This is a genomic window from Bradyrhizobium sp. HKCCYLR20261 (genome assembly GCF_051168435.1).
Lineage (GTDB): Bacteria > Pseudomonadota > Alphaproteobacteria > Rhizobiales > Xanthobacteraceae > Bradyrhizobium.
This window is the reverse complement of the sequence record NZ_JBNPUZ010000024.1, coordinates 1-90,646: the sequence shown is the minus strand read 5'-3', so window position 1 is coordinate 90,646 and position 90,646 is coordinate 1. Positions and strand designations below refer to the sequence as shown.

Here is a 90,646-nt window from a genome sequence, read left to right as displayed (position 1 = left end):
ATCCTGGTGTTCGCCGACGAGACCCGTGCGATGGGCCTCGTGGTCGACGAGATCATCGACATCGTCGAGGAGCGGCTCCACATCCAGGTCTCCGGCGCCAGGGACGGCATCCTCGGCTCGGCCGTGATCAAGGGCCAGGCCACCGAGGTGATCGACGTCGGCCACTTCCTGCCGATGGCGTTCGCCGACTGGTTCATCCGCAAGGAGATGAGCTCGGAGGCGCTGACCCGATCCGTGCTGCTGGTCGACGACAGCCCGTTCTTCCGCAACATGCTGGCGCCGGTGCTGAAGTCGGCCGGCTACAAGGTGCGCACCGCTTCGTCGGCCATCGAGGGCCTTGCCACGCTGCGCTCCGGGCACACCTTCGACATCGTCGTCACCGACATCGAGATGCCGGAGATGAACGGCTTCGAGTTCGCCGAGGCGATCCGCGCCGATCAGAACCTCAATCAGCTGCCGGTGATCGCGGTGTCGTCGCTGATCTCGCCGGCCGCTGTCGAGCGCGGCCGCCAGGCCGGTCTCTACGACTACATCGCCAAGTTCGACCGTCCCGGCCTGATCGCGTCGTTGAAGGATCAGTTCGACGAGCGGGAACGCGCCGAAGCCGCCAAGCGCGCGGCGTGATGTGACGACCAGCAGGAGAAGCGTGCGATGAGCAGCAACAAGATCGAGACCACCGACGGCGCGGCGTCCGAATTCGTCACCGCCGTGATCGGCGGCCAGCTGTTCGGCCTGCCGATCTCGCGGGTGCAGGACGTGTTCATGCCCGAGCGGGTGACGCGGGTGCCGCTGTCGTCGGCGGAGATCGCCGGCGTGCTGAACCTGCGCGGCCGCATCGTCACCGTGATCGACATGCGGGCGCGGCTCGGCCTCGCCAAGGCCGATGACGGCAAGCCGCCGATGGCGGTCGGCGTCGATCTGCGCGGCGAGTCCTATGGCCTGCTGATCGATCAGATCGGCGAGGTGCTGCGGCTGCCCGAGGCCAGCCGCGAGGAGAATCCGGTCAACCTGGATCCGCGCATGGCCAAGTTCGCCGGCGGCGTGCATCGCCTCGATGGCCAGCTGATGGTGATCCTCGATGTCGATCGCGTGCTCGAACTCCTGCCGAAGGCAGCCATCGCTGCTTAGCCCGTCAACCGTCCCATAGGGGAGACACACATGAAAAGCTGCCTCGTCGTTGATGACTCGAGCGTCGTGCGCAAGATCGCACGCCGGATCCTCGAAGAACTGGGTTTCTCGGTCGTCGAGGCCGAGGACGGAGAGCAGGCGCTGCAGCTGTGCACGAACAGCCTGCCGGACGCCATCCTGCTCGATTGGAACATGCCGGTGATGGATGGCTACGACTTCCTCGGCCGGCTGCGCCGTCTGCCGGGCGGAGAAGGGCCGAAGGTGGTGTTCTGCACCACGGAGAATGACATCGATCATATCTCACGTGCGCTCAACGCCGGCGCCAACGAATACATCATGAAGCCGTTCGACAAGGAAATTGTCGCCGCCAAATTCCAGGAAGTCGGTCTTATCCAGGCACTGTCAGCTGAATCCGCCTGATCCATTTCTGCCCAGAAGAGGCCGTCCGTGAACCAGCCAGATTATGAATTCCTGCGCAAGCTGCTTCGAGACAAGTCAGGTCTCGACCTGTCTGCCGACAAGCAATATCTGATCGAGAGCCGCCTGCTTCCGCTTGCGCGCAAGGCCGGTCTCGCCAGCATCAGCGATCTCGTCCAGAAACTGAAGGACGGATCCAGCGCCCTGATCAGCCAGGTCGTCGAAGCCATGACGACCAACGAGACGTTCTTCTTCCGCGACAAGGTGCCGTTCGATCATTTCCGCGACGGAATCATGCCGGAGCTCCTGAAGGCGCGCGCCAATCGCAAGTCGATCCGGATCTGGTGCGCGGCATGCTCGACGGGCCAGGAGCCGTACTCGCTGGCGATGTCTCTCAAGGAGATGGGCGCAGCGCTCAATGGCTGGCGCGTCGAAATCATCGCCACCGATCTCTCCCAGGAGGTGTTGGAGAAATCGAAGGCGGGTCTTTATAGCCAGTTCGAGGTCCAGCGCGGTCTGCCGATCCAGCTGCTTGTCAAATATTTCAAGCAGGCCGGCGAGCTCTGGCAGATCAATTCGGACGTGCGCGGCATGGTGCAGCATCGGCAGCTCAACCTGCTGCACGACTTCTCGCAGCTCGGCACATTCGACGTCGTGTTCTGCCGCAACGTGCTGATCTATTTCGATCAGGACACGAAGATCAACATCTTCGGCCGGCTGGCCAAGCTGATGGAGCCGGATGGATTTCTCGTGCTCGGTGCGGCGGAGACCGTCGTCGGCCTTACCGACGTGTTCAAGCCGCAGGCGGACCGGCGCGGCCTCTATCGTCCGAGCGGCGCCGTCGCGGCGGCGAAGGCGCCTGCACCGGGACTGCCGCGAATGGCCGGTGCCGGGACCTAGCGCGCCGTCCTGGGAGGCCAATCGGCTCCATCGGCATCGATGGTGCCCGGAGCCCTCCCGAACACCACGAGCGGATGCCCATAAGGCAGGACACAGAAGATGTCTGAAGAGAACAAAGGTACGGAGCGCGTCACTTTCAGTCGAGGCTACGATGTCTGCATCATGGGCATCGACGGAACCTGGCGACGCGACTGCCAGCTCAACGCCATTTCGGATAATGACGCGGTGCTGACGGTTGAAGGCTCGATCCAGGGACTGAACCTGAAGGAGTTCTTCCTCCTGCTGTCGTCGACCGGGCTGGCCTATCGCCGGTGCGAGCTGGTTCGGGTCAACGGCGCCGAAATGGACATCCAGTTCATCAAGGGCAAGAACAAGAAGAAGCGCAGTGCTTCCTCCGGCCAGGAGGCGACTGTGGGCTGACGGATCTTGCGCCGCTCCATTGCGTCAGGGAGCGCCGGAGCAGGCGCGAAGGGACCGACGAACCGCCGAAGGTCCTGCGCAAGTCCTAAAGTCGCCGGTCGATTTTCTGGGAACCGCTTTACGGGGCTGCAGGATCGGACGTGTAGGACAATGAGGTCATTCAAAATTGTCAGGGACGACCAATGTCGGTCATGAGTTCGGAACTTGCACCTAGCCGGCCGGAGGCCGCGGAAGACGTCGAGCGGCGCGCGCTGCAGCTCCTGGTGGTCGACGACGATGCGTCGCAGAGGGCCTTGATTTCGCTGGCTGCGAAGCAGGCGGGTCATTCCGTCACGGTGGTGGCCACCTGTAACGAGGCGATCCGGGAAGTGCGCAACAAGCGCTTCGATTGTATCACGCTCGATCTGATGCTCGAGGATGGTGACGGCACCGAGGTGCTCAGGGCCATCGCCGACTCCCGCTTCGCCGGTTCCGTCATCGTGATCAGCGGCATGGACTCGGCGAGGCGAATCGCGGCCCGGCTGTTTGCCCGCTCGCTTGGCCTGGACCTGCAGAGTCTGCCGAAGCCGGTCGATCTTGCCGCGCTACGCATTTTCCTCGCCAATCTCGGCAAGACGGCGCTTGGCCTCCCTGTGGTCCATACCTGGGGCGGTGTTGCGGCCGAGGGTGTTGCCGCAAAGCATCGGTCCTGACATCCTGTATTCATGTGACGTCGGAGCGAGGCCGCTCGCTCCTGCGCAAGGCAGCCATTCATCGAGCTCGAGCTGAATCCGGGCCCGTCACGGCTGATTTGGGCGCGCCTTGTGTCAATTGTTGTGCAGAGTCCCGAGCACCGCCCGTGAGCTGGATCGACGCGACTGCGGCTGGTGTATCCAGCATGCGCGCATCCGGTCGGCTTCGGGCTCGATCCTGATCCAACGCCGTCGATGAATTTTGCACGGCAACATGCTGCGCTTCACGACGGTCTTGAGATCGTGTCCAGATCGTGGTCTCGTGATGACGATCGTCGACCTTTCGCTACTACTTGTGGGTTAGGATCATAAACCGTACAAATACGGGTGCCCAAACCACCCGACGAATATGGTATCATAAGCCGCGCTTTCATTGTTTCTTCTCTCTTTGCAAGAGCACTCTCCCATGGCCGAACAAACAACTTCCCGCGGTGAGATTTTTGTCGTCGATGACGATCCAGCCGTGCGCGACACCCTCTCGATGGTCCTGTCGGCCGGCGGGTACGAGGTGATCTGTTTCGCCGATGGCGCAGCACTGTTGGCCGTGGCGCGCAGCAGGACGCCGGCTTGTATTCTGCTCGACGTTCATATTCCCGGAAAGTCGGGTCTGGACATCCTCCGGGAACTGCATGGCGAAGACTATCCAGCGCCGATCTTCATGATCTCCGGTCAGGGCGACATCCCCATGGCCGTGAATGCGATCAAGAACGGCGCGCTGGACTTCATCGAGAAGCCATTCCGCGGCAGTGAAATCGTGGCCCGCCTGAACGAAGCCATCGGCGCATTTGCGCGGCGGCAGAAGGAAAATGCCTCCCCGAAAATCGGCTCGCTGCACTTCCCCGGCCGCGAGCCGCTCACGCGCCGCGAGCGTGAGGTGCTGGAGCAGTTCACGGCAGGGGCCTCGAACAAGGAGGCCGGCCGGACCTTGGGTATCAGCCCGCGCACGATCGAGGATCATCGCGCCAACATCATGAAGAAGCTCGGCGCTCGTAACGCCGCCGATCTGATTCGCATCGTGATGACGGCCTCTCGCGCCAACTGAGCATAAAGCGGCTGCCCGGGCGCAGCCCGCAGGTTTCGGCGCGATCAGATCGGCCGTGTCTCAGGCCGCCTCCGTCGCGAGCGCCTTCCGGACCATCTTGGCCAGCTCGGATTTGCGGTAGGGCTTCGGCAGCAGGAGGATGCCCTCGTCGAGCCGGCCGTGATGCACGACCGCATTCTCGGTGTAGCCGGACGTGAACAGCACGGGTTGGCCCGGACGCAGCCGCTGGATCTCGCTGGCGAGCTGCCGGCCATTCATGGTTCCCGGCATGATGATGTCGGTGAACAATAGATCGAACGGCTCCCCGGCATTGAGGATCGCGAGCGCCTCGGCTGCGTTGGCGGCTTCCAGCGTCGCATATCCAAGCGCATGAAGCTGCGCGAGAACGTAGCCGCGCACCAGCCGGTCGTCTTCGACCACAAGGATGGTTTCGTGGCCGCCCTGGACCGCTGGTGCAGCTCCCGACGGCAGCGTGACCGCGCCGTCACTGCCCGGCGGCAGATACATGCGGATCGTGGTGCCGTGCCCCTCTTCGCTGTAGATCCGGATATGCCCCGCCGACTGTTTCACGAAGCCGTACACCATCGACAGGCCGAGACCCGTTCCCTTGCCGGGCCCCTTTGACGTGAAGAACGGATTGAACACCTTGTCGATGATGCCGGCCGGGATGCCGCTGCCGCTGTCGCTGACCGCGATCATCGCATAGCGGCCGGGCCTGACGTCGTCGTAGAGGCTCGCATAGTTTTCGTCGAGATCGGCCCAGCCGGTCTCCAGGATCAGCTTGCCGCCATCGGGCATGGCGTCGCGGGCGTTGAGCGCGAGGTTGATGACGGCGGTGGCGAGCTGGTTGGGATCGACATGCGCGACGCAGGTTTCGTCCTGAAACACCGACTCGATCTCGATCTGCTCGCCGAGCGTCGGCCGCAGCAGCTTGGCCGTATCGATCATCAGCGTGTTGACGTCGATCTCGCGCGGCTGCAGCGGCTGCCGGCGTGCGAAGGCGAGCAGATGCTGGGTGAGATCCGCCCCGCGTGCGGCGGCCTCGTCGATCATCCGCGTGATCGCCGCAAGCTGCGGCTCCTTGGCGACGGCGGCAGCGAGAATCTCGATGGTGCCGGTGATCACGGTGAGGATGTTGTTGAAGTCGTGCGCGATGCCGCCGGTCAGCTGGCCGATCGCCTCCATCTTCTCGGATTGGCGGATCCGCTCTTCCGTTGCGATCTTGTCGGTGAGGTCGCGGAAGAATCCGTTGAGCACGACGCCGCTGCGGGTTTTCAGCGCCGTGACGCTCAGCTCGGCCCTGAACTCGCGGCCGTCGCGCCGTTTCACCATCACCTCGCGCCGGCGTCCGCTGCCCAGCGCGTTGGCCTGGCCCGTCATCACCAGCCGGCCGAGCGCGGCGCGCAGTTCCTCGCCTTCGCCGCCGACCGTGATCACGTCGAAGACGTCCCTGCCGATGATCTCGGCGCGTGACCAGCCGAAGATCTTTTCGGCCTGCGAGTTCCAGTTGAGAATGGCGCCCTTGTCGTCGATCTGGACAAACGCATCCAGCGCGGTCTCGACAATGTTGCGGGCGAGCTGCTCGCTTTCGCGGAGCGTTTCCTGCGCCAGCCTGCTCTCGGTCATGTCGCGCCCGATGAAGAAGTGGCGCTGCACCGGCTCTGACCAGTTCGACGTCCAGGAGAGCGTCACGACGCGGCCGTCCTTGTGGAGATAGCGGCCGTCGCTGGTACGGGTGCGCAGACCGTGGCGCGAAGCGCGCAGCTCTTCGCGCGCCCTTGCCAGATCATCGGGATGGATGAACTCGGCGCCGTTGCGTCCGACCATCTCCGTCGGCGAGTAACCGAGGATCGTCTCGACGCTCGGCGAGACCTGGACGACGGTGCCGGCGCGGTCGGTGATCAGGATGAGGTCCTGCGAGGTTTCGAAGATGCGCCGCCGCTCTTCGGTCTGCTGGCGCAGCGCCGCCTCCGTCCGGCGGCTCTCGGTGATGTCGCGCGCGATCTTGGAGGCGCCGATGATCTGTCCGTTCGGGGATTTGATCGGCGAAACGCTGAGTGAAACCTGAACCAGCTCGCCATCCTTGCGCACGCGCACCGTCTCGAAGTGCTGAATTCGCTCGCCGCGCGCCACCTTCACGAGGATGTCCTGTGCCTCCGCCATGCGGTCCGGGGGCACCACGAAATCCGCCTGTCGACCGACGGCTTCTTCGGCGGAATAGCCCAGCATGGTTTCGGCCGCCGGATTCCACGCCGTGATCGTGCCATCCAGCGCCAGCGTCACGATCGCATCATTCGAGGATTGAACCGCCGCGCTATAGAGGCGTTCGCGAGCAGCAAAATGATCGCGGGCCGCCTCGGTCAGGTAGTGCTCCTGAACCTCGCGCTCGAGTTCGGCTGTCTTGGAGCGGACCTCGTCCAGGACGCGGGCGAAGGCGCGCGCCAACACGCCGGTCTCGCCGACGGCCTCCAGCGGGATCTTCACCGTCTCGCCGCGTCCGACGCCCTCGACGGCCTGGGTCAGCTGGTTGATCGGACGCGTCAGCGAGCGCGCGACCACGAAGGCGAGCGCAGCCGCGCACAGCATGGCGATCAGGCCGACCTCGATCGCGGTCTTGCGGATGGCCAGCGCGGGCGCCATGAACGCGGTGTTCGGAATGGTCTCGATCACGGCGACCCATTCTTGTCCGGCCAGCAGGGCCGGGACGAAGGCGACGCCGCCGGGACGATTGTTGTCGTCGTGCAGGATTCTGGCAAAGCCTTCGGTGGTGCCGGCCGCGCTGGCGAGCGTCGGGAAGTCATCCTGCCATCGCGTCGCCCCGCCGCGTTTCGAGGCGAATTCCCGATCGGATTCGGGATGGAAGAGATAGTCACCGCGCGCATTCACGACATAGAGCTGCGAGCCGGGCCTGGCCGCGCTGCGCAGATGCGTGAACACCGGGCGCATGTCGAGATCGAGGATCAGGATGGCGAAGGGTTTGCCGTCCGGGGCGTAGATCGGCGTGCCGACGCAGAGCATCGGGACGCCGGTCCTGGGATCCGTGGTGTTGCCGTCGAGGATGACAGGCGAGAGGCGGATGCCGCCCGGCGGCAGGCTCAACGTTTCCTTGATGTAGTTACGCGCGCCTCGCGTAATCAGCTCGCTCTCGGGAACGATCCGCACGGTGCCGCCGGGACCCAGCCGGTCGACCCGGATCAGTTCGCGATAGTCGTTCTCGATTCCGACAAGACGGATCATCGCATAGGTCGACTTCGCCTGCAGCTCGGCGAAATAGCGCGCCGCCACGCGCTCACGCCATGACTGCGCCGTCAGTCCCTCGCGCGGATCGGGAACCCCGCTCTTGAGCGTCCGGATCAGCGTCGCGAGATTGGGCGAGGCGCGATAGCCGTTGATGTCGTTGCGGGCGCCGCTGACATAGTTCTCGATCTCGGTCGCCATCAGACGCGCATGCGATTCGATGCGGTCGAGCGCGCGCGGCAGCAGCGCCCGCTCCAGGCTGCGGTAGCCCAGCCAGCCGACCGCGAAGACCGCGATGGCGACCAGCAGGATCATCGCGACGGCCAGACGCGTCGTCAGCGTCATGCGCGAACGCAAGGGAGCAGCCGCGCTGGCGCCGGCTCCGCTGCCGAGCAGCGGCTCATCGCTTCCGCTCTCAGGAGTTCGGAACAGCATCGCGGCCTGGCCCTGGTGGAGCTGTCGGCTTGCCGGCCGACGCCAGACAATCGGAAACCATCGTCAACAGGGCCGCCGGCTTGAACGGCTTGGGCAGCGCGGACACGGCCCCCAGTTTGGTGGCCATCGTCAGGTAATCGGGCTCTGATGTCGCATTCGGGGTGTCGGGGCGTCCCGAGGTCATGATGATCGGAACGCTCGGCTTCCGCTTGAGGATCATGCGCATCGCTTCCAGCCCATCCATGCCCGGCATGAAGATATCGAGGATCACCAGATCGAAGTCCTCGGTGTCGAGGCGGGCGAGCGCTTTCCGGCCGTCGCTTGCGCTCGCAACGACATGGCCGTGCTGCTCGAGCACGCGCTGCATCGTCAGCTGCATGAGCGGATCGTCGTCCACGACCAGTAGCTTTGCCACGCTCCACGTCTCCCGAATGGCTGGCAGCCGGACCAATCGTCAATTGTAGAGGTTTTGCCCAATTTGCGGCGCGCCGCAAGCGCTTCGCAGCTCAAGTCACATGCAGGACAGGCCTCGGGCCGGCCGCCACAGCGCCCAAATGGGCGCTTGATGGCGGATCCGGGGCGTATGCCCCGCATCGGTCTTTGCCTTCATTTAAGGCACTCGCGCCGTAGTTGTCCGGGCCGGACGTTTCACATTCGCTTAATTCGGTCAATGGAAAAGTCACCAAGGTTCTCGTTTTGATTGCATGGGATCAAGGACAGCCTTGGGGCGATATTCTGGGGCGCGCGATCTTGGGATGAAGTGACATGGTGCTCGATCATTTGAAAATCGGTATTCGCCTGTCTGTTGGTTTCGGTCTGCTGGTCGCGGTGGGGCTTGCGACAGCCGCCTTTGCTTACTGGGAGCTCGACATCATCTCGGCCAAGGTGCTGCGCATGGGAGACCAGTCGCAGAACGCCATGGGAGTGATCAAGATCGCCGGCGATCTGCACGCTGCCTCGCGCGCCATGCTCCGTTTCCAGATGGATCGCGATCAGGCCTCGTCCAGCGAGGCAGAGGCCCGGCTGTCCAGCGCAGCAAGCACGCTCGAGGCTACGATCCGCCGCACCGTATCGCAGGAGCGGCTGGCAGCCTATCGCCTGCTTCAGCCGGAGATCGTCTCGCTGAACGAGAAGCGCGCAACGCTCGCGGCCGCGCTGCAGGCCTACTTCACCGGCCGCGACGCCTTGTTCGCAGATGGAGATCAGCTCGCCGCCGATATCCGCAAGCTGGTCGATGCCGCGCCGGGAACGCCGCACGTCCAGGCGATCGTTGCGCTGGAGGTCGGCATCAACACGGCACGCGTCTTCGTCTGGCGGCATCTCGCCACCTCGGAGGTCAAGCCGCGCGAGGCCTTCCTTGCCGAGATCGACCAGGTGCGTTCAAGGCTCGCGGAGTTGGAGAAGCGCGATCTTGGCGATGTGCTCGGCCGCTCCCTGACAACGGTCAAAAGCGAGCTGGCGCGATATTCCGACAGCTTCGAGAAGGCGTCGAGCAATCTGCTCCGAGCCAATGCGATCTATGCCGGCGAGATTGCGCCACTCACCAAGACGGCGATCGATCGGATCGAGAAGGTCGAGACCGGCATTCGTGCAAGCTACACCGCCACCATCGCAGAGACCCTCGGGCTGATCCAAGGCTCGTCGCGGGTGCAGATCACCATCGCGCTGCTCGCTGCACTCATGGGGGCAAGCTGCGCATTCCTGATCACCCGCAGCATCGTCCGGCCGGTTCAGGTCCTGGTGGACGAAGCCGGCCGGTTGTCGGCCGGCGATACGTCGGTGGAGTTCCTGGGGGCACGGCGCGGCGATGAGATCGGCCTGCTGGCGGGCGCTGTCGCGCGATTTCGCGACAACGTGCTGTCGCAGCAAAGCGCCGCCAAGGAGGTGGCCGCGGCGGCGGAGCAGCGCGATGCCACCAATCGCAATACTGAGAACGCGGTCGAGGAGTTCCGTCGTGCGGCCGAGGGGCTGCTCGGCCGGGTCGGCGAGAATGCCGGCACGATGAAGCAGACTGCGAGCGCACTGACCGACATCGCAACGCAAGCGACCCAGCAGGCGGAGGCTGCGGCGAACGCATCGGAGCGGACCGCATCGAACGTCCAGACCGTTGCGGCGGCCGCCGAGGAGCTGGCCGGCTCCATCCACGAGATCGGGCGCCAGATCGACCGCTCCAACGCGACGGTGCGCTCCGCCAACGCGACCACCGCCCGGTCGGAGAGCGAGATCGAGGGCCTGGCGCAGGCTGCGCAGAGCATCTCCTCGGTCGTCGATCTCATCCAGGCCATTGCGGCGCAGACCAATCTGCTCGCGCTCAATGCCACGATCGAGGCGGCGCGCGCCGGCGAGGCCGGCCGCGGCTTCGCCGTGGTCGCGCAGGAGGTGAAATCACTCGCGGAGCAGACGGCGAAGGCGACGCAGGAAATCGCCCAGCACGTCCAGGGCATCCAGACCTCGACCGGCAATGCGGTGGCCTCTGTGAAGCAGGTCGGCGTTGCCATGCGCGAGATCGACGAGGTCACCACTGCGATCGCAAGTGCGGTCGAGCAGCAGGGGGCTGCGACGCGCGAGATTTCGGAGAATGTGCAGATGGCCGCGTCGGGTTCTCAGACGCTGGCCTCGAGCATTGCCACCGTGAGCGATGCGATCCGCAGGACCAATCGTTCCGCAGACCAGGTCTCGGAGTCCTCGAGCCACGTGTCCGACGCCGCCGAACGGCTGGCCGAGGAGGTGCGCAGCTTCTTCGTCAAGCTGCGTACCGGACCGCTGGATCGTCGCAAGGAAGACGATGCGAACTACCGAGGCCCGGAGCGGCGGCAGAACTACATCGCCGGCGTGACCGGCCGAAGGGTCGTGGGGTGAGTCGGAGCGCGCGAGTAGCGCAGCTCACCAATTTTGAATGAACGGGTGGTGATTTGATGTTGAGCTTCGTTTCCAATCTGAAGATTCAGACCCGGCTGCTGGCCGGATTTGGTTTGCTTTGCATGCTGCTCGCATGTGCGGTCGGCTACTCGGCCTATGCCGTATCGAACGTCTCCGAGCATTTCAGCAAGATCGTGACCCTCAGGTCGCCGGTCGCCATCAGCAGCACGCAGCTCGTCGCCGATCTGCACGCCACACTGGCTGCGCTCCGTGGTTACCTGCTCACCGGAGATCCGGAGATGAAGCAGCGGCGCGCCGCGCTCTGGCTGGAGTTCGACAAGACCATCCAGGAATTCGATCGTCTGGCCGCCGGCTTCAAAGTGGCCGAGAACAGATCGCTATGGGCGGAGGTCAAGCCGCTGATCGCCGAGTTCAGGGCGGCTCAGGACAAGGCTGAAAGCGTGGCGTTCACGGCCGACGCCTATCCGGCCACCAGGCTGCTCGGCGCGGAGGCGTCGCCGCTGATCGCGACCATGTTCGCCGAGGTCACCAAGATGATCGATGAGGAGAACGGTCTGGAGGCGACGCCTGAGCGGAAGCGTCTCCTCAAGACGATGGCCGATCTGCGCGGCAATCTCGCGGCAGCAGGCTCGCAGCTCAGGCTCTATGTCGCCTCCGGCGACCCGTCCGACCGCGACAAGTTTGCCGGGCCCTACACCAATTACAAGAACGCCGTGGCGGCCATCACGGCGCAAGCCGGCCTGCTAACGGCGTCGCAGAAGGCAGCTTTCGACAAGATAGCCCGGGCGAGCGAGAGCTTCGCGCCGCTTCCCGACAAGATCTTTGCGCTCCGCCAGTCGCCGCAATGGAACGCTGCGGTATTCCTGCTGGCGACCGAGGCCGCGCCGCGCGCCAACAAGCTGCTCGAGATGCTCGACGGCAAGCGGCGGGCGGATGGAACGTTCGGCGGCGGACTCAAGACCAACCAGCAGGAGGTGCTGGTGAAGGATTCGGCCGCCGTTGCCGGACTGATCGACCAGCTCCTGTTCACCGAATGGATGCTGCTGGCGGTCGGACTTGCGTTGGCGCTGAGCACTGCGATCCTGGTGGCCCGTTCGATCACTCTGCCGATCAAGGAATTGGTGGCCGATTCCACGCGGCTGTCGGATGGCGATACGACGGTCGAATTCAAGACCGCCGCGCGCGGCGACGAGATCGGCGACGTCTCGAAGGCCGTCGCGGTTTTCCGCGACAACGTGATCGCTCAGCAGCAGGCGTCGTCCAACTATGTTCGCGAGGCCGAGGCGCGCGAGGCGATGAACCGGAACATGGAGGAGGCGGTGGAGGCCTTCCGCATCAAATCGACCGAGCTGTTGTCCGAGGTCGACGACAATGTCGGTGTGATGAGAAACACCGCGGAATCGCTGACGGGAATCGCGGGTCATGCGACCGACCAGGCCGCGTCGGCGGCGGGCGCCTCGGAGAAGACCGCCGTCAACGTGCAGACGGTCGCCTCGGCCGCGGAGCAGCTCACGAGCTCCATCGTCGAAATCGGCCGGCAGATCGAGTTGTCAAACACCACGGTGCGCAACGCCAATGCCACCACGGCGCGGTCGGAGGCCGAGATCGAGGGGCTCGCCCAGGCGGCGCAGAGCATCTCGACCGTGGTCGATCTGATTCAGGCGATCGCGGCGCAGACCAACCTTCTGGCGCTCAACGCCACGATCGAGGCGGCGCGCGCCGGCGAGGCCGGCCGCGGCTTCGCCGTGGTGGCGCAGGAGGTGAAGTCGCTGGCGGAGCAGACCGCCAAGGCGACGCAGGAGATCAGTCAGCACGTCCAGGGCATCCAGAGCTCGACCAGCAACGCGGTCGCCTCGGTCAAGGAGGTGTCGACGGCCATGCGGCAGATGGCCGACGTGACCACGGCAATCGCCAGCGCCGTGGAAGAGCAGGGCGCCGCGACGCGCGAGATCTCGCACAACGTCCAGATGGCGGCCTCGGGCAGCAAGATGCTGGCCTCCAACATCTCCACCGTCAGCGCGGCCATCGAGGAGACCAGCCAATCCGCGGACAGTGTCCGAACCGCGTCCAACAACGTCTCGCGCGTGGCCGAGAGTCTCGCGGCTGAAGTCCAGGACTTCTTCGTCCGGCTCCGTCAGGGCGCGCTCGACCGGCGCGTCGGCGACGATCCGAACTATCAAGGACCGGAACGTCGTGCCAAGGCGAGCGCGAGGCACGGGAGCCGGCGAGCGGCGTAACATCGCGTTCTGCGGCCAGGCAGATGGGCAGACGGGCTATCCGCTCAGGTAGTCCGGCCAAAGGCTCCGGATGGTGGCGAGATCGCTCAGCGTTCCCGTCAGGTGCTCGCGCAGATGGACCTGTGCGGCATCGGGCTGGCCCGCCGCGATCGCGTCCACGATCTGCTGGTGATGGCGCAGGATGGTCTGCGCCTTGCCGGGCGAAGGCAGATGCAGCCGGCGCAACCGATCGATGTGGCCGCTGCGGCTGCGCACCAGGGTCCATAGCTCCTGCTTGTCGGCCGCGGCATAGAGCCGTTCGTGGAAGGCATTGTCGGCGACGGTGAACGCGGCAAAATCGCCTTCGGTCGCAAAGCGGCGCTGCTGCCCGATCAGCGCGTGGAGCGCGTCGACCGGGACCAGGCTGGGCGTCAGCGCGAGCAGCCGCACGATCTCCAGTTCCAGTGCCTGTCGCAGGAATTGCGCCTGCTGCGCCTTGCCGACGTCGATCCGGCTGACCAGCGTTGCGTGTTGAGGAAAAACGTCGACCAGCCCCTCCTCGGCGAGGCGCATTAGCGCGTCCCGGATCGGCGTGGAGCTCAGGCCAAATTCGGATTGCAGCGCAGCGCGCGACAGCGGCGCGCCCGGCGGCAGCGCCAGCGCGAGGATCTGGTCGCGCAGCCGCTCGAACACCTGCGGCGCGGCGCGCCGGCTCGGGTCGAGCCGGTCGTGGAAAGGCGAGGCGGCAGGCGTCGCGGGCTGGGCCATGGATCAGACGTCCGGCGCGAATGTCGCAGGTGACATACCAGCGCTTGTCAGAGATGCACTAATGCATTAGTGCATCTCTGGTCCGGCCGTCAAGAAGGAGCCGGCACGCGAGGAGGGATGTCCATGTTCGAATTGTCGGGGCGCTCGGCCGCACGGGCCGCCGGCCTGCTGGCCGCCACGCTCATGGTGGCGCTCTGGGGGGCTGAAGCCTCGGCCCAGCAGAAGACCGAGGTGTCGCTGTCGCGGCAGCCCGGCATCTTCTACATGCCGAGCCACATCATCGAGAAGAACAAGCTGATCGAGAAGCACGCGGCCGCGCTCGGCGTCCCCGGTGTCACGACCAAATGGCTGACCTTCTCCGGCGGCGGTGCCCAGACCGACGCGCTGCTGTCCGGCAGCGTCGACATCCTCAACACCGGCACCGGCAATCTGCTCTTGCTGTGGGACCGCACCCGCGGCGGCGTGAAGGGCATCGTCGCGACCTCGGCGCAGCCGATGACCTTGATCAGCCGTGACCCCCACATCAAGTCGATCAAGGATTTCGGTCCGACCGACAAGATCGCGGTGCCGACGGTGAAGGTCTCGACCCAGGCCATCGTGCTGCAGATCGCCGCCGCCGAAGCGTTCGGCGCGGACCAGTGGAACAAGCTCGATACCAACACGGTGCAACTCGGCCACCCCGATGCCTACACCGCGCTGACCAATCCGCAGCATGAGGTCCACAACCACTTCTCGATCCCGCCCTATACGTTCCTCGAAATGAAGAACGTGCCCGGCGCGCATGTCGTGCTGAACTCGCCGGACGTGATGGGCGGGCCGCTCAGCCAGGCGCAGTTCTTCACCACGACGAAGTTCGCCGACGCCAATCCGAAGATCATCCAGGCCGTACGCGACGCCACCAAGGAAGCCCAGGACCTGATCCGCAGCGACACCAAGACGGCGGTCGAAATCTACAAGGAGATCACCGGCGACAAGACCTCAGTCGAAGATCTGCTGGCCTGGCTCAAGGAGCCCGGCATGATGGAATGGAATCTGGAGCCGCAGGGCACGATGAAATTCGCGACGCATCTGGCCAAGATCGGTACCATCAAGACTCAACCGAAGGCCTGGACTGATTATTATCTGCCCGTCGCGCACGACCTGAAGGGCAACTGATGTCCGCGCTGCTCGATGTCGATGGCGTCACGCTACGCTACAAGACCTCCAGCGCCGTGATCACGGCGACGGAGCGCGTCGGCTTCTCGGTCGACCGCTCCGACCGCTTCGTGTTGCTCGGCCCCTCCGGCTGCGGCAAGTCCACGTTGCTGAAGGCGGTCGGCGGCTACATCAAGCCGAGCGAGGGCCGGATGCGCATCAACGGCCGCGAGATCACCGGGCCCGGCGCCGACCGCATGATGATCTTCCAGGAGTTCGATCAGCTGCTGCCGTGGAAGACCGTGCTCGCCAACGTCATGTTCCCGCTGCTGACAGCGCGGCGCATGCCGCGCAAGGAGGCCGAGAGCCGGGCCCGCGCCTATATCGAGAAGGTCGGGCTGACGCGCGTCGTCGATGCCTATCCGCACACGCTGTCGGGCGGCATGAAGCAGCGCGTCGCGATCGCCCGGGGCATGGCGATGGAGCCGGACATCCTGCTGATGGACGAGCCGTTCGCTGCGCTCGACGCGCTGACGCGGCGCACTTGCCAGGACGAGCTGCTCCAGCTGTGGAACGAGACCAAGTTCACGGTGCTGTTCGTCACGCATTCGATCGCGGAAGCCATCAAGATCGGCAATCGCATTTTGCTGCTGTCGCCGCATCCCGGCCGCGTCAAGGCCGAGGTGATCGACGTCGACAAGGTCTCGGCCGAGGACGGCAGCGCCGCGCGCCTGGAGAAGCAGATCCATGATCTGCTGTTCTCCGAACCTGCCACGGCGCATTGAGGAGAGCTGGACATGGCTGACGCCAAGATCATCCTGCGCGATACGTCGACCGCCGGCGCGGGTCCTGCCGATGTCGAGCGCAAATTGAGCGTGCTCGAGCTGCTGTGGAACGACGGCTTCGTGCGCAAGAGCCTGATCATCGTCGTGCTCGCGGCGATCTGGCAGGCCTATGGCAGCTATCTCGACAATCCGCTGCTGTTCCCGACCTTCTCTGACACCATCGGCGCCTTGTGGGAAAAGGTCCGCGACGGCACGATTCCGATGCGCGCCTGGACCTCGCTGAAGGTGCTGTTCATGGGCTACGTCGCGGGCATCACGCTGGCTGCCATCCTCACGGTGCTGGCGATCTCGACCCGCATCGGCACCGATTTCCTCGAGACCGTCACCGCGATGTTCAACCCGCTGCCGGCGATCGCGCTGTTGCCGCTCGCCTTGATCTGGTTCGGCCTCGGCAGCGGCAGCCTCGTGTTCGTGCTGATCCATTCCGTGCTGTGGCCGGTCGCGCTCAACACCCATTCCGGCTTCAAGAGCGTGTCGAACACGCTGCGCATGGTCGGCCGCAATTACGGCCTCACCGGCTTCTCTTACGTCATCCGCATCCTGATTCCCGCGGCGTTCGGCGCGATCCTCACCGGCCTCAAGATCGGCTGGGCCTTCGCCTGGCGCACCTTGATCGCGGCCGAGCTGGTGTTCGGCGTGTCGTCGGGGCAGGGCGGCCTCGGCTGGTTCATCTTCGAGAATCGCAACCTGCTGGAGATTCCGGCTGTCTTCGCCGGCCTCTTGACCGTCATCCTGATCGGCCTGGTGGTCGAGAACCTGATCTTCCGCACCATCGAGCGCAAGACCGTGCTGACCTGGGGAACGCAATCATGACGACACGCAAGACCCCCGATCAGCTGCGCAGCGCGCGCTGGTTCGCGCCCGACGATCTCCGCTCCTTCGGCCATCGTTCGCGGGTGATGCAGATGGGCTATGCCCAGGAGGAGTGGAAGGGCCGCCCGGTCATCGCCATCGTCAACACCTGGTCGGATGCGCAGCCCTGCCACATGCACTTCAAGCAGCGCGTCGACGACGTGAAGCGCGGCGTGCTGATGGCCGGCGGTCTCCCGATCGAGCTGCCGGCGCTGTCACTGTCGGAGTCGCTGCTCAAGCCGACCACCATGCTCTACCGCAACATGCTCGCGATGGACGTCGAGGAGCTATTGCGCAGCCATCCCGTCGACGGCGTCGTGCTGATGGGCGGCTGCGACAAGACCACCCCGGCGCTGCTGCTCGGCGCCACCAGCATGAACCTGCCGGCGATCTATCTGCCGGCCGGGCCGATGCTGCGCGGCAACTGGAAGGGCAAGACGCTCGGCTCCGGCTCCGACGCCTGGAAATACTGGGACGAACGCCGCGCCGGCAAATTGTCGGACACCGATTGGAATGCGATGGAGGCCGGCATTGCCCGCAGCCACGGCACCTGCATGACCATGGGCACGGCGTCGACCATGACCGCGATCGCAGAAGCGATCGGCATGACTCTGCCGGGCGCGTCGTCCATCCCCGCTGCCGATGCCGAGCACATCCGCATGAGCTCGGAATGTGGCCGCCGCATCGTCGAGATGGTGTGGGAGGACCTGACGCCGTCGAAGGTCCAGACGAGGGCCGCGTTCGAGAACGCGATCGCGGTCGCGATGGCGATGGGCTGCTCGACCAATGCGATCATTCACGTGATCGCGCAGGCGCGCCGCGCGGGCGCCGACATCGGCCTCGATGATTTCGAGGCCGCCAGTCGCAAGGTGCCGGTGCTCGCCAATGTCCGGCCGAGCGGTGACACCTATCTGATGGAGGACTTCTACTACGCCGGCGGTCTGCCGGGACTGATGAGCCGGATGACGGAGCATCTCCACCTCGACTGCCTCACCGTCAACGGCCGGACGCTGGGCGACAACATCGCGGGCGCCGGCGTCTACAATGACGACGTGATCCGGCCGCAGTCGAACCCGATCTATCGCGAGGGTGCGCTCGCCGTGCTCAAGGGTAACCTCGCGCCGGACGGCTGCGTCATCAAGCCCTCCGCGTGCGAGCCGCGCTTCCTCAGGCACACCGGCCCTGCGCTGGTATTCGACGACTATCCGTCGATGAAGAAGGCGATCGACGATCCCGATCTCGACGTGACCGCCGACCACGTGCTGATCCTGCGCAATGCCGGGCCGCAGGGCGGACCGGGCATGCCGGAATGGGGCATGCTGCCGATCCCGACCAAGCTCGTGAAGCAGGGCGTGCGCGACATGGTCCGGCTGTCGGACGCGCGCATGAGCGGTACCAGCTACGGCGCCTGCATCCTGCATGTCTCGCCCGAGGCGTATGTCGGCGGTCCGCTGGCGCTGGTGCAGAACGGCGATCTCATCACGCTCGACGTCGCCGCCCGCACCATCAATCTCGACGTCCCCGCGGACGAGCTGGCCCGCCGCCGCGCCGCCTGGACACCGCCCGCGCCGCGCTTCGAGCGCGGCTACGGCTGGATGTTCGCCCGCCACATCAAGCAGGCCAATGAGGGCTGCGACTTCGACTTCCTGGAGACCGGCTTCGGCGCGCCGGTGAAGGAGCCGGCGATTTATTAGTTCATTGGGCGAGAGGCAGCGCTCTCGCCACGACCGCAGTGCGCTCCCTCCCCCCTTGTGGGGGAGGGGTGGGGAGGGGGGTAGCCCCAAGCGACACTGCCAATGTGGACCCCCACCCCCAACCCCTCCCCGCAAGGGGGAGGGGAGCGCAGCGAGCAAGATCACGACAATGACCAAACTCAGCACCGCCACCCGCAACAAGCTCAAGACCGTCTCGACCGCCACCGTCGCGACCGCGCTGTTCAAGCGCGGGCTGCGCATCCAATGCATCCAGAACGTCCATCCGCTCAGCCCGTCGCAGGCGACGATGGTCGGCGAGGCCTTCACGCTGCGCTACATCCCGGCGCGCGAGGACCTCAACACGATCGACGTGTTCCGCGATCGCGGCCATCCGCAGCGCAAGGCCGTCGAGGATTGTCCGCCCGGCGCGGTGCTGGTGATGGACAGCCGCAAGGATGCGCGCGCGGCCTCGGCCGGTGCGATCCTCGTCAGCCGCCTGCAGCAGCGCGGCGTCGCCGGTGTCGTCACCGACGGCGGCTTCCGCGATGCGGCCGATATCGCCAAGCTCGGCATTCCCGCCTTTCACCAGCGGCCGAGCGCGCCGACCAATCTCACGCTGCACCACGCGATCGAGATCAACGGTCCGATTGCCTGCGGCGATGCGCCGGTGTTTCCTGGCGACGTCATCCTCGGCGACAGCGATGGGGTCATCGTCATCCCTGCCGGCATCGCCGACGAGATCGCGGATGAGACCTTCGAGATGACCGCATTCGAGGACTTCGTTGCGGAGGAAGTCGCCAAGGGCGGTTCCATCCTCGGCCTCTATCCGCCGACCGACCCGCAGACCCCCGCCGACTTCGCGGTGTGGCGGGCGAAGAACGGCAGATAACCGGTCCGCACTCCGCTCTCGTCCGGCCTTCGGACCGGACCACGATCTGGCGGCGAAGAACTCGGCTCGCCGCCGACGCGGCTGCGCAACTCTGACATGCGGCTGCACGGCTGCCTGTCCTGTTGACCGGCCACCGCTTGCTCGTCACGGTGCCGGCCTCACCGCTGCACCGTGCCCCCCCGATGTTCTCGATCGCCTCGCTCTGGATTCCGTTCACGCTGATCGCCGCCGCCGGACAGGTGGCGCGCAACGCGATGCAGCGCTCGCTCACGGCCAAGCTCGGCACCTGGGGCGCGACCAATATCCGCTTCCTGTTCGGCTTCCCGTTCTCCCTGGTATTCCTGACGGTGGTCCTGCTGGCGACGGGGGACCATCTGCCCTGGCCGCCCGCGGCGTTCTGGCCGTGGCTGCTGCTCGGCGCGCTCAGCCAGATCATCGCCACCGGCCTGATGCTGCTGGCGATGACCGACCGCTCCTTCGTCGTCACCACGGCCTATTTGAAGACCGAGGCGATCCAGACCGCGATCTTCGGCTTCATCTTCCTCGGTGATCCGCTCTCGGTGCCGAAGGTGATCGCGATCCTCGTCGCCACCATCGGGGTCGTCATCACGGCGCTGCGGCCGGGCGGCGAGAAGAGCTTCGCGGAACTGAAGCCAACCGTGACCGGGCTGGTCGCCGCCGCGGCGTTCGCCCTGTCGGCCGTCGGCTTTCGCGGTGCCATCATCACCATCGATGGCGTGTCCTTCGTCACCGCGGCATCCTACACCTTGGTGTGGGGCCTGTTCGTGCAGACGGCGATCCTGACCGTCTATCTGCTCGCCCGCGCGCCGGACATCCTGCGCGGAATCCTGTCGCTGTGGCGTCCCTCGATGATGGCCGGCTTCGTCGGCGCCTTCGCCTCGCAGTTCTGGTTCCTCGCCTTTGCGCTCACGGCGGCGGCCAATGTTCGCACGCTGGCGCTGGTCGAGGTGCTGTTCGCGCAAGGCGTCTCATACTACTCGTTCAAGCAGCCGGTCTCGCTGCGCGAGCTCGGCGGCATCGCGCTGATCGTGGCCGGCGTTGCATTGCTGATTGCGGTGTAGTCAGCCCTTGATCGCAATCAGCACGGCGCCGCAGGCGATCAGCGCGATGCCGATCCAGCCCTGCAGGCTCGGCCGCTCGCCGAGGAAGACCACGCCGAACAGCGCCACCAGCACGACGCTGAGCTTATCGATCGGCGCGACCAGCGTGGCCGGTCCGAGCTTGAGGGCGCGGAAGTAGCACAGCCACGACGCGCCGGTGCCGAGCGCCGACAATGCCAGGAAGACCCAGCTCTTGGTCGAGATCGGGCCGGGTGTGGTGAGCTGTCCGGTGGCGAACAGGATCAGGGCCAGCGTGACCAGCACGATCGCGGTGCGGATCAGCGTCGCGAGATCGGAGTTGAGGCCCTCGACCCCGACCTTGGCGAAGATCGCGGTCAGCGCGGCGAAGAACGCCGAAAGCAGCGCCCAGAGCTGCCAGGAGGAGGAGAGAGGGGACATTGTGATCTCGCAGAGCAAGGCCGCAGTTCGGGTCGAGATCTCCCAACCGTCATTGCGAGCGTAGCGAAGCAATCCAGGGCTGCGCGCGGAACTCTGGATTGCTTCGCTGCGCTCGCAATGACGGAGGTTGCTGCGAGAGTTTACATCCCATCAGCTCGGTCCGTCATTCGTGCGCGCCGGCGCGATCATTCCGGCCCGTCAATTCCGATCGTCAGGCAGCACCGGGATCGGGGCGACCTCGATGCCTTCCTCGATCAGCTCGCGCGCCTCGTCGAGCGAGGCCTCGCCGTAGATCGGCCGGTGCTCGGTTTCGCCGTAATGCATCTTGCGCGCTTCCGTCGGGAAGCGCTCGCCGACATCGTCGGCGTTCTTGACGATGTGGTCGCGCAATTCCTTCAGCTTGGCGCGCAGCTCGCGCTCCTGCGCCATCATCAGCGACGTCGATCCCGGCGGGATCACCTCCTGCGCGGGCGCAGGGACCGGGGCGGCCGGCACCGGCGCGACCTCGCGGCCCTTCTTGCTGACGATGCGCGGCGCCATTATCGCCTTTTCGATCTTGGTCGAGCCGCAGGTCGGGCATTCAACCAGCTTGCGCTTCACCTGGGAGTCGTAGGCCGATGAACTCTGGAACCAGCTTTCGAACGTGTGGTCACGCTCGCAGCGCAACGCGTAGCGGATCATGCCGAGCCCCGCACGAGGTGCAGATAGTCCGGCCCGCCCTTGGGATCGGCGATGCCGAAGCGGCGGCCGTGCTGCAGCGAGGGGATGGTCTGGCGCACGCTCTCGACCCGTGCGGGATCTATCTTGGCGACGATCACACCGGGCTCAACGCCGCCCTCCGCGAGGATCTCGCCCCAGGGATCGATGATCAGCGAGTGGCCGAAGGTCTCGCGCTTGTTCTCATGCAGGCCGCATTGCGCGGCGGCGAACACGAAGCAGCCGGTCTCGATGGCGCGGGCGCGCAGCAGCGTGTGCCAATGTGCCTCGCCGGTCTTGCGGGTGAACGCCGAGGGCACGCTGATGAACGAGGCGCCACTCTCGGCCAGCGCGCGATACAGCGCCGGGAAGCGGACGTCATAGCATATCGTCAGGCCCAGGCGTCCCCACGGCAGGTCGCTGATGACCGCCGTCTCGCCGGGCTGGTAGTTCGCCGACTCGCGGTAGCTCTCGCCGCCCGGCAGGTCGATGTCGAACATGTGGATCTTGTCGTAGCTCGCCAGCACGTTGCCGTCGGGCCCGATCAGGAACGACCGGTTCACGGCTTTCTCGGCCGAGAAGCGCAGTGCCAGCGATCCGATGTGCAGATGGATGTTCAGCTCCTTGGCCAGCGCGCGATAGGCCTTGAGCGAGGGATCGTCGTCCTCGCTCTTGAGTTGCTCGAACAGCGCCGTCCGGTTGAGCTGCATCATGTTGCTCACTTCCGGCGTCTGGACGTATTGCGCGCCTTGCGCGACCGCTTCCCGGATCAGCCTGGTGCCCTGCTCGAGACTCGGCTCGGGCAGCAGCGAGGTGCGCATCTGCACCATGGCGGCGGTAAAGCTGCGGTCGTTGCTCATGATGTCGCCTTGTCTCCGGTCAGCATCGCGTCGAGCCGGCCCTCGCGGTCGAGCGCGTAGAGGTCGTCGCAGCCGCCGACATGGGTCTTGCCGATGAAGATCTGCGGGAAGGTCGAGCCGGGACCGACGCGGTCATACATCTGCTGCCGGACGTTCGGATCCTTGCCCGCGTCGTATTCGGTAAAGGGGACGTTCTTGCGGGTCAGGAGCGATTTGGCGGCCGTGCAGTAGCCGCACCCCGGACGGGTATAGATTTCGATCGCAGCGGTCATGTCGCGCTCAGCTGTTACGGAAGTGTCAGATTATATGGGAGCGCGGGGCGCATCGACAACCCGGGCGAAGACCAGCACGCTGACCTCCGCTGCCTTGGCCCGCAGCAGCGCGCGGGCGCAGGCATCCACGGTGGAGCCTGTGGTCAGGACGTCGTCGACGAGCACGACACGGCGTCCCTGCACGTCGTGCAGGCGGTCTGAAGATACCTGGAATGCACCCTGCACATTGCTGGCGCGCTGGGGCCGCGACAGGCCGACCTGCTGCTCCGTTGCGCGCACCCGGCGCAGCGCATCGCCCTGCATCCGGACGCCGCTGGAGCGTGCGATCACCCTCGCCAGCGCCCCGGACTGGTTGTAACGGCGCGAAAAGCCCCGCCGCCAATGCAGCGGGACAGGGACGACGAGGTCGGCGTCGGCCAGCAGCTCACGGCCGGCCCGCGTCATCCAGCGGCCCATGATCGGCGCCAGATCGGTGCGATCCTGATATTTCAACTGATGCACCAGCGTCCGCGCCACCTCGTCATAGCGCACCGCGGCCCGCGCACGAGCATAGGCCGGCGGGGCGGCAATCGCCTCCATCGACAGCAGCTCGGGACCGGGATCGTAGACGAAGGGAATGCCGAGCTTCGGGCAATACGGCCGCTCGATGAACGACAGCTTGCCCCAGCAGGCGGCGCAGACACCCTCGCCGTCGACCGGCTCGCGGCAGGCGATGCACAGGGTCGGCAGCGCGATGTCGAGCGCGAGCTTGGCCAGATGGCCGCAGGCGCCCCGCGCGGCGCTGGCAGCGGCACGAAGTTGCCCGAAGCGGATTGGAGCAAAGCGGACGCTCATGGATTGAGGCTAGCGGCGCGGACAGTCCGGCTCAAGCGGCGCATTGCCCGTTCCCGAGGATCGGCGTAACCAGCCCCGCATGACACAGCCTGCCACCGCTCCCATCCTGTTCGATCGTTCGCTGCTGGCGCTCAGACAACGGCGGGCGGCGAGGGCGCCGGAGACCTTCCTGCTCGAGCGCGTCGCCGAAGACCTCGTGGACCGCCTCGCCGCGGTCAACAGGTCCTTTCAATCGGCTGCCGACATCTGGACGCCCGGTCAGGGCCTGAAGCCGCATCTGGCTGGACAGATTGCCCAGCTCGCGCATGTCGCTCCGTCCGACACGGCCGCCGAGACGCTGCCCTTGCAACCGCAATCGCTCGACCTCGCGGTCTCCGCGCTGGCGTTCCAGTTCGTGAACGATCTCCCCGGGCTCCTGGTGCAGATCCGCCGCGCGTTGCGGCCCGACGGTCTGTTGCTGGCGGCGATGGTCGGCGGCGACACGCTGACCGAGCTCCGGCAGAGTTTCGCGGCGGCGGAAGCCGAATGCGAGGGCGGCGTGTCGCCGCGGGTGGCGCCGTTCGCCGATCTGCGCGACATCGGCGGCCTGCTGCAGCGGGCCGGCTTCGCACTGCCCGTGACCGATGTCGACCGCGTCGTCGTGCGATATGCCAGCGCGTTCGGCCTGATGCAGGACCTTCGCCGCATGGCCGCGACCAACAGCCTCGTCGAGCGCCGCCGCACGCCGCTGCGCCGCGCGACCCTGCTGCGCATGGCCGAAATCTACGCCGAGCGCTTCGCCGACGCGGACGGCCGCCTCCGCGCCACCTTCGACATCATCTGGATCTCCGGCTGGGCGCCGCATGAGAGCCAGCAGAAGCCGCTCAAGCCGGGCTCGGCGACGGCGAGTCTGGAGGCGGCGGTGAAGCGTGTGCCGCACTCCAATGAGGGCGATTAGCAACACTCGTCATCGCCGGGCTTGACCCGGCGATCCATCCTCTTTTTCGCAGGATGATGGATGCGCGGGCCTTCGCCGCGCCGAAGGGCTTTGGCCCCGCAGGCGGGTCAAGCCCGCGCATGACGACCGAAAGTGAGGAGCCGCGCTCGGCTCACATCAACAGATCTATCAGATGCGGCAGCAGCGGAATGTCCGCGGGCGGCATCGGATAGTCGCGCAGCTTGTTCGGCCGCACCCAGGCCAATTGCTGGCCTTCGCGCGCGGTCACCACGCCTTCCCAGCGCCGGCAGATGTACAGCGGCATCAGCAGATGGAACGTCTCATAGGCGTGGCTGGCGAAGGTCAGCGGCGCGAGGCAGGCTTCGCGCACGGTGATACCGAGCTCCTCGTCGAGCTCGCGGATCAGGCTGGCCTCCGGGCGCTCACCCGGCTCGAGCTTGCCGCCGGGAAACTCCCAGAGCCCTGCGAGGGTCTTGCCGGGCGGCCGCTGCGCCAGCAGCACGCGATTGTCGGCGTCGACCAGCGCGCATGCGACGACGAGGGTCAGTTTCAACTCAGTCATGAATCAACTCAGTCATGAAGTCCGTCTGCAATTCCGCCAGTTCGCGATGAGAGCACGTCGTCTCATCGGGACGGCGCTTAAGGCCATCTTAACCTAGGCCGGTTCGTCCCGTGTTTCCACGGTTGAAATAAGCCAACCTTAATCGGCTCGCGCATATTTTCACGGGTGTACGCCGTGATCCCTTCATGGTTCGTTAGGCATTTTTCATGCGAATTTTACCAAACCTGCTTGCCCGCCTGCGACGCGACGTCAGTGGCAACGTCGCCGTGACGTTCGCCATCGTCTGCGTCCCTGTTCTGACCGCCGTGGGCTGCGGCGTCGATTACAGCCGGGCGAACCAGATGCGCGCCAAGCTGCAGGCTGCGGTGGACGCCGCCTCGGTCGGTGCGGTGTCCCGGACTTCGCCGGCCTTCATCGCGGCCGGCGCGATGACCTCGGACGGCGTGATCAGCGTCGGCAATGACGATGCCACCAAGATCTTCAACGGCAACATGTCGGGCACGTCCGGCTACACGCTCACCAACTTGGCGCCCGAGGTGAAGAAGAGCGGTTCGGTGCTGACCGCCACCGTCTCGTTCACCGCCACAGTGCCGATGATGTTCATGAACATCGTCGGCATCAAGACGATGACGCTGCAGGGCTCGTCCAAGGCGACGGCGTCGATGCCGAAATACATCGACTTCTATCTGTTGCTCGACAATTCACCATCGATGGGCGTGGCAGCCACCCCTGCCGACGTGACCAAGATGGTGAACAACACCTCGGACAAATGCGCTTTCGCATGCCACGACTACAACGATTCCAACAACTATTATAACCTGGCCAAGAAGCTCGGTGTCACGACCCGGATCGACGTGCTGCGCAGCGCCACCCAGCAGCTGATGGATACGGCCGCGCAGACGCAGACCTATCCGAACCAGTTCCGCATGGCGATCTACGATTTCGGCGCGGCGTCGAAGACGATCGGGCTGCGCGCGCTCTTCGCATTGTCCGCGAGCCTGTCGAGCGCCAAGAGCGCCGCGGGGAATATCGACCTGATGGGCGTCTACGGCAACAACGACGCCTACACGGCCGACAAGGACACGCCGTTCTCGACGGTGATCCCCGCCATCAACAACGAGATCTCGACACCCGGCGACGGCACCACGGGCTCGCCGCTGAAATATCTGTTCTTCGTCTCCGACGGCGTCGCCGACGAGAGCAATGCGGGGTGCCTGAAGCCGAAGGCCGGCGGCAATCGCTGCCAGTCGCCGATCAATCCGGCGCTGTGCACGGCGCTCAAGAATCGCGGCATCAAGATTGCCGTGCTCTACACCACCTATCTGCAACTGCCGACCAACAGCTGGTACATGAACTGGGTCGATCCCTTCAACAAGGGACCGTTCGGCCCGTCCCCGAACAGCGAGATCGCGCAGAACATGCAGTCCTGCGCCTCGCCCGGGTTCTATTTCGAGGTCTCGCCGACGCAGGGCATCTCCGACGCGATGAACGCGCTGTTCAAGAAGGCGGTGGCGGACGCACGCATCGCGGGGTAGCCGGGGTGCGAGGGAGGCGCGCGATCGAGCGCGCCTCCGAGACACCGGCGGGCGGTTGGCTCAGGACCGGTAGTCGCCGTTGATCGCGACATACTCCTTGGTCAGGTCGCAGGTCAGCACGCGGTCGCGGCCCTTGCCCAGCCCAAGCGCGACCTTGATCTGGATGGTCTGCGCCTTCATCGCCTCGGAGACCTCCTTCTCGTCATAGGCTGGATCGCGCGCGCCCTTCGAGGCCACGCGGATGCCGTTGAAGGAGATCGAGAGCTTGTCGCGATCGGCCGGCTCGCCGGCCTTGCCGACCGCCATCACGACGCGGCCCCAATTGGCGTCCTCGCCGGCGATCGCGGTCTTCACCAGCGGCGAGTTGGCGATCGACATCGCGATCCTGCGCGCCGACGGTTTGCTCTTGGCGCCCTCGACGATGATCTCGACCAGCTTGCGCGCGCCTTCGCCGTCGCGGGCGACCTGCTCGGCGAGGTCGGCCAGCACGGCGTTGAACGCCTTCACGAAGGCCTTGGCGTTGGGGTCGCTGATCCTGCTGATCTTGGTCGCGCCCTTGGCCGCCGCGGCGCCGGTGGCGAAGGCGAGCAAGGTGTCGGAGGTCGAGGTGTCGCCGTCGATGGTCACGGCGTTGAAGGTGTCCTCGACGCCGGCCTTCAGCAGCGCCTGCAGGGCAGGGGCCGTGATCGGCGCGTCGGTGAAGATGAAGGACAGCATCGTCGCCATATCAGGCGCGATCATGCCGGCGCCCTTGGCCATGCCGTTGATCGTCACCTTGGCCTTGCCGAGCTTGACGGTGGCGGTCGCGACTTTCGGGAAGGTGTCCGTGGTCATGATGGCGCGCGCGGCGCCCATCCAGTCCTCAGGCGCAGCGGTGCCGGCGAGGCCTTCGAGCACGCCGTCGAACTTGGTGGCGTCGAGCGGCTCGCCGATCACGCCGGTTGAGGCCAGGAAGATCTCGTCCTGCTTGCAGCCGACCGCCTTGGCGGCGATTGACGCGGTCAGCGCCGTCGACTGCTTGCCGGTCTTGCCGGTGAAGGCGTTGGCGTTGCCGGAATTGACCACCAGCGCGCGCGCCTTGCCGCCCTTCAGCTTGGCGCGGCACCATTCGACCGGGGCCGAGGGGCATTTGGACTTGGTGAAGACGCCGGCCACGGTGGTGCCGGGATCGAGCAGCGCCAGCAGCACGTCGGTGCGGTTCTTGTAGCGGATGCCGGCCGCGGCGGTCGCGAGCCTCACGCCGGCGAGCGCCGGCATCTCGGGGACTTCGGTTGGGGCGAGCGGGGAGACGGCAGAGGACATCGGAGAGGCTTCCGGCAGGATTGGCGGGAAGCGCTCTGTATCATCTCGATCGACGTTGTGGGAGTGGATGTCTCCACGCCCACATCCGTCATCCCGGCGGACGCCGGGATCCATAACCACAGGGTTCAGTTGTGAGGCGCGGGACTGGCCGCGTGCCCCATTCCCAACATCACGGAGTATGGGTCCCGGCTCAAGGCCGGGACGACGCCGATTGTGACGCGGTGGTTGCGGCTCTCTGACAACTGCGTGACGAGCCGCCGCCGCGCCTCGAGCGGAGCAAACCGCTTACTTCTTCGCCGGCTCGGCCGGCTTCGCGTCCGCCGGCTTGGCGGCGTCGGCGGCCGGCTTGTCCAGGCGCTCGATCTTGGCCGCCTCGCGCAGCTTGCCGACGTAATCGGCCTGGGCCTTGCGGGTGACGTAGGTCTCGATCTGGCTCTTGACCTGATCGAACTCCGGCGGCTTGCGGTTGCGCTTTTCCTCGACCTTGATGATGTGCCAGCCGAACTGGGTCTTCACCGGGTCCGAGATCTTGCCCGGCTCGAGACCAAACGCCACGTTGGCGAATTCCGGCACCATCTGCTCCTTGGTGAAGAAGCCGAGGTCGCCGCCGTCCGAGGCGCCGGGGTCCTTGGATTTCTTCTTGGCGAGCTCGGCGAAATCCGCGCCCTTGGCGAGCTCGGCCTTGACGGCCTTGGCCTCGTCCTCGGTCTCGACCAGGATGTGGCGCGCATGCACCTCCTGCTCGCCGCCGATCTGCTTGGAGGCTTCCTCATAGACCTTCTTCATCGCGTCCGGCGTGGTCGCGGCCTTGCCCTCGCTGGCGAGCAGGCTGTCCATCAGCAGGCGGTTGCGGGTGAAGGCGAGGCGCTTCTTGAAGTCCTCGCTGTCGCCGACCTTCTTGTCCTCGGCCGCCTTGGCGACGAGCTTCATGTCGATCAGGAACGACAGCACGTTCTCGTCCTTGGTCGCGGGGTCCATCTGGGCGAGGCTCGGCCCGAGCTCCTCCTCCGCGAGTGTGACGTCGCTCTTGCGGATCTCGGCCCCGTTCACCTTGGCCAGCACCGGGTTGGCATCGTCGGCGGCGCGCGCGGGGGCGACCAGCAGCGACAATGCGAGACTGCCGGCGAGAGCGGTAGCAAGGCCGAAACGCAGGCCGGTTTTCGTAACCGGGAACGACGTGGTCATGGAAAATCCTTGTCTTGGAAGAGGGGGCTCCAGGGGCGTGGCCTCAGGGCGGCCGGGACACTCGCCCAATCGCCGTGCCTTGGCAACGCGAAAAGTCTGTCAATTTCGTGAAATCGGCGACAGGTTTAAGGCCGATGTCCCGGCGTGAGGCGCCGTTGACAACGTTCCCCCCCAGCCATATCTCTGCCCGATCGCTTCAAGGGCGATAGCGCTTATTTTGCTGCGTTTTTGGCCATTGAACCCTGGTTTGCTCGTCTCCCACTCATCTGACGGCCGCCTCGAGGCGCCGACGTTCGAGCCTGGCGCGGGTGCTGCGGTGCATCACGCCGGGAACAGCAAACCCAAACCATGAGTTACGGCTGCAACGCAGACCCACAGAGGCAGGATTTCAGCAATGATCGGCGCGCTCGCCCGTAAGCTTTTCGGCTCATCCAACGACCGCCGCGTCAAGGGCTACCAGTCCCGCGTCAGCGCCATCAACGCCCTGGAGCCGGAGCTTGCCAAGCTGACTGACGAGCAGTTGAAGGCGCGCACCGAGGACTTCAAGAAGCAGCTCGCCGACGGCAAGACGCTCGACGACCTCCTGGTGCCGGCCTTCGCCACCGTCCGCGAGGCGTCCAAGCGCACCCTCGGCCAGCGCCATTTCGACGTCCAGCTGATCGGCGGCATGGTGCTGCACGAGGGCGACATCGCCGAGATGAAGACCGGCGAAGGCAAGACGCTGGTGGCGACGCTCGCCGTCTACCTCAACGCGCTCGCCGGCAAGGGCGTGCACGTCGTGACGGTGAACGATTACCTCGCCCGCCGCGACGCCGGCTGGATGAGCCAGATCTACGGCTTCCTCGGCCTGACCACCGGCGTGATCGTCCACGGTCTCGACGATGCCGAGCGCAAGGCGGCCTATGCCTGCGACATCACCTACGGCACCAACAACGAATACGGCTTCGACTATCTGCGCGACAACATGAAGTACCGGCTGGAGGACATGGTCCAGCGCGGGCACTATTTCGCGATCGTCGACGAGGTCGACTCGATCCTGATCGACGAGGCCCGCACGCCGCTGATCATCTCCGGCCCGCTCGACGACCGCTCCGAGTTCTACAACACCATCGACACCTTCGTGCCGAAGCTCGACAAGTCCGACTACGACGTCGACGAGAAGCAGCGCACGGTGACGCTCACCGAAGCCGGCATGGAGAAGATCGAGACCCTGCTGCGCGACGCCGGCCAGCTCAAGGGCGAGTCGCTGTACGACGTCGAGAACGTCTCCGTCGTGCACCACATCAACCAGGCGCTGCGCGCGCACACGCTGTTCACCCGCGACAAGGACTACATCGTCCGCGACGGCGAGGTCGTCATCATCGACGAGTTCACCGGCCGCATGATGCCCGGCCGGCGCTATTCGGAAGGCCTGCACCAGGCGCTCGAGGCCAAGGAGCACCAGCCGGTGCAGCCTGAGAACCAGACGCTGGCCTCGATCACCTTCCAGAACTACTTCCGCATGTACGCCAAGCTCGCCGGCATGACCGGTACGGCGGCGACGGAAGCCGACGAGCTGTTCGACATCTACAAGCTCGAGGTCGTGGAGATCCCGACCAACCTGCCGGTGGCCCGTCTCGACGAGGACGACGAGGTCTACCGCACCCAGCAGGAGAAATACGCCGCGATCCTCGCCGAGATCGAGCGCGCCAATTCGCGCCTGCAGCCGGTGCTGGTCGGCACGGCCTCGATCGAGAAGTCCGAGGTGCTGGCCGCCTATCTCAAGCAGCACGGCTACAAGCAGATCGATTTCGGCAGCGAGCGCGCGCTCGACAAGCTCTATGCGGCGGCGCGTGCCGGCAAGCCGGCAAAGCTGTTCGCGGTGCTGAACGCGCGCTTCCACGAGCAGGAAGCCTATATCGTCGCCGAGGCCGGCGTGCCCGGCGCGATCACGATCGCGACCAACATGGCCGGCCGCGGCACCGACATCAAGCTCGGCGGCTCGCTGGAAATGCGTATCCAGCAGGAGACCGGCGGCATCACGGACGAGGCCGAGAAGGCCGCCAAGATCGAGCAGATCAAGGCCGACATCGCCCGCTTCCGCGAGATCGTGCTGAAGGCGGAGGAGACGGTCGAGATCGAGCCCGCCAAGGGCTCCAAGGCGGCCAAGACCGTGACCAAGCCGGGCGGCCTCTACATCATCGGCTCCGAGCGCCACGAATCCCGCCGCATCGACAACCAGCTGCGCGGCCGCTCCGGCCGCCAGGGCGATCCCGGCCGGTCGAAATTCTTCCTGTCGTTGGAAGACGACCTGATGCGCATCTTCGGGTCCGACCGGCTCGACAGCATGCTAACCCGCCTCGGCCTGAAGGAAGGCGAGGCGATCATCCATCCCTGGATCAACAAGGCGCTGGAGAAGGCGCAGCAGAAGGTCGAGGCGCGCAACTTCGACATCCGCAAGAACCTGCTCAAATTCGACAACGTCCAGAACGACCAGCGCAAGGTGATCTTCGACCAGCGCGTCGAGCTGATGCAGGACGAGAGCGTGGTCGAGACCATCACCGATATGCGCCACGCCTTCATCGACGATCTCGTCAGCAAGCACGTGCCTGAGCATGCCTATGCCGAGCAGTGGGATGTCGCCGGCCTGAAGGAGGAGCTCAAGCGCGTCCTCGATCTCGACCTTCCGGTCGATGAATGGGCGAAGGAAGAGGGCATCGCCGACGAGGAGCTGCTCAAGCGCATCGAGACCCAGGCCGACGAGCGCATGGCCGCCAAGGTCGCGCAGTGGGGCCCCGACGTGATGCGCTACGTCGAGAAGACCATCCTGCTGCAGACGCTCGACCACCTCTGGCGCGAGCACCTGATCATGCTCGACCATCTGCGCCAGGTCATCGGCCTGCGCGGCTACGGCCAGCGCGATCCGTTGCAGGAGTACAAGTCGGAAGCCTTCACGCTGTTCGAATCGATGATCGCGCATCTGCGCGAGGCCGTGACGGCGCAACTGATGCGCGTCGAGATCGTGCCGCCGGAGGAGCAGCAGCCGGTGCTGCCGCCGATGCAGGCGCATCACGCCGATCCCACCACCGGCGAGGACGAGATGGCCTTCGCCAACGTCTCCCTGGTGCCGTCGTCAGGCGCCGCCCCGGTCCCGGCCGAAGCGCGCAACCCGAACGATCCGACGACGTGGGGCAAGGTCGGCCGCAACGAGGACTGCCCCTGCGGCAGCGGCAAGAAGTACAAGCACTGCCACGGCCGCTACGCGTAAGCGCGGCTGAGGCAGTCTTTCCATCGTCATTGCGAGCGTCAGCGAAGCAATCCAGAGTCCCGCCAACGACTCTGGATTGCTTCGCTGCGCTCGCAATGACGCTGTTGGCCGAGCTGCGCGCCAAAACCACCGCTGTCATCCCGGCGAACGCCGGGATCCATAACCACAGGATGATGTTGTGACGCAGGCTGGTCGCTCCAGCGTGCCTGCTAATTCTGTCGCGGAGTATGGGTCCCGGGTCGGCGCACATCGGCGCGATGCGCCGATGTGCTTGCCCGGGACGACATCGAGGGTAGATCAGGCCGCCTTGGCCGTGTCGACCTGCGCCCCCTCCGCAATCGTCCTTGGCGCCGTGTTCAGCTGCTCGATCGCAAAGCCCGCGGCCTTCTTGTAGTTGGCCATGAACGCGTCGCGCTCGGCCGGTGGCACCACGTCATCGATATCAGTGAAGGTGCCGCCGCAGCGCTCGTCGACCAGGTTGAGCAGGCCGAACGGGCCGGCGCCGCGGTTGCGCAGGATCACCGCCGAAATCGGCCCGCACAGTTTCTCGTCATAGGCGGCGAGCGCCGCCGGCGTCACGCCGTGGGCCAGCAGGCACGTGCCGAGCACGCGGGCGTCGACGATCGCCTGGCTCGCGCCGTTGCTGCCGGTCGGATACATCGCATGCGCGGCGTCGCCCATCAGCGCGACCGGACCGTCGACCCAGGTCGAGACCGGATCGCGGTCGATCATCGGGTTTTCATAGGCCCCGTCGGCGCCGGCGATCAGCGCGGGGACGTCGAGCCAGTCATAGGTCCAGCCCGCGAAATGATGCGCGAACTCGGCTGTCGGCACCTGCCGGAACCAGCCGGTCTGCTTCCAGCCCTCGGTGTTGTCCATCGTCACCTCGGCGATCCAGTTGATCAGCGCCAGCCCCGTCTTCGGGTCGGGATGCGAGATCGGGTAGACCACGACGCGATGACGATGGGTGCCGAGGCCGACGAAGGACGAGCCCGTCCGCATCGGCTTCGCCCAGGTCACGCCGCGCCACATCACCGCGCCGCCCCAATGGATCGGCGGCTGCGTCGGGTGCATCTGCGCGCGCACCGCCGAATGAATGCCGTCGGCGCCGATCAGCAGCCGGCCGCGCTGCTCCGAGCGCGAGCCATCGGCGTGCTCGATGCGCGCCGTCACCGTGCCGTCGGCGTTCTTCTCGTAGCCGCTCACGCGGCTGCCGAGCCGCACGGTGGCGGCGCCCGCACGTTGCACCAGCCGGCTGTACAGCAGCATGTGCAGCTTGCCGCGATGCACGGCATATTGCGGCCAGTTGTAGCCGGCGAGCAGCCCGCGCGGCTCGGAATAGATATCATTGCCGTTCAGCCCGACCAGCGCCCATTCCTTCGCCGGCACGCCGACCTCATCGAGATCAGCCGCGCCGATGCCGAGGTCGTACAATTCGCGCACCGCATTGGGCTGCAGATTGATGCCGACCCCGAGCGGTCGCATCTCGCGCACGCTCTCATAGACGATGCAGGGCACGCCGATCTGCTGCAGGGTCAGCGCGGTCGCAAGGCCGCCAATGCCGCCGCCGGCGATGAGGACAGGAAGATCGGTCATGGGGCTGGTCCTGGGCATGGTCCGTCGCACGTGAACTCGGAAACAAGGCTCGAAGAATGGCCAAGGGGGTGCGGGCGCGGCACTGCAGCGCGCGCGGATCGCCTCCCCTCGATCCAAGACCGGCATTGTCTCGCCGGTCGATGGGAAAAAGGCCTAGTTCAGAAGGCCAGCGGAAACAAGGGGAATGGGCAACCTGAGGTCCCATGGTAGGCTGGTGCCATGCGACATCGATCTCTCTTCCTCTGCGCCGCCCTCCTGCTCGCGGCCGTCTCCAGCCCGGCCCTCGCGTTCGACATCGAGGCGCATCGCGGCGGGCGCGCGCTCCATCCTGAGAACACCCTGCAGGCCTTTGCGGCCGCGCTGGCGCTTGGCGTCGACACGCTCGAGCTCGACGTCGGCGTCACCCGCGACGGCGTGCTGGTGGTCTCGCATGAGCGGCGGCTCAATCCCGATCTCGCCCGCGATGCCGCCGGCAACTACGTGGCGCCGCCCGGGCCGCTGCTGATCGATCTGCCGCTCGCAGAGGTGCAGTCGTACGATGTCGGACAGATCCGTCCCGGCAGCGACTATGCCAAGCAGTTTCCGGAGCAGCAGGTGCTCACCGGCGCGGCTCCACCGCCCCGCATTCCGACGTTGAAGCAGGTCATCGATCTCGTCAGAGGCTCCGGCAACGACAAGGTGCGGCTCAACATCGAGACCAAGCTCGATCCCGCGCTCCCCAATGAGGCGCCGGATCCCGAGCGTTTCGTCAGTCTGCTGCTCGATGTCATCGCTGCCGAGCACTTCGCCGACCGCATCATGATCCAGTCGTTCGACTGGCGCACCCTGCAACTCGCGCAGCAACGCGCGCCGCAGATTCCAACGGTCTATCTGTCGCTGCAGCGTGGCAAGGCACCCACGGTCGCGCTGACCGAGGCCACGCGCTGGACGGCCGGCTTCAACCCCGCCGATCACGGCGGTTCGCTGCCATCAACGATCCGCGCAGCCGGCGGCAAGGTCTGGTCGCCCTATTTTGCCGACGTCACGCCGGAGCTGATCAGTGAAGCCCACGCGCTCGGTCTTCAGGTCGTGGTGTGGACCGTCAACAAACCGGAGGACATGGCCCGGCTCATCGAGAGCGGCGTCGATGGCATCATCTCCGACCGGCCGGATCTGTTGCGCAAGGTTGCTGTCGAGAAGGGCGTTGCCAAGCCGGTCGCCGCTGCGGCCGGCCCGAGATAGAAGCTGACAATTCGCCGTCTTGAAAGTGGAGGGGGCTCAGAACCGATAGTTGACGCCGAGAGTCGCGGCGTGAACACGGTCCTTGACCTCGAAGCCGGTGATGTTGACGACCGGCGCCGCGTTGCTCATCGTGATGCCGTTCTTGCCGAAATCGTAGTAGTTATATTCGACGGTCGCGGACCAGTGTGCGGCGAAAGCCCACTCCACGCCGGCGCCCGCGGTCCAACCGCTTCGCATCGACGTCGTGCTCGGATCGACGGCGATCCCCGCAGGGAGGATGAATGGATCCTCGTTGCGCTCGCGCGTCCAGGCGGCGCCGCCGCGCGCATAAACCAGCCAGCGCTCGGCGTAAACGTAACCAAGCCGCGCCGTTGCGGAGCCGAGAAAATCATTGGTGGTGACGAACTGCGATGGGCGGATCACACCGGTGATCCGATTCCGGACCGAACCACCATGGCTGCTTCGCAGGCTGCTCCAGGCGGCGCGAGCCTCGGCGCCGATCACCCAGGCCGGCGCAAACTGGTAATCGCAACCGATTTGGCCGCCGCCGACAACGCCGGCCCCGCTGTAGTCCCTGGCGACGCCGAGATCGTTGGTCGTCGTGTCGTCACTGACGACTCCTCCGACATGACCGCCGATATAGCAACCACTCCAGGTGAATTTGACCGGCGTTGGCGCTTTCGCCGTGATCGGGAGGTCAGCCGCCGCCGCAGCAGCACTGAAGAAAGCGATCGCCGCAGAACCCAGCAGAACCTTGAGCATTCCAAACGCCTCAGCACATTCGCGCTGAGGTAGTAGCAGTTGATCGTCGTCCTGTATGTTGTCCGGCAGCAACATTCCGTAAAATTACGGGAACCTTGCTGCCGGACGGCATGAGCTCACCCCGTTACCACCTCATGCCGGATCACGAACGGCGCCAGCAACGTGTGCACCTCGTTCTCGATCGCCTCGCGTTGCTCCGCCGGCACGTTGCGGAGCGTCACCGTGGCGAGGCTGCCGTGACTGCCATGAGCGCCGACCTTGACGCTGCAGTCGATGCCGCGGTCGGTGAGCTGCGACAGCACCTTGGTGAACACCCGCGTCGCGGCGTCCCAGCGCAACTGCGGCTTGAACACCTTGCCGACGCCGGTCACCGGCATCGGATCGATCGGGATGATCTGCACCGGCACCGCGGCGCGCTCCGGCGTGCGGGCGCGGACCCAGTCCTCCAACTCGCCCGGTTGCACGCTCGCGCCCGGCTTCAGTTGCACGTAGCCGATCGGCAGTTCGCCCGCATAGGCGTCGGGCTGGCCGACCACGGCGGCAAAGCCGACGGCGGGATGCTGAAACAGGATCTCCTCGATCGGCGCCGGGTCGATGTTGTGGCCGCCGCGGATGACGAGGTCCTTGGCCCGGCCGGTGATCCACAGGAAGCCGTCGGCATCGAGCCGGCCGAGATCGCCCGAGTTGACCCAATGGCCATCAACAAACGCGCCCTTGTTGTGGGCGTCGTCGAGATAGCCGGAGAACACGCCGGGCCCGGCCATGATCACGACGCCGATCTCATCCACGGCGCAGTCGCGCTCGTAGCGTCCTTCGGCGTCGAGCTTGACGATGCGCACCTTCGCATAGGGCACGGGCAGGCCGACCGACCCGAGCCGGATCGGCTGGTCCGCATAGGCCATGGTGTGCACGCTCGACGTCTCGGTCATGCCGTAGACCTCGATCACCGGCAGCTTCAGCCTGTCCATGATCGCCTGGCCGACGGCGACCGGAATTGCCGATCCGCCGCCGGCGGCATAGCGCAGGCTGGAAATGTCGGCGTTGCCTTGCGGCACCGCGAGCGTTGCCGCCAGCACCGTGGGCACGCTCGACAGCGTCTCCGGCTTGTACTTCTCGACCAGTCCCCAGATGTTGCGCACCGCGTTCGGATTGCGCCAGCCGGCACCGGAGAGCACGACAAGGCTGCCGCCTGCGGAGAACGTCTGCAGCGCCTGCGTCAACGAGCCGCCGACATGAAACAGCGGCATGCCGAACAGCAAGGTGCCGCCGGACTTGGCCTTCAGGATCAGGTTGATCGCCCAGGCCTGGTAGACCTGATTGCCATGGCTGTGCCGCACCAGCTTGGGCGTGCCCGTGGTGCCGCCGGTGTGGAAATAGGCCGCGGTGTCGCTGGATTTGATCTGCCGGCCGCTGACGAGGTGATCGCCCGGCTGCGGCTTGATCAGGTCGCCCCAGGCGTGGATGCCGGCGGCCGGATCGCCGCCGCCGCCATGAACCTGCACGATCGCCTTGAGGTGTTTCAGGCCGCCGCGGACCTTCTCGACCTTCTGCCAGATGTCGGTGCCGGGCAGGGGGCCGAGCGCCACCAGCACCTTGGTCTTGGCGGCATCGAGAATCTCGGCGATCTGGTGCGGCTCGAGCAGCGGGTTGACCGGGTTGGCGATGCCTGCGGCCTCCGCGCCGAACAGCGTGATGAAGGCTTCGGGCACCAGAGGCAGCATGAAGCTGACGACATCGTCGGGACCGACGCCGAGGGCGTGAAACATGTTCGCCGCCTGCGTCACCTTCGCGATCAAGTCGCGATAGGTGATCACGACCGGCGTATCGGCGGGATCGGCATTTGCCAGAAACTGGATCGCCGGCGCGTCCGGGTTGGCCGACGCGCCGCATTTCAGCGCCTCGTACGTGCTCTGAGCAGCGATCCGTTCGCTGTACGGCGTCTGCTCGAAGGCGCGGATGTCAGCCGTGCTGGCAAATGTCGGATACTCGCCGCCGATGGCGCGATCGAGCAGATGAATGCCCGTCATGGCCTGTCCTCCCTGTGTGTCCTCATCCGGCTCGGGGCCGGTGATTGCGCGCGGGCTCTGTGGCCCGTTCGTCGCGATCGCGAGAGGACAGGATGGGGGAGGATTCGTCTTGCGTCTATCTCGGCGTGATCGGGGATGCCGGGAGTTTTGTCGCAGCGACGCTGCGCTGCAACGCGACGCAGTCCAACGCGCTTGCCGTGTCCAAAGCTTCGAGGAGCTACGCGCGCTCCAACAAAAACTCTGCCGTCATTCCGGGGCAGCCGCGCGTAAGCGCGGATGAGCCCGGAATCCATAGCCACGAGCGGATGTGTGACGAAGACTGCTCCCACAGCCATCTCGTGCCTCATATCCGCCTGTGCGTATGGATTCCGGGCTCATTCGCGCTGCTTCAAAATGGTCTACCGCCATTTTGCGCGCGAATGCCCCGGAATGACGGAGAGAACAAGCGTGGGCAGAGGCCGCCGCGGGCGCGCCTTCGCCCTATGCCCCCGCAGCTTCCGCGTCATTGCGAGCGTAGCGAAGCAATCCAAGGTCCCGCCCACCATCCTGGATTGCTTCGCTGCGCTCGCAATGACGGGAGGGTAGAGCTCGGGACTGAATGTCCGCAGCGTCGCAGCAAGACAATGCTCAACTCGCCGCGTCGATCAAATTCTCCAGCAGCCGCTTCAGCTCGCCGGTCGCCTTGTCGCCGTAGTTCTCCAGGATGTGCGCCTCCTGGCTGGCGGCCAGCGAGTTCAGCCGCTTGCACAGCGCCTTGCCGCGGTCGCTGATGAACATCAGCACCTTGCGGCGGTCGTTCGCGTCCTGGCGGCGGTAGACCAGCGAGTCCGACACCATGCGGTCGATCATCTTGGTCAGGGTCGGATGGTTCAGCAGCACCGCCTCGGCGAGATCCCCCATCGAATGGCCCTCGCCGTCCGACAGCACCTTGAGGATGCGCCACTGCTCGACGGGCACGCCCTCCGTGCTCAGGCGCGTCTCCAACTGCCGGTTGATCTCCCGGTTGGCTTGCGCGAGCAGGTAGGCGAGATGTTCGGTGAGGGGGGTGTTGGAAGGGGGCGATTTGGCCACGGTAAATTTCGCTCAGGGGTCCTGAATTGAATGATTGTCCGGCAGTTGCTGCCCGATCTATATGCATCCCAATTCTTGAACATTCAACATTTTCGAATAGGATATTTGCCGAACGCGTGCTGATTTTGACGGCGTATGACCGCCGGCCCACACTGGGCCAACCAGGGTCGCGGCCAAGGAGTGGGTGTGCTCTCGACAGGACCTGTCACGGCCGGGCGCTGCAGCCCGCCGCCGTCCCTGCTGTTCAGGAGCCCGCCCAAGCGGGTCGGCCTGCCGTCGCTGGCCCCCTTCGATCCCGATCGGTTCGCGCGGCGGGGCCGCCACAACAGGCTGCGCATCGGCAATTTCATCACCTTCTCCGGCTCGCCGGGAATATGGGGGCCGGCGGCCACCAACAGCGCGCTGCTGGCGGTCTCCGAGATCAACCGCCGTGGCGGCATCCTCGGCCGCGAGATCGAATTGTCGTTCTACGATTCCGGCGGCCCGGTCGAGGAGGTGGTTGCGTGCGCCAGGGACGCGCTTGAGTTCGACGACATCGACGTCGTGATGGGCTCGCATATCAGCGCGGTCCGGTTGGCGCTGCGCCGTCTGACGCGCGGCCGGATCCCTTACGTCTATACGCCGGTCTATGAAGGCGGCGAGCGGACGCCGGGCGTGATGGCGATCGGCGAGACGCCGCACAGCCAGACCCGTCCCGCCATTCATTGGCTGGCCGAGAACAAGGGCGCCAAGCGCTGGTACCTGATCGGCAGCGACTATGTCTGGCCGTGGCAGTCGCACCGCTCCACCAAGACCTACATCACCGAGGCCGGCGGCCATGTCGTCGGCGAGGAATTCGTTCCCGTCGGTGAGGACGATCACGAGGCGCATCTGGCGCGCATCCGCGCCGCCAAGCCCGACGTCGTGCTGATCTCGCTGATCGGCACCGACAGCATCACCTTCAACCGGGCGTTCGGCGAATCCGGCCTCGCCGCGACCACCTTGCGTCTCGCCGGGGCCGTCGACGAAACCGTGCTGCTCGGCATCGGCGCCGACAACACCGAGAATCTCTACTCCGCCTCCGGCTATTTCAATTGCATCGGCTCCAGAGCCAATGACGACTTCCTGGGCGGTTACACTGCGATGTTCGGCGTCGAGGCGCCGCCGGTCGGCTCCGTCGGCCAGTCCAACTACGAAGGTCTGCGCTTCCTGAAAGCCGCCGCGGAGCGCGCCGGCTCATTGTCCCTGCACCCGCTCGCCGCCGCCGGCCGCAACATGGTCTATTCCGGCCCCCGCGGCGATGTCACCCTCCGTCACGGCCGCGCCAGCATGGCCATGCACCTCGCCGCCGCCGACGGCCTGGATTTCAGGATCATCCGTACGTTTTGAGCGATGCCGGGTAGGCGCCTCGCGAGACGTTCCGCTCCTTCCACGTCGTCATGGCCGGGCTTGTCCCGGCCATCCACGTCGGCCGACATGCTGAGAACGACGTGGATGCCCGGGACAAGCCCGGGCATGAGGGAGTAACTGATCGGCAGGATCGCTCGTCAGGGAAGCCCCGCATCTTCACATGTGATAGCCCTGCCCTCCAGGGGAGGGTGGCACCTGCTCAGGCCGCCGCGGCGCTCTTGGCCGGCGCTTCCGCGATGAGGGACGGCGCGACCTCCACCTCCCGGATCATCTTGCTGATCGCCTCCTGCGGCATCGGCTTGCCGAACAGGAATCCCTGCACGCTGGTGCAGCCTTCCTCGCGCAGGAAGGCGAGGTGCTGCTCGGTCTCGACGCCCTCGGCCAGCACGGGGATGTTCAGGCTGCGCCCCAGCAGCAAGGTCGCCTTGACGATCGCCGCCGCATGCACGCTGGTCTCGACCGACTGGATGAAGCTCTTGTCGACCTTGATCTTGTCGAACGGAAACACCTGCAGGGTCGACAGCGATGAATAGCCGGTGCCGAAATCGTCCATCGCGACGGTGACGCCGATCCCCTTCAGCGCCTGCATCACCTGCAGCGCGTGCTGGCGGTCGGCGATGATGCCGGTTTCCGTCAGCTCGATCTCGAGTCGCTCCGGAGCCAGGCCCGTCTGGCGCAGCACCTCGGCGACGCGCTTCGGCAGGTCGTGGTTGAGCTGCATCGGCGCGACGTTGACGGCGACCTTGAACGGCTGGCTCCAGCCCGCCGCGGTGGCGCAGGCGGTGCGCAGCACCCAGTCGCCGATGTCGACGATCAGCCCGGTCTGCTCCGCCATCGGAATGAAATCGTTCGGCGGCACGCGGCCCTTCACTGGGTGATTCCAGCGCAGCAGCGCCTCGAAGCCGATGATCTCGCCGCTCTGCGTGTCGTTCTGAACCTGGTAGTGCAGCTCGAACTCGTTGCGCACCAGCGCGCGCTTCAGATCGATCGCGAGCTCGGCGCGGCGCCGGCTGGCCTCGTCCATCGACGGTTCGTAGGTGCAGATCTTGCCTTGTCCCAGGCCTTTGGCGCGATACATCGCCAGATCCGCGCGGGTGAGCAATTCGTCCGAGCTGAGGCCGTGGTCGGGATGCAGCGCGATGCCGATGCTGCAGCCGACCGAGAGGCTGCGCTCCTCCCACTCGACCGGCGTCAGCACCAGCGCGCGCATGCGCTCGGCGAATCTGGCGGCCTCGGCGCGCGCGAAGATCTCGCTCTTGACGGCGACGAACTCGTCGCCGCCGATCCGTGCGAGGAATTCGCCGGGCTGCAAGGTCGCCGCGATGCGCTGGGCGATCGTCGTCAGCACCGCATCGCCAGCGGCGTGGCCATGCGCGTCGTTGATGTCCTTGAAGCGGTCGAGATCGATCGCGAGCACGACCAGATGCGCGGTCTCGTCGCCATTGGTCAACAGCGGAGCCAGCCGCTGTCCCAGGCCGTTGCGGTTGGGCAGGCCGGTCAGCGGATCCTGCAAGGCCAGCTGCCGATAGCCTTCGACCGCCTCCTGCGCCGCCTGCATGTCGATCATGTAGGCCGACGCTGCCATCGCCATGATCAGGCCGATGCCGGTGACGATGCTGATCAGCATCACGCTGTCGGACAGTGCCTGCGCCGGCGCGTCAGCTCCCGCCATGGGCGCCAAGGTCAGCGCCGCCATGCCGGTGAAATGCAGGCTGAGAATCGCGATCACCATGGCGAGCGAGCCGCCATATTTGCAGAACCGCGTCACGGGGCGCGCGATCCGGTTGGCGGCAACGGCGCCGAACCCCATCGCCAGGACCAGCGAGAGCCAGATCGCCGGCGCATGCCAGGTCCTGATGCCTTCGAGATTGAGCGCGCTCATCCCGGTGTAGTGCATCGCGGCGATGCCGAAGCCGAACACCGCGCCGCCGATCTCGATCAGCGGCCCGTGCTGGGTGCGCGTGGTGATGAAGAAGCCGAGCCAGGAAAACACGATGGCAAGGCCGAGCGAGGCGAAGGTCAGGCCCGCTTCGAACGAGCGATTGCCCGTTGCCTCATAGCCGAGGATGGCGGCGAAATGCGTCGTCCACACCGTGCCGCCGGCGACCAACCCGGCCAGGAACAGCAGGTGCAGCCGGCGCAGACCCGTGTTGCGCCGGACGCGCGCGAGCAGGCGCATCGAGAGGATGGAGCCGAGCACGCACACCAGCAGCGCGGCGGTGACGTAGCGCAGATCGTGGTCGGCAGGCAGGCAGGACAGGATCGTCAACATCGGCAATGAACCCTTACGCAGGCCAGCTACGAACCAGGGCGCGCCGCGTTTTGGCGCACGGGAATCGCGGTTAGCAAAGCGTCAATGCGGGCAGGAAATCTGGGCCCGCGCTGACTCATGCACGAGGTTCGGAAGCCGACGATTAAGGCGCGCGCTTCGCAGTTGGAGTTCCTCCGGGGAACCCCGGACATCGTGAGCAAATGTCCAACAGTTCACCGCATTCTGCGCAGAGCTGGAACCGGCGAACTACTTGCTCGCGACGTTGCCCGGCAGCGCATAGGCGCGGACGTAGTCGCCCAGCTTGGTCCCGAACGAGCCATGGCCGCCGTCGACCGTGACGATGTACTGTCTGCCGCCTGCCTCGTAGGTCATCGGCGTCGACTGTCCGCCGGCCGGCAGCCGGTCCTGCCACAGCAGCCGGCCGTCCTTGACATCGAAGGCGCGGATGTAGTCGTCCATCGTGCCGGTGAGGAACGCGACGCCGCCGGCCGTTACCATCGGGCCGCCGAGCATCGGCACGCCCATCTTGAACGGCAGCGGCACCGGTGACTGGTCGCGAATGGTACCGACGCGATGCTGCCAGACGATCTGGTTGGTCGTGAGATCGATGGCGGCGAGGCTGCCCCAGGGCGGCGCCATGCAGGGGATGCCGAGCGGCGACAGGAAGATGCCGAGGTCGACACCATAGGGCGTGCCGTACATCGGCTGTACGCCGAACTCGGTGCCCGGCGGATGTTCCGCGTTGGGCTCTGCCGGATTGTCCTTGCCGCGCGGCACCAGCCTGGACACGAACGGGATCGACTGCGGATTGGCGATCGCGATCTTGCGCACAGGATCAATCGCGATGCCGCCCCATTCGAACATGCCGAAATCGCCAGGATAGACCAGCGTGCCCTGCTCGGAGGGCGGCGTGAACGGGCCCTCATAGCGCAGCCGCTTGAACTTGATGCGGCAGGCGAGCTGATCGAACATCGTCGCGCCCCACATCTGCGCGCCGGTGAGGTCTTTGCGCGGCCGGAAGCTGAGCTCGGAGAACGGCTGGGTCGGCGACAGATGATCGCCGGGCGCGGCGCCTTGCGGCACCGGCTTCTCCGGCGCCGGGACAAGCAAATGACCATCGCGGCGGTCGAGCACGAAGATGTTGCCGGTCTTGGCCGGCACGTAGATCGCCGGCACCACGCCGTCCTCGCCGGGCATGTCGACCAGGCTCGGCTGCGACGGCATGTCCATGTCCCAGAGATCGTGATGCACGTTCTGGAACGACCAGCGCAGTTTTCCCGTGGCGATGTCGAGCGCGACAACAGCGGAATCATAGCGCTCATTGTCGGCCGAGCGGTTGCCGCCCCAGATGTCCGGCGAGCTCGAGCCGAGCGGGATGTAGACGAGGCCAAGCGCCTCGTCGGCCGCGCCGACGCTCCAGCCGTTCGGCGAGCCCGGCGTGAAATGATGCGTCGCCGACGGCATCTCGTTCGGATCGGGATTGCCGGGATCGAACGCCCACAACAGCTTCCCCGAGTAGACGTCGAAGCCGCGGATCGCGCCTGACGGCACCTTGTTGGAGTAGTTGTCGATCACCGCACCAGCCATGATCAGCACCTTGTCGGTGACCACCGGCGGCGAGGTGCCCTCGTAGAAGCCGAGCGTCTTGATCTCGTGGCCGGCCTTGAGGTCGATCTGGCCGTGATCGCCAAAGCCGTCGCACGGCTTGCCGCTGTCGGCGTCGAGCGCGAACAGCCGGCCGTCATTGGTCGGCAGAAAGATGCGCCTCGTGCATTCGGCCGGCGCCGCGGCGCCTGCGCTGTCGACCGCGCCTTGCTTGGTCTCGTGATACGCCACGCCGCGGCAGGTCATGTGCTGGAAGTTCTTGTGGTGCTCGATCTGCGGATCGAATTTCCATCGGAGTTTTCCGCTGGCCGCATCGAGCGCGAACACGATCTGGTGCGGCGAGCAGGTGTAGAGCAAATCGCCGATCTTCAGCGGCGTCACCTCGTTGGTGAACTCGTCGGGATCGTCGGGGCCCTTGCGGTCGCCGGTCCGGAATTCCCAGGCAAGCTGCAGGTTCTTCACGTTATCAGGCGTGACCTGCTTCAGGCCGGAGAAGCGCGTGCCGAAATTGCTGGCGCCATACGCGGTCCAATCAGCTTGGGCCTCGGCTGGTGCGGTATCGGTGCCGGCCGTCGCTGCCGCCGCCTGCGTCAGCGCGCCAGTGACGCCGAAGCGGTCGCCGCGGAGCGACGCACCGAGCACGACGATGGCGACCGCGAGCACGGCCACGAGGCCCCAGCGCGCGGAGCGCATGTCGCCGACCAAATGCGCGGTGATGAACGGCAGCAGCAGCCAGACGCCGAGCGGCGCCAGCACGTCCCCGCGCGGCGCCAGCGACCAGAAGTCCAGCCCGACCTCCCAGATCGCCCAGATCATCGTGCCCAGCAGCAGCGCCGCATACAGCCACAAGGCCGCGGCGCGCCGCTGCCACAGGAGCCACGCCGTGCCAAGCAGGGCTGCCCCCGCAATGACGTAGTACAGCGAGCCGCCGATCGCGGCGAGCCAGAGACCGCCGGCGAGCAGCGCCAGGCCCATCAGTCCGACAATGATGGCAGTGAAGGTCAGCAGCGGCGCGCGCTGCAGCTCGCGGGCGGCGGCCATGCGCGGCTCCAGGCTGATGAGGACGAAGCGCGGCAGGACGCCGCAGTCGCGTCATGAACTGCGGGGAAGAGCGGAAGTTCCCTGAGGCGCGAGCCTCTCCCCGCACGCGGGCAGAGGCCGGATTGCATCGCCAGATGCAATCCGGGTGTGCTCTCCGCACGGCCGGTGCGTGCGGCCGCCCCTCACCCCAACCCTCCCAGCGCGAGCGAAGCTCGTCGCGCCCCCGTGAAGAACGGGGAGAGTGAGCGCACCGACACCGTCGCGCGGGCATTCGTCCCTCTCTCCGTAAGCGACCCGCTCATTTCCGGTGTGCAGGACCCGCTCGGATGCCAGAGCCTCATGGTGAGGAGCGCCGCGCCCGTCAGTCAGCTGTTTTCAAAGGAGCCAGCGTGCGGCGCGTCTCGAACCATGAGGCCCGAGCGGGCCCCAACCCTCCGTCCCGTTGCCGCGCCACCCTCAGCCGCAGCCGCTCCGGTCACACGCGCTTTTGTCACGCCCCGGGCTCGGCGCGGGTTGCCGCTCCATGACGGAATTAATACGATCCGATGTCAGTCACATGAAAATTGGAGTGCCGGATGCGTGCGCAGTCGCGAGCCCTGTCGAACCCCGTCGCCCTGTGGTGGGCGATGCTGACGCTGGTCAGCCTCGCCAATATCGCGTTCTGGTTCATCCTGTATCGCCAGCTCGGCGGCGGCAGCGGCACGCTCGCCCAGTCCTCCGACACCAGCGCGATGCTGGCGCTGTCGGCGGCCTATGTGTTCGGCTGCGCCTTCCGCTCGGTGCTGCCGCGCGCCGACGTGCAGCGCATCTGCCTGGTGGACAGCTGGCTGTCGAGCGTGTTCGTCGGCCGCACCGTGGCGACCATCGCCGAGATCGCCTTCGCGGCGCAATGGGCGATCATCCTGGCGCAGCTCGGCGCCATTGCCGACGCCGACACCGCGGTCAACATGGCGCGCCTGATCGTGCCGATCATCGTCGTCGCCGAGATCTGCTCCTGGTACGCCGTCGTCACCAAGAACTTCCTCTACAACGCGATCGAGAACTCGCTGTGGGCGGTGGCCTTCCTGTTGGTGGGCATCGGGCTCGGCCGGCTGTTGCCGGAGTTCGACGGCCTGGTGCGCGGGCTCCTGATCGCTGGCCTCGTCGGCATCGCCTGCTATCTCGCCTTCCTGGTCGTGGTCGACGTGCCGATGTATGTGAAGCGCTGGCGCATCGAGCGCGCCGCCGGCAAGCCGCTGCTGCATCCGCTGGTGGGCTTGCGCGATTCCGCCACGCAGTGGACCGTCACCCACGAGTTCGAGCACTGGAAGGAAGAGATCGCCTGGATGTCGCTGTATTTCAGCGCCGCGGTCTGGGGCTCGCTGGCGCTGTGCGCGCTGTCGGCGATGAACGGTCCCGCGCCGCAGGCTCGCGCCCAGGCCGCAATCGCGCCGGCGGCGATCAGCCAGCCGGCGCAATTGCGCTGAGCGTCTCAGCCGTGCAGCCCGACGAGATGCGCGTCGCTGGTCTGGGTGGCCAGCACATGCGTCAGGTCGAACACCGGGGCCTCGTCGTGATGCGCCCCGCCTGACGGGACGATGCCGTCGTCGGCAACGAGGTCCGGCGGATCCCAGCTCGCGACCGAGGACTCCTCCGGCAGCAGGATGGCGCTGTCGTGAGGCTCCGGCGTGAGTGACGGCGCCGGCAGATCGAGGCCCGCCGCTGCGGTCTCCCAGAAGCCGCCCGCGCCATGACCGCCGGTCTCGCCCGGCTGCACGGGGGATGCCGCATCGCCGGCCTTGCCGCCCGCGCCGAGCAGATCGCTCAGTGCATTGCCGGCCCGGTCGGCGATGGAGCTGCCGATGTCGTCGAGCTGGTGCTCCAGCCAGTTGCCTGCCGCCTTGCCCAGGCCATCGGCCGCGCTGCTGGCCGCGCCCGCGAGGTCGCCCTTGGCGAGATCGTCCATCACGTCGGTGCCGTCGAGCATCGCATGGCCGACGTCACTGATCGCCGCGCCGACGTCGCCGCCGATCTGGCGGCCCACGGTGTCGACGAACGCGCTGCCGGCGCGCTCGACGGCTTCGTCGAGGCCATGGAGCACGGTTGCAACGTCGGCGCTGGCATCGGCCAGCGCCTCGGCGCCATGCTTCTGCGCTTCGAGCACCTCGGTCGCGGCGTCGGCGGCGTCGCTGCCGAGCCGGCCGACGTCGTGCAGCGCCGCGTCGATATCGCCGCGGCCGAGATCGTCGGCCACCCGTCCGGCATCATGCGACAGCTGGTCGGCGCCCGAACCAACGGCATGGCTGAGCTCGCCGCCGGCATCGGTGAGCTTGCCGACGCCGTCCTCGATCGCGCCACCGACATGGTGGAGCGTGTCCTTGGCCGCCTCGCCATAGCCATGCGCGAGATCGCCGTAGAAGTCGCCGACCGGTCCGCCCACGGCCTCCGCGCCGATCTGGACGGCACCGGCCACGAGGTCGGTCTCGCCGGCCGCGATCGCGACCACCGCCTCGACGGCGCCTTTGGCGAGCGCGCCCATCGCATGCTCGTAGTCCTGCGCGAGTTCGCCGGCGATGCCGGCCGCGGTGCCCGCCATGTCCAGGGCCGCGGAACCCAGGCCGCTGGCACCGTCGACGACGGCATGCGCGATACCGGCGGCGGCATGGCCGAGATCCTGGCCGATGTCGGCCGCGCCCTGGGCCGCGTGGCCGGCGACGTCGCCGGCACCCGCTGCGAGATCGCGGCCGAAGTCCTTGGCGTCTTCCAGCGCGCCACCGATATCACCCTCGGCGAGATGCGACAGACCGTTTGCGAGATCGCCGCCCAGCTTGCCGCCAGTGTCCAGCAGGTCGCCGGCAATGTTGCCGGCGGCACGGCCGGCATCGGTTGCGGCATCCACGACACCGTGGCCGAGCGCGCCGGCACCTTCGCCGATGGCGCCGATCACCTCGTCGGCGCCATGCAGCGCTTCCGCGGCCAGCTGGCCTGCGCCATGCGTCACGGTGTTGAACGCATCCTCGGCGCTTTCGGCGATGCTCTCGCCGGCGTCGACCGCCGCATGGACCAGGCCGCCGGCCACCGACTGGAATTCGTGCACGCCGAGCTCGACCGTCTTCACCGCAGCATGCTCGATGGCTTCTGCGATCGCTGCTGCCGCTGCGGCTGCGGTATCGACAACGTCGCCAACTAAGTCCGCAAAGTGCTCGGCGATATCCCGGAAGCCGCCGGCCGCACCGCCGACCGCGTCTTCCACCGCGTCGACAACATCTTCGACGGTATCGACCGCATCATCGACTGTGTCTTCTACAAAGTCTTCAATGTCATCCCACCAGCCCATCTCATCCTCCTCGGTTTGTGTGAGCGTGGCGGTGTTGTCTCATGAACGGGGGATGAACTCCGTGTGGAACATCACTCAAAGGTTGTTTCGTGATGTCTACTCGCTGGCAGCAGGTTCGTCGACATCACAAACAAGCCGCCGCGCAGACGACCTGCGCGGCGGATGTCGATCAGAGACGATGGGGTTGCTGTCTCAGCCGTGCAGCGTGAAGTGATGCGCTTCCGGCATCTGGAAGACGTGGCTGAAGTCGTGGTGCGGAGCGTCATGCGCGCCGCCGGCGTGGCCCATGTCGACATGCGGCGGGACGATGCCGGTGTTGCCGCTGTGGTGATCGAGGCCATGGTCGCCGGACACGTCGGCGATAACAGGGTGGTGCGACGAGCCGTCGCCATGCAGCGGACCACCAAAGCCCAGACCCGTGCCATGTCCGTCATGGCCGTTGTCGCTGGCTTGGTGGATCGCCTGCGCGATCTGGTCCCAGAAGCCGCCCTGATGACCGTGGCTGCCCTCGTGGCCGCCGCCGAGCAGGTCACCGGCGAGCTTGAACAGATCGCCGAGCGCCGCGCCGGCATTGCCGTGGCTGAGATCGCTGGCGAGCGCGCCGAGGTCGTGGCCTATCGTGCTGGCCTGGTGGCCGACCGCATGCGTCAGGTCGCTGGCGACCTCGGTCAGGCCCGACACACCGGCGCTGACCGCATGGTTGATGCCGTTGGTGACGCCCGAGCCGAGCGTATCGGCGGCGTGCGCCACGTCGGAGATGACATGGCCGAGCGGCCCGCCCACCAGGTGGCCTGCGTTCGACACCGCATCGGTGATCACACCGAGCGCGCCGTGGCCCAGCGAGGCGCCGACGTCGAGCCCGCCCTTCACCACGTCGCCGGCCAGATGGATGCCGTCGGCGCCGACATGCGCGGCGGTGTCCGCGATCGTGCCGGCCATGCCGAGCGCGCCGTGACCGATCGCACCGGCCGCTTCCAGCCCGGCCTGCCCGAGGCCGACCGCGCCATGGACGGCATCGCCCACCGTGGCGATCACGCCATGCGCCAGATCGCCGCCGACCTTCACGCCGCCGTTGACGATATCGCTGCCCATATGCCCGATGTCGTGGGCGACGCCGCCGAGATCGCCGTGGACGAGGTGGTTGAGGCCGGAGGCGACGTCGCCGACCACGTGAGCGCCGGTGTTGGCGATGTCGCCGGCGACATGGCCCGCGGTCGAGACGACGTCCTGAACGCCATGAATGATGCTGCCGCCGACCGCCGCGCCGGCATGTCCGACCGCGTTGACGACGCCGCCAATGGTGTGGATGGCCTCGCCGCCGAGGTGACCGATGCCGTGCGCGACATCGCCCACGACGTGCCCGACGTCACCAACGACGTGACCCACGGTGTGCGCCACGCTGTTGGCGACATCGCCGACCGTATGCGTGACCTTGCCGATGGTGTGAATGACCGAGCCGCCGAGATGCCCGACCTCATGCGCGGCGCCGCTGACGACATGCCCCACGGCGTGCCCGACATCGCTGGCCGCATGCTCGACCGTATGCACCACGCTCGAAGCGGCGCTGCCGACGGCATGGCCGACATCCTTCACCACCGATCCGACCGCATGTCCGATTGCATCAAAGAGACCCATTGTTCTGCTCCCTCGGTTAGTCACCTCACCGTGGGTGACGGCCGCTTTGTCGCAGACCCCGAGCGATCGCTCAGTGAGCCGTGTCACGCAGCGGCTCGATGGGAAGATTCAGGGCAGGCGAGGGCGATCGGGATTGCGCATCAAAGCACGAGCACGGCGCGCTCCGAGTCGCCGCCGCGGGGATGAGTCGTTGCTGTCAGGAGGGCAAGCTCGTCAGGCTCCCTCCCCCCTTGTGGGGGAGGGTTGGGGAGGGGGGTAGCCGAGAGGACAGTGGGTGTGGCGACCCCCCGCCCTAGCCCTCCCCCACAAGGGGGGAGGGAACGATCTCAGGCGAGGAGGGAGCACGGCTCATCAAGTCCATAGCAAGTCGGTCGCGGTCAGCGGGCCAGCTGTGATATGCCGCCGCGCGTCTGCGCGCCGAAGCTCATTTCTCCTTTGCGCTCAAGCTGATTTGGGCTGTCCAGTCCTATCAGTAAAAATATTCCGCTTTATGATTTCGGAAAATCATGATCTTATCTCCCTCGTCCCGCCTCATCGACGAGGGGCGCTGCGCGGTCGTCACGAAGCGTGGAGTGCGGGATGTGGTGGGCGGGCCGGTTTGCAGCGTGAGATGATCGCGCCGACGAACAGATTGGTCCGCACGGTCAAGTCGCGTGGTCCTGACACCCCGATGCTGGTGTCCCGCGCAAGGCGCGAGAAGCGCCTTGTCGCGACAAGGTGGCCAGAAAGCCCGGTGCACCTGGGAGAGCGCGAAGCAGCCGTAAAGCCATCGCGCAGGGAGGGCCGGGTCGTTCCGGCTGGACCTGTGGTACCTGCCGCCTGCATTTTTTCCGCAGGCGGGCCACGGGCCTCAGTCGAGGCCCGGCTCTCCCTGCACCCTCGGTTTCGCAAGAGGGTGAGATCGATGCATCACTCGGACGCCAGGCGCGCCGCGAGACCGATTCGCCATGTTCTGCACCGCTCGCGCAACAACCTCGATGTCATCACCCGCGCAGGCGGGTGATCCAGTACGCCGCGGCAGTCATGAATGACCGCACTGCCGGTGGAGTACTGGATCGCCCGCCTGCGCGGGCGATGACAGCGGGGACGATCGGACGATGAGGCGCGAGAATGACGAATAGGCGTGAGATGAACGAGCGGGACCGACAATCTCCGCTGTCGTCCCGGACAAGCCGGGACGCGCAAGGCGCGTCGCGGCGCAGATCCGGGATCCATGCTCCGACGGGTGAGGCACGCTGGAGCATCCAGTTCGCGCAGCAATTCCGGCCGGTGGTTATGGATCCCGGCGTTCGCCGGGATGACACCGGTTGCTTGGATGCCGACGCGGACCTATCGACACCAGGTGCGGACAGCGGCGACGAAGCAGATCGGGCGGTCTGCCGACCTGAACAGCAATTCGCGCGATGCCGCCCTGGCCGTCCTACTTGAACCCGGCGAACCGGCTGTCGAACGAGTTCGACGGCAGCACGGGGGCGGCGCCGGAGACCAGGGAGGCCTGGGTCTGGGCGGAAGCCGAGGCCGTCGTTGCGGGCGCGTCGCTGGCGGCGGGCTTGAACGGCGGCCGTGCGGCGGCCTGCTTCGTCTCGGCCGGCTTGGTCTCAACTGGCTTGGCGACGGCCACCGGTTTCGGCGCGGGCTTGGCCTCCGCCGTCCTGCTCTCCGCAGGCTTGGTCGCCGCGGTGGTCTCGGCACCACCACCGATGCCGACCTTGCGGGCGAGGCTCGACATGAAGCTCGGCTTCTCCGGCGCGCTGACGGCCGCGACGCGCGTCGACGGCGCCGCTGCCGGTGCCTCCGTCGCACTGGCGGGCATGGCCTCGTTGGCCTCAGGCGCGCGCGGCGGGTTCACGTGACCCGGGATCGTGCCCGGAGCGGCCTGGAAGTTGGCGAGCGACAGGCCCGGCGCCTCGCCGGAGTCGGACAGGCCGGTCGACGCGCCCGGCACGCGCGAGGCGAAGATCGGATTCATGCCGCCGTCGATGCCGGTGTTGAGCTTGGCGACCGGCGTGCCCTTGGCGACCAGCTTGGCGTATTCGGCCTCGTCCGCCTGCTGCTTCTCGCGCACCGCGGTCGTGATCTCGTCGGGCACGACATAGGCCGGGCACTTGGCGGCGGCGTCGAACACCGGATCACGGGGCGCGCCCGGCGGCTTCTGGGCGTTGAAGACGTATTTCTTCTCGCAGAAGTCGACCTTGGGCTCCTGCCGGGTCACCTCGAAGGCGTCGTAGCCTTCCTTGATCATGCGCCAGAACGGCATGTTCGGATTGTTGCGGTGCTTGGCCATGTTCACCGGCGTCATCCGGAACGGGTAGGCCTGGAACTGGAAGGCGCGCTGGCCGCCGAAGAAGGACTCACGTCCCAGCGCGTAGATCTCGGCGATCTGCTCGTCGGTCATCGCGAAGCAGCCGCGCGACGAGCAGTCGCCATGCACCATCAGCTGCGAGCCGGTACGCCCGAGCGCCTTGTCGAAGGCGTTCGGATAGCCGGTGTTGAACGACAGATAATACGCCGATTGCGGGTTCATCTGGCCCGGATTGATCGAGTAGAAACCCTCCGGCGCCTGGCGGTCGCCCTCGCGCACCTTCGGGCCGAGATCGCCCGACCAGCGGCAGATCGGATAGCTCTTCAACAGCGCGAATTTGCCGGAGCGGTCCTGCTTCCAGACCTCGAGCTCGGCCTCCTGCTTGAACACGCGCACCAGGATCGGCGACTGCGGATCCATGTCCTTCTCGCCCATCGCGGCGACGAGCTTGGGCGGCACCGGCTGATTGGCCTTGGCATTGGTGGCGAGCGCCATCTGATCGCTGTTGCAGCCGGCCAGCAGCGCGCCGGCGGCCAACGCCGCGGAGGTCATCAGGACCCGGACGAAAGCGCGGTTGATCAAAGCAAAGCTCCCCGCAAACCCAGCATGCCGCGAACCCCACTCTCGTTTCGATCGATCGGCCGGGAAAGCTGGACAGATCCCAGGTCGACCGCGCGTCATGCCCACGTCAAACCAATGATTAAAATTGTACCCTTTGGCCCTGGGAGCCGCAACCCGCGCTGCGGCGGTGCCGCGGCGCGGTGGCCCTCTTGGTCAACAAGTCCTAAACATCAGACCCTGCCGGCAGGGCCGAAATGCGGCCAAACGGCTGGAAAGACTCACGAAACCGCGAGCGGGGGACTCCGGAAGGCCGGCTCAGCTCAGCTTGCGGCCGATCTCGATGAATTTCTGCCGGCGCTGCCTGCGGATGGCATCGGCATCGAGGCCCTTCAACTCGTCGAAGGCCTGGGCGATCGCCTCGCCGGTGGCCGCGATCATCGCGGCGGGATCGCGGTGGGCGCCGCCGACCGGCTCCTTGAGGATGGTGTCGACCACGCCGAAGCGCAGCATGTCCTGCGCGGTGATCTTCATGCTGTTGGCGGCTTCCTGCGCCTTGGTGCCGTCGCGCCACAGGATCGAGGACGCCGCTTCCGGCGAGATCACGCTGTAGATCGCGTGCTCCAGCATCAGGACCTTGTTGGCGGTGGTCAGCGCGATCGCGCCGCCCGACATGCCCTCGCCGGTGATGATGGCGACGTTCGGCACGCCGAGCGCCAGGCAGGCGTCGGTCGAGCGGGCGATGGCCTCGGCCTGGCCGCGCTCCTCGGCGCCAATGCCGGGATAGGCGCCGGCGGAATCGACCAGCGACAGCACGGGGATGCCGAACCGCTCGGCCATCTCCATCAGGCGCACCGCCTTGCGGTAGCCTTCGGGACGGGCCATGCCGAAATTGTGCTTGAGGCGGGATTCGGTGGTGGCGCCCTTCTCCTGGCCCATCACGCAGATCGGCTCGCCGCGGAAGCGACCGAAGCCGCCGAGCAAAGCGGCGTCCTCGCCGAACTTGCGGTCGCCGGCGAGCGGCGTGAACTCGGTGATCAGGGCGTTGACGAAGTCGGTGAAGTGCGGCCGCTGCGGATGGCGCGCGACCATGGTCTTCTGCCACGGCGTCAAATTGGCATAGAGCTCGGCCAGCGCCTGCCCGGCCTTCTCCTCGATCCGGCCGACCTCCTCGCCGATATCGGTGCCGGAGGCGGCCATCGCCCGGAGTTCATCGACCTTGGAATCGAGCTCGGCAACGGGCTTTTCGAAATCGAGGTAGCTGCGCATGGGATCCGGCATGGAAGAGCTGAAGGAAGAGCGCTGGGAGACGAAATCGGTTCGGCCTTCGGACCTGAAGCCGAACGGTTTCAGGAGCTTAAGGGTCGATCGGTGCCCAGCCTCCAGGCATCGCGCCGGGATCGCGGGCAGGATGGCGCTCTTTCGGGGCAGACGGGCGCGAAGTCAAGCGGGCGGCGCGTCACGCCCAAGGATTTGGTGTCGGATTTGGTTGCAGGAAGGTGTGGGGCGCGATCACGTCTCGGCCAGCGGGTGCAGGTCGCGCACCAGGCTCTTGAGCCGTTCCTCGACCACATGGGTGTAGATCTGGGTGGTCGAGATGTCGGTGTGGCCGAGCAGGGTCTGGACAATGCGCAGGTCGGCGCCGTTGTGCAGCAAATGGCTGGCAAAGGCGTGGCGCAGCACGTGCGGCGACACCAGCCGGGCGGGCAGGCCGCTCGCCACCGCGAGCTCCTTGAGGTCGCGCGCGAAGTGCTGCCGGGTCAGATGGCCGCTCTCGCCGAACGAGGGAAACAGCCATTTGCCGAACGTGGCGCTCGCCTTCTTCTCCGGCTTCTGCTTGTCCAGCATCGCCAGATAGTCGGCCATCGCCTGGCGCGAGGCCTGGTTCAGCGGCACCAGCCGCTCCTTGTTGCCCTTGCCGCGCACCACGATCATGCGGGCGTCGTTGCGCGCCGCCGTGCGCGGCAGCGCGACCAACTCGGAGACGCGCAGGCCGGTGGCGTAGAGCACCTCGAGCAGGCAATACAGCCGCAGCGCGCGCAGCCGCTGCGACGGCGAGACGTCGCCAGCCTCGGACAGCTCCTTGGCCTTGGTCAGCATGCGGTCGACGTCGCCGATCGACAGCACCTTCGGCAGGGCGCGCCCGCGCTTCGGGCCGGACAGGATCGCGGCCGGGTCGTCGGTCCGGATACGCTCGCTCAGCAGGAAGCGGAACAGATGCCGCATCGCCGACAGCCGCCGCGCCACGCTGGACGACTTGAATCCCCGGTTGTCGAGATCGGCGAGATAGTCGCGCAGCGCCTGGGTGTCGGCCGCGGCAAAGCTGTTGCTTTTGCGGGTGAGAAATTCGGAGAGATCAGTGAGGTCGCGGCGGTAGGCATCGAGCGTGTTCGCGCCGGCGCCCTGTTCCGCGGCCATCATGTCGAGGAACAGGCTCATCAGCCGGGCGTCGGAGGCCTTGACCTTCATGTGGTGAAATCCGCTGAGACCCGGGCGATCGAATCAGGACGAAGAGCTTGCGCCGGGACGTCGAGCGGTGACGGCAAATCTGGCCGATATCGCGGCGCCGGGCCGTCTCAGACAACCGCAAAATTCTTAAACAATGCCCTGTGGCTTTTCGGTTCGTCGCAGCCGCGCCGGCTACTTCTTCTGGAACTTGTCCGGCGGAATCGACACCGTCATCTCGCGCGGCTTAGGGTTGACGAAGTTGGCCAGCGCGTAGATCGCGCCATAGACCACGCCGACGATCACGGCGATCACGGTCAGGAAGCGGAACAGGCTGGGCATCAGGCTCGCGCAGGCCACCGGGAAGGGAACAGGTTCATCCAACATGTTCGCACCCGGCTGGCAAGTCCGGTCCTGCCGGCCAGTCGTCCCATAGCCCGTTGTTTTGCTCCGTCATTCCGGGGCGCCGCGCGCAGCGCGGCGAGCCCGGAATCCATAACCACAAGCAGATGTCGTGGGGCGGGATGCCCACCGCCAGCGTGCCCCATTCGCCATCCTGTGGGTATGGATTCCGGGCTCGCGCTTCGCGCGCCCCGGAATGACGTTCGGGATGGGCGCGACGCGGAACAGGATGCCTTTGAAAGCAGCAGGGCCTGGGTTAGAAGCGGAGGGATGACCGAGATGACCCAACCCGTACCCAGCCCAACCGCTCCGGAGGCCGCGATTGTCGCGGGTCTCGGCAAGCGGCTGATCGTGCTGGTCGGGATGATGGGCGCGGGCAAATCGACCGTCGGCCGGAGGCTGGCGGCGCGGCTCGGGTTGCGCTTCGTCGATGCCGACACCGAGATCGAGACCGCCGCCAGCATGACCATACCGGAGATCTTCGAATCCCGCGGCGAAGACTATTTTCGCAACGGTGAGGCACGGGTGATCGCCCGCCTGCTCGAAAGCGGGCCGGCCGTGCTGGCGACCGGGGGCGGGGCCTTCATGCGCGAGGAGACGCGCCAGCGCATTCACGACAAGGCCGTCTCGGTGTGGCTGAAGGCGGACGCGGACGTGATCATGCGCCGGGTCCGGCGGCGGGCTGACCGGCCGCTGCTGCAGACCGCCGATCCCGAAGGCACGGTGTCCCGGCTGCTGACCGAGCGCGAGCCGGTCTATCAGACCGCCGACATCACGATCTGCTCGCGCGACGTGCCGCATGACCGGGTGGTCGAGGATTGCCTGGAGGCGTTGCAGGCGTTCCTGTCGCCCGCGCCGGTCGCCGACACCGAGGGGCAGCCGGACGGGCCGCAACCCGATCCGATTCAGCCCGACCCTCCGCAGGCCATGAGCGCACTCCGATGACGGCACCCCTCAAGCGTTCCGATCCGATCATCGTCGACGTCGCGCTCGGCGACCGCGCCTATGACATCGTCATTGGCCGCGGCGTGCTGGCCACGCTCGGTCAGCGCATCGCGGCGCTGCGGCCGGGCGTGCGCACCGCCATCGTCACCGATCGCACCGTGGCTGCACATTGGCTGAAGCCGGCCGAGGCGATCCTGGCGGAGGCCGGTATCCCAACCTCGACCATCGTCGTCGAGGAGGGCGAGGGCTCGAAAACCTATGCCGGCCTGGAAAAGGTCAGCGAGGCGCTGATTGCCGCGAAGATCGAGCGCAACGATCTCGTCATCGCGCTCGGCGGCGGCGTGGTCGGCGATCTCGCCGGCTTCGCGGCCGCGATCCTGCGCCGCGGCGTCGATTTCGTGCAGGTGCCGACCTCGCTGCTGGCGCAGGTCGATTCCTCCGTCGGCGGCAAGACCGGGATCAACTCGCCGCAGGGCAAGAACCTGCTCGGCGCCTTCCATCAGCCGGTGCTGGTGATCGCCGATACCGCGGTGCTCGACACCTTGTCGCCGCGCCAGTTCCGGGCCGGCTATGCCGAGGTCGCCAAATACGGCCTGCTCGGCGACGCCAGCTTCTTTGCCTGGCTCGAGGCCAATCACGCCGACATCGTCAAGGGCGGCGCGGCGCGCGAGCATGCGGTCGCGACCTCCTGCCGCGCCAAGGCCGCGATCGTCGCCCGCGACGAGCGCGAGACCGGCGACCGCGCGCTGCTCAATCTTGGCCACACCTTCGGCCATGCGCTGGAGGCGATCACCGGCTTCTCCGACCGGCTGTTCCACGGCGAGGGCGTGTCGGTCGGCATGGTGCTGGCGGCGCAATTCTCGGCCGAGCTCGGCATGCTGCCGCCCGATGACGTCACGCGCATCGAGCGTCACCTTGCCGCGGCCGGCCTGCCGACCCATCTGCAGGACATCGCCGGCTTCGCCCAGGAGGGCGTCGGCGATGCCGACCGGCTTTTGGCCTTGATGGCGCAGGACAAGAAGGTCAAGCGCGGCAAGCTCACCTTCATCCTGATGGAAGCGATCGGCCGCGCTGTCATCGCCAAGGACGTCGACCCCGCGCGGGTCCGCGACTTCCTGCAGGCCAAATTGCAGCGCCGCGGCTGAGCGCGCGCTTTACGCCGCGTTGAGCAGTGGCGGCGCATCATCGGCGGCTTCCATCGAGAGCGACATCGGCGTCATGGACTGGTTCACACTTTCCGTTGTCATCCTCCTCCTCGCGGGCTCCGCCTTCTTCGCGCTGAGCGAGACCGCGCTGACCGGCGCCTCCCGCGCCTCGATGCTGCGGCTGTCCAAGCAGGGCAATCGCGATGCCGACGTGGTGTCGAGCCTGTTCGACATGCGCGAGCGGCTGATCGGCGCGCTGCTGCTCGGCAACAACATCGCCAATATCGGTGCTTCGGCGCTGGCGACCGGCATCTTCACCGCCTGGTTCGGCGAGGTCGGCGTGCTCTACGCGACCGGTGTGATGACCGCGCTGGTCGTGATTTTCGCCGAGGTGCTGCCGAAGACGATCGCGATCAACGCGCCGGACCGCGTGTCGCTGGCTGTGGCCCGGCCGATGCGCGCGACCGTGTTCGTGCTCGGTCCGGTGCTCGCCGTGATCGAGGCGATCGTGCGCGGGCTGATGCGGCTGATCGGCTTCAAGGTCGGAGCCAACCAGCCGATCCTGTCGCCGACCGAACGCCTGCGCGGCGCCGTCGATCTCTTGCATCATGAAGGCAAGGTCGAGAAGCAGGATCGCGACATGCTCGGCGGCCTGCTCGATCTGCGCGAGCTGCAGGTGTCGGACGTCATGGTTCACCGCACCGAGATGGTGATGGTGAATGCCGACCTGCCGCAGGAGGAGCTGGTGCGCGAGGTGCTGGCGACCGAGTACACCCGCATTCCGCTGTGGCGTGACACGCCGGAGAACATCATCGGCGTGCTGCACGCGAAGGATCTGCTGCGCGCGATCCGCTCGGCCGAAGGCGACGTGTCGCACATCGACGTCGCCTCACTCGCGCTGCCGCCCTGGTTCGTTCCCGAGATGCGCTCGGTGTCGGAACAGCTGAAGGCGTTCCGCCGCCGCAAGACCCATTTCGCACTGGTCGTCGACGAGTATGGCGAAGTCGAAGGCATCGTCACGCTCGAGGACATTCTGGAAGAAATCGTCGGCGATATCTCCGACGAGCAGGATGTGCAGGTCGCTGGTGTGCGCGTTCAGCCGGATGGATCTGTCGTCGTCGATGGCTCGGTGCCAATCCGCGATCTCAATCGCGCGATGGACTGGACCTTGCCTGATGAAGAGGCAACGACGGTGGCCGGTCTGGTCATTCACGAGGCGCGCTCGATCCCGGAGCGCGGCCAGAGCTTCACGTTCCACGGCTTCCGCTTTCGCGTGCTGCGGCGGGAGCGCAATCGCATCACCGCGCTGCGCATCGTGCCGGTGCCCCGTGGAGAAACGGAGGAGACACGGCCGCGCCGGGCCGGTACGGCGTTCTAATTGGTTGACGTTGCCGGGATCAGGCTTCGCCGGGCGCCTTCGCATGCAGCGCGAGCGCATGCACGGAGCCGGCAAGTTCCTCGGCCAATGCGGCGTTGATCAGGCGGTGGCGATCGACGCGGCTCTTGCCGGCGAAGGTCTGCGACACAATATACACGCGGAAATGGGTCTCACCGCTCTCGCGGTGTCCCATGTGGCCTGCATGCAGATGTGATTCGTCCTGCACATCGAGGCTTTCCGGAGCGAAAGCTTCGCGCAACTTTTCGATGATAGCATCCTGGGTCCGCATGGTCTCTGGAAATACGCATCAAATTATTTTTCGTCAATCGGCGGTCCCCGCCTGAGGTATTCGCAATGTCAAGACTTGAAGCTTTTCGCGTTGCGTAGTCAAAGTCCGCCATGCCGATCGATTCAAACAAATTCTTCGACTCCATCCGCATCAAGCCCAAGAAGGCGGCTTCGCGGCAGCCGGTGCGCGAGGAGGCTCAGCCCTGCCAATGGCCGGACTGCACGAACCGCGGCTCGCATCGCGCGCCCAAAGGGCGCGAGAACCAGCGCGAGTATTGGCACTTCTGTCTCGACCACGTGCGCGAGTACAACCAGTCCTATAATTTCTTCTCCGGCATGAACGCCGATGCCGTGGCGCGCTATCAGAAGGATGCGCTGACGGGACATCGGCCGACCTGGAAGATGGGCGCCAACACCGCGGGCAAGCGCGGCAAGGGCAATGCCGAGAGCGATCTCGGCGATGCATCGGATCCGTTCAGCGTGTTCGCGGAGATCAACGGCCGCGCCGGATGGCGGCCGGGTGCGCAGTCCGCGCCGCCGAAGACGGAGACGCGCAAGGTGTTCAACGCCGAGCGCAAGGCGCTGCAGGTGATGGGCCTCGGTCCCGACGCCACGCTCGAGGACGTCAAGGTCAAGTACAAGGCGCTGGTGAAGCAGCACCATCCCGACGCCAATGGCGGCGACCGCTCCACCGAGGATCGCCTGATCGAGATCATCAAGGCCTACAACTATCTCAAGACGGTGGTGAAGGGCTGACACGCGGCAGCGAGGCTGCCGCGCGTTGTATTTGAGATATCAGGGCTTAGGCCCAATATAGGCCGAGCTCGGCCGGATCAACCGCCCCGTCCGTTGTTGCTCTCTGGCGTGTGCGGTCCAGCCCGCGGCACGCGCCACCGCGAAGATCGGCGTGAACGCCTGGCGCGGAATCTTCAGCGCGTCGAGCAGGATGGCGGTGAAGAACTCGACATTGGTATCGAGCACCCGCTCCGGATTCTTCCGCCGCAGTGCCTGTCGGATATACGCCTCTACCTCGCTCGCGAACGGCAGGTCCGCCCCGCTCCCCGCCAGCCGCTCGATGGCAGACTTCAAGACATCGGCGCGAGGGTCACGCACCCGGTAGATCCGGTGCCCAAACCCCATCAGCCGCTCGCCCCGTCCAAGCGCCGCATCGACCCACGGCCCGATGTTCTCCCGCGTCCCGATCGCATTCAACATCTCCAGCACCGGCTCCGGCGCCCCGCCGTGCAGTGGGCCGGTGAGCGCGCAATAGCCGGCGGTGATGGCGGCGAACAGGTCGGCCTGGGTGGAGGCGACGACACGGGCGGCGAAGGTCGAGGCGTTCATGCCGTGATCGCTGACCGTCACGAGATAGGTGTCGAGCGCGGCCACCTCGCCATTGGAAGGCGTATCGCTGCGGACCATGCGCAGGGTGTCGGCAGCGTGGCTGAGGTCGGGATTCGGCGCGATCGTCCGCGCCCCTCGCGCGCGCTGAACCAGGGCGCCGGCGATCACCGGGCCGGCACCGACGATCGTCGCCTCGTCGTCGAGGCCGGCCTCGGGGCGCAGCGCTGCGATAGCGGCGCGGTAGCCGTCGATGATCGACAGGCCGGAGGTCGCGGCGAGCAGCTCCGGCAGCCGCGCGAAGGCGCGCTGGCGAGCCTGACCGAGGCTGGTACGGACGTCGGCCTCGTTGAGGCTGCGCTTGGTCGCCGCGCTCCAGAGCCGGGCGGTCACCCCCTCGAAGCCGCTGGCGGCGGCGAGGTCGGCCACCCGGCTACCGGCGATGATCAGCTCGCCGTGCTGGCCGTCGACATGGCTGAGCACGGTCTCCGCGGCGGGGACGCCGTCGAGGCCGATGGGGGACTTCGAGAGCTGGATGGTCATGGCGGGATCTCCTGCGTGAATGGTCACGCGGGGAAGATTCGCCCGGTCGACAGATTGATCAATCTTGATTAAGCTGATCAATATGAAAAAAGACAGTGGCCTTTACCTATCGGCCCGCGAGGCCTCCGCCGAGCTCGCGATCACGCCGGCCACGCTCTATGCCTATGTCAGCCGAGGGCTGGTCCGCTCCGAACCGTCGCCGGATTCGCGCAGCAACCGCTATCGCGCCGAGGACATCCGCGCGCTGAAGGAGCGCCGTGCGCCGGCGCCTGAGCCGCGCGCCTTCCGCAGCTTCGACGCCGACCTGCCGGTGTTCGACTCCGCCGTGTCCACGATCACCGAGGCCGGTCCGATCTACCGCGGCGTGAATTGTGTCGAGCTGTCGGAGCGGGATTCGCTGGAGCACGCGGCGACCCTGCTGTGGGACGTCACGGCAATCGATCCGTTCGCGCCCGAGAACATGCCGCACATTTCGGACGAGATGCGCCTGATTGCCGAGGCGGCGCGGCGCGCCGCGCCGATCGACCGCGCCATTGCTGTGCTGGCGCTGGCGACCCATGCAGATCCCGCTGCGTTCAATCGCGCCCCCGACGGCCGCGCCCTGGTCGGCGCGCGCATCGTTCGGCTGGTGGTCGCGACCATGCTGAATGCGCCGCCTTCTGCCGAGCCTCTGCATGTTCAGGTCGCGAAGGCCTGGGCGCCCGAGCACAAGCATGCGCCCGACCTGATCCGGCAAACCCTCGTGCTGCTCGCCGACCACGAGCTGAACGCATCGACCTTCACTGTCCGCTGCGCGGCCTCGACCGGCCTCAGCCTCTACGATGCCGTGATCGCCGGCCTCGCCGCGCTCAAGGGACCGCAGCATGGCGGCGCGGGCGTGCTGGCCTCGCAATTGGTGAAGACCCTCATCGATCGCGACGTCGCGCCATTGATCCGCGAGCGGGTGGCGCTGGGCGAGCGCTTCGCCGGCTTCGGCCATGGTGTCTACAAGCGCGGCGATCCGCGCGCGATCTCACTGCTGGAAGCTCTGACCCGCGCCGGCGCGCCGCGAAAATTCACGCGCGAGGTACCCGAGCGGATTGCGGAAGCCACCGGAGAGTTCGTCAATATCGACTATGCGCTCGCCGTACTGGTGCACAGCCTGCGGCTGCCGGCCGGCAGCGAGCTGGCGCTGTTTGCCATGGCGCGCTGCGTCGGCTGGATTGCGCATGCCTGCGAGCAGTTGCAGTTCGGCCGGCTGATCCGACCCCGTGCGCGCTATACAGGACCTATCCCGGGGCGCGCCGCGACCCTCGAGACGCTTTAGCGAAGCAGGCTCATTCCACCGTCCCCGCCGCCAGCTGAGTCTCGCGACGCTTGCGTAGCATCCGCAGCACCAGCCAGACCACGATCGTGCCGGCCACAGCCGCGAGGATCCAGGTCGACTTGGCGATATGGCTGTGATGCGGAATGCCGCCATAGCGGTGGAGCAGTTGCACGGCGAACACGCCGGGCAGCACATGGGCGCATGCCCACAGCACGATGGCCGGGATGTTCACGGCGTAGAACCGCGCCGGCGGAATGTCGAGCGCGCCCGCCGTGATCGGCACGACGGCGCGGATCGGCGCCACGAACCTCGCAAAGAAGATCGCGAGCGTGCCGAAGCGGTGGAAGAACGCCTCACTCTGCGCCACCAGGCGTGGATAGTTCGAGAACGGCCAGGCCGTCAGGATCTCCCGCTGCTGGCGATGGCCGACCCAGAAGGCGCTGCCGTCGCCGATCACGGCGCCAAGGATCGCGGCCGCCAGCACCCATTGCAGCGTCAGCTCGCCGCCCGGGATCAGCGCGCTCAGCGCCAGGATGATCGTCGTGCCCGGCACCACCGAGCCCACGATCGGAACCGCCTCCAGCAGCGCCGCCAGGAACAGAGTGAGATAGGCCAATCCCGCATGGGCGGAGACGAAGGCGATCAAGGGGTCGAGGAGATGGGCCACACGGATCCTGCGCGGTATGACGGAGACATGACGAACCCTTCGATAAGTAGGAACCCTACCCCCGAGTGCCACGTCAGAATGCTTCAGCGTGCCGTTCGCGGCCAAAAGGTGGCGTGATACGCAGGGCAGCCTTCCAAAAACATCGGCCCATGCCTATCTCGATGATATAACGACGGAACTTTGATCAAGGCTTAGGCTTCTGCCCGCGCGTGCTCTCTGCTAGGCTGGCGTTCGAAGCCCTTCAACCGCAGCCAAACCATGAAATCTGGTTTCGGGATTGCCCGGGACCTCGGAGGATGAATGACGACCGCCGCTACGACCAATGCGCAGGAGATGACCGGTGTGCCCGACATGAAGGTGTCGGTGCGGCAGGTGTTCGGGATCGACAGCGACCTTGAGGTGCCGGCCTTTTCCGCGACCGACCCGCACGTTCCGGAGGTCGATGCCGACTACCGTTTCGACCGTGCCACCACGCTCGCGATCCTGGCCGGCTTCGCCAAGAACCGCCGCGTCATGGTGACTGGCTACCACGGCACCGGCAAATCGACCCATATCGAGCAGGTCGCCGCCCGCCTGAACTGGCCGTGCGTGCGCGTCAACCTCGACAGCCACATCAGCCGTATCGACCTCGTCGGCAAGGACGCGATCGTGGTCAAGGACGGCAAGCAGGTCACCGAGTTCCGCGACGGCATCCTGCCCTGGGCCCTGCAGCACAACGTGGCGCTGGTGTTCGACGAATACGACGCCGGCCGTCCGGACGTGATGTTCGTGATCCAGCGCGTGCTCGAAGTCTCCGGCCGCCTGACCCTGCTCGACCAGAACAAGGTCATCAAGCCGCATCCGGCGTTCCGCCTGTTCGCGACCGCCAACACCATCGGACTCGGCGACACTTCGGGCCTCTATCACGGCACGCAGCAGATCAACCAGGGCCAGATGGACCGCTGGTCGATCGTCACGACGCTGAACTATCTGGCGCATGACGAGGAGGTCGAGATCGTGCTGGCGAAGGCCAAGCATTATCAGAACGCGCAGGGCCGCGACACTGTCAACAAGATGGTGCGGCTTGCGGACCTCACCCGCAACGCGTTCGCCAATGGCGATCTATCGACGGTGATGAGCCCGCGCACGGTGATCACCTGGGCGGAAAACTCCGAGATCTTCGGCGACATCGGCTTCGCGTTCCGCGTGACCTTCCTCAACAAGTGCGACGAGCTCGAGCGTCCGCTGGTCGCGGAATTCTATCAGCGCTGCTTCAATGCCGAGCTGCCGGAATCCGCCGTCAACGTTGCGCTGAGCTGATTGAAGGCGTCGTCCCGGCCTTGAGCCGGGACCCATACGTCGTGACGTTTCGGCGATGCGCCGGAGTTGGCGTCGACACGATGAGATGACCGCCGGTGGCTATGGGTCCCGGCGTTCGCCGGGACGACAGGCCGCAGGGACAAGATGACCACATCCAACAGCAAACTCCGTCCCGGTACCAAGGAAGCGCCGACCGAGCCGTTCAAGCGCTCGGTGACGGGGTGCTTGCGCGCGATCGCGCGATCGCCTGAACTCGAAGTTTCCTTTGCCGCCGAGCGGCCGGGGCTGGCGCCAGGCAAGGCGCGGCTGCCCGAGCCGGCGCGCAAGATGACCAAGCGCGATGCGGCGGTCGTCCGCGGGCACGCAGATTCGATCGCGCTCAAGATCGCCTGTCACGATCCGAAGATTCACCGCAAGCTGATCCCCGGCAATCCGCAGGCGCGCGGCGTGTTCGAAGCGGTCGAGCAGGCGCGCGTCGAGGCGATCGGCGCCAAGCGCATGGCCGGCGTCGCCAAGAACCTCACGGCGATGCTCGACGATCACTTCCATCGCGGCAAGTATGACGAGATCACCGACCGCGCCGATGCGCCGTTGTCGGATGCGCTCGCCATGCTGGTGCGTGAGCGGCTGACCGGCATGGCGCCGCCGAATGCGGCGCGCAAGGTGGTCGATCTCTGGCGCCCGTTCCTGGAGGATCGGATCGGCTCGCAGCTCGATGAGCTCGGCCGCTTCACCGAGGACCAGGCCAAGTTCGGCGATCTCGTCCACGATCTGCTGTCGGCGCTCGATCTCGGCGACGAGCGCAATGCCGACTCCGAAGAGGACGAGGACAACGACGACAACCGCGACGGCGACAACGACCAGTCCGGCGCCGAGGGTTCGCCAGAGTCCGATGCGGCCCAGGAGATGAGCGCCGACCAGGCGCAGACGACGTCGGACGAGATGTCGGAGAGCGCGATGGAAGCCGCGCAGGCGTCCGCCTCCGATACGCTCGACGACGGCGAGCTCGGCGACGACGAGACGCCGGGCGAGGCGACCCGGCCGAACCGCAACGGTGCCAACGAGCCGCGCGGCCCGGAATATCACGCCTTCGCGCCGAAGTTCGACGAGATCATCGCCGCCGAGGACCTGTGCGACCATGACGAACTGGAGCGGCTGCGCTCCTATCTCGACAAACAGCTCGCGCATCTGCAGGGCATCGTGGCGCGTCTCGCCAACCGGCTGCAGCGCCGGCTGATGGCGCAGCAGAACCGCGCCTGGGAGTTCGATCTCGAAGAGGGCATCCTCGATCCGGCGCGGCTGTCGCGCGTCGTGATCGATCCCTATCAGCCGCTGTCGTTCATGCGTGAGAAGGAAGCGACCTTCCGCGACACCGTCGTGACGCTGCTGCTCGACAATTCCGGCTCGATGCGCGGCCGGCCGATTACGGTCGCCGCGACCTGCGCCGACATTCTCGCCCGCACGCTCGAGCGTTGCGGCGTCAAGGTCGAGATTCTTGGCTTCACGACGCGGGCCTGGAAGGGCGGGCAGTCGCGCGAGGCGTGGCTTGCCGCCGGCAAGCCGGCCAATCCTGGCCGCCTCAATGATCTCCGCCACATCATCTACAAGGCCGCCGACGCGCCCTGGCGCCGCGCGCGGAAGAATCTTGGCCTGATGATGCGCGAGGGGCTGCTGAAGGAGAACATCGACGGCGAGGCGCTCGACTGGGCGCACAAGCGCCTGCTCGGCCGGCCCGAGCAGCGCAAGATCCTGATGATGATCTCGGACGGTGCGCCGGTGGACGACTCCACGCTGTCGGTCAATCCCGGCAACTATCTCGAACGGCACCTGCGCCACATCATCGAGGAGATCGAGACCCGCTCGCCGGTCGAGCTGATCGCGATCGGCATCGGCCACGACGTGACGCGCTATTACCGCCGCGCGGTGACGATCGTCGACGCTGAGGAGCTAGGCGGCGCCATCACCGAGAAGCTCGCCGAACTGTTCACCGAGACACACGCGGCGCCACAGCAGCCCGCGCGCGCACCGAAGCGCAAGCTGCATTGAGCCGCCGGCCGAGGGCCGGACGCGTCCCTCCTCCCGTCGGGAGGAGGTGGGGGAGGGGGCCCCGCTGACAATGCCGCTGCAGGCGATCTCCGACCGCAGGCGCTTCCTGGCGCTGACTCTCGGCGGAGTGTCAGCACTCGCATGGTCCGGCGGTGCGCTTGCACAGTCGGCGCCACCGCCGGTGCGCCGCCGCGCCGCTATCGACGAGCATTCCGTCACAACGGCCACCAAGATCGAGGTCAAGGCGCGGCCGCTGCCGTCATTCGATCTGCGCGACCGCACCCATCTGCGCTTCGGCATGCTGCACTATCGCAGCGGCGTCGCGCTGACCTCATCCTATCCGGGCTTCGGCGGGCTCTCCGGCCTCCGGCTCGATGCCAAGGGCGAGCGTTTCCTCGCGATCAGCGACAAGGGCGGCTGGTTCACCGGCCGCATCGTCTACTCCGGGCGTGAGATCGCGGGGCTCGCCGATGTCGAGGCGGCGCCACTGCTTGGACCTGACGGACGCCCGATCACGGATCGCGGGTGGTACGATTCCGAGTCGCTCGCCCGTGATGGCGACGTCGTCTATGTCGGCCTCGAACGCGTCAACCAGCTGTTGCGCTATGATTTCGCCAAGGGCGGTGTCGGCGCGCGGGGCGAGATCATTCCGCTGCCGCCGGCGGCCAAGCGCCTGCCCAACAACAAGGGGCTCGAAGCGCTGGTCGCGGTGCCAAAGGGATTGCCGCTTGCCGGCACCATCATCGCGATCTCCGAGCGCGGCCTCGATGCCAACGGCAACCTGCTGGCGTTTCTGATCGGCGGCTCGTCTCCGGGACCGTTCAGCATCGTCCGCAGCAATGATTTCGATGTCAGCGACGCCGTGCTGCTGCCGTCCGGCGATCTGCTGGTGCTGGAGCGAAAATTCTCGTTGTTCAATGGGGTCGGCATCCGCATCCGCCGCCTGTCGCTGGCGCAGATCGCGCCGGGCGCGCTTGTTGATGGCCCCGCGATCTTCTCAGCCGATCTCGGCCAGGAGATCGACAATCTCGAAGGCATCGATGCGCATGTCACGCCGGACGGCGAAACCGTGCTGACCCTGGTGTCGGACGACAACTTCTCGATGATCCAGCGCACCCTGCTGCTGCAGTTCACATTGCTGGAATGAGCTGCAACGCATTGCAGCGGACGCGTTGACCGCGCTCGCGCCATCGCGGACACTCGCTGATGAGATCACCCGATCAACTCACAGTCTGGAACCCCGCATGAGCGCCCTGTTCACTCCGATCAAGCTGCGCGGCCTCGAGCTCGCCAACCGCATCGTCGTGTCGCCGATGTGCCAGTACTCGGCCGAGAACGGCGCCGCCAATGATTGGCACTTCACCCACATCAACACGCTGGCGCTGTCGGGCGCGGCGATGTTCTGCATCGAGGCGACGCATGTCGAGCCGATCGGCCGCATCACGCCCGGCTGTCTCGGGCTGTGGGACGATACGACGGAAGCCGCGCTTGCGCCGATCCTGGCCTCGGTGCGCAAGCACTCCAAGACAGCGATCGCAATGCAGCTCGCCCATGCCGGCCGCAAGGCCTCAAGCCACAAGCCGTGGGATGGCGGCCAGCAGATTCCAATTGCGGATGGCGGATGGCAGACCGTCGCGCCGTCGGCGCTGCCGCACAAGGACGGCGAGCTCGCTCCGGAGACGCTCGACGCGGCAGGCCTCGCACGCATCCGCGACGCGTTCGTTTCCGCGGCGCAACGCGCCGCCCGCCTCGGCATCGACGCGATCGAGCTGCACGGCGCGCACGGCTATCTGCTGCATCAGTTCCTGTCGCCGATCGCCAACCAGCGCAGCGACGCCTACGGCGGCTCGCTGGAAAATCGCATGCGCTTCCCGCTGGAGGTCTTCGATGCCGTGCGCGCGGTCTTCCCCGCGGACAGGCCAGTCGGTGTGCGCGTGTCGGCGACGGACTGGGTCGCGGGCGGCTGGGATCTCGACCAGACCATCGCCTTTGCCAACGAGCTGAAGCGCCGCAGCGTCGATTGGATCGACGTGTCCTCGGGCGGCGTCTCGCCGCTGCAGAAGATCACGTTCGGGCCCGGCTATCAGGTGCCATTTGCCGAGGCCGTGAAGAAGGCGACGGGACTACCAACCATGGCGGTCGGCCTCATCACGCAGGCGCAGCAAGCCGAAGAGATCGTGACCTCCGGCAAGGCCGACATGGTCGCACTCGCCCGCGGCATGCTCTACGACCCGCGCTGGGGCTGGCATGCCGCCGCCGAGCTGGGCGGACAGGTCGCCGCCCCTCCGCAATATTGGCGCTCGCAGCCGTCGACGCACAAGGAGCTGTTCGGCCGGACGACCTTCGGTGCGCGCTAGGTGGAGACGCGATGATCCCACGTGATCGCATCTTCGTCTCCGGCGCGATCATTTCGGATCGGGTGGGGCCGACCTGCGACATCTTGTGACGATCCTCAAGTTCGGGTAACATATTCCCGCCCACACAACCGCTCTGTCCGACGCAACTCATAGCAGCCCTTCGGCGTCACGTGTCGAACCAAAGTCTTCACGACGAATTCGAGCGCGCTGGCGTGTGGCGTCGGGCAGGGGCGTTTTTCATTGATGCGCTGCTGGTCGTGATCCTCCTGCAGGCCGCTGGGATCGTGCTGTTCCCGCTGACACATGGCCGGGTGCAGTTTGCCGACGGCATCTACGCGACCAACTGCAGCAAGCGCGAGGCCGTACCGGATGGTGTGGCGGTCCCGCCGCAGTTCAATCCCACCGCGATCCTCGACTGCGAGCACCATCTGTTCGGATTGCCTTCGGCCCGGATGTTGCGCGTGGCGCGGATCACCCAGGATGGGCCGATCACCAAGGAGATTCATATCGACAGCATGCTCGATGCGGACGGCGTGCCGGTCAAGGGATTGTCGCTCGGGATCGTGCTGCTGCCCCTGCTGCTCGGCTTGCGCCTCATGCTCGACGTCCGGCGCGGGACCCCGGGCCGCCGGATCTGCCGCCTCCGGCTGGCTCAGAGCCACGGGGACGGTCCACCGCCCTTGCGCGCCGCCCGGCGACGCTATGGGATGCTGCTGCTGATCTTCGGTCCGGCGATCGCGTGGGCGCTGGCGCAGTCCTTCACGGCGGTCACGGCCCTTCCTGAAGATCTCCTTTTCGGGATTGCGGTCGCCGTCCTTTGTCCGCTTTTGATCGGAGGTCTGGTCGCTTGGCGGCAGATCTATGTGCGGGCGGACACCTGGTACGATCGCTTCGCCGGCACGCAGGTGGTTCGCGTTGAGCGGGACCGGCCGCCGATGACGGAGGTGGCTGGCGTCATGGCGCCATCGCCGCCGGAGCCCTCGCGGCAGAATTACATCATGCGGCATTGGCGTGGCCAGTTGTCGCTGCCGCTATCGTACTGGGTCAACGGGACGCTGCTCGGGTTTCTTGCTGGTGTCGCAGTCGCTGCCGCGAGCGCCCTCCTGTTTGATGGCGTAATCGACGATCATCCGACCGCCGGGTTGACGGCGCTCCTGATGATTTGGCTCATCCTGGCGCTCCTGATGCTCTGGCAGAACGTCGGCATCTGGCGATCGGCGACGGTCTATAGCGCGTCCGGGCGACCTGGCTGGGGCGGCGTCGCCAAAGTGATGGTCTTGCTCGGCATTGTCGGAGGGCTCTGGAATTTCGTCAGCAACGGCCTGCCTCAGATCGCCGAAATCGGCGACATCGCAACGGGCGACCAGCGCCTGGGTCCGCATCGATTCCAGGTTCTGGCCTATGGGGAGATGCTCGAATTCTCCGGAGGCATCAAATTTGGCGTCGCGCGGGAATTGGCCGAGCTGCTCGATGCCATGCCTGACGTGAAGACCGTCCGCCTCAATTCGCAGGGCGGCCGGATCCGCGAGGCGCAGCGCATGTCGGACCTCATCAAGGCGCGGGGACTTTCTACGTTGGTCGAGCAGACCTGCCTCTCGGCCTGCACGATCGTGTTCCTTGGCGGCACCGATCGGGCCGTGATGTGGAATGCCCGACTTGGCTTCCATCAACCCTCCTATCGCGGCCTGAGCGCCGCCGATCGCCGCGCCGCGATCGAGCTGGAGCAGACCCGTCTTCAGAAATTCGGCCTCAGCCGCGACTTCGCCGTCCGTGCCAACCAGGCCGAGCCGAGCTCGATGTGGTATCCTGAGTCGCGCGAACTGCTGCGTGAGAACGTTGCCACGCGCATCGTCGGCGGGCCGCCGAAGCCGGCCGCGATGGCGCCAGCCTCGCCTTTCACGTCGACCGAAAGGGGCACAACGCCCCGAGCCGCCGTGATTCCCGCGGACGTGCTGGATCGTTTTCGCACGCCGCCAAAGCCTGCATCCTCCTCCGCAGCCGACAAGTAGCTCCGCGTTCGCGCAGCCCCCTGGCCATCACGTGATGGGTCATGCGCGGTTGGGCGCTGATCCTGCTCGCAGGACGTGCTATGCTGGGTCGTGCGCAGCGATGCGTGCAGCGCAGCAGAGCAAAAAAACAAACGCGAGAGGAAAGCGCCATGGAAATTGGATACTTCACGATGCCCTCGCATCCGCCGGAGTGCGGGTTGAAGGAAGGGCAGGAGTGGGACTTGCAGGTCCTGCGCTGGCTCGATGAGCTCGGCTATCAGGAAGCCTGGATCGGCGAGCATCACACCGCGCCCTGGGAGCCGCATCCGGCGCCCGATCTGATCCTGGCGCAGGCATTCCGCGAGACCAAGAACATCCGCCTCGGGCCCGGCGGCTTCCTGCTGCCCTATCATCATCCGGCCGAGCTCGCCAACCGCGTCGCGATGCTGGATCATCTCTCCGATGGCCGGCTCAATTTCGGCATCGCCGCATCTGGCCTGCCGAGCGACTGGGCGATGTTCAACGTCGACGGCATGAGCGGCCAGAACCGCGAGATGACCCGCGAGGCGCTGGAGATCATCCTGCGTCTGTGGACCGAACCGGCGCCGTTCACGCACAAGGGCAAGTACTGGACAGTGACCAAGCCCGACGTGATGTTCGACTTCCTGAAGCCGCACATCAAGCCGGTGCAGGCGCCGCATCCGCCGATCGGCGTCGCCGGCCTGTCGAAGAACTCGGACACGCTGAAGCTCGCCGGCGAGCGCGGCTTCATTCCGATGAGCCTCAACCTCAACCCGGCCTATGTGTCGTCGCACTGGGATTCGGTCGAGGCGGGCGCGGCCAAGTCCGGGCGCAAGCCGAGCCGTAATGACTGGCGGCTGGTGCGCGAGGTGTTCGTGGCCGAAACCGACGAGGAGGCGTGGCGGCTGTCGACCGGCGACATGATGGGACGGATGATGAGCGAGTACTTCCTGCCTCTGCTCAGCCATTTCGGCTTCAAGGACTATCTGAAGCATTCGCCCGAGGTAGCCGACACCGACGTGACGGTGGACTATTGCGCCAAGCGCAACTGGATCATCGGCTCGCCGGCAACGGTGACCGAGAAGATCGAGAAGATCTGGCACGAGGTCGGCGGCTTCGGGACGCTGTGCGTGTTCGGCTTCGACTACAAGCACAAGCCGGAAGCCTGGCACAACTCCCTGCGGTTGCTGAAGCATGAGGTGATGCCGAGGTTGCGCCATCTCAATGCCGACATGACCAGGGCGGCGTAAGCTGTTTGATCAATCATGGCCGGACCGGCGGTCTCGCCGGTCCGGAGCAAGGGGGGTCTCATGCGCATCCGCGTCCGACGTTTTGCTCACGTCCTGGAGCGCTCGGGATTGGCCTTGGCCGGTGCGGCCTGCGGGGTGTTCGTCGGTGCTCACGTCGGTTCCAGCGTGCCCGCGCTGACCACCCAGGGCTTCCTGCTTCTGATGATGCTGTCCGGCGCATTCGGCTTCTATCTCGGCATCGACACGCCGCAGCTTCCCTTCCATCCGCATGAGGAAGGCACGCCTGCGGAACGGCGGATCGACGCGGCCGAGTTTCTCAGCGCGGTCGGCACCTTCCTCGCCACGCTGACCGCGTTCTTCGCCGTCGCCATCATCATCCTGCGCGAGGATCCGCACATCGTCTGGACCTCATTGATCATGGCGGGCTGGGTCATCGGTGTCATCATGCAGATCGTGGCGGGGGCCATTGCGCGGATCCGGCGCTGAATTCGTGATCAATTTTTGGGCTGATCCTGTCGCGAACTTCATCTGGTCCCCGCAGCGCGTGATCGTGCATGGCTTTGCGAGTTCTGCCGAACGGAACTAATTGATCCTCGCTGCCTGCGGGGACCTCGACGTTCATCCTGTCCCGCGGAACGCGGTTGTGCATCGGGGCTGCATTTCCGCTCTGTGAGCGCCGAGCTGGCTCGCGTCCATGCATCCGGAGCAGGCGCAGCATCAAAACGCCGCATGGCCGCGTCGCGCGCGTTGGCGCGCTTGATGCATTGCTGCTCTCCGAAATCATTTGGGACGTGAATCATGATCAAACGGGTGTTGTTGGGCGTTGTCATCGGCTGCGGATTGGCCGTAGCGCATGCGGAGGAGCCAAAGGTCGGCGGGGTCGTCAACGCGGTGATCCAGCCGGAGCCGCCGGGCCTGATGCTGGCGATGGTCCAGAACGGCCCGACCCAGATGGTATCCGGCAACATTTTCGAGGGCCTGCTGCGCTACAGCCCCAAACTCGAGCCGCTGCCCGGCCTGGCCGAGAGCTGGACGATCAGCCCGGACGCCAAGGTCTACACCTTCAAGCTCAAGAAGGGCGTGACCTGGCACGACGGCAAGCCGTTCACCTCGGCCGACGTGCTGTTCTCGATCGAGATGCTGAAGCAGACGCATGCGCGTGCCCGCAACAATCTCGTGATGGTCGAGAAGGTGGAGGCGCCCGATGATCTCACCGTGGTGTTCACCCTGAAGGAGCCGTTCGGCCCCTTCATCGGCATCTTCGAGGTCGGCTCGCTGCCGATGGTGCCGAAGCATCTCTATGAGGGCACCGACTACAAGACCAATCCGAACAACAACGCGCCCATCGGCACCGGCCCCTTCATGTTCAAGGAGTGGCAGAAGGGCTCGTTCATCCGCATGGTGAAAAATCCGAACTACCACGAGAAGGGCAAGCCCTACCTCGACGAGGTCTATTGGCAGATCATTCCGGACGCCGCGGCGCGCGCGGTCGCGTTCGAGACCGGCAAGGTCGACGTGCTGCCGGGCGGCTCGATCGAGAATTTCGACGTGCCGCGCGTCTCCAAGCTGCCGGGCGCCTGCGTCACCGGCGCCGGCTGGGAGTTCTTCTCGCCGCTGTCCTGGATGTGGCTGAACCTGCGCAACCCGGTCCTCGCCAACAAGAAGGTCCGGCAGGCGATCATGTACGCGATCGATCGCGACTTCGCCAAGGATGTGATCTGGAACGGACTCGGCAAGGTCGCGACCGGCCCGTCGGCCTCGACCATCAAGTTCTACACCGACGACGTGCCGAAATATCCGTACGATCCCGCCAAGGCCAAGGCGCTGCTGAAGGAGGCCGGCTACAAGGGCGAGAAGATCCGCATGCTGCCGCTGGCCTATGGCGAGACCTGGCAGCGCTGGGGCGAGGCGGTGAAGCAGAACCTGCAGGATGTCGGCATGACGATCGAGACGATCGCGACCGACGTCCCCGGCGGCAACCAGAAGATCATGGAGTGGGACTACGACATCGCCTTCACCTATCTCTACCAGTACGGGGATCCCGCGCTCGGCGTCTCCCGCAACTACCTGACCTCCGCGATTGCCAAGGGCCAGTTGTTCAACAATGTCGAGGGCTATTCGAACCCCGAGGTTGACAGGCTGTTCGCCGAGGGCGCAACCGCGCCGACCGATGCCAAGCGCAAGGAGGCGTATGAGAAGGTGCAGAAGATCCTCGTCGAGGACGTGCCTGTGGCCTGGCTGCTGGAGCTGCAGTTCCCGACCATCACCAAGTGCAAGGTCAAGAACCTGATCACGACGGGTGTCGGCGTCAACGACGGCTTCCGCGACGCCTGGCTCGACAAATAGCGGTGTTCGAGGGAGCGCGGCACCAGTGTCGCGCTCCAGCGCCTCATTTGATCGTGCCGAGCTGACCATTACGGGCCCTTCATGCTCTCCTTCATCGCCCAGCGCGTCGCGAAGGGCGTCATCGTCCTTCTCGCCATCATCGTGCTGAACTTCTTTCTGATCCGGCTGGCGCCGGGCGATCCCGCCGTTGTCATGGCCGGCGAGGCCGGCGCGTCCGACCAGATGTTCGTCGCGCAGCTGCGTGAGAAGTTCGGCCTCGACCGTCCGCTGCCGGAGCAGCTCCTCATCTACGTCAAGGGCATCGCCACGCTCGATCTCGGCTTCTCGTTCCGCCAGCAGGCGCCAGTCGCCAAGCTGATCGCCGAGCGGCTGCCCGCGACGCTGCTGCTCACGCTGTCCGCGTTCGCGATCTCGCTCGCGCTCGGCGTTCTGTTCGGCGCGCTGGCGGCGCGGTTCGCCGGAACCTTCCTCGATACGGCCATCACCGTGCTCGCGCTGATCTTCTACGCGACGCCGCTGTTCTGGATCGCGCTGATCGCGATTCTCCTGTTCTCCGTCTGGGTCGATTGGCTGCCGAGCTTCGGCTATGAGACCGTCGGCGCCGGCTACACCGGGCTACGCCATGCGCTCGACGTCGGCGCGCATCTGGTGATGCCGGCCGCAACGCTCGGCCTGTTCTTCATGGCGACCTACACCCGCATGACCCGCGCCTCGATGCTGGAGGTGAAGCGGCTCGACTTCGTCAAGACCGCCCGCGCCAAGGGCCTGCGCGACGGCGTCATCCTGCGCCGCCACGTGCTGCGCAACGCGCTGCTGCCGGTCGTCACCCTCGCGGGCGTCCACGCCGGCACGCTGGTGGGAGGCGCGGTGCTCACCGAGACCGTGTTCGCCTGGCCCGGCATCGGCCGGCTGATGTACGACGCGTTGATCCAGCGCGACTACAATTTGCTGCTCGGCGTGTTCGTGGTGTCCTCCGCCATGGTGCTGATCTTCAACCTCGTCACCGACCTCGTCTACCGCCTGGTCGATCCGCGCATCGAGTACGCCTCATGAGACAGTTCTGGCGCACCATGCTGCGCAGCCCAAGCGGCATCATCGGGCTGATCATCCTCATCCTGGCGATCGTGATCGCGGTGGCTGGTCCGTTCTACTTCCCGAATTCGCCCTGGCGCATGGTACAGCGGCCGTTCGTGCCGCCGTTCACCTTGGCGAAGGTGCCGCTCGGCACCGATGCGCTCGGACGTGATGTCCTCGCTGGCCTGATCTTCGGCGCGCGCGTCTCGCTGCTGGTGGGCCTTGTCTCGACACTGGTGGCGCTGGTCGTCGGCGTGCCGCTCGGCGCCATCGCCGGCTATTTCGGCGGCCGCGTCGATGACGCCTTGATGCGCTTCACCGAGTTCTTCCAGACCATTCCAAGCTTCGCGCTCGCCATCGTGCTGGTCGCGATCCTGCAGCCCTCGATCTACTCGATCGTCGCCGCCATCGGCCTCGTCAGCTGGCCGCCGGTGGCGCGGCTGGTGCGCGGCGAAGTGCTCTCATTGCGGACCCGCGAATACGTCCAGGCCGCGATCGTGACCGGGCAAAGCAATTCGTGGATCATCTGGCGCGAGATCCTGCCCAACGCGCTGTCGCCGGTGATCGTGCTGGCTTCGCTGATGGTCGCGACCGCGATCCTGCTGGAATCCTCGCTGTCGTTCCTCGGTCTCGGCGATCCCAATCTGATCTCCTGGGGCTACATGGTCGGCGCCGGCCGCACCGTCATCCGCCAGGCGTGGTGGATCACGGTGTTCCCCGGCGTCGCGATCCTGCTCTCGGTGCTCGGCCTCAACCTGATCGGCGAAGGCCTGAATGACGCGTTGAACCCGCGCCTGTCGCGCGAGGGCAGGTGAACGATGTCTGATCCCGTCGTCACCATCAAGAATCTCCGCATAGCCCTGCCGAAGGGGGCCGAGCGCGCGCACGCGGTCGACGGCGTGTCGTTCGATCTCACCGCCGGCAAGATCGTCTGTGTCGTCGGCGAGTCCGGCTCGGGCAAGTCGATGTGCGCGCATGCGCTGCTCGGCCTGCTGCCCGACACCGTCAAGGTGGACAGCGGCGAGATCCGCTTCGAGGGACGCGATTTGCTCGCCGTCGACGAAGACGGCTGGCGCGATCTGCGCGGCCGCCGCATCGCCATGGTGTTCCAGGAGCCGATGACCGCGCTCAATCCCTTGATGCGGATCGGCGACCAGCTGATGGAGGTGTTCGAGGCGCACGACCTGCACACGCCCGCGGAGCGCCGCGCCAAGGCGCTGGCGCTGGTGCGCGAGGTCGGGCTGCCCGATCCCGAGCGCATCATCCGCGCCTATCCGCACCAGCTCTCCGGGGGGCAGCGCCAGCGCGCCATGATCGCGATGGCGCTCGCGCTTGAGCCGGCCGTGCTCGTCGCCGACGAGCCGACCACCGCGCTCGACGTCACCACCCAGGCGCAGATCCTGAAGTTGATCAGCAACCTGCAGGCCAGCCACAACATGGCGGTGATGTTCATCACCCATGATTTCGGCGTCGTCGCCGACATCGCCGACCAGGTCGTGGTGCTGCGCCATGGCAAGGTCGTGGAGGAGGGCACCGCCGAAACCGTGCTCGGCAACCCGCAGCACGACTACACCAAGGCGCTGCTCGCCGCCGTTCCCTCGTTCGACCCGCCGCCGCGCGTCACGCGCGAGGATCAGCCGAAGGCGATCGAGGTGATCGGCCTCGACAAGACCTATGTGACGCCGACCGGCTGGTTCCGGCCGAAGCGTGAGACGCGCGCTGCGCACGCGGTGAATTTCGTCATCCATCAGGGCGAGACGCTCGGCCTGGTCGGCGAGTCCGGCTCCGGCAAATCGTCGGTCGCACGTCTCGTCATGCGGCTGATCGAGGCCGATCGCGGCACCGTGCGCATCGGCGATGTCGATCTCACGACCCTGGAGGGGCGCGCGCTACGCGCGCAGCGGCATCGCATCCAGATGATCTTCCAGGATCCGTTCGCCTCGCTGAACCCGCGCCGCAAGGTCGGCCGCATCATCGCCGACGGCATGGTCGCGCGCGGCACGCCGCTGGACGCGGCGCTGACCCGCGCGCAGGAGCTGCTGGGGCTGGTCGGACTGGATGCCCGTGCCGTCGATCGCTACCCGCACGAGTTCTCCGGCGGTCAGCGCCAGCGTATCGGCATCGCCCGCGCGCTCGCGCTCGATCCGGAGATCATCGTCGCCGACGAGGCGGTGTCGGCGCTCGACGTGTCCGTGCAGGCGCAGGTGCTGCGGCTGCTGGAGGATCTGAAGGCGCGGCTCGGCCTCTCGATGCTGTTCATCACCCACGATCTGCGTGTCGCCGCGCAGATCTGCGATCGCATCGCGGTGATGCAGCGGGGCGAGATCGTCGAGCTGAAGCCGACGGCTGCGCTGTTTGCAAATCCTGAGCATCCCTATACGCGCGAGCTGCTTGCGGCTGTCCCTGGGCGCAAGCCTCAGCTGGCCGAAATCGACGCATAAATGAGTTGCAACATATTCGGCGTATTTCGGTTATAATAGCATCATTCGGGACCCGAGCCGACGCCTCTCCGCCGAGGCGGGTTCCGATCCGCATCCGCTCCCGAGCGCAGTCTTGCGAGATGCCGTCACTGAACCGTGGCCGTCCTGTGCCAATCTTGCCAGCACGCGCCGGCGCGTTCGCCACTCCAATGAGGAAGTCCCCGATGTCAGAGCGTAGGCCCACGGCCGCGGTGCTCGAAGCCCAGAAAGCGTTCAAGCCGGCTCCGGCCCCAACCAGTGACTACGAGAAGGCGCAAGGCGCCTTCAATCAGAACCGCGAGCGACTGAGAGCCGAGCGCCTGGCGCGCGAGGCGGCTCTTGCGGACAGCAAACATCTCGACAGCAAACAAAAGCCGGCGTGAGCGCCGGCTTCTTTCGCCTCTCTGTGCCAGCCGAGCTGGCAGCCCTCGCGCTTAGCTGCGCGGCGTCGCGGAGGTGAGCGGGCCTTGCGGCCGTTCGCGCTCGGTGCGCGCGGAACTCGTCGATGGAAGCGCGCCCGGCCTTGCCGTGGGCACCTTCTTCACCGGCGCTGGCAGCAGCCCTTCGCGGATCGCGGCCTTGCGCGCGACCTTGCGCTGGCGCCGGATCGCGTCGGATTTCTCGCGTGTCTTGCGCTCCGATGGCTTCTCGTAGGCGCGGCGCCGCTTCATCTCACGGAACACGCCCTCGCGCTGCATCTTGCGTTTGAGAATGCGCAGCGCCTTCTCGACGTCATTGTCACGAACGAGTACCTGCAAAAGCGTCCTCCTTGTCTTCATCTCGCGATGAGTGTCTTAATGTGAAGTCGATCGGCGTAGCGCCTGCGATGGCGCCACGTTCAGCAGTGTCTGTCTCAGGATTCAGAATGATGAGCTGAACGAGATGTGCTGAGAGATATGTCGAGACATGGGTGATCCCCTTCGTAGGAAGGCGGGAGCACGATCTGTCTCTCAGCCATCGATGGCCGGGCCGTTACCGATGGTGCCGGCAAAGATAAGCGCGAACCCTCGATATTGCCAGCGCGTTGGACCGCAGTGTCACCGGCCGCAAACTATATTTGCGTCGCGCCCTTGTAATCCCCAGGAAAGGGTCTACCTTGAGATTGTTCGATTAGCCGCTGTGCCTTTCTGAATGTGCCCGCGGGCTATTTCCAAAGTCATCGCTCAGTTGAATGATGAGATCGTGCGGTGTTCGCGCGATGAATACGCTTGATAAAGCGTTTGGAGATAGACATGCAGGGTACCGTGAAGTGGTTCAACGGTCAGAAGGGTTTTGGTTTCATTCAGCCGCAGGACGGCGGGAACGACGTGTTCGTTCATATCAGCGCCGTTGAGCGCGCTGGTCTCGCTGGCCTGGCCGAAGGCCAGAAGCTGACCTTCGAGGTCAAGACCGACAAGATGCGCGGCAAGACCAGCGCAGAAAATCTGACACTGGTCTGATCGTACTGATCAGGCGTCTTTGTTAGACGTCTCAAAGCCATTTCACGGATGTACTGAAATGGCTGGTTTGCCCGCTCGATCCTGTATTGAGCGGGCTTTCTGCGTCTCGACGATAACCCGCTTCACCGGAAGGATCTGTCGATGGCCACCAGGAAGATCTTGGAACGCTCTCCGGAAAGCCTGGCACGCGCCGAGCGTCAGCGCGTCGCGGCTGAGGATGGAGCGAAGGCGCGCGCCGAATGGGATCAGCGCGCGATCGCGGTGCGCAAAAACATGGAGCGCCTGCGCACGTTGCGGCTCGCCAAGGAGGCTGAGGTGGCGCAATCGGCTCCCGTTGCGCTTCCTGCAAAGCGGCGGAGAAAATCTCCACCGCGTTCAATTAGTCCTTGATCGTGCTTCTGATCGTCGCTGACGCAAGCTCGTCGTGATCAACAGCTATAAGCGCCCGAACCGTGTTCCGCGTCCGGATCCGACCTTCCCGACCCGAGGAGGCTGACGTGGCCAAATCCAGCGCAACAGACGTCCGTATCGCCAAGGACGACCGGCAGAGCGGAGGCCAGACGATCGCATTCGCTCTCGCGATCGGGGCGACGCGGCAGGTCTGCCACCTCGAGACTTGCTTCTGCACCCGCAATCAGGCGCTCGCCTATCTGCAGCGCAATCGCACGGCGTTCGAGCAGATGGCGCGTGAGCGCTTCTCCCGCGGCGAGCTCACGGACGGCGTCATCCATTTGCGGATGATCTGACGCTGCTGGCGATCGCGGCGCCGTAATGCGCCGCTATTCCGACCTGGCCTTGACCGGGAGCGGCACGCGTTCGTAGGTCGGCGGCAGGTTGATGGGCCGGTAATCCGCCGATTCTGCGATCCGCATCAGGACGCTCTCGTGGACGAAGGCGCCGTCCGGGATGAAGCGCGGCTCACAGTTCGGGATGTAGAAGCCGAGATGCGCCTTGCGCTCGGGCCACTCCTTGTACTTCGCCTTCTTCGGCAGGAATTCGAGCAGCCGCCAGGCCGGCGTCATCGAATCGTGCAGCGGGCCGTGGATGCTCGGAGGCACATAGGAGAACGGGCTGTTCTTGCGCTGCACCCCCCAGGCGAGCTGATTCACGGTGCGCGGATTGACGGCGAGCCCGGCCTCCACCGCCTCGTCGATCATCCAGAGCAGCGGATATTTCGAGGCCGCCGACTGCACTTCCGGATAGCCGCCGCCGACATCGCAGTGGACGCCGGCGAACCACACCTGCTTGGCGTCCTGCGGGCCCGCCTTGGCCTTGTTGAAGCGGTTGGGCGTGAAGGTCTGCGGCATCTCCCACGGCTTCAGCCGGAACATGCAGCGGCGCTCGTCGATCGCCGCGGCCTGGCGAAAGATCTTCACGCTCGGATTGCTGATGGTGAACGCCAGCTCCTCCAGGCTCGGCAGCGCCAGCAGCCGGTCCGTCCGCGGCACGATGACGCTGGCGACCGTGTCCCACACGCCGACGAAGTGAATGGTCGGCCAGCGCGTCGAGGTGATGCGCGCGAATTGCGCGGCCTGGTCGTCGCGGCTCTCGGGGATCGGCCCCTCCTCCTCGGTGCTCTCGAGCTCGGTCGTGATGCCGCGTCCGGCCTTCGGGTTGTCGGAGGAGTATTTCTTGTAGGCAATGACGCCGGAGCCGGCGAGATTGATCTGGTCGGGCGAGATCAGTCCGACCTTGTGGATCAGCCCGGCCAGCACGCGCACGGTGTAGGCGCCGCGCGAGAAGCCGAACAGGAAGATGCGGTCGCCTTCCTCATAGTGCGACGCGAGGAAGCAGTAGGCCTTGATGACGTTGTCATCGAGCCCGTAGCCTGTCGCCAGGCCCAGCACCATGTTGAAGTTCGTCTTGAAGCGATGCCAGCTGTCGGGCTGCGTCAATGTGCCCACGCCCGGATCGTAGAACACGGCCTGATGCGGCGTCGTCTTGTCGGTCTTGCGCAGGCAGCGATAGAGCTTGAGGACGTTGGAAATGTTCTCGCTGATCTCGTTGCCGGTGCCGTCGCAGCAGATGACAATATTCTTCATGACAAAGGAATGTCCGCTATAATGCTACCGCAGCGAGTGTAGAGCATCCGGCTGAGCTTGGGGAGACCGCTTCTCCAGATCCTTCGTCGGAGGCCGCGCGTTGCGCGTATCGCCGCTGGACAGTCTTTCCGATCGCTTGCGACGTGCCGTCTGCGAACTGCGGTTCGGCAAGGGGCGGGCAGACGGCGGTCGTGACCGCCAGAAAACACGCTGACAGAAAAAATAAGCTTTCACAAAACGCAAAGGCCGGATCTCGCGACCCGGCCATTCGTCAACTCATTGCGTTCGACGCTCGCCACAGCCGCGCTCGGCTGCGACGAAACGCGACCTCTCAGCTCGCCTTGGCGACCGGAGCGGCCTCGGAGGCCTTCTTCTCGATGGCGCGCTTCAGCTCGAGCGCGCGCGGCGACAGCGCCGCGGCATTGGCCTTCAGCAGATAGGCATCGAGGCCGCCATTGTGGTCGACGCTCTTGATCGCGTTGGTCGACACGCGCAGGCGCACGTTGCGGCCGAGCACGTCCGAGATGAAGGTGACGTTGCACAGGTTCGGCAGGAAGCGCCGCTTGGTCTTGATGTTCGAGTGGCTGACCTTGTGGCCAACCTGGGGGCCCTTGGCCGTCAGTTCACAGCGCCGCGACATGGCAATAAATCCTCTCTCATCCCCGCACCCTTCGTCCGCCTGAAGTCGGCGGGCCGCGGGGGTCCAAAACTCGTCCAGCTCGTCTCTGGGAGATGCGGTCCTATAGGGGGGATGCGGCTTTTCGTCAAGGTTTTGAGGCGGCGCGGCAATGGCAGCCTGCGAGTGTGTCGAGTCGGATGAGCCCTGCCGGTTCCAGGCGACGGTATCGAGAGGCCGAGCGGCAGCCGTGCCGGTGGCCGCGGCGGCCGATCCTCGATCCGGAAACAGGTCGTACAATCAATAGTATAGGCGGTGAGTCCCGACCACATAAAGGGCGTATTCGAAGGCGATCAATGAGGACTTGCGCGGCGTGTGTCAGGCCGGCCCGGTGGGCCGCAGGCCGGGACGGTGGCAGCGTGACGCGGCTTCGCCGGGATGCGGTCCGGGCGCAAAGCGCTGGACAATCGGCCAGAGAGCGACCGGTTGGCGTTGTTCAGGCGTGTTTTTGGCGTAAGTAACACCCGTGGCGCGGCGCAGAGGCCGACGGCCCGGTCAACGGATCGGCAGGATCATTTCGACGTGACGAACAGCTCGGCCTTCTTCCGTTCTCGGCGCCTCGCGGCGGCCGGATCCCTCGCGGCCCTCCTGATGCTGACGCCGCAGGTGGTTCGCGCGCAAGCCAGGCTCGATGCCCAGTACGAGGCATCTCTGGCCGGTATTCCCGTGGGGAAGGGCACCTGGGCCATCGAGATCGGCGATGATCAATACGGCGCTTCTGTCCAGGGCGGCACGGCCGGCCTGCTCAAGAGCTTTTCGCAGGGCTCGGGCAACGGCTCGGTGCAGGGTCGCGTCGTCAACGGCGCGTTGGTTGCCCAGAGCTATCAGGCCTCGACCACCACGGGAAAGAAATCCGAGCAGATCCGCATCAACCTGCAGAACGGCACGGTGAAGGATTTTGCCATCGAGCCGACACCGCCGGTCGATCCCGACCGCATTCCGGTGACCGATGCGCACAAGCGCGGCGTGTTCGATCCGATGACCGCGTCGCTCGTGCGCGTGCCCGGGAACGGCGAGCTGCTGTCGCCGGAGTCCTGCCGTGGCGCGGCGCCGATCTTCGACGGCCGGATGCGCTATGAGCTCAAGCTCGACTACAAGCGCATGGAGAACGTCAAGGCGGAGAAGGGCTATCGCGGCCCCGCGCTGGTCTGCGCGATCTACTTCACGCCCGTCGCGGGCTACATCCCCGATCGGCCGGTCATCAAATATCTGGCCCAGGCCCGCAACATGGAAGTCTTCTTCGTGCCGCTCGCGGGCACGCGGGTGCTGGTGCCGTTCCGGGTGGTGATCCCGACATCGTTCGGCACGGCGATGCTGGAAGCGACGACCTTCATCACCCAGGCGACGCCGCACGTTGCCAAGACGCAGTAGCGCCTGCATCTCCCTGTTGCGTGTTCCTGCCCTTCGCTCCGGACAGTCTCCCAGAAGCTGGCGCCGGATACAGACGCCGTGGCGAGATCTCCGAGCGTTGGTTCGATGATGTTGCTTGGGCTGTCGCCGGACTTCCGGGGCGAGCCGAGCCCAAACGCGTGCATGGCGAGACCTGCTTCATCGCGCGCGAATCCGTTTGACTCTTGCCTCGATCTGATTCGACTCGGGACCGGCGCAAACGCACTCCGGTTCCCTCGCGAAAGCGTTGCTTGTCGAGCCCGCGAAAACTTGATCTAGTGCCGAGGAGATCGCAGAGCGCGAGATGTTGCGGTGAACGAAGCCGGAAAGACGCTGGAGTCAGCGATTCCTTCGTGATTCGTTCTCAAGGCGTTCCGAAGCTTAAGCTGCGTCCCTATATGCGTCACAGTATGAGACAGGGGTGAGGAGCGCAGCCTCTCAACAACAACGACAAATCCAGCATCCATCGCGCCTGACCCGCGCGCCTGCAACGCCGGCTTCGAGACCCACATTTAACGAATGGCTTTTTCGTCTTCTTCGGCTGCCTCGCCTTTCGAGCGCATGTCCGACCGTGCATCCGACCGTGCTCCTGGAAGCGGCGTCACCGCCGTGCTCGGTCCCACCAACACCGGCAAGACACATCTCGCGATCGAGCGCATGCTGGCGCACTCGTCCGGGATCATCGGCCTGCCGCTGCGGCTGCTTGCGCGCGAGGTCTACAACAAGATCGCCGATCGCGTCGGCAGCGAGGCCGTCGCGCTGATCACCGGCGAGGAGAAGATCAAGCCGAAGAGCCCGCGCTATTGGGTGTCGACGGTCGAGGCCATGCCGCGCGATCTCGACGTGTCGTTCCTCGCTGTCGACGAGATCCAGATCGCCTCCGATCTCGAGCGTGGCCACGTCTTCACCGACCGCATCCTCAACCGGCGCGGCCGCGACGAGACGCTGCTGCTCGGGGCTGCGACGATGCGTCCGATCATCGAGCGGCTGCTGCCCGGCGCCTCGATGGTGACGCGGCCGCGGCTCTCGCAGCTCGAATTCGCGGGCGACCGCAAGATCACGCGGCAGCCGCGGCGGACCGCGATCGTCGCGTTCTCAGCCGATGAGGTCTATGCGATCGCGGAACTGATCCGCCGCCAGCATGGCGGCGCGGCCGTCGTGCTCGGCTCGCTGTCGCCGCGGACCCGCAACGCGCAGGTGGCGATGTTCCAGAACGGCGACGTCGACTATCTCGTCGCCACCGACGCCATCGGCATGGGGCTCAACCTCGACGTCGATCACGTCGCCTTTGCCTCCGACCGCAAATATGACGGTTATCAGTTCCGCCGCCTGACGCCGTCGGAATTTGCCCAGATCGCAGGCCGCGCCGGCCGCGCAACGCGCAACGGGACCTTCGGCACCACCGGGCGTTGTGCGCCGTTCGAGCCCGAGCTCGTCAACGCGCTGCAGAACCACACCTTCGATACCGTGAAGGTGCTGCAATGGCGCAATTCGAAGCTGGATTTTGCGTCGCTGAGCGCGCTGCAGGTGTCATTGGCGCTGGCGCCGTCGCACGAGGCGCTGACGCGTGCGCCGATCGCCGAGGACCTGCGGGTGCTCGACCACGCCGCGCGCGATGCCGAGGTGCGCGACATGGCGCATGGCGCAGCGGCCGTCGAGCGGCTATGGGAGACCTGTCAGATTCCGGACTATCGCCGGCTGTCGCCCGCCGCGCATTCCGAGCTCGTGACCACCGTGTTCGGCTTCCTGATGCAGAAGGGGCGCATTCCCGACGCCTGGTACGCCGCCCAGGTCGATCAGGCCGACCGCGTCGACGGCGACATCGACACGCTGTCGGGCCGGATTGCACAGATTCGCACCTGGACCTTCGTCGCGAACCGGCCGGACTGGCTGCGTGATCCCGATTATTGGCAGGGGATTACCCGCGACCTCGAAAATAAATTGTCAGACGCCCTTCATGAACGGCTCACGGAGCGTTTCGTTGATCGTCGTACCAGTGTATTGATGCGGCGCCTGCGGGAGAACAGTGTTTTGAATACGGAAATCGGCAAGACCGGCGAAGTGATCGTTGAAGGGCATGCGATCGGCCGCCTGGATGGATTCACCTTCGCGCCCGACGCCGCCGAAGCCGGCTCCGAGGCCAAGGCTCTGCAGGCTGCTGCCCAGAAGGCCCTGGCCGGCGAGATCGAGGCGCGTGCCGAGAAACTGTCCAATGCGCCGGACGAGCACATCGTGCTGACGGCCGATGGCACGCTGCGCTGGACCGGCGATGCCGTGGCCAAGCTGGTCGCGGCAGACGACGCCCTGCACCCGCGCCTGCGCATCATCGCCGACGAGCGGCTCACGGGAGCCGCGCGCGACAAGGTGCAGGCCCGCCTCGATCTGTGGCTCAAGACGCATATCGAGAAGCTGCTCGGCCCGCTGTTCGAACTGTCCAAGGCCGAGGACATCACCGGCATCGCCCGCGGCATCGCCTTCCAGCTTGTCGAGGCGCTCGGCGTCATCGAGCGCAACAAGATCGCCGGCGAGATGAAGGATCTCGACCAGCCTTCGCGCGCCACCTTGCGCAAATACGGCGTGCGTTTTGGCGCCTACCACATCTACGTCCCCGCGCTGCTGAAGCCGGCCGCGCGCGCGCTGGCCGCGCTGCTGTGGGCCGAGAAGCAGGGCAATGTCGACATGTCCGCGCTGACCGGCGCGCAACATCTGGCAAGCTCGGGCCGCACCTCGTTCCCGGTCGACAAGGCGCTGCCGCGCGACGCCTATCGCGTGCTTGGCTACAAGCAGGCGGGCGAGCGCGCCGTGCGCGTCGACATCCTGGAACGGCTTGCCGATCTGATTCGTCCCGCTCTGGCGTGGCGCGAGAATACGCAGGGCGAGAAGCCGGCGGGCGCCTTCGACGGCCGTGGTTTCGTCGTGACTCAGGCCATGACCTCGCTCACCGGCTCGGCCGGCGAGGACTTCGCCTCGATCCTTCGCGCGCTCGGCTATCGCATGGAGAAGCGCCCGCCGCTGCCGCCCAAGAAGGTCGAGACGCCGGCCGAGACTCCCGTCGAGCAGCCGGCGGAGGCTGTTGCCGCGGAGGCCGCGCCGGCCGAGACGGCATCCGCCGATGTTGCGCCGGCGACCGCCGCCGAGCCGTCGGACGCGCAGGTGCCGACGGTCGCGGAAGCCGCGGTTGCGCCGGTTACCGAGCAGGCCGTCGCCGCGCCGGACGCGTTGCCTGACGCGGCGGCCGAACCCGCGCAGCCCGCGGCGATGACCTCCTTGCCGATGGTCGACTTCGTGACGCCGACGCCGGCCGAGCAGCCGCCGGCGGTCGAGAGCGCCTCGGACCCCACGGCTGCGGCGGACGACGTCGCGCCGCAGGCCGAGACGGCTGCGGCCGACGAGACCTCCCAGGCTGATGCAGCCCCGGCCGAGGCCGGCGCTTCGGTGTCCGAGCCGGCGAGCAGCGCTGCCGAGGCCGCGCCGGCCGAGCCGGTCCTCGTCGAGGTCTGGCGTCCCGGCGGCCGCTCGGACGAGCGCCGGCCGCGGCACGAGCATCATCAGCGCAATCGCCATCAACGTCCGCAGCACGATCGCGGCCAGGCCGCGAGTGGCGGCGAGGCTGCGGCCGCCGGTGCCGCACCGGCCGAGGGCGAGGGGCGTGACCGCCATCGCGGCCACGGCCGCCGCGACCGCATGAAGGAGTTCGGCAAGGACTTCCGCAAGGGACCTCCGCGCGAAGGTGGCGAAGCCGCAGCAGCGGCCGCGCCCGCGCGCGAGGATCGCGGTCCGCGCCGCGACCAGGACGGCAAGGGACGCGACCAGAATCGCGATCGCAACAAGGGCGGCAAGTTCGGTGGCGACCGCGAGGGACGTGGTGGCCGCGACTTCGGCAAGGGCGGCCGCGATAAGCGCGACGGCGGGCCGGCGCTGCGGCCCTACGCGTCGAGCGGCGGTGGTGGTGGCCGGGATCGCGACCGGCCGGTCGATCCGAACTCGCCGTTCGCCAAGCTTGCGGCGCTCAAGGAGCAGCTTGCGGCCAACAACCGCAAGGATTGACGCGGCCAGACCGGAAGGACCACGCCCACGTCCGACACCCCGTCAGAGCGCCAGCGCCTCGACAAATGGCTATGGCATGCGCGGTTGGTGAAGGCCCGCACCAGCGCCGCGGCGCTGGTGTCGTCGGGCCACGTCCGTGTCAACGGCGTGCGCGAGACCTCGCCCGGGCACGGCGTGAAGACCGGCGATGTCCTGACCATTGCCCTCGACCGCAAGGTGCGCGTGCTCAAGGTGACAGGCTTTGCGGCGCGCCGCGGTGACGCGGCGTCGGTGGTCGGGTTGTACGATGATCTCGAAGGCGCGGGCCCGGTCTGATCTGGATCGGCTGCGCGAACGCGGCTTCGATTCAGTTCTTCGCCGCGCTTCACTTGCGGCACATCACGTCCTGCGCTAGTGCAGGCCTGCCGAATTGTCGATCCGTTCCGGAGCCCTGGATGACTTACGTCGTCACCGAAAACTGTATCAAGTGCAAGTATACCGACTGCGTCGAGGTCTGCCCAGTAGACTGCTTCTACGAAGGCGACAACATGCTGGTGATCCATCCGGACGAATGCATCGATTGCGGCGTATGCGAACCGGAATGCCCGGCCGACGCGATCAAGCCGGACACGGAGCCGGGGCTGGAGAAGTGGCTCGGCGTGAATGCCGAGTATGCCAAGTCCTGGCCCAACATCACCCAGAAGAAGGATCCGCCGGCCGACGCCAAGGAGCACGACGGCGAGGACGGAAAGTTCGAGAAATATTTTTCGTCGAAGCCCGGCGCCGGGGACTGACGGTCACCGCGATACCTCTGCCGCAGCGGCGCCGCGCCGTCTGCAGCGGACCTTGACCGGATCGAAATCGCTACGCGGAAACAAAGGCCTAGACCATGCCCCGCAGCCACGCTGAGCGCTGCGGGAGTTGTTCTATTCCGGCACGGCTCACTTAACCCTAACTTCGCGGATCCGTCACAATACCGCCCCTGAGGCCTCTAAATCATTGATTTTTGCGGGAAATGTGCTATATATGGCACATTCTCAGAGCCGAACCCGGCCATGCGTATTCTTTTTTGGCCGCCCTTTTAGGTTCCCGCAACATCAAACAGGGGCGTGGCAGTTCCGCGCGCAGGCTGTGTCACAGAAAACGCGTAAAAAGAGTGCTTCCAAGAGTACCAAAAAAGCCGCCGCGGCCAGCCGCAGCGTTTCCAAGGGCCGTGCCCGGGCTCCTGTAAAGGAGATTCGGGCTGCCGCAAAGGCCTCGGCTGCCAAGTCCACCAAGAACAAAAGAAGCGCAATGCCTGAAAAGACTGCCAAGACTGCCGCGAAAGCATCCGCCGCGAAGACCACTCTTGAAAAGGACTCTGTTGCCAAGGCCGCTCCGGCCAAGGCTGCCGCTGCGCCCAAGGCCACCAAGACGGCCGTTCCTGCTGCTGCCCCTGCTGCCAAGGCCCCCGTTGCCGCCAAGCCGGCGGCTCCCGCCGCGGCCGCCCCGCGCGTCGAGGAGAAGAAGCTGCCGACCCAGCGTCAGGGCTTCAAGACCAATGAATTCGTCGTCTATCCGGCTCACGGCGTCGGCCAGATCCTGGCCATCGAGGAGCAGGAGATCGCGGGCGCCAAGCTTGAGCTGTTCGTCATCAACTTCATCAAGGACAAGATGACGCTGCGCGTGCCGACCGCCAAGGTCGCCAATGTCGGCATGCGTAAGCTGTCCGACCCGGCGCTGGTCAAGAAGGCGCTGGAGACCCTCAAGGGCCGCGCCCGCGTCAAGCGCACGATGTGGTCGCGCCGCGCCCAGGAGTACGAAGCGAAGATCAATTCGGGCGACATCGTCGCGATCGCCGAGGTCGTGCGCGACCTCTACCGCTCGGAGTCGCAGCCGGAGCAGTCCTACAGCGAACGCCAGCTCTATGAAGCCGCGCTCGACCGGCTGTCGCGCGAGATCGCTGTCGTGCAGCACTCGACCGAGACCGAGGCCGTCAAGGAGATCGAGACGCAGCTCGCCAAGAGCCCGCGCCGCGGTGCCAAGACCGAAGCCGACGCGGTCGCCGAGGGTGATGCAGACGCCGAGGGTGACGACATCGACGGCGACGACACCGCCGTGGCCGACGAAGCCGCCTGATCGACCGTTAGCTCGTTTTCCAATTAGTTGCTTACGAAAGCCCGGCCGCGAGGTCGGGCTTTTTGTTTCGTGCCGGTCTTTGAGGTGAGCCCCGCTTCACCCTCCCCTGGAGGGGGAGGGTCGGCTCATAGGCGCGAAGCGCCTGTGAGCCGGGGTGGGGTGATCTCTCCACCCGCACCGGTTTCCGCGGCTTCACCCCGCCCCGCTCGCCCGCTTCGCGTGCGATCGACCCTCCCCCTCCAGGGGAGGGCAATCGCATGTGGCGATCGCCGTTTTGTGCTCGTCTCTCTCCACGTCGTCATGGCCGGGCTTGTCCCGGCCAT

The 90,646-nt window shown here is 66.1% G+C and carries 75 protein-coding genes and 1 pseudogene; 47 read left to right on the top strand and 29 right to left on the bottom strand.

Annotation, left to right across the window (positions count from 1 at the left end; genetic code table 11):
• The 7 genes from ACQR1L_RS32760 to ACQR1L_RS32730 all read left to right on the top strand — a co-directional run.
• On the top strand, positions 1–624 hold a 624-nt coding region (locus ACQR1L_RS32760), incomplete at its 5' end, for a response regulator (RefSeq protein ID WP_434862039.1).
• Between the two features lie 27 nt (positions 625–651).
• On the top strand, positions 652–1,128 hold the full coding sequence (locus ACQR1L_RS32755; RefSeq protein ID WP_434862038.1) for a chemotaxis protein CheW: 477 nt from the start codon (positions 652–654) through the stop codon (positions 1,126–1,128).
• A 30-nt stretch (positions 1,129–1,158) separates the two neighbouring features.
• Positions 1,159–1,548: a response regulator gene (locus ACQR1L_RS32750; protein WP_434862037.1), complete on the top strand. Its 390-nt coding sequence runs from the start codon at positions 1,159–1,161 to the stop codon at positions 1,546–1,548.
• Between the two features lie 27 nt (positions 1,549–1,575).
• A complete protein-coding gene (locus tag ACQR1L_RS32745; protein ID WP_434862036.1) occupies positions 1,576–2,445 on the top strand; it encodes a CheR family methyltransferase in 870 nt (289 codons plus the stop codon).
• Between the two features lie 99 nt (positions 2,446–2,544).
• A complete protein-coding gene (locus tag ACQR1L_RS32740) occupies positions 2,545–2,865 on the top strand; it encodes a PilZ domain-containing protein (protein WP_434862035.1) in 321 nt (106 codons plus the stop codon).
• Positions 2,866–3,047: 182 nt separating this feature from the next.
• Entirely contained in the window at positions 3,048–3,557 is a 510-nt protein-coding gene (locus tag ACQR1L_RS32735) for a response regulator (RefSeq protein WP_434862034.1), read from the top strand.
• Between the two features lie 445 nt (positions 3,558–4,002).
• Positions 4,003–4,638: a response regulator transcription factor gene (locus ACQR1L_RS32730; protein WP_315717165.1), complete on the top strand. Its 636-nt coding sequence runs from the start codon at positions 4,003–4,005 to the stop codon at positions 4,636–4,638.
• 60 nt (positions 4,639–4,698) lie between these two features.
• Here the strand turns inward: ACQR1L_RS32730 and ACQR1L_RS32725 are convergent, their stop codons facing one another.
• Both ACQR1L_RS32725 and ACQR1L_RS32720 read right to left on the bottom strand, forming a co-directional pair.
• The gene (locus tag ACQR1L_RS32725) at positions 4,699–8,310 is read right to left on the bottom strand and encodes a PAS domain S-box protein (RefSeq protein WP_434862033.1); all 3,612 of its coding nucleotides are present in this window, start codon (positions 8,308–8,310) and stop codon (positions 4,699–4,701) included.
• A complete protein-coding gene (locus tag ACQR1L_RS32720; protein WP_434862041.1) occupies positions 8,291–8,725 on the bottom strand; it encodes a response regulator in 435 nt (144 codons plus the stop codon). Before ACQR1L_RS32720 ends, ACQR1L_RS32725 begins: the two co-directional genes overlap by 20 nt.
• Before the next feature lie 350 nt (positions 8,726–9,075).
• Between ACQR1L_RS32720 and ACQR1L_RS32715 the strand changes: the two genes are divergently transcribed.
• Positions 9,076–11,169 carry a methyl-accepting chemotaxis protein gene (locus tag ACQR1L_RS32715; protein ID WP_434862032.1) on the top strand — a complete coding sequence of 698 codons (2,094 nt, stop codon included), beginning with the start codon at positions 9,076–9,078 and terminating at the stop codon, positions 11,167–11,169.
• 56 nt (positions 11,170–11,225) lie between these two features.
• Positions 11,226–13,427, top strand: coding sequence for a HAMP domain-containing methyl-accepting chemotaxis protein (locus tag ACQR1L_RS32710; RefSeq protein WP_434862031.1), 2,202 nt, complete (start codon positions 11,226–11,228; stop codon positions 13,425–13,427).
• 36 nt (positions 13,428–13,463) lie between these two features.
• Here ACQR1L_RS32710 and ACQR1L_RS32705 read toward each other — a convergent pair whose 3' ends face one another.
• Positions 13,464–14,174: a GntR family transcriptional regulator gene (locus ACQR1L_RS32705; protein ID WP_434862030.1), complete on the bottom strand. Its 711-nt coding sequence runs from the start codon at positions 14,172–14,174 to the stop codon at positions 13,464–13,466.
• 123 nt (positions 14,175–14,297) lie between these two features.
• Here ACQR1L_RS32705 and ACQR1L_RS32700 point away from each other — a divergent pair, with 123 nt between their 5' ends.
• The 6 genes from ACQR1L_RS32700 (at position 14,298) to ACQR1L_RS32675 (ending at position 20,670) form a co-directional block, all read left to right on the top strand.
• Positions 14,298–15,329, top strand: coding sequence for an ABC transporter substrate-binding protein (locus ACQR1L_RS32700; protein WP_434862029.1), 1,032 nt, complete (start codon positions 14,298–14,300; stop codon positions 15,327–15,329).
• The gene (locus ACQR1L_RS32695; RefSeq protein ID WP_015663656.1) at positions 15,329–16,093 is read left to right on the top strand and encodes an ABC transporter ATP-binding protein; all 765 of its coding nucleotides are present in this window, start codon (positions 15,329–15,331) and stop codon (positions 16,091–16,093) included. The genes ACQR1L_RS32700 and ACQR1L_RS32695 overlap by 1 nt, the downstream gene beginning before the upstream one ends.
• 12 nt (positions 16,094–16,105) lie before the next feature.
• Entirely contained in the window at positions 16,106–16,966 is an 861-nt protein-coding gene (locus tag ACQR1L_RS32690; protein WP_434862028.1) for an ABC transporter permease, read from the top strand.
• The gene (gene araD / locus ACQR1L_RS32685) at positions 16,963–18,699 is read left to right on the top strand and encodes an L-arabinonate dehydratase (RefSeq protein WP_434862027.1); all 1,737 of its coding nucleotides are present in this window, start codon (positions 16,963–16,965) and stop codon (positions 18,697–18,699) included. The genes ACQR1L_RS32690 and araD overlap by 4 nt, the downstream gene beginning before the upstream one ends.
• Before the next feature lie 169 nt (positions 18,700–18,868).
• Positions 18,869–19,588 carry a ribonuclease activity regulator RraA gene (locus ACQR1L_RS32680; RefSeq protein ID WP_434862026.1) on the top strand — a complete coding sequence of 240 codons (720 nt, stop codon included), beginning with the start codon at positions 18,869–18,871 and terminating at the stop codon, positions 19,586–19,588.
• 182 nt (positions 19,589–19,770) lie between these two features.
• Positions 19,771–20,670: an EamA family transporter gene (locus ACQR1L_RS32675; protein WP_434862025.1), complete on the top strand. Its 900-nt coding sequence runs from the start codon at positions 19,771–19,773 to the stop codon at positions 20,668–20,670.
• Here the strand turns inward: ACQR1L_RS32675 and ACQR1L_RS32670 are convergent, their stop codons facing one another.
• The 5 genes from ACQR1L_RS32670 to ACQR1L_RS32650 all read right to left on the bottom strand — a co-directional run bounded on the left by ACQR1L_RS32670 (position 20,671) and on the right by ACQR1L_RS32650 (position 23,770).
• Entirely contained in the window at positions 20,671–21,108 is a 438-nt protein-coding gene (locus tag ACQR1L_RS32670) for an EamA family transporter (RefSeq protein ID WP_434862024.1), read from the bottom strand. It abuts the gene before it with no gap.
• Between the two features lie 198 nt (positions 21,109–21,306).
• Positions 21,307–21,789 (bottom strand): DUF1178 family protein, encoded by a 483-nt coding sequence (locus tag ACQR1L_RS32665; protein WP_434862023.1) that lies wholly within the window; start codon positions 21,787–21,789, stop codon positions 21,307–21,309.
• The gene (locus tag ACQR1L_RS32660; protein WP_434862022.1) at positions 21,786–22,664 is read right to left on the bottom strand and encodes a carbon-nitrogen hydrolase family protein; all 879 of its coding nucleotides are present in this window, start codon (positions 22,662–22,664) and stop codon (positions 21,786–21,788) included. Before ACQR1L_RS32660 ends, ACQR1L_RS32665 begins: the two co-directional genes overlap by 4 nt.
• Positions 22,661–22,936: a glutaredoxin 3 gene (grxC, locus tag ACQR1L_RS32655; protein ID WP_434862021.1), complete on the bottom strand. Its 276-nt coding sequence runs from the start codon at positions 22,934–22,936 to the stop codon at positions 22,661–22,663. The genes ACQR1L_RS32660 and grxC overlap by 4 nt, the downstream gene beginning before the upstream one ends.
• 30 nt (positions 22,937–22,966) lie before the next feature.
• A complete protein-coding gene (locus ACQR1L_RS32650; RefSeq protein ID WP_434862020.1) occupies positions 22,967–23,770 on the bottom strand; it encodes a ComF family protein in 804 nt (267 codons plus the stop codon).
• 79 nt (positions 23,771–23,849) lie between these two features.
• Between ACQR1L_RS32650 and ACQR1L_RS32645 the strand changes: the two genes are divergently transcribed.
• Positions 23,850–24,707, top strand: a complete 858-nt coding sequence (locus tag ACQR1L_RS32645; protein WP_434862019.1) for a methyltransferase domain-containing protein — start codon at positions 23,850–23,852, stop codon at positions 24,705–24,707.
• Positions 24,708–24,858: 151 nt separating this feature from the next.
• Here the strand turns inward: ACQR1L_RS32645 and ACQR1L_RS32640 are convergent, their stop codons facing one another.
• The gene (locus ACQR1L_RS32640) at positions 24,859–25,269 is read right to left on the bottom strand and encodes a (deoxy)nucleoside triphosphate pyrophosphohydrolase (protein ID WP_434862018.1); all 411 of its coding nucleotides are present in this window, start codon (positions 25,267–25,269) and stop codon (positions 24,859–24,861) included.
• A 206-nt stretch (positions 25,270–25,475) separates the two neighbouring features.
• On the opposite strand from ACQR1L_RS32640, the gene ACQR1L_RS32635 reads away from it, so the two are divergent.
• Entirely contained in the window at positions 25,476–26,804 is a 1,329-nt protein-coding gene (locus ACQR1L_RS32635; protein WP_434862017.1) for a TadE/TadG family type IV pilus assembly protein, read from the top strand.
• Positions 26,805–26,864: 60 nt separating this feature from the next.
• Here ACQR1L_RS32635 and argJ read toward each other — a convergent pair whose 3' ends face one another.
• Positions 26,865–28,106, bottom strand: a complete 1,242-nt coding sequence (argJ, locus tag ACQR1L_RS32630) for a bifunctional glutamate N-acetyltransferase/amino-acid acetyltransferase ArgJ (RefSeq protein WP_434862016.1) — start codon at positions 28,104–28,106, stop codon at positions 26,865–26,867.
• A gap of 285 nt (positions 28,107–28,391) precedes the next feature.
• Entirely contained in the window at positions 28,392–29,291 is a 900-nt protein-coding gene (locus tag ACQR1L_RS32625; RefSeq protein ID WP_434862015.1) for a peptidylprolyl isomerase, read from the bottom strand.
• Positions 29,292–29,685: 394 nt separating this feature from the next.
• On the opposite strand from ACQR1L_RS32625, the gene secA reads away from it, so the two are divergent.
• On the top strand, positions 29,686–32,538 hold the full coding sequence (gene secA / locus ACQR1L_RS32620) for a preprotein translocase subunit SecA (protein ID WP_434862014.1): 2,853 nt from the start codon (positions 29,686–29,688) through the stop codon (positions 32,536–32,538).
• A gap of 297 nt (positions 32,539–32,835) precedes the next feature.
• Here secA and ACQR1L_RS32615 read toward each other — a convergent pair whose 3' ends face one another.
• Positions 32,836–34,134, bottom strand: coding sequence for a flavin-dependent oxidoreductase (locus tag ACQR1L_RS32615; RefSeq protein ID WP_434862013.1), 1,299 nt, complete (start codon positions 34,132–34,134; stop codon positions 32,836–32,838).
• Positions 34,135–34,353: 219 nt separating this feature from the next.
• Between ACQR1L_RS32615 and ACQR1L_RS32610 the strand changes: the two genes are divergently transcribed.
• Positions 34,354–35,355, top strand: a complete 1,002-nt coding sequence (locus tag ACQR1L_RS32610) for a glycerophosphodiester phosphodiesterase (RefSeq protein WP_434862012.1) — start codon at positions 34,354–34,356, stop codon at positions 35,353–35,355.
• 36 nt (positions 35,356–35,391) lie between these two features.
• On the opposite strand, the gene ACQR1L_RS32605 is transcribed toward ACQR1L_RS32610, so the two are convergent.
• From ACQR1L_RS32605 to ACQR1L_RS32595, 3 genes are all read right to left on the bottom strand, one after another.
• Positions 35,392–36,117, bottom strand: a complete 726-nt coding sequence (locus tag ACQR1L_RS32605; protein ID WP_434862011.1) for an outer membrane protein — start codon at positions 36,115–36,117, stop codon at positions 35,392–35,394.
• A gap of 116 nt (positions 36,118–36,233) precedes the next feature.
• The gene (locus ACQR1L_RS32600; protein ID WP_434862010.1) at positions 36,234–38,144 is read right to left on the bottom strand and encodes an acyl-CoA synthetase; all 1,911 of its coding nucleotides are present in this window, start codon (positions 38,142–38,144) and stop codon (positions 36,234–36,236) included.
• Between the two features lie 627 nt (positions 38,145–38,771).
• Complete coding sequence (locus ACQR1L_RS32595; protein WP_434862009.1) at positions 38,772–39,215, bottom strand: MarR family winged helix-turn-helix transcriptional regulator; 444 nt, start codon at positions 39,213–39,215, stop codon at positions 38,772–38,774.
• A 186-nt stretch (positions 39,216–39,401) separates the two neighbouring features.
• Between ACQR1L_RS32595 and ACQR1L_RS32590 the strand changes: the two genes are divergently transcribed.
• A complete protein-coding gene (locus tag ACQR1L_RS32590; RefSeq protein WP_434862008.1) occupies positions 39,402–40,583 on the top strand; it encodes a substrate-binding domain-containing protein in 1,182 nt (393 codons plus the stop codon).
• Between the two features lie 220 nt (positions 40,584–40,803).
• On the opposite strand, the gene ACQR1L_RS32585 is transcribed toward ACQR1L_RS32590, so the two are convergent.
• Positions 40,804–42,876: a putative bifunctional diguanylate cyclase/phosphodiesterase gene (locus tag ACQR1L_RS32585; protein WP_434862007.1), complete on the bottom strand. Its 2,073-nt coding sequence runs from the start codon at positions 42,874–42,876 to the stop codon at positions 40,804–40,806.
• A 246-nt stretch (positions 42,877–43,122) separates the two neighbouring features.
• The gene (locus ACQR1L_RS32580) at positions 43,123–45,522 is read right to left on the bottom strand and encodes a membrane-bound PQQ-dependent dehydrogenase, glucose/quinate/shikimate family (protein ID WP_434862006.1); all 2,400 of its coding nucleotides are present in this window, start codon (positions 45,520–45,522) and stop codon (positions 43,123–43,125) included.
• A 575-nt stretch (positions 45,523–46,097) separates the two neighbouring features.
• Between ACQR1L_RS32580 and ACQR1L_RS32575 the strand changes: the two genes are divergently transcribed.
• Positions 46,098–46,988 carry a hypothetical protein gene (locus ACQR1L_RS32575; protein WP_434862005.1) on the top strand — a complete coding sequence of 297 codons (891 nt, stop codon included), beginning with the start codon at positions 46,098–46,100 and terminating at the stop codon, positions 46,986–46,988.
• 5 nt (positions 46,989–46,993) lie between these two features.
• Here ACQR1L_RS32575 and ACQR1L_RS32570 read toward each other — a convergent pair whose 3' ends face one another.
• Positions 46,994–48,619, bottom strand: a complete 1,626-nt coding sequence (locus tag ACQR1L_RS32570) for a hypothetical protein (protein WP_434862004.1) — start codon at positions 48,617–48,619, stop codon at positions 46,994–46,996.
• Positions 48,620–48,700: 81 nt separating this feature from the next.
• On the opposite strand from ACQR1L_RS32570, the gene ACQR1L_RS32565 reads away from it, so the two are divergent.
• Complete coding sequence (locus ACQR1L_RS32565) at positions 48,701–48,883, top strand: hypothetical protein (protein WP_434862003.1); 183 nt, start codon at positions 48,701–48,703, stop codon at positions 48,881–48,883.
• A 147-nt stretch (positions 48,884–49,030) separates the two neighbouring features.
• On the opposite strand, the gene ACQR1L_RS32560 is transcribed toward ACQR1L_RS32565, so the two are convergent.
• The 5 genes from ACQR1L_RS32560 to ACQR1L_RS32540 all read right to left on the bottom strand — a co-directional run bounded on the left by ACQR1L_RS32560 (position 49,031) and on the right by ACQR1L_RS32540 (position 56,120).
• Complete coding sequence (locus ACQR1L_RS32560) at positions 49,031–50,473, bottom strand: hypothetical protein (protein WP_434862002.1); 1,443 nt, start codon at positions 50,471–50,473, stop codon at positions 49,031–49,033.
• A 1,420-nt stretch (positions 50,474–51,893) separates the two neighbouring features.
• Positions 51,894–53,357, bottom strand: coding sequence for a L,D-transpeptidase family protein (locus ACQR1L_RS32555; RefSeq protein WP_434862001.1), 1,464 nt, complete (start codon positions 53,355–53,357; stop codon positions 51,894–51,896).
• A 294-nt stretch (positions 53,358–53,651) separates the two neighbouring features.
• Positions 53,652–54,614, bottom strand: a complete 963-nt coding sequence (locus ACQR1L_RS32550; protein WP_434862000.1) for an acetyl-CoA carboxylase carboxyltransferase subunit alpha — start codon at positions 54,612–54,614, stop codon at positions 53,652–53,654.
• Positions 54,615–54,845: 231 nt separating this feature from the next.
• Positions 54,846–55,802, bottom strand: coding sequence for a site-specific tyrosine recombinase XerD (xerD, locus tag ACQR1L_RS32545; protein ID WP_434861999.1), 957 nt, complete (start codon positions 55,800–55,802; stop codon positions 54,846–54,848).
• Positions 55,803–55,973: 171 nt separating this feature from the next.
• Positions 55,974–56,120 carry a hypothetical protein gene (locus ACQR1L_RS32540; RefSeq protein WP_008966351.1) on the bottom strand — a complete coding sequence of 49 codons (147 nt, stop codon included), beginning with the start codon at positions 56,118–56,120 and terminating at the stop codon, positions 55,974–55,976.
• 330 nt (positions 56,121–56,450) lie between these two features.
• On the opposite strand from ACQR1L_RS32540, the gene ACQR1L_RS32535 reads away from it, so the two are divergent.
• From ACQR1L_RS32535 to ACQR1L_RS32525, 3 genes are all read left to right on the top strand, one after another.
• The gene (locus tag ACQR1L_RS32535) at positions 56,451–57,125 is read left to right on the top strand and encodes a shikimate kinase (protein WP_434861998.1); all 675 of its coding nucleotides are present in this window, start codon (positions 56,451–56,453) and stop codon (positions 57,123–57,125) included.
• Positions 57,122–58,270, top strand: coding sequence for a 3-dehydroquinate synthase (gene aroB, locus ACQR1L_RS32530; protein ID WP_434861997.1), 1,149 nt, complete (start codon positions 57,122–57,124; stop codon positions 58,268–58,270). The genes ACQR1L_RS32535 and aroB overlap by 4 nt, the downstream gene beginning before the upstream one ends.
• A 73-nt stretch (positions 58,271–58,343) precedes the next feature.
• Positions 58,344–59,648 carry an HlyC/CorC family transporter gene (locus ACQR1L_RS32525; RefSeq protein WP_434861996.1) on the top strand — a complete coding sequence of 435 codons (1,305 nt, stop codon included), beginning with the start codon at positions 58,344–58,346 and terminating at the stop codon, positions 59,646–59,648.
• Between the two features lie 19 nt (positions 59,649–59,667).
• Here the strand turns inward: ACQR1L_RS32525 and ACQR1L_RS32520 are convergent, their stop codons facing one another.
• Complete coding sequence (locus ACQR1L_RS32520) at positions 59,668–59,937, bottom strand: BolA family protein (RefSeq protein WP_434861995.1); 270 nt, start codon at positions 59,935–59,937, stop codon at positions 59,668–59,670.
• 110 nt (positions 59,938–60,047) lie between these two features.
• On the opposite strand from ACQR1L_RS32520, the gene ACQR1L_RS32515 reads away from it, so the two are divergent.
• Entirely contained in the window at positions 60,048–60,692 is a 645-nt protein-coding gene (locus ACQR1L_RS32515) for a J domain-containing protein (RefSeq protein ID WP_434861994.1), read from the top strand.
• A gap of 39 nt (positions 60,693–60,731) precedes the next feature.
• On the opposite strand, the gene ACQR1L_RS32510 is transcribed toward ACQR1L_RS32515, so the two are convergent.
• Positions 60,732–61,820, bottom strand: a complete 1,089-nt coding sequence (locus ACQR1L_RS32510; protein ID WP_434861993.1) for a citrate synthase/methylcitrate synthase — start codon at positions 61,818–61,820, stop codon at positions 60,732–60,734.
• 82 nt (positions 61,821–61,902) lie between these two features.
• Between ACQR1L_RS32510 and ACQR1L_RS32505 the strand changes: the two genes are divergently transcribed.
• A complete protein-coding gene (locus ACQR1L_RS32505) occupies positions 61,903–63,126 on the top strand; it encodes a citrate/2-methylcitrate synthase (protein ID WP_434861992.1) in 1,224 nt (407 codons plus the stop codon).
• Positions 63,127–63,136: 10 nt separating this feature from the next.
• Here the strand turns inward: ACQR1L_RS32505 and ACQR1L_RS32500 are convergent, their stop codons facing one another.
• Positions 63,137–63,793 (bottom strand): DedA family protein, encoded by a 657-nt coding sequence (locus ACQR1L_RS32500; protein ID WP_434861991.1) that lies wholly within the window; start codon positions 63,791–63,793, stop codon positions 63,137–63,139.
• A 300-nt stretch (positions 63,794–64,093) separates the two neighbouring features.
• Here ACQR1L_RS32500 and cobS point away from each other — a divergent pair, with 300 nt between their 5' ends.
• The 12 genes from cobS to ACQR1L_RS32440 all read left to right on the top strand — a co-directional run bounded on the left by cobS (position 64,094) and on the right by ACQR1L_RS32440 (position 79,016).
• Positions 64,094–65,092 carry a cobaltochelatase subunit CobS gene (cobS, locus tag ACQR1L_RS32495; protein WP_035647724.1) on the top strand — a complete coding sequence of 333 codons (999 nt, stop codon included), beginning with the start codon at positions 64,094–64,096 and terminating at the stop codon, positions 65,090–65,092.
• A 144-nt stretch (positions 65,093–65,236) separates the two neighbouring features.
• Positions 65,237–67,138 carry a cobaltochelatase subunit CobT gene (gene cobT, locus ACQR1L_RS32490; RefSeq protein ID WP_434861990.1) on the top strand — a complete coding sequence of 634 codons (1,902 nt, stop codon included), beginning with the start codon at positions 65,237–65,239 and terminating at the stop codon, positions 67,136–67,138.
• A 70-nt stretch (positions 67,139–67,208) separates the two neighbouring features.
• Positions 67,209–68,285 carry an esterase-like activity of phytase family protein gene (locus ACQR1L_RS32485; protein ID WP_434861989.1) on the top strand — a complete coding sequence of 359 codons (1,077 nt, stop codon included), beginning with the start codon at positions 67,209–67,211 and terminating at the stop codon, positions 68,283–68,285.
• A 97-nt stretch (positions 68,286–68,382) separates the two neighbouring features.
• Complete coding sequence (locus tag ACQR1L_RS32480) at positions 68,383–69,495, top strand: NADH:flavin oxidoreductase/NADH oxidase (RefSeq protein ID WP_434861988.1); 1,113 nt, start codon at positions 68,383–68,385, stop codon at positions 69,493–69,495.
• A 170-nt stretch (positions 69,496–69,665) separates the two neighbouring features.
• Positions 69,666–71,504, top strand: coding sequence for an RDD family protein (locus tag ACQR1L_RS32475; protein ID WP_434861987.1), 1,839 nt, complete (start codon positions 69,666–69,668; stop codon positions 71,502–71,504).
• A gap of 149 nt (positions 71,505–71,653) precedes the next feature.
• On the top strand, positions 71,654–72,754 hold the full coding sequence (locus ACQR1L_RS32470; protein ID WP_434861986.1) for an LLM class flavin-dependent oxidoreductase: 1,101 nt from the start codon (positions 71,654–71,656) through the stop codon (positions 72,752–72,754).
• A gap of 60 nt (positions 72,755–72,814) precedes the next feature.
• Positions 72,815–73,240, top strand: coding sequence for a hypothetical protein (locus tag ACQR1L_RS32465; protein ID WP_434861985.1), 426 nt, complete (start codon positions 72,815–72,817; stop codon positions 73,238–73,240).
• Positions 73,241–73,552: 312 nt separating this feature from the next.
• Complete coding sequence (locus tag ACQR1L_RS32460) at positions 73,553–75,100, top strand: ABC transporter substrate-binding protein (protein WP_434861984.1); 1,548 nt, start codon at positions 73,553–73,555, stop codon at positions 75,098–75,100.
• A gap of 81 nt (positions 75,101–75,181) precedes the next feature.
• Entirely contained in the window at positions 75,182–76,153 is a 972-nt protein-coding gene (locus ACQR1L_RS32455; protein WP_434861983.1) for an ABC transporter permease, read from the top strand.
• On the top strand, positions 76,150–76,989 hold the full coding sequence (locus ACQR1L_RS32450) for an ABC transporter permease (RefSeq protein WP_434861982.1): 840 nt from the start codon (positions 76,150–76,152) through the stop codon (positions 76,987–76,989). The genes ACQR1L_RS32455 and ACQR1L_RS32450 overlap by 4 nt, the downstream gene beginning before the upstream one ends.
• Before the next feature lie 3 nt (positions 76,990–76,992).
• A complete protein-coding gene (locus tag ACQR1L_RS32445; RefSeq protein ID WP_434861981.1) occupies positions 76,993–78,615 on the top strand; it encodes an ABC transporter ATP-binding protein in 1,623 nt (540 codons plus the stop codon).
• 203 nt (positions 78,616–78,818) lie between these two features.
• Positions 78,819–79,016 carry a hypothetical protein gene (locus tag ACQR1L_RS32440; protein ID WP_434861980.1) on the top strand — a complete coding sequence of 66 codons (198 nt, stop codon included), beginning with the start codon at positions 78,819–78,821 and terminating at the stop codon, positions 79,014–79,016.
• A 51-nt stretch (positions 79,017–79,067) separates the two neighbouring features.
• On the opposite strand, the gene rpsU is transcribed toward ACQR1L_RS32440, so the two are convergent.
• Complete coding sequence (gene rpsU / locus ACQR1L_RS32435) at positions 79,068–79,391, bottom strand: 30S ribosomal protein S21 (RefSeq protein ID WP_434861979.1); 324 nt, start codon at positions 79,389–79,391, stop codon at positions 79,068–79,070.
• 474 nt (positions 79,392–79,865) lie between these two features.
• On the opposite strand from rpsU, the gene ACQR1L_RS32430 reads away from it, so the two are divergent.
• The 3 genes from ACQR1L_RS32430 (at position 79,866) to ACQR1L_RS32420 (ending at position 80,818) form a co-directional block, all read left to right on the top strand.
• Positions 79,866–80,072 carry a cold-shock protein gene (locus ACQR1L_RS32430; RefSeq protein WP_434861978.1) on the top strand — a complete coding sequence of 69 codons (207 nt, stop codon included), beginning with the start codon at positions 79,866–79,868 and terminating at the stop codon, positions 80,070–80,072.
• A 141-nt stretch (positions 80,073–80,213) separates the two neighbouring features.
• On the top strand, positions 80,214–80,462 hold the full coding sequence (locus ACQR1L_RS32425) for a transcriptional regulator (protein WP_434861977.1): 249 nt from the start codon (positions 80,214–80,216) through the stop codon (positions 80,460–80,462).
• Between the two features lie 107 nt (positions 80,463–80,569).
• Positions 80,570–80,818: a hypothetical protein gene (locus ACQR1L_RS32420; RefSeq protein WP_434861976.1), complete on the top strand. Its 249-nt coding sequence runs from the start codon at positions 80,570–80,572 to the stop codon at positions 80,816–80,818.
• A gap of 33 nt (positions 80,819–80,851) precedes the next feature.
• Here the strand turns inward: ACQR1L_RS32420 and ACQR1L_RS32415 are convergent, their stop codons facing one another.
• A complete protein-coding gene (locus ACQR1L_RS32415; protein ID WP_434861975.1) occupies positions 80,852–82,114 on the bottom strand; it encodes a DUF2235 domain-containing protein in 1,263 nt (420 codons plus the stop codon).
• 331 nt (positions 82,115–82,445) lie between these two features.
• On the bottom strand, positions 82,446–82,754 hold the full coding sequence (gene rpmB / locus ACQR1L_RS32410) for a 50S ribosomal protein L28 (protein WP_434861974.1): 309 nt from the start codon (positions 82,752–82,754) through the stop codon (positions 82,446–82,448).
• 627 nt (positions 82,755–83,381) lie between these two features.
• Here rpmB and ACQR1L_RS32405 point away from each other — a divergent pair.
• From ACQR1L_RS32405 to ACQR1L_RS32385, 5 genes and pseudogenes are all read left to right on the top strand, one after another.
• On the top strand, positions 83,382–84,161 hold the full coding sequence (locus ACQR1L_RS32405) for a DUF3108 domain-containing protein (protein WP_434862040.1): 780 nt from the start codon (positions 83,382–83,384) through the stop codon (positions 84,159–84,161).
• 537 nt (positions 84,162–84,698) lie between these two features.
• Positions 84,699–88,226 carry a helicase-related protein gene (locus tag ACQR1L_RS32400; RefSeq protein ID WP_434861973.1) on the top strand — a complete coding sequence of 1,176 codons (3,528 nt, stop codon included), beginning with the start codon at positions 84,699–84,701 and terminating at the stop codon, positions 88,224–88,226.
• Positions 88,227–88,271: 45 nt separating this feature from the next.
• Positions 88,272–88,541, top strand: a pseudogene (locus tag ACQR1L_RS32395) (RNA-binding S4 domain-containing protein); the annotation flags it as partial.
• Positions 88,542–88,660: 119 nt separating this feature from the next.
• Positions 88,661–88,999, top strand: a complete 339-nt coding sequence (gene fdxA, locus ACQR1L_RS32390) for a ferredoxin FdxA (RefSeq protein ID WP_035660174.1) — start codon at positions 88,661–88,663, stop codon at positions 88,997–88,999.
• Between the two features lie 499 nt (positions 89,000–89,498).
• Entirely contained in the window at positions 89,499–90,323 is an 825-nt protein-coding gene (locus ACQR1L_RS32385) for a CarD family transcriptional regulator (RefSeq protein ID WP_434861972.1), read from the top strand.
• The last annotated feature ends 323 nt before the right edge of the window (positions 90,324–90,646 follow it).

What these genes read in the sequence shown, in the direction of transcription:
- rpmB (WP_434861974.1), bottom strand. Translation starts at nt 82,754, where the DNA reads ATGTCGCGGCGCTGTGAACTGACGGCCAAGGGCCCCCAGGTTGGCCAC.
- ACQR1L_RS32635 (WP_434862017.1), top strand. Translation starts at nt 25,476, where the DNA reads ATGCGAATTTTACCAAACCTGCTTGCCCGCCTGCGACGCGACGTCAGT.
- ACQR1L_RS32460 (WP_434861984.1), top strand. Translation starts at nt 73,553, where the DNA reads ATGATCAAACGGGTGTTGTTGGGCGTTGTCATCGGCTGCGGATTGGCC.
- cobT (WP_434861990.1), top strand. Translation starts at nt 65,237, where the DNA reads ATGACCACATCCAACAGCAAACTCCGTCCCGGTACCAAGGAAGCGCCG.
- ACQR1L_RS32385 (WP_434861972.1), top strand. Translation starts at nt 89,499, where the DNA reads ATGCCTGAAAAGACTGCCAAGACTGCCGCGAAAGCATCCGCCGCGAAG.
- cobS (WP_035647724.1), top strand. Translation starts at nt 64,094, where the DNA reads ATGACGACCGCCGCTACGACCAATGCGCAGGAGATGACCGGTGTGCCC.
- ACQR1L_RS32510 (WP_434861993.1), bottom strand. Translation starts at nt 61,820, where the DNA reads ATGACCATCCAGCTCTCGAAGTCCCCCATCGGCCTCGACGGCGTCCCC.
- ACQR1L_RS32580 (WP_434862006.1), bottom strand. Translation starts at nt 45,522, where the DNA reads ATGGCCGCCGCCCGCGAGCTGCAGCGCGCGCCGCTGCTGACCTTCACT.
- ACQR1L_RS32455 (WP_434861983.1), top strand. Translation starts at nt 75,182, where the DNA reads ATGCTCTCCTTCATCGCCCAGCGCGTCGCGAAGGGCGTCATCGTCCTT.
- ACQR1L_RS32485 (WP_434861989.1), top strand. Translation starts at nt 67,209, where the DNA reads ATGCCGCTGCAGGCGATCTCCGACCGCAGGCGCTTCCTGGCGCTGACT.
- ACQR1L_RS32645 (WP_434862019.1), top strand. Translation starts at nt 23,850, where the DNA reads ATGACACAGCCTGCCACCGCTCCCATCCTGTTCGATCGTTCGCTGCTG.
- ACQR1L_RS32505 (WP_434861992.1), top strand. Translation starts at nt 61,903, where the DNA reads ATGAAAAAAGACAGTGGCCTTTACCTATCGGCCCGCGAGGCCTCCGCC.
- ACQR1L_RS32465 (WP_434861985.1), top strand. Translation starts at nt 72,815, where the DNA reads ATGCGCATCCGCGTCCGACGTTTTGCTCACGTCCTGGAGCGCTCGGGA.
- ACQR1L_RS32640 (WP_434862018.1), bottom strand. Translation starts at nt 25,269, where the DNA reads ATGACTGAGTTGAAACTGACCCTCGTCGTCGCATGCGCGCTGGTCGAC.
- ACQR1L_RS32755 (WP_434862038.1), top strand. Translation starts at nt 652, where the DNA reads ATGAGCAGCAACAAGATCGAGACCACCGACGGCGCGGCGTCCGAATTC.
- ACQR1L_RS32680 (WP_434862026.1), top strand. Translation starts at nt 18,869, where the DNA reads ATGACCAAACTCAGCACCGCCACCCGCAACAAGCTCAAGACCGTCTCG.
- ACQR1L_RS32400 (WP_434861973.1), top strand. Translation starts at nt 84,699, where the DNA reads ATGGCTTTTTCGTCTTCTTCGGCTGCCTCGCCTTTCGAGCGCATGTCC.
- secA (WP_434862014.1), top strand. Translation starts at nt 29,686, where the DNA reads ATGATCGGCGCGCTCGCCCGTAAGCTTTTCGGCTCATCCAACGACCGC.
- araD (WP_434862027.1), top strand. Translation starts at nt 16,963, where the DNA reads ATGACGACACGCAAGACCCCCGATCAGCTGCGCAGCGCGCGCTGGTTC.
- xerD (WP_434861999.1), bottom strand. Translation starts at nt 55,802, where the DNA reads ATGAAGGTCAAGGCCTCCGACGCCCGGCTGATGAGCCTGTTCCTCGAC.
- ACQR1L_RS32725 (WP_434862033.1), bottom strand. Translation starts at nt 8,310, where the DNA reads ATGCTGTTCCGAACTCCTGAGAGCGGAAGCGATGAGCCGCTGCTCGGC.
- ACQR1L_RS32440 (WP_434861980.1), top strand. Translation starts at nt 78,819, where the DNA reads ATGTCAGAGCGTAGGCCCACGGCCGCGGTGCTCGAAGCCCAGAAAGCG.
- ACQR1L_RS32515 (WP_434861994.1), top strand. Translation starts at nt 60,048, where the DNA reads ATGCCGATCGATTCAAACAAATTCTTCGACTCCATCCGCATCAAGCCC.
- ACQR1L_RS32575 (WP_434862005.1), top strand. Translation starts at nt 46,098, where the DNA reads ATGCGTGCGCAGTCGCGAGCCCTGTCGAACCCCGTCGCCCTGTGGTGG.
- ACQR1L_RS32625 (WP_434862015.1), bottom strand. Translation starts at nt 29,291, where the DNA reads ATGACCACGTCGTTCCCGGTTACGAAAACCGGCCTGCGTTTCGGCCTT.
- ACQR1L_RS32695 (WP_015663656.1), top strand. Translation starts at nt 15,329, where the DNA reads ATGTCCGCGCTGCTCGATGTCGATGGCGTCACGCTACGCTACAAGACC.
- ACQR1L_RS32450 (WP_434861982.1), top strand. Translation starts at nt 76,150, where the DNA reads ATGAGACAGTTCTGGCGCACCATGCTGCGCAGCCCAAGCGGCATCATC.
- ACQR1L_RS32735 (WP_434862034.1), top strand. Translation starts at nt 3,048, where the DNA reads ATGTCGGTCATGAGTTCGGAACTTGCACCTAGCCGGCCGGAGGCCGCG.
- ACQR1L_RS32750 (WP_434862037.1), top strand. Translation starts at nt 1,159, where the DNA reads ATGAAAAGCTGCCTCGTCGTTGATGACTCGAGCGTCGTGCGCAAGATC.
- ACQR1L_RS32715 (WP_434862032.1), top strand. Translation starts at nt 9,076, where the DNA reads ATGGTGCTCGATCATTTGAAAATCGGTATTCGCCTGTCTGTTGGTTTC.
- ACQR1L_RS32670 (WP_434862024.1), bottom strand. Translation starts at nt 21,108, where the DNA reads ATGTCCCCTCTCTCCTCCTCCTGGCAGCTCTGGGCGCTGCTTTCGGCG.
- ACQR1L_RS32710 (WP_434862031.1), top strand. Translation starts at nt 11,226, where the DNA reads ATGTTGAGCTTCGTTTCCAATCTGAAGATTCAGACCCGGCTGCTGGCC.
- ACQR1L_RS32700 (WP_434862029.1), top strand. Translation starts at nt 14,298, where the DNA reads ATGTTCGAATTGTCGGGGCGCTCGGCCGCACGGGCCGCCGGCCTGCTG.
- ACQR1L_RS32705 (WP_434862030.1), bottom strand. Translation starts at nt 14,174, where the DNA reads ATGGCCCAGCCCGCGACGCCTGCCGCCTCGCCTTTCCACGACCGGCTC.
- ACQR1L_RS32470 (WP_434861986.1), top strand. Translation starts at nt 71,654, where the DNA reads ATGGAAATTGGATACTTCACGATGCCCTCGCATCCGCCGGAGTGCGGG.
- ACQR1L_RS32675 (WP_434862025.1), top strand. Translation starts at nt 19,771, where the DNA reads ATGTTCTCGATCGCCTCGCTCTGGATTCCGTTCACGCTGATCGCCGCC.
- ACQR1L_RS32610 (WP_434862012.1), top strand. Translation starts at nt 34,354, where the DNA reads ATGCGACATCGATCTCTCTTCCTCTGCGCCGCCCTCCTGCTCGCGGCC.
- aroB (WP_434861997.1), top strand. Translation starts at nt 57,122, where the DNA reads ATGACGGCACCCCTCAAGCGTTCCGATCCGATCATCGTCGACGTCGCG.
- ACQR1L_RS32480 (WP_434861988.1), top strand. Translation starts at nt 68,383, where the DNA reads ATGAGCGCCCTGTTCACTCCGATCAAGCTGCGCGGCCTCGAGCTCGCC.
- fdxA (WP_035660174.1), top strand. Translation starts at nt 88,661, where the DNA reads ATGACTTACGTCGTCACCGAAAACTGTATCAAGTGCAAGTATACCGAC.
- ACQR1L_RS32585 (WP_434862007.1), bottom strand. Translation starts at nt 42,876, where the DNA reads ATGTTGACGATCCTGTCCTGCCTGCCTGCCGACCACGATCTGCGCTAC.
- ACQR1L_RS32535 (WP_434861998.1), top strand. Translation starts at nt 56,451, where the DNA reads ATGACCGAGATGACCCAACCCGTACCCAGCCCAACCGCTCCGGAGGCC.
- ACQR1L_RS32690 (WP_434862028.1), top strand. Translation starts at nt 16,106, where the DNA reads ATGGCTGACGCCAAGATCATCCTGCGCGATACGTCGACCGCCGGCGCG.
- ACQR1L_RS32430 (WP_434861978.1), top strand. Translation starts at nt 79,866, where the DNA reads ATGCAGGGTACCGTGAAGTGGTTCAACGGTCAGAAGGGTTTTGGTTTC.
- ACQR1L_RS32425 (WP_434861977.1), top strand. Translation starts at nt 80,214, where the DNA reads ATGGCCACCAGGAAGATCTTGGAACGCTCTCCGGAAAGCCTGGCACGC.
- ACQR1L_RS32540 (WP_008966351.1), bottom strand. Translation starts at nt 56,120, where the DNA reads ATGCCCAGCCTGTTCCGCTTCCTGACCGTGATCGCCGTGATCGTCGGC.
- ACQR1L_RS32730 (WP_315717165.1), top strand. Translation starts at nt 4,003, where the DNA reads ATGGCCGAACAAACAACTTCCCGCGGTGAGATTTTTGTCGTCGATGAC.
- ACQR1L_RS32665 (WP_434862023.1), bottom strand. Translation starts at nt 21,789, where the DNA reads ATGATCCGCTACGCGTTGCGCTGCGAGCGTGACCACACGTTCGAAAGC.
- grxC (WP_434862021.1), bottom strand. Translation starts at nt 22,936, where the DNA reads ATGACCGCTGCGATCGAAATCTATACCCGTCCGGGGTGCGGCTACTGC.
- ACQR1L_RS32650 (WP_434862020.1), bottom strand. Translation starts at nt 23,770, where the DNA reads ATGAGCGTCCGCTTTGCTCCAATCCGCTTCGGGCAACTTCGTGCCGCT.
- ACQR1L_RS32560 (WP_434862002.1), bottom strand. Translation starts at nt 50,473, where the DNA reads ATGGGTCTCTTTGATGCAATCGGACATGCGGTCGGATCGGTGGTGAAG.
- ACQR1L_RS32445 (WP_434861981.1), top strand. Translation starts at nt 76,993, where the DNA reads ATGTCTGATCCCGTCGTCACCATCAAGAATCTCCGCATAGCCCTGCCG.
- ACQR1L_RS32740 (WP_434862035.1), top strand. Translation starts at nt 2,545, where the DNA reads ATGTCTGAAGAGAACAAAGGTACGGAGCGCGTCACTTTCAGTCGAGGC.
- ACQR1L_RS32605 (WP_434862011.1), bottom strand. Translation starts at nt 36,117, where the DNA reads ATGCTCAAGGTTCTGCTGGGTTCTGCGGCGATCGCTTTCTTCAGTGCT.
- ACQR1L_RS32405 (WP_434862040.1), top strand. Translation starts at nt 83,382, where the DNA reads ATGCTGACGCCGCAGGTGGTTCGCGCGCAAGCCAGGCTCGATGCCCAG.
- ACQR1L_RS32525 (WP_434861996.1), top strand. Translation starts at nt 58,344, where the DNA reads ATGGACTGGTTCACACTTTCCGTTGTCATCCTCCTCCTCGCGGGCTCC.
- ACQR1L_RS32415 (WP_434861975.1), bottom strand. Translation starts at nt 82,114, where the DNA reads ATGAAGAATATTGTCATCTGCTGCGACGGCACCGGCAACGAGATCAGC.
- ACQR1L_RS32660 (WP_434862022.1), bottom strand. Translation starts at nt 22,664, where the DNA reads ATGAGCAACGACCGCAGCTTTACCGCCGCCATGGTGCAGATGCGCACC.
- argJ (WP_434862016.1), bottom strand. Translation starts at nt 28,106, where the DNA reads ATGTCCTCTGCCGTCTCCCCGCTCGCCCCAACCGAAGTCCCCGAGATG.
- ACQR1L_RS32550 (WP_434862000.1), bottom strand. Translation starts at nt 54,614, where the DNA reads ATGCCGGATCCCATGCGCAGCTACCTCGATTTCGAAAAGCCCGTTGCC.
- ACQR1L_RS32615 (WP_434862013.1), bottom strand. Translation starts at nt 34,134, where the DNA reads ATGACCGATCTTCCTGTCCTCATCGCCGGCGGCGGCATTGGCGGCCTT.
- ACQR1L_RS32520 (WP_434861995.1), bottom strand. Translation starts at nt 59,937, where the DNA reads ATGCGGACCCAGGATGCTATCATCGAAAAGTTGCGCGAAGCTTTCGCT.
- ACQR1L_RS32600 (WP_434862010.1), bottom strand. Translation starts at nt 38,144, where the DNA reads ATGACGGGCATTCATCTGCTCGATCGCGCCATCGGCGGCGAGTATCCG.